108 protein-coding genes and 1 pseudogene are annotated in these 108,416 nt (G+C 66.7%); 52 read left to right on the top strand and 57 right to left on the bottom strand.

All coding sequences use genetic code 11. The features are described from left to right. Nucleotides 1-540 (top strand): HNH endonuclease signature motif containing protein (locus ACTHQS_RS18470; protein ID WP_440171795.1); only part of this gene is annotated, 540 nt, incomplete at its 5' end. Nucleotides 541-608: 68 nt separating this feature from the next. Here ACTHQS_RS18470 and ACTHQS_RS18465 read toward each other — a convergent pair. After that, on the bottom strand, nucleotides 609-1,229 hold the full coding sequence (locus ACTHQS_RS18465) for a TetR/AcrR family transcriptional regulator (protein WP_440171793.1): 621 nt from the start codon (nucleotides 1,227-1,229) through the stop codon (nucleotides 609-611). 127 nt (nucleotides 1,230-1,356) lie between these two features. Here ACTHQS_RS18465 and ACTHQS_RS18460 point away from each other — a divergent pair, with 127 nt between their 5' ends. Next, nucleotides 1,357-1,623, top strand: coding sequence for a hypothetical protein (locus ACTHQS_RS18460; protein ID WP_440171792.1), 267 nt, complete (start codon nucleotides 1,357-1,359; stop codon nucleotides 1,621-1,623). 41 nt (nucleotides 1,624-1,664) lie between these two features. Here ACTHQS_RS18460 and ACTHQS_RS18455 read toward each other — a convergent pair whose 3' ends face one another. The 15 genes from ACTHQS_RS18455 to dacB all read right to left on the bottom strand — a co-directional run bounded on the left by ACTHQS_RS18455 (nucleotide 1,665) and on the right by dacB (nucleotide 16,958). Beyond that, entirely contained in the window at nucleotides 1,665-2,588 is a 924-nt protein-coding gene (locus tag ACTHQS_RS18455) for a 4-phosphopantoate--beta-alanine ligase (protein WP_440171790.1), read from the bottom strand. Then, nucleotides 2,589-3,482: a Rossmann-like and DUF2520 domain-containing protein gene (locus ACTHQS_RS18450; protein WP_440171788.1), complete on the bottom strand. Its 894-nt coding sequence runs from the start codon at nucleotides 3,480-3,482 to the stop codon at nucleotides 2,589-2,591. Beyond that, nucleotides 3,475-5,145: a PH domain-containing protein gene (locus ACTHQS_RS18445; protein ID WP_440171786.1), complete on the bottom strand. Its 1,671-nt coding sequence runs from the start codon at nucleotides 5,143-5,145 to the stop codon at nucleotides 3,475-3,477. The genes ACTHQS_RS18450 and ACTHQS_RS18445 overlap by 8 nt, the downstream gene beginning before the upstream one ends. Further along, nucleotides 5,142-5,654 carry a PH domain-containing protein gene (locus ACTHQS_RS18440; protein ID WP_440171784.1) on the bottom strand — a complete coding sequence of 171 codons (513 nt, stop codon included), beginning with the start codon at nucleotides 5,652-5,654 and terminating at the stop codon, nucleotides 5,142-5,144. The genes ACTHQS_RS18445 and ACTHQS_RS18440 overlap by 4 nt, the downstream gene beginning before the upstream one ends. Then, complete coding sequence (locus ACTHQS_RS18435; RefSeq protein WP_440171782.1) at nucleotides 5,635-6,183, bottom strand: DUF3180 domain-containing protein; 549 nt, start codon at nucleotides 6,181-6,183, stop codon at nucleotides 5,635-5,637. The genes ACTHQS_RS18440 and ACTHQS_RS18435 overlap by 20 nt, the downstream gene beginning before the upstream one ends. Then, nucleotides 6,180-6,725 (bottom strand): 2-amino-4-hydroxy-6-hydroxymethyldihydropteridine diphosphokinase, encoded by a 546-nt coding sequence (gene folK, locus ACTHQS_RS18430; RefSeq protein ID WP_440171780.1) that lies wholly within the window; start codon nucleotides 6,723-6,725, stop codon nucleotides 6,180-6,182. Before folK ends, ACTHQS_RS18435 begins: the two co-directional genes overlap by 4 nt. Continuing rightward, nucleotides 6,722-7,114, bottom strand: coding sequence for a dihydroneopterin aldolase (folB, locus tag ACTHQS_RS18425; protein ID WP_440171778.1), 393 nt, complete (start codon nucleotides 7,112-7,114; stop codon nucleotides 6,722-6,724). Before folB ends, folK begins: the two co-directional genes overlap by 4 nt. A gap of 13 nt (nucleotides 7,115-7,127) precedes the next feature. Continuing rightward, nucleotides 7,128-8,066, bottom strand: coding sequence for a dihydropteroate synthase (folP, locus tag ACTHQS_RS18420; RefSeq protein ID WP_440171776.1), 939 nt, complete (start codon nucleotides 8,064-8,066; stop codon nucleotides 7,128-7,130). Between the two features lie 9 nt (nucleotides 8,067-8,075). Further along, on the bottom strand, nucleotides 8,076-8,720 hold the full coding sequence (gene folE / locus ACTHQS_RS18415) for a GTP cyclohydrolase I FolE (RefSeq protein WP_440171774.1): 645 nt from the start codon (nucleotides 8,718-8,720) through the stop codon (nucleotides 8,076-8,078). 9 nt (nucleotides 8,721-8,729) lie between these two features. Beyond that, the gene (gene ftsH, locus ACTHQS_RS18410) at nucleotides 8,730-10,793 is read right to left on the bottom strand and encodes an ATP-dependent zinc metalloprotease FtsH (protein ID WP_440171772.1); all 2,064 of its coding nucleotides are present in this window, start codon (nucleotides 10,791-10,793) and stop codon (nucleotides 8,730-8,732) included. A gap of 172 nt (nucleotides 10,794-10,965) precedes the next feature. After that, nucleotides 10,966-12,084 carry a LacI family DNA-binding transcriptional regulator gene (locus ACTHQS_RS18405; RefSeq protein ID WP_440171770.1) on the bottom strand — a complete coding sequence of 373 codons (1,119 nt, stop codon included), beginning with the start codon at nucleotides 12,082-12,084 and terminating at the stop codon, nucleotides 10,966-10,968. Nucleotides 12,085-12,179: 95 nt separating this feature from the next. Beyond that, nucleotides 12,180-12,731 carry a hypoxanthine phosphoribosyltransferase gene (hpt, locus tag ACTHQS_RS18400; RefSeq protein WP_041651844.1) on the bottom strand — a complete coding sequence of 184 codons (552 nt, stop codon included), beginning with the start codon at nucleotides 12,729-12,731 and terminating at the stop codon, nucleotides 12,180-12,182. A gap of 30 nt (nucleotides 12,732-12,761) precedes the next feature. Beyond that, complete coding sequence (gene tilS, locus ACTHQS_RS18395; RefSeq protein WP_440171768.1) at nucleotides 12,762-13,832, bottom strand: tRNA lysidine(34) synthetase TilS; 1,071 nt, start codon at nucleotides 13,830-13,832, stop codon at nucleotides 12,762-12,764. A 111-nt stretch (nucleotides 13,833-13,943) separates the two neighbouring features. Next, the gene (locus ACTHQS_RS18390; protein ID WP_440171766.1) at nucleotides 13,944-15,119 is read right to left on the bottom strand and encodes a zinc-dependent metalloprotease; all 1,176 of its coding nucleotides are present in this window, start codon (nucleotides 15,117-15,119) and stop codon (nucleotides 13,944-13,946) included. 342 nt (nucleotides 15,120-15,461) lie between these two features. Further along, the gene (gene dacB, locus ACTHQS_RS18385) at nucleotides 15,462-16,958 is read right to left on the bottom strand and encodes a D-alanyl-D-alanine carboxypeptidase/D-alanyl-D-alanine endopeptidase (protein WP_440171764.1); all 1,497 of its coding nucleotides are present in this window, start codon (nucleotides 16,956-16,958) and stop codon (nucleotides 15,462-15,464) included. A gap of 155 nt (nucleotides 16,959-17,113) precedes the next feature. Here dacB and ACTHQS_RS18380 point away from each other — a divergent pair, with 155 nt between their 5' ends. From ACTHQS_RS18380 to ACTHQS_RS18370, 3 genes are all read left to right on the top strand, one after another. After that, the gene (locus ACTHQS_RS18380; protein WP_440171762.1) at nucleotides 17,114-17,602 is read left to right on the top strand and encodes an inorganic diphosphatase; all 489 of its coding nucleotides are present in this window, start codon (nucleotides 17,114-17,116) and stop codon (nucleotides 17,600-17,602) included. Nucleotides 17,603-17,744: 142 nt separating this feature from the next. Next, nucleotides 17,745-19,070 carry a carboxylesterase family protein gene (locus ACTHQS_RS18375; RefSeq protein WP_440171760.1) on the top strand — a complete coding sequence of 442 codons (1,326 nt, stop codon included), beginning with the start codon at nucleotides 17,745-17,747 and terminating at the stop codon, nucleotides 19,068-19,070. Nucleotides 19,071-19,076: 6 nt separating this feature from the next. Then, on the top strand, nucleotides 19,077-19,862 hold the full coding sequence (locus ACTHQS_RS18370) for a DUF429 domain-containing protein (RefSeq protein ID WP_440171758.1): 786 nt from the start codon (nucleotides 19,077-19,079) through the stop codon (nucleotides 19,860-19,862). A 1-nt stretch (nucleotide 19,863) separates the two neighbouring features. Here the strand turns inward: ACTHQS_RS18370 and ACTHQS_RS18365 are convergent, their stop codons facing one another. Continuing rightward, the gene (locus ACTHQS_RS18365) at nucleotides 19,864-22,302 is read right to left on the bottom strand and encodes a phosphoketolase family protein (RefSeq protein ID WP_440171756.1); all 2,439 of its coding nucleotides are present in this window, start codon (nucleotides 22,300-22,302) and stop codon (nucleotides 19,864-19,866) included. Nucleotides 22,303-22,487: 185 nt separating this feature from the next. Between ACTHQS_RS18365 and ACTHQS_RS18360 the strand changes: the two genes are divergently transcribed. Both ACTHQS_RS18360 and ACTHQS_RS18355 read left to right on the top strand, forming a co-directional pair. Continuing rightward, complete coding sequence (locus ACTHQS_RS18360) at nucleotides 22,488-24,719, top strand: catalase (RefSeq protein WP_440171754.1); 2,232 nt, start codon at nucleotides 22,488-22,490, stop codon at nucleotides 24,717-24,719. Between the two features lie 151 nt (nucleotides 24,720-24,870). Continuing rightward, nucleotides 24,871-25,470, top strand: coding sequence for a hypothetical protein (locus tag ACTHQS_RS18355; RefSeq protein WP_440171752.1), 600 nt, complete (start codon nucleotides 24,871-24,873; stop codon nucleotides 25,468-25,470). A 66-nt stretch (nucleotides 25,471-25,536) separates the two neighbouring features. On the opposite strand, the gene ACTHQS_RS18350 is transcribed toward ACTHQS_RS18355, so the two are convergent. Beyond that, nucleotides 25,537-26,121, bottom strand: coding sequence for a histidine phosphatase family protein (locus tag ACTHQS_RS18350; RefSeq protein WP_440171750.1), 585 nt, complete (start codon nucleotides 26,119-26,121; stop codon nucleotides 25,537-25,539). Between the two features lie 67 nt (nucleotides 26,122-26,188). Beyond that, entirely contained in the window at nucleotides 26,189-27,076 is an 888-nt protein-coding gene (locus ACTHQS_RS18345; RefSeq protein ID WP_440171748.1) for an HAD family hydrolase, read from the bottom strand. 234 nt (nucleotides 27,077-27,310) lie between these two features. On the opposite strand from ACTHQS_RS18345, the gene ACTHQS_RS18340 reads away from it, so the two are divergent. Then, nucleotides 27,311-28,435 (top strand): hypothetical protein, encoded by a 1,125-nt coding sequence (locus ACTHQS_RS18340; protein ID WP_440171746.1) that lies wholly within the window; start codon nucleotides 27,311-27,313, stop codon nucleotides 28,433-28,435. Here the strand turns inward: ACTHQS_RS18340 and serS are convergent. After that, on the bottom strand, nucleotides 28,374-29,654 hold the full coding sequence (gene serS, locus ACTHQS_RS18335) for a serine--tRNA ligase (RefSeq protein ID WP_440171744.1): 1,281 nt from the start codon (nucleotides 29,652-29,654) through the stop codon (nucleotides 28,374-28,376). The genes ACTHQS_RS18340 and serS overlap by 62 nt on opposite strands. An 88-nt stretch (nucleotides 29,655-29,742) precedes the next feature. Here serS and ACTHQS_RS18330 point away from each other — a divergent pair, with 88 nt between their 5' ends. Continuing rightward, entirely contained in the window at nucleotides 29,743-30,840 is a 1,098-nt protein-coding gene (locus ACTHQS_RS18330) for a diacylglycerol/lipid kinase family protein (RefSeq protein ID WP_440171742.1), read from the top strand. A 12-nt stretch (nucleotides 30,841-30,852) separates the two neighbouring features. Here the strand turns inward: ACTHQS_RS18330 and ACTHQS_RS18325 are convergent, their stop codons facing one another. The 3 genes from ACTHQS_RS18325 to ACTHQS_RS18315 form a co-directional block, all read right to left on the bottom strand. Then, nucleotides 30,853-31,077: a hypothetical protein gene (locus ACTHQS_RS18325; protein ID WP_440171740.1), complete on the bottom strand. Its 225-nt coding sequence runs from the start codon at nucleotides 31,075-31,077 to the stop codon at nucleotides 30,853-30,855. A gap of 94 nt (nucleotides 31,078-31,171) precedes the next feature. Beyond that, nucleotides 31,172-32,152: a prephenate dehydratase gene (pheA, locus tag ACTHQS_RS18320; protein ID WP_440171738.1), complete on the bottom strand. Its 981-nt coding sequence runs from the start codon at nucleotides 32,150-32,152 to the stop codon at nucleotides 31,172-31,174. Further along, nucleotides 32,152-32,478, bottom strand: coding sequence for a rhodanese-like domain-containing protein (locus tag ACTHQS_RS18315; RefSeq protein WP_440171736.1), 327 nt, complete (start codon nucleotides 32,476-32,478; stop codon nucleotides 32,152-32,154). Before ACTHQS_RS18315 ends, pheA begins: the two co-directional genes overlap by 1 nt. 209 nt (nucleotides 32,479-32,687) lie before the next feature. Between ACTHQS_RS18315 and ACTHQS_RS18310 the strand changes: the two genes are divergently transcribed. From ACTHQS_RS18310 to ACTHQS_RS18295, 4 genes are all read left to right on the top strand, one after another. Then, on the top strand, nucleotides 32,688-34,094 hold the full coding sequence (locus ACTHQS_RS18310) for an amidase (RefSeq protein ID WP_440171735.1): 1,407 nt from the start codon (nucleotides 32,688-32,690) through the stop codon (nucleotides 34,092-34,094). 168 nt (nucleotides 34,095-34,262) lie between these two features. Next, complete coding sequence (locus ACTHQS_RS18305) at nucleotides 34,263-34,490, top strand: hypothetical protein (protein WP_440171733.1); 228 nt, start codon at nucleotides 34,263-34,265, stop codon at nucleotides 34,488-34,490. A gap of 151 nt (nucleotides 34,491-34,641) precedes the next feature. Continuing rightward, the gene (locus tag ACTHQS_RS18300) at nucleotides 34,642-34,845 is read left to right on the top strand and encodes a hypothetical protein (RefSeq protein WP_440171731.1); all 204 of its coding nucleotides are present in this window, start codon (nucleotides 34,642-34,644) and stop codon (nucleotides 34,843-34,845) included. A gap of 197 nt (nucleotides 34,846-35,042) precedes the next feature. Continuing rightward, the gene (locus tag ACTHQS_RS18295; RefSeq protein ID WP_440171729.1) at nucleotides 35,043-35,498 is read left to right on the top strand and encodes a lipopolysaccharide assembly protein LapA domain-containing protein; all 456 of its coding nucleotides are present in this window, start codon (nucleotides 35,043-35,045) and stop codon (nucleotides 35,496-35,498) included. 67 nt (nucleotides 35,499-35,565) lie between these two features. On the opposite strand, the gene ACTHQS_RS18290 is transcribed toward ACTHQS_RS18295, so the two are convergent. From ACTHQS_RS18290 to ACTHQS_RS18280, 3 genes are read right to left on the bottom strand one after another with little or no spacing between them, the layout of a single operon-like run. Then, the gene (locus ACTHQS_RS18290) at nucleotides 35,566-37,098 is read right to left on the bottom strand and encodes a carboxyl transferase domain-containing protein (protein WP_440171727.1); all 1,533 of its coding nucleotides are present in this window, start codon (nucleotides 37,096-37,098) and stop codon (nucleotides 35,566-35,568) included. A 1-nt stretch (nucleotide 37,099) separates the two neighbouring features. Continuing rightward, complete coding sequence (locus ACTHQS_RS18285; protein ID WP_440171725.1) at nucleotides 37,100-38,323, bottom strand: CaiB/BaiF CoA transferase family protein; 1,224 nt, start codon at nucleotides 38,321-38,323, stop codon at nucleotides 37,100-37,102. A gap of 45 nt (nucleotides 38,324-38,368) precedes the next feature. Next, on the bottom strand, nucleotides 38,369-39,739 hold the full coding sequence (locus ACTHQS_RS18280; protein ID WP_440171723.1) for an SLC13 family permease: 1,371 nt from the start codon (nucleotides 39,737-39,739) through the stop codon (nucleotides 38,369-38,371). A gap of 144 nt (nucleotides 39,740-39,883) precedes the next feature. Between ACTHQS_RS18280 and ACTHQS_RS18275 the strand changes: the two genes are divergently transcribed. The 3 genes from ACTHQS_RS18275 to ACTHQS_RS18265 all read left to right on the top strand — a co-directional run bounded on the left by ACTHQS_RS18275 (nucleotide 39,884) and on the right by ACTHQS_RS18265 (nucleotide 43,318). Beyond that, a complete protein-coding gene (locus ACTHQS_RS18275) occupies nucleotides 39,884-40,582 on the top strand; it encodes a FadR/GntR family transcriptional regulator (RefSeq protein WP_440171721.1) in 699 nt (232 codons plus the stop codon). Nucleotides 40,583-40,692: 110 nt separating this feature from the next. Then, entirely contained in the window at nucleotides 40,693-41,661 is a 969-nt protein-coding gene (locus tag ACTHQS_RS18270) for an IS481 family transposase (protein ID WP_440171719.1), read from the top strand. Nucleotides 41,662-41,872: 211 nt separating this feature from the next. Then, the gene (locus ACTHQS_RS18265; protein WP_440171717.1) at nucleotides 41,873-43,318 is read left to right on the top strand and encodes a purine-cytosine permease family protein; all 1,446 of its coding nucleotides are present in this window, start codon (nucleotides 41,873-41,875) and stop codon (nucleotides 43,316-43,318) included. Between the two features lie 90 nt (nucleotides 43,319-43,408). Here the strand turns inward: ACTHQS_RS18265 and ACTHQS_RS18260 are convergent, their stop codons facing one another. Next, nucleotides 43,409-43,903 (bottom strand): DUF4190 domain-containing protein, encoded by a 495-nt coding sequence (locus tag ACTHQS_RS18260; RefSeq protein WP_440171715.1) that lies wholly within the window; start codon nucleotides 43,901-43,903, stop codon nucleotides 43,409-43,411. A 34-nt stretch (nucleotides 43,904-43,937) separates the two neighbouring features. Beyond that, the gene (locus ACTHQS_RS18255; protein WP_440171713.1) at nucleotides 43,938-44,534 is read right to left on the bottom strand and encodes a LysE/ArgO family amino acid transporter; all 597 of its coding nucleotides are present in this window, start codon (nucleotides 44,532-44,534) and stop codon (nucleotides 43,938-43,940) included. A 71-nt stretch (nucleotides 44,535-44,605) separates the two neighbouring features. On the opposite strand from ACTHQS_RS18255, the gene ACTHQS_RS18250 reads away from it, so the two are divergent. After that, nucleotides 44,606-45,532: a LysR family transcriptional regulator ArgP gene (locus ACTHQS_RS18250; RefSeq protein WP_440171711.1), complete on the top strand. Its 927-nt coding sequence runs from the start codon at nucleotides 44,606-44,608 to the stop codon at nucleotides 45,530-45,532. Here the strand turns inward: ACTHQS_RS18250 and ACTHQS_RS18245 are convergent. Further along, the gene (locus ACTHQS_RS18245; protein WP_440171709.1) at nucleotides 45,492-46,448 is read right to left on the bottom strand and encodes a nuclease-related domain-containing protein; all 957 of its coding nucleotides are present in this window, start codon (nucleotides 46,446-46,448) and stop codon (nucleotides 45,492-45,494) included. The genes ACTHQS_RS18250 and ACTHQS_RS18245 overlap by 41 nt on opposite strands. Nucleotides 46,449-46,688: 240 nt before the next feature. Between ACTHQS_RS18245 and pgm the strand changes: the two genes are divergently transcribed. After that, a complete protein-coding gene (gene pgm, locus ACTHQS_RS18240) occupies nucleotides 46,689-48,341 on the top strand; it encodes a phosphoglucomutase (alpha-D-glucose-1,6-bisphosphate-dependent) (protein WP_440171707.1) in 1,653 nt (550 codons plus the stop codon). On the opposite strand, the gene ACTHQS_RS18235 is transcribed toward pgm, so the two are convergent. Both ACTHQS_RS18235 and ACTHQS_RS18230 read right to left on the bottom strand, forming a co-directional pair. Beyond that, entirely contained in the window at nucleotides 48,338-48,865 is a 528-nt protein-coding gene (locus ACTHQS_RS18235) for a hypothetical protein (RefSeq protein ID WP_440171803.1), read from the bottom strand. The two genes, pgm and ACTHQS_RS18235, sit on opposite strands and share 4 nt — an antisense overlap. A 193-nt stretch (nucleotides 48,866-49,058) precedes the next feature. Then, entirely contained in the window at nucleotides 49,059-49,664 is a 606-nt protein-coding gene (locus ACTHQS_RS18230; RefSeq protein WP_440171705.1) for a malonic semialdehyde reductase, read from the bottom strand. 200 nt (nucleotides 49,665-49,864) lie between these two features. Here ACTHQS_RS18230 and ACTHQS_RS18225 point away from each other — a divergent pair, with 200 nt between their 5' ends. After that, nucleotides 49,865-51,217, top strand: a complete 1,353-nt coding sequence (locus ACTHQS_RS18225) for a uracil-xanthine permease family protein (protein WP_440171703.1) — start codon at nucleotides 49,865-49,867, stop codon at nucleotides 51,215-51,217. 5 nt (nucleotides 51,218-51,222) lie between these two features. Here ACTHQS_RS18225 and ACTHQS_RS18220 read toward each other — a convergent pair whose 3' ends face one another. Beyond that, the gene (locus tag ACTHQS_RS18220; RefSeq protein WP_440171701.1) at nucleotides 51,223-52,155 is read right to left on the bottom strand and encodes an SGNH/GDSL hydrolase family protein; all 933 of its coding nucleotides are present in this window, start codon (nucleotides 52,153-52,155) and stop codon (nucleotides 51,223-51,225) included. After that, nucleotides 52,152-53,036 (bottom strand): GAF domain-containing protein, encoded by an 885-nt coding sequence (locus ACTHQS_RS18215; protein ID WP_440171699.1) that lies wholly within the window; start codon nucleotides 53,034-53,036, stop codon nucleotides 52,152-52,154. The genes ACTHQS_RS18220 and ACTHQS_RS18215 overlap by 4 nt, the downstream gene beginning before the upstream one ends. Nucleotides 53,037-53,312: 276 nt before the next feature. Between ACTHQS_RS18215 and treS the strand changes: the two genes are divergently transcribed. Further along, nucleotides 53,313-55,592, top strand: a complete 2,280-nt coding sequence (treS, locus tag ACTHQS_RS18210) for a maltose alpha-D-glucosyltransferase (RefSeq protein WP_440171697.1) — start codon at nucleotides 53,313-53,315, stop codon at nucleotides 55,590-55,592. Nucleotides 55,593-55,628: 36 nt separating this feature from the next. Here the strand turns inward: treS and ACTHQS_RS18205 are convergent, their stop codons facing one another. Continuing rightward, on the bottom strand, nucleotides 55,629-56,846 hold the full coding sequence (locus ACTHQS_RS18205) for an ROK family transcriptional regulator (protein ID WP_440171695.1): 1,218 nt from the start codon (nucleotides 56,844-56,846) through the stop codon (nucleotides 55,629-55,631). A 196-nt stretch (nucleotides 56,847-57,042) separates the two neighbouring features. On the opposite strand from ACTHQS_RS18205, the gene ACTHQS_RS18200 reads away from it, so the two are divergent. The 12 genes from ACTHQS_RS18200 (at nucleotide 57,043) to ACTHQS_RS18145 (ending at nucleotide 68,064) form a co-directional block, all read left to right on the top strand. Continuing rightward, nucleotides 57,043-58,134, top strand: coding sequence for a Gfo/Idh/MocA family protein (locus ACTHQS_RS18200; protein WP_440171693.1), 1,092 nt, complete (start codon nucleotides 57,043-57,045; stop codon nucleotides 58,132-58,134). Beyond that, a complete protein-coding gene (locus tag ACTHQS_RS18195; RefSeq protein WP_440171691.1) occupies nucleotides 58,131-58,952 on the top strand; it encodes a hypothetical protein in 822 nt (273 codons plus the stop codon). The genes ACTHQS_RS18200 and ACTHQS_RS18195 overlap by 4 nt, the downstream gene beginning before the upstream one ends. A 127-nt stretch (nucleotides 58,953-59,079) precedes the next feature. Next, nucleotides 59,080-60,408, top strand: a complete 1,329-nt coding sequence (locus tag ACTHQS_RS18190) for an ABC transporter substrate-binding protein (RefSeq protein WP_440171689.1) — start codon at nucleotides 59,080-59,082, stop codon at nucleotides 60,406-60,408. Nucleotides 60,409-60,421: 13 nt separating this feature from the next. Then, nucleotides 60,422-61,384 carry a carbohydrate ABC transporter permease gene (locus ACTHQS_RS18185; protein WP_440171687.1) on the top strand — a complete coding sequence of 321 codons (963 nt, stop codon included), beginning with the start codon at nucleotides 60,422-60,424 and terminating at the stop codon, nucleotides 61,382-61,384. Continuing rightward, nucleotides 61,384-62,274, top strand: coding sequence for a carbohydrate ABC transporter permease (locus ACTHQS_RS18180; RefSeq protein ID WP_440171685.1), 891 nt, complete (start codon nucleotides 61,384-61,386; stop codon nucleotides 62,272-62,274). The genes ACTHQS_RS18185 and ACTHQS_RS18180 overlap by 1 nt, the downstream gene beginning before the upstream one ends. Before the next feature lie 42 nt (nucleotides 62,275-62,316). After that, entirely contained in the window at nucleotides 62,317-63,069 is a 753-nt protein-coding gene (locus ACTHQS_RS18175; protein WP_440171683.1) for a sugar phosphate isomerase/epimerase family protein, read from the top strand. Continuing rightward, nucleotides 63,066-64,193 (top strand): Gfo/Idh/MocA family protein, encoded by a 1,128-nt coding sequence (locus tag ACTHQS_RS18170; protein WP_440171682.1) that lies wholly within the window; start codon nucleotides 63,066-63,068, stop codon nucleotides 64,191-64,193. The genes ACTHQS_RS18175 and ACTHQS_RS18170 overlap by 4 nt, the downstream gene beginning before the upstream one ends. A 46-nt stretch (nucleotides 64,194-64,239) precedes the next feature. Continuing rightward, nucleotides 64,240-65,430 (top strand): Gfo/Idh/MocA family protein, encoded by a 1,191-nt coding sequence (locus ACTHQS_RS18165; protein WP_440171680.1) that lies wholly within the window; start codon nucleotides 64,240-64,242, stop codon nucleotides 65,428-65,430. Nucleotides 65,431-65,482: 52 nt separating this feature from the next. Further along, nucleotides 65,483-66,484: a sugar phosphate isomerase/epimerase family protein gene (locus ACTHQS_RS18160; protein WP_440171678.1), complete on the top strand. Its 1,002-nt coding sequence runs from the start codon at nucleotides 65,483-65,485 to the stop codon at nucleotides 66,482-66,484. 90 nt (nucleotides 66,485-66,574) lie between these two features. Next, nucleotides 66,575-67,105 carry a TolB family protein gene (locus ACTHQS_RS18155; RefSeq protein ID WP_440171676.1) on the top strand — a complete coding sequence of 177 codons (531 nt, stop codon included), beginning with the start codon at nucleotides 66,575-66,577 and terminating at the stop codon, nucleotides 67,103-67,105. An 11-nt stretch (nucleotides 67,106-67,116) separates the two neighbouring features. Beyond that, entirely contained in the window at nucleotides 67,117-67,380 is a 264-nt protein-coding gene (locus ACTHQS_RS18150) for a hypothetical protein (protein ID WP_440171674.1), read from the top strand. A 30-nt stretch (nucleotides 67,381-67,410) separates the two neighbouring features. Continuing rightward, complete coding sequence (locus tag ACTHQS_RS18145) at nucleotides 67,411-68,064, top strand: LysE family translocator (RefSeq protein ID WP_440171672.1); 654 nt, start codon at nucleotides 67,411-67,413, stop codon at nucleotides 68,062-68,064. A 7-nt stretch (nucleotides 68,065-68,071) separates the two neighbouring features. On the opposite strand, the gene ACTHQS_RS18140 is transcribed toward ACTHQS_RS18145, so the two are convergent. The 3 genes from ACTHQS_RS18140 to ACTHQS_RS18130 all read right to left on the bottom strand — a co-directional run bounded on the left by ACTHQS_RS18140 (nucleotide 68,072) and on the right by ACTHQS_RS18130 (nucleotide 70,500). Continuing rightward, the gene (locus tag ACTHQS_RS18140; protein ID WP_440171670.1) at nucleotides 68,072-68,935 is read right to left on the bottom strand and encodes a glycosyltransferase; all 864 of its coding nucleotides are present in this window, start codon (nucleotides 68,933-68,935) and stop codon (nucleotides 68,072-68,074) included. 211 nt (nucleotides 68,936-69,146) lie between these two features. Next, the gene (locus tag ACTHQS_RS18135) at nucleotides 69,147-69,527 is read right to left on the bottom strand and encodes a hypothetical protein (protein WP_440171669.1); all 381 of its coding nucleotides are present in this window, start codon (nucleotides 69,525-69,527) and stop codon (nucleotides 69,147-69,149) included. 73 nt (nucleotides 69,528-69,600) lie between these two features. Further along, nucleotides 69,601-70,500 carry an SDR family oxidoreductase gene (locus tag ACTHQS_RS18130; protein WP_440171668.1) on the bottom strand — a complete coding sequence of 300 codons (900 nt, stop codon included), beginning with the start codon at nucleotides 70,498-70,500 and terminating at the stop codon, nucleotides 69,601-69,603. A 220-nt stretch (nucleotides 70,501-70,720) separates the two neighbouring features. Between ACTHQS_RS18130 and ACTHQS_RS18125 the strand changes: the two genes are divergently transcribed. From ACTHQS_RS18125 to ACTHQS_RS18115, 3 genes are read left to right on the top strand one after another with little or no spacing between them, the layout of a single operon-like run. Next, entirely contained in the window at nucleotides 70,721-71,242 is a 522-nt protein-coding gene (locus ACTHQS_RS18125; protein ID WP_440171666.1) for a DUF6328 family protein, read from the top strand. A 3-nt stretch (nucleotides 71,243-71,245) separates the two neighbouring features. Further along, on the top strand, nucleotides 71,246-71,908 hold the full coding sequence (locus tag ACTHQS_RS18120; RefSeq protein ID WP_440171665.1) for a DUF6766 family protein: 663 nt from the start codon (nucleotides 71,246-71,248) through the stop codon (nucleotides 71,906-71,908). 46 nt (nucleotides 71,909-71,954) lie between these two features. Next, a complete protein-coding gene (locus ACTHQS_RS18115; protein WP_440171663.1) occupies nucleotides 71,955-72,305 on the top strand; it encodes a LuxR family transcriptional regulator in 351 nt (116 codons plus the stop codon). On the opposite strand, the gene ACTHQS_RS18110 is transcribed toward ACTHQS_RS18115, so the two are convergent. The 5 genes from ACTHQS_RS18110 to ACTHQS_RS18090 all read right to left on the bottom strand — a co-directional run bounded on the left by ACTHQS_RS18110 (nucleotide 72,302) and on the right by ACTHQS_RS18090 (nucleotide 76,237). Then, a complete protein-coding gene (locus tag ACTHQS_RS18110) occupies nucleotides 72,302-73,426 on the bottom strand; it encodes a glycerate kinase (protein WP_440171661.1) in 1,125 nt (374 codons plus the stop codon). The two genes, ACTHQS_RS18115 and ACTHQS_RS18110, sit on opposite strands and share 4 nt — an antisense overlap. A gap of 77 nt (nucleotides 73,427-73,503) precedes the next feature. Beyond that, nucleotides 73,504-74,313 carry an SDR family oxidoreductase gene (locus ACTHQS_RS18105; RefSeq protein WP_440171659.1) on the bottom strand — a complete coding sequence of 270 codons (810 nt, stop codon included), beginning with the start codon at nucleotides 74,311-74,313 and terminating at the stop codon, nucleotides 73,504-73,506. 18 nt (nucleotides 74,314-74,331) lie between these two features. Then, on the bottom strand, nucleotides 74,332-74,778 hold the full coding sequence (locus ACTHQS_RS18100; RefSeq protein ID WP_440171657.1) for a hypothetical protein: 447 nt from the start codon (nucleotides 74,776-74,778) through the stop codon (nucleotides 74,332-74,334). A gap of 89 nt (nucleotides 74,779-74,867) precedes the next feature. After that, nucleotides 74,868-75,317: a hypothetical protein gene (locus ACTHQS_RS18095; protein ID WP_440171655.1), complete on the bottom strand. Its 450-nt coding sequence runs from the start codon at nucleotides 75,315-75,317 to the stop codon at nucleotides 74,868-74,870. 143 nt (nucleotides 75,318-75,460) lie between these two features. Then, the gene (locus ACTHQS_RS18090; RefSeq protein ID WP_440171801.1) at nucleotides 75,461-76,237 is read right to left on the bottom strand and encodes a class I SAM-dependent methyltransferase; all 777 of its coding nucleotides are present in this window, start codon (nucleotides 76,235-76,237) and stop codon (nucleotides 75,461-75,463) included. 215 nt (nucleotides 76,238-76,452) lie between these two features. On the opposite strand from ACTHQS_RS18090, the gene ACTHQS_RS18085 reads away from it, so the two are divergent. The 3 genes from ACTHQS_RS18085 to ACTHQS_RS18075 all read left to right on the top strand — a co-directional run bounded on the left by ACTHQS_RS18085 (nucleotide 76,453) and on the right by ACTHQS_RS18075 (nucleotide 80,901). Further along, nucleotides 76,453-78,096 carry an ATP-binding protein gene (locus ACTHQS_RS18085; RefSeq protein ID WP_440171653.1) on the top strand — a complete coding sequence of 548 codons (1,644 nt, stop codon included), beginning with the start codon at nucleotides 76,453-76,455 and terminating at the stop codon, nucleotides 78,094-78,096. Nucleotides 78,097-78,115: 19 nt separating this feature from the next. Next, nucleotides 78,116-79,666, top strand: coding sequence for a putative bifunctional diguanylate cyclase/phosphodiesterase (locus ACTHQS_RS18080; RefSeq protein ID WP_440171651.1), 1,551 nt, complete (start codon nucleotides 78,116-78,118; stop codon nucleotides 79,664-79,666). Between the two features lie 170 nt (nucleotides 79,667-79,836). Further along, nucleotides 79,837-80,901, top strand: a complete 1,065-nt coding sequence (locus tag ACTHQS_RS18075; protein WP_440171649.1) for an EAL domain-containing protein — start codon at nucleotides 79,837-79,839, stop codon at nucleotides 80,899-80,901. A 63-nt stretch (nucleotides 80,902-80,964) separates the two neighbouring features. Here ACTHQS_RS18075 and ACTHQS_RS18070 read toward each other — a convergent pair whose 3' ends face one another. Beyond that, a complete protein-coding gene (locus ACTHQS_RS18070; protein WP_440171647.1) occupies nucleotides 80,965-81,201 on the bottom strand; it encodes a DUF6480 family protein in 237 nt (78 codons plus the stop codon). 132 nt (nucleotides 81,202-81,333) lie between these two features. Between ACTHQS_RS18070 and ACTHQS_RS18065 the strand changes: the two genes are divergently transcribed. Beyond that, nucleotides 81,334-81,687 (top strand): hypothetical protein, encoded by a 354-nt coding sequence (locus ACTHQS_RS18065; protein ID WP_440171645.1) that lies wholly within the window; start codon nucleotides 81,334-81,336, stop codon nucleotides 81,685-81,687. On the opposite strand, the gene ACTHQS_RS18060 is transcribed toward ACTHQS_RS18065, so the two are convergent. The 3 genes from ACTHQS_RS18060 to ACTHQS_RS18050 form a co-directional block, all read right to left on the bottom strand. Next, a complete protein-coding gene (locus tag ACTHQS_RS18060) occupies nucleotides 81,684-82,523 on the bottom strand; it encodes a glycerophosphodiester phosphodiesterase (RefSeq protein WP_440171643.1) in 840 nt (279 codons plus the stop codon). The two genes, ACTHQS_RS18065 and ACTHQS_RS18060, sit on opposite strands and share 4 nt — an antisense overlap. 40 nt (nucleotides 82,524-82,563) lie before the next feature. Next, entirely contained in the window at nucleotides 82,564-82,827 is a 264-nt protein-coding gene (locus ACTHQS_RS18055; protein WP_440171641.1) for a hypothetical protein, read from the bottom strand. Between the two features lie 137 nt (nucleotides 82,828-82,964). Then, the gene (locus tag ACTHQS_RS18050; RefSeq protein ID WP_440171639.1) at nucleotides 82,965-83,783 is read right to left on the bottom strand and encodes an HAD family hydrolase; all 819 of its coding nucleotides are present in this window, start codon (nucleotides 83,781-83,783) and stop codon (nucleotides 82,965-82,967) included. Between the two features lie 744 nt (nucleotides 83,784-84,527). Here ACTHQS_RS18050 and ACTHQS_RS18045 point away from each other — a divergent pair. Beyond that, nucleotides 84,528-85,136: an RNA polymerase sigma factor gene (locus tag ACTHQS_RS18045; RefSeq protein ID WP_440171637.1), complete on the top strand. Its 609-nt coding sequence runs from the start codon at nucleotides 84,528-84,530 to the stop codon at nucleotides 85,134-85,136. Nucleotides 85,137-85,138: 2 nt separating this feature from the next. After that, nucleotides 85,139-86,002 carry a hypothetical protein gene (locus tag ACTHQS_RS18040; protein ID WP_440171635.1) on the top strand — a complete coding sequence of 288 codons (864 nt, stop codon included), beginning with the start codon at nucleotides 85,139-85,141 and terminating at the stop codon, nucleotides 86,000-86,002. A 104-nt stretch (nucleotides 86,003-86,106) separates the two neighbouring features. Here the strand turns inward: ACTHQS_RS18040 and ACTHQS_RS18035 are convergent, their stop codons facing one another. The 3 genes from ACTHQS_RS18035 to ACTHQS_RS18025 are packed head-to-tail and all read right to left on the bottom strand — an operon-like array spanning nucleotide 86,107 to nucleotide 89,537. Next, nucleotides 86,107-86,481: a DUF6262 family protein gene (locus ACTHQS_RS18035; RefSeq protein WP_440171634.1), complete on the bottom strand. Its 375-nt coding sequence runs from the start codon at nucleotides 86,479-86,481 to the stop codon at nucleotides 86,107-86,109. Further along, on the bottom strand, nucleotides 86,471-88,351 hold the full coding sequence (locus ACTHQS_RS18030; RefSeq protein ID WP_440171632.1) for a tyrosine-type recombinase/integrase: 1,881 nt from the start codon (nucleotides 88,349-88,351) through the stop codon (nucleotides 86,471-86,473). The genes ACTHQS_RS18035 and ACTHQS_RS18030 overlap by 11 nt, the downstream gene beginning before the upstream one ends. Nucleotides 88,352-88,394: 43 nt before the next feature. Continuing rightward, complete coding sequence (locus ACTHQS_RS18025; RefSeq protein WP_440171630.1) at nucleotides 88,395-89,537, bottom strand: tyrosine-type recombinase/integrase; 1,143 nt, start codon at nucleotides 89,535-89,537, stop codon at nucleotides 88,395-88,397. A gap of 195 nt (nucleotides 89,538-89,732) precedes the next feature. Between ACTHQS_RS18025 and ACTHQS_RS18020 the strand changes: the two genes are divergently transcribed. Together ACTHQS_RS18020 and ACTHQS_RS18015 are read left to right on the top strand one after the other, a co-directional pair. Next, on the top strand, nucleotides 89,733-90,164 hold the full coding sequence (locus ACTHQS_RS18020) for a LexA family protein (RefSeq protein WP_440171628.1): 432 nt from the start codon (nucleotides 89,733-89,735) through the stop codon (nucleotides 90,162-90,164). Between the two features lie 42 nt (nucleotides 90,165-90,206). Then, entirely contained in the window at nucleotides 90,207-91,487 is a 1,281-nt protein-coding gene (locus tag ACTHQS_RS18015) for a Y-family DNA polymerase (RefSeq protein ID WP_440171799.1), read from the top strand. 55 nt (nucleotides 91,488-91,542) lie between these two features. On the opposite strand, the gene ACTHQS_RS18010 is transcribed toward ACTHQS_RS18015, so the two are convergent. Next, a complete protein-coding gene (locus ACTHQS_RS18010; RefSeq protein WP_440171627.1) occupies nucleotides 91,543-91,689 on the bottom strand; it encodes a lmo0937 family membrane protein in 147 nt (48 codons plus the stop codon). Nucleotides 91,690-91,961: 272 nt separating this feature from the next. Between ACTHQS_RS18010 and ACTHQS_RS18005 the strand changes: the two genes are divergently transcribed. Together ACTHQS_RS18005 and ACTHQS_RS18000 are read left to right on the top strand one after the other, a co-directional pair. Further along, the gene (locus ACTHQS_RS18005) at nucleotides 91,962-93,140 is read left to right on the top strand and encodes an ABC transporter substrate-binding protein (protein WP_440171626.1); all 1,179 of its coding nucleotides are present in this window, start codon (nucleotides 91,962-91,964) and stop codon (nucleotides 93,138-93,140) included. 425 nt (nucleotides 93,141-93,565) lie between these two features. Next, entirely contained in the window at nucleotides 93,566-94,333 is a 768-nt protein-coding gene (locus ACTHQS_RS18000; RefSeq protein ID WP_440171624.1) for a matrixin family metalloprotease, read from the top strand. Between the two features lie 7 nt (nucleotides 94,334-94,340). Here the strand turns inward: ACTHQS_RS18000 and ACTHQS_RS17995 are convergent, their stop codons facing one another. Together ACTHQS_RS17995 and ACTHQS_RS17990 are read right to left on the bottom strand one after the other, a co-directional pair. Further along, entirely contained in the window at nucleotides 94,341-95,291 is a 951-nt protein-coding gene (locus ACTHQS_RS17995) for a carbohydrate kinase family protein (protein WP_440171622.1), read from the bottom strand. Between the two features lie 36 nt (nucleotides 95,292-95,327). After that, nucleotides 95,328-96,122, bottom strand: coding sequence for an alpha/beta hydrolase (locus tag ACTHQS_RS17990; protein WP_440171620.1), 795 nt, complete (start codon nucleotides 96,120-96,122; stop codon nucleotides 95,328-95,330). Between the two features lie 174 nt (nucleotides 96,123-96,296). Here ACTHQS_RS17990 and ACTHQS_RS17985 point away from each other — a divergent pair, with 174 nt between their 5' ends. From ACTHQS_RS17985 to ACTHQS_RS17970, 4 genes are all read left to right on the top strand, one after another. Next, complete coding sequence (locus tag ACTHQS_RS17985) at nucleotides 96,297-96,953, top strand: cyclodeaminase/cyclohydrolase family protein (RefSeq protein WP_440171618.1); 657 nt, start codon at nucleotides 96,297-96,299, stop codon at nucleotides 96,951-96,953. A 120-nt stretch (nucleotides 96,954-97,073) separates the two neighbouring features. Continuing rightward, nucleotides 97,074-97,958, top strand: coding sequence for a hypothetical protein (locus tag ACTHQS_RS17980; protein ID WP_440171616.1), 885 nt, complete (start codon nucleotides 97,074-97,076; stop codon nucleotides 97,956-97,958). An 83-nt stretch (nucleotides 97,959-98,041) separates the two neighbouring features. Beyond that, nucleotides 98,042-98,362: a hypothetical protein gene (locus ACTHQS_RS17975; RefSeq protein ID WP_440171614.1), complete on the top strand. Its 321-nt coding sequence runs from the start codon at nucleotides 98,042-98,044 to the stop codon at nucleotides 98,360-98,362. A gap of 83 nt (nucleotides 98,363-98,445) precedes the next feature. After that, nucleotides 98,446-99,186: an SDR family NAD(P)-dependent oxidoreductase gene (locus ACTHQS_RS17970; protein WP_440171612.1), complete on the top strand. Its 741-nt coding sequence runs from the start codon at nucleotides 98,446-98,448 to the stop codon at nucleotides 99,184-99,186. 91 nt (nucleotides 99,187-99,277) lie between these two features. Here the strand turns inward: ACTHQS_RS17970 and ACTHQS_RS17965 are convergent, their stop codons facing one another. From ACTHQS_RS17965 to uriH, 3 genes are read right to left on the bottom strand one after another with little or no spacing between them, the layout of a single operon-like run. Continuing rightward, nucleotides 99,278-100,237, bottom strand: a complete 960-nt coding sequence (locus tag ACTHQS_RS17965) for a ribokinase (RefSeq protein WP_440171610.1) — start codon at nucleotides 100,235-100,237, stop codon at nucleotides 99,278-99,280. Further along, nucleotides 100,234-101,664: a uridine transporter UriT gene (gene uriT, locus ACTHQS_RS17960; protein WP_440171608.1), complete on the bottom strand. Its 1,431-nt coding sequence runs from the start codon at nucleotides 101,662-101,664 to the stop codon at nucleotides 100,234-100,236. The genes ACTHQS_RS17965 and uriT overlap by 4 nt, the downstream gene beginning before the upstream one ends. Further along, complete coding sequence (uriH, locus tag ACTHQS_RS17955; protein ID WP_440171606.1) at nucleotides 101,665-102,807, bottom strand: uridine-preferring nucleoside hydrolase UriH; 1,143 nt, start codon at nucleotides 102,805-102,807, stop codon at nucleotides 101,665-101,667. A gap of 269 nt (nucleotides 102,808-103,076) precedes the next feature. Between uriH and ACTHQS_RS17950 the strand changes: the two genes are divergently transcribed. Beyond that, nucleotides 103,077-104,090 (top strand): LacI family DNA-binding transcriptional regulator, encoded by a 1,014-nt coding sequence (locus ACTHQS_RS17950; RefSeq protein WP_440171797.1) that lies wholly within the window; start codon nucleotides 103,077-103,079, stop codon nucleotides 104,088-104,090. On the opposite strand, the gene ACTHQS_RS17945 is transcribed toward ACTHQS_RS17950, so the two are convergent. Further along, the gene (locus tag ACTHQS_RS17945) at nucleotides 104,047-105,531 is read right to left on the bottom strand and encodes a M1 family metallopeptidase (RefSeq protein WP_440171604.1); all 1,485 of its coding nucleotides are present in this window, start codon (nucleotides 105,529-105,531) and stop codon (nucleotides 104,047-104,049) included. The two genes, ACTHQS_RS17950 and ACTHQS_RS17945, sit on opposite strands and share 44 nt — an antisense overlap. Before the next feature lie 324 nt (nucleotides 105,532-105,855). Here ACTHQS_RS17945 and ACTHQS_RS17940 point away from each other — a divergent pair, with 324 nt between their 5' ends. Both ACTHQS_RS17940 and ACTHQS_RS17935 read left to right on the top strand, forming a co-directional pair. Further along, nucleotides 105,856-106,962: a GTP pyrophosphokinase gene (locus ACTHQS_RS17940; RefSeq protein WP_440171602.1), complete on the top strand. Its 1,107-nt coding sequence runs from the start codon at nucleotides 105,856-105,858 to the stop codon at nucleotides 106,960-106,962. A 4-nt stretch (nucleotides 106,963-106,966) separates the two neighbouring features. Further along, nucleotides 106,967-107,947: a hypothetical protein gene (locus ACTHQS_RS17935; RefSeq protein WP_440171600.1), complete on the top strand. Its 981-nt coding sequence runs from the start codon at nucleotides 106,967-106,969 to the stop codon at nucleotides 107,945-107,947. A gap of 229 nt (nucleotides 107,948-108,176) precedes the next feature. On the opposite strand, the pseudogene ACTHQS_RS17930 reads toward ACTHQS_RS17935, so the two are convergent. Next, nucleotides 108,177-108,416: pseudogene (locus tag ACTHQS_RS17930) on the bottom strand (S8 family serine peptidase); the annotation flags it as partial.

The following is a 108,416-nucleotide window of genomic DNA, read 5'->3' as shown; positions in this document are numbered from 1 at the left end:
CGCGACGGGGCACCACTGGAAATCGGCCGCAAAAACTACCGGCTCACCGAGGCCATCAAACGCTGGATCAGGATGCGGGATACCAAATGCACGTTCCCCGGCTGCAACAACAAGACCAGCGACAACGAAACCGACCACCTCACCGCCTGGGAACACGGCGGCACCACCAACGCCAGCAACCTGGCCCAGCTCTGCCCCAAACACCATCGACTCAAACACCACAGCAGGTGGACACCCGACCCGGCCAACAGGAATGGACCACCCGGCTGGACCTCACCCACCGGACGCCACTACAAACCCGAACAACCCGGCCCCGAACCAACCCACTGGCCCGCGGAAGGCTGCCCGCAATGGCCGCAGTGGGTCTCGCCCCCTGAATGCCAGTGCCTGGAGGCCAGCCTCGAAGACCTTCCCCTGTGGGAACCCGACGACGACAGATACGTGGACCTCGACGACCTGCCAGCCGACGATCCACTCTGGGCCGAACTCCTCGCCACGCCATTCGCCCTTTTCCCGGACGCCGTAGGGAGCCGGCCGTAGGCTGCCACAGTCAGTCCCGAAGGTCAGTCCCGAAGGTCGGCCCGAAGCCCGCCCTGCAGCGCCAGCCGCTAAGCCGTGTGGTGCTCGATCAGCCAGGCGGCCATCTGCCGGGCGCGCTTCCCTGCATCAAGGTCACCGCCGGTAGCCGAAATAATGGATCCCTTCATCAGGATCTGCCAGGAACGAGCGAACCCATCGGGGTCCACCAGCCCGGCTTCTTCAGCCAATGCCTGCACGTGGCTTCGGAGTTTCGCCAGGTAGTTGATGCTGGCCTGGCCCAGGGGGTGGGACGGGCCCATCTCCAGCAGGACCTGCGTGAAGGTGCTCCCTTCGAAGTCATCGCGCCGGAACCATTCACCCAGGACGTCGAAGATCGCCAGCAGCCGCTCCACCGGCGTCTCTCCCCGACCCCGGGCCTGGGACACTATCGCTTCAACGGTCCACAGCTTGTCCCGCTGTTCCAGGAACGCCAGGACCAGCGAGTCCTTTGACGGGAAGTGCCGGTAGAAGGTGGCCTTTGCCACCCCTGACCGCTCGATGAGCTCATTGACGCCCACGTCCCGGATTCCCCTGCGGGAGAACAACTCATAGGCAACCGAAAGGATCCGCTCCACCGAATTGGTGTGACCCTCCAGTGCGGGGGCCTGGGACGCCGCATCAGTTCTCGGGACCTTCGCCTCTGTGCTCATAGGACTTGAAGTCTACTGCAGGGGGAGACAGACCGGTCTTTCCCGCTGTAGTGTTTCTCCTACGCAGTTCTTTAGAACACCGCAAGGCGCACCCAAGGGTCCGCCGGTTTGGAGCAAGGAGGCCCCAATGTCAGCAGAGCGGATGTTCCAAAGTGTCCCGTCGGATCCGGATCCGTGGATGTCCAGTGACACGCCCCAAGAGGTCAGGCAGTTCGCCATAGAGTCGTTGCGGTGGCAGGCGCAGGAAATCATCGATGAGCTGCTTGGTGGCCAGGACCCCAGTGAAGAGCTCGCCCGGGCCCGGCTTCGCCGCTGCGTCGCCAGGAACCCGGGCCAGCCTGAACGCGCCCTGCTCGAACAGCTCATGATCAACCGGGACCATTCAGGCCTGTAGCCGGTCCCGTCCAGGGCAATGCGCGGCGACTAACGCGGCAGTTATGAGCTCAACGGCACGTTGTCGATCAGGCGCACCGGGCCCACCTTGGCCGCGATGAGTGCCAGGGCCTCGCCGCGGAAGGGTGTTTCCCGGCAATTCTCGGCCAGCGGTTCAAGGGTGCCCGGGTCCACCACGTCAAAGTAGTCAAGCGACACCAAGGGCTGGGATTCCACCATCGCCATCGCGGAATCAAGGTCCAGCGGCTCATGGGCGTTCGCCCGCTCCTCCAGCAGCCGCAGGGCCCTGGACAGGACCAGCGCGGCGTCCCGCTCGGCGTCGGACAGGAAGCGGTTCCGGCTGGACAGCGCCAGGCCGTCCGTTGCCCGCACCGTTGGCACGCCCACAATCTCCACGGGGAAGTTCAGGTCTGAAACCATCCGCCGGACCAGGGCCAGTTGCTGGGCGTCTTTTTGGCCAAAGTAGGCCCGGTATGCCGGCAGGCTGCTGCCGGCAGATCCTGCAGGGCCGGCTGGAAGGCCCGCCGCCGGCATTCCATAGTGCAGCAGTTTGGCCACAACGGTCAGGGCGCCGTCGAAGTGTCCGGGCCGCGAAGCACCCTCCCATTTCTCCCCAAGGCGCCCGGAGGTAACCCGCACCAGCGGCTGCCCATTCGGGTAGACCTCTTCCACTGAAGGCGCGAAAGCCAGGTCAATGCCCTGCTCCTCAAGAAGGGCCAGGTCCGCATCGAGCGTCCGCGGATAGCGGTCCAGGTCAACGGCATCGCCGAACTGCAGGGGATTGACGAAGATGCTGGCCACCACCACATCGTTCTGCTCGACGGCGGTGCGCGCCAGCGTTGCATGGCCTTCGTGGAGTGCGCCCATGGTGGGAACAAGCCCCTGCGAAGCACCCTGTTTCGCGGCGAGCAGACGGGCGCTTTCGGCTTTCAGGCCGGCAACGGTGGTGACGAGTTGAATGGGCATTCAGTCTTCCTTTGGATCGAGGGCCTCGTGCAGCCCCTTCAGCTGGTCGGGTTTCAGCAGGCCGCGCGCTTCAGCGCGCAGGGCAGTGGCGCGGGCCATCGCAAGGTAGGCCGCCAGCACATCGCCCTGCCCGCCGCCGTCGAACTCCCGCAACGCCTCCGCGTGCGCCCGCACGGTGCCCACGTCGCCGCGGGCCACCGGCCCGGTCAGCGCCGACTCCCCCGAGGCCAGCGCGTTCTCCAGCGTGGCCCGCAGCAGCGGTCCCAGCATGCGTTCAGGCGATTCCACTCCCACCTCGCGCAGGAGCTGGGAGGCCTGTGCCACCAAGGTGACCAGGTGGTTCGACCCATGGGCCAGGGCTGCGTGGTAGAGCGTCCGGTCCGCCTCGGCGATGGCCACGGGCTCGGCCCCCATCTCCACCACCAGCGCCTGGGCGATGGGGAGCATGGCGGCATCGGCCGTCACGCCGAAGGTGCAGTCGAGCAGCCGGGTGAGGTCCAGGCTCATGCCCGTGAACGTCATTGCCGGGTGCAACGCCAGCGGCACGGCGCCGGCAGCGCGGACCGGATGCAGCACGCCCACGCCGAACCGGCCCGAGGTGTGGGCCACGAGCTGTCCCGGCTGCCAGGCTCCGAGCTTCGCCAGCCCCTCCACCAAGTCCGGCAGCGCGTCGTCGGGCACCGCCAACAGCACCAGCTCCGCACGCTCCACGATGTCCTGGACTTCAAGGATGGGGACGCCGGGGAGCAGCGCCTCAGCCCGTTCCCGGCTTGCGTCAGAGACAGCTGACACTCCCACGACGGCGTGCTCGGCAGCGCGCAGTGCCGCGCCGAGCACGGCCCCCACTTTGCCGGCGCCGATGATTCCGACGCCGAGGCGTCCGGGCTTAACCATGCTGCTGGCCTTCCTGTTGGTGATGGGTGCGGGGTTCACTGGCTGCTGTCCCGGGGAGCCGCACCCCGGGAACATGCGCCCCGGACAGTGGCCTGGCTGGCACCTGCAAGGGCTCCACAGCCGGAACAACCTGCCGCAACCATTGTTCGGTGGTCTGCCGCTTCCTGGCCAGCCTGGCCCGCGCCGACTGCTCATCAAAGAGTTGCCTGGCCTCGTCCAACCCGGCCTGGGTCAACCGCGGGACAACGGGGCCGGCGGTGGTGTGCAGGACCAGGTCCGCAACCCGGAACCGACGCGCCAGGGGCCCCTGGTGGAGCGCCAGTGACTGCGTCCGTTGGTGCGGCACCAGAACAAGTTCACGCCACCAGCGCCCGGAACGGATCAGCAGTGCCGTGTCAGTGGCTGCAAAACCGTTCCGCCGCCAAGCCAGCGGCGCCAGCAGCCGGGCCCGCCGCGGGGTGGTGGTGAATCCGCCGTCAGAATCCCTGCCGCCAAGCCCGGCAGCAAACACCGTGTCCGGCCGGTCCGTCCCGGGGTCCGGCAGGACCAGCGAGAGCATGGCCATGACGTCGGTGAACTTGCCCACCGGCAGGAGGATGGTCCTGGTATTGCCTTCGACGGCGTTGCCCGATGTCCCGTAGCCGGCCACGTTCACCTGCATCCGGTACCAGCCGAACGGACGCCACAGCGGAGGCTGGGCAATCTTCACGGCCTGGATCCGGCCCGGCGGAAGCGTCTGCGCCTGCGTATCCAGCAGCCCATACCGCAGGCGGATGCCATCCGGCGAGACGGCGGCGGTGAAGTTGTAGCCCTTGTTGAAGAAGTTCCAGTAGCTGGCGGCAAGGCCGAGCGCTGCGGGCACCAGGTAGAAGTAGAAAGCGCGGTTGTCCGTCAGCGCGGACAGGACCACGGACGCGAAGCCGCCCACCACGATGAAGAAACTCTGCTCGCTCAGCAGCAGCGAGCCGATAAGGCGCGACGGCGGCACGCTGAGTACCTGGATTTCGGGAGCCTCGGGTGCGGGCGCGCCAAAGGGCGCCGCCAATGGGCTGCCGGGACCTGGACGCGCCGCGGCGTCGATGCCGGCCACCGGGCCCCCACCGAAACTTGCCTCAGCCCCGGAGGCCCGGGCGAGGATGGTGGCGCGCAGTTGGCGGGCGTCATCGATCCTGAGGTAGGCCAGGCGCACTGCGGATTCTCCGGCGTCGGCAACTTCAAACTTGAGTTCGGCCAGGCCAAAGATGCGGGCCAGCAGGGGCTGCACAATGTCGATCGCCTGCACCCGGTCCAGCCGAGCCTGCCGGTGCTGGCGGAAGAGGAGTCCACTGTTGACGCGGACGTAGCCTCCGGACACCTGGTACTTGGTGAAGTACCAGGTCAGGATGAACCCCAGGACTGCCACGGCGAGTACCGCGGCCCCGCCGCCCAGGAGCCAGGGTGCACGCCTGGCGAAGCCGTCCTCGAATACGGGCTGGCCCTGGAGCGTCCGTTCAAAGAGGTCCCTGCCGAAGAAGAACGCGATGGCGGCCAGGGCAACCCAGCCGCGGACGAAAGGTGAGGCGGGATGCACACGCAGCCATTCGCCGTCGGGCGTTGCCGTGGTGTCCGGGACTGCGGGAGGCGGCAGCGACGGCGGCCCGGGCAGCTGGCCGTCAGTGGTCACAGTCCTGCCAGCCTGGCTTCGCCCCGCGCGGCCAGCTGTTCCCGGAGCCGGGCGCCTTCCGCTGCCGGAAGGCCGGGTATGCGCGCATTGGTGCCGGGGGATGCTGTGTGGAGCTTGACGGTGCACAGGCCCAGGCCACGCTCCACCGGACCAACGGCGATGTCCACGTACTGCATGCGGCCGTACGGGACGGCCATGGTGCGCTGGAAGAAGATACCGCTCCTGACCAGCAGGTCGTCGTCGCGCTCGGCGTAGCCGATGGCCCGGACCTGGCGCGGAATGAGGACCAGCCGCCATAGAGCAAGCAGCAGGGTAACGGCCGGAACGGTGACGGCCAGCCACAGCGGCGGCCACCGCCACCAGCCCAGGAGGACGAACACCAGCGGCGCGGACAGGACCAGCACGGTGGCGAGGTTGGCCAGGGCCCACTCCACCAGGCGGACCGTAACGTATTTCGATGACACCCGCTGCCAGGCGATACCCGGCGGGTCAATCGCCTCGGTAGGCATATTCGCCTTCCCCCGCGGTTTCCCCGCGGGCAGTCCGGCCCTTCTTCCCGTCGACGCCGTTGGTATCGCCATCTTCAGGCGGGATCCTGCAGAACCGCTCCACAATAAGCCCCACCACGATCATCACCAGGCCGCCGCCGGCCATGGCCAGGGCCAGCCAGGTGATGCCCTGGTCATTGCGCAGGCTCCAGATCCGCAGCTGGTCCAGGAAGATGCCCACGTGCCATCCCAGCAGCACCGTTCCGGCGTAAGCGCACGCCTGCGCCAGGACCAGGGTGCGGGCTGCCAGGAGGGGATCGAGCTGCTTCTTCTTGGCCTTGCTGTTGGGCTCGCGGCTGTTCCGCCACCTCAGGATCCGGATACCCAGGACCAGGGTAATGATGACGATGACGCCCATGGTGGCAAGCGCGGTGGCCGGCAGGACGGGTGTGGCCATGCTGTAACGGCTGGTGACAACCGTGGCCGACCAGCCGGCAACCGCGAGGATGACGCAGATCAGCAGCAGGCGCAGGGGGTTGATGGGCTTCACCGCTCCTCCACCGCTCCCGCCGTCGGCATGCCGTCAAAGTCCCCGAATCCGTCGAACGGGGCAAGGTCAGGAAAATCTTCCGCCCGGGCAGCCAGCGTGCTGATCCGTTCGCCGTTCAGCGTGGCAGCCGGTTCGATGAGGGACCAGGGGTAGAGGACGAAAGCACGCGACGCCGCACGCGGGTGCGGGATGGTCAGCGCGGGGTCATCGCTGTGGAGGTCGCCGTAGGTGATGATGTCGACGTCGAGCGTCCGCGGCCCCCAGTGGACCTCACGGACCCGGAGGTGCTTGTTCTCCACGGCCTGGCAGTGTTCCAGCAGTTCCTCAGGGGTGAGGATGGTTTCCACGGTGATGACCATGTTCAGGAAGTCCGGCTGGCCGGCGGGTCCGCCCACCGCCTTGGTCTGGACGATGGGCGAGACGGCGAGCAGCCGGACCTCCGGCGGGTCCACCAGGTCCGCCACAGCCTCGGTCAGGGTCTCGTTCCGTTCCCCGAGGTTGCTTCCCAGGGCGAGCACGGCCTTGGTGTAGATCCCGTTCATGCCTGCGCCCCGGCCAGCGCGCGGGCAGCGGAGGCCCGTTTCCGATGGACCGTCACTGCCACGTCACCGAAAGGGACCTCGATGGGGGCCTGGGGTTTATGGACAGTGATGTCCACGGCCTGGAGCGTGAATTCGGCCAGGAGGCTGTCGGCGATCCGCACCGCGAGTGCCTCGATGAGGTTCAGGGGCTCCCCGGTGATCCACTCGGTAATACGCTGCGCCACCTCACCGTAATGGGCGGTGTCCCGGACGTCGTCGGACTGCGCCGCTTCCGTGAAGTCCAGGTAGAGCACGGCGTCCACAACAAAGGGCTGGCCCTCCCGGCGTTCGAAATCGAAGACACCGTGGTGGCCGACGGCGGTCACTCCGGTCAGCGTAATCCTGTCCATGGGTCCCCCGGCCCTATTGCGTCTTGGGTACAGCTTGTGTTGCGGGTGCTGCCGCCATGCGCGCAGCCACCTTGACCGCGTCAAGGCTCGATCCGACGTCGTGCACGCGGACGGCCCAGGCCCCCCGGTAGGCACTGATGGCTGTGATCGCGGCCGTGGCAGCGTCCCGCTCGTCGGGAGCGGCAGACTTACCGGCCACCGTGAGCAGGGTGCCGAGGAAACGCTTGCGGGAGGCGGCCACCAGGACCTTGTGGCCCAGGCTGTCCAGCTGGTCCAGGTTCTGCAGCAGTTCCCAGTTCTGGGCGTCGTTCTTGGCGAACCCCAGGCCCGGATCGATGATGATCTGTTCCTGGCTGACACCGGCTGCGTAGAGCTTGTCCCGCACTCCTGCCAGCTCAGCCACCACTTCCCCTGCCACGTCCGTGTACTCGGCGAGCGAGTTCATGGTCCTGGCGTCACCCCGCCGGTGCGTGAGGACATAGGGCGCCTTGGAGGCTGCCACCAGCTCCACCATCTCCGGTTCGATAGTCAGCCCGGAGACGTCATTGATGATGGCCGCTCCGGCCTTCAGGGCAGCGGCTGCCGTGGAGGCATGCGTGGTGTCGATGCTGACCAGGGCGCCGGCCTTTACCAGCGCTTCGATCACCGGCAGGACGCGGCGCTGCTCTTCGTCCGGGGTCACCTCGTCGGCGCCGGGCCGGGTGGACTCGCCCCCGACGTCGATGATGTCCGCGCCCGCGTAGAACATCCGCAGGCCGGCCGCGATGGCGGTGTCCGCCGTCGCATGCTTGCCGCCGTCACTGAACGAATCCGGGGTGACGTTCAGGATTCCCATGACCAGGGTGCGGCCGGTGGGGAGGTCTTCGAAGCGCGCGGCCGGCCTGGGCTTGCGCAGGATGGGCAGCGGAGACGTTGCGGGTCCCGTTCCAGGGGCTGCAGCGAGTGAATCCATGGTCTGTTGTTACCTTCCGAGGATGAGGCTCATGGCTTCGGCACGGGTGGCCGGGTCATGAAGCTGCCCGCGGACCGCACTGGTGACGGTCTTCGCTCCGGGCTTGCGGATGCCGCGCATCGACATGCACATGTGCTCGCATTCAACAACGACGATGGCACCGCGGGGTTTGAGGTGCTTCACCATCGCTTCGACAATTTCTGTAGTCAGCCGCTCCTGCACCTGGGGGCGGCGGGCGTAGATGTCCACCAGCCGGGCCAGCTTGCTCAGCCCGGTCACTTTGCCGTCGTGCGAGGGGATGTAACCAACATGGGCCACCCCATGGAACGGCACCAGGTGGTGCTCGCACGTGGAGTAGAAGGGGATGTCCTTGACCAGGACCAGTTCCTCGTGGTCCAGATCGAAGGTGGTGGACAGGACGTCCGCAGGATCGTGGTGCAGTCCGGCGAAAACCTCGGCGTACGCCTTCGCAACCCTTTTGGGGGTATCCAGGAGGCCGCCGCGGTCCGGGTCCTCGCCGATGGCAAGGAGGATCTCGCGGACGGCCGCCTCGATCCGTGGGCGGTCCACCTTTTCGCTCTTGGAGTGGTGGGAACCGACCTCCGCCGGGTATGCGGCAGAGGCGGAAACGTCGTCGTCGTCGAAGGAAGTCACAGGGAAAGCTTAGCCGCGAAGGGTGTCAGGCCCCGAGTCGGGGACCCCTCCGTGAAACGGAGCATCCTCCGAGACGCCCTGCGGGTGCGGGGGCTGGGCGTCCAGCGGCTCGTCCAGACGGGCCTTCTTCGCTTCCTCCTGCGCCTCGCGTTCAGCCCGCTCCTGGCGGCTCTCAACGGGTCCGGTCAACTGGACGGGACGGGTCTCCTTGGACAGCCACACCTCACGGAAGTCCCGCTTGCGGACGTCACGGAAGATGTCGGCAATCTCGGCCTGGTTGAGGGTCTCCCGCTCCAGCAGCTCAAGGGCGAGGTAGTCCAGGATGTCCCGGTTCTCGGTGAGGATTTCGTAGGCCTCGTCATGTGCCTGCTCGATCAGTCGGCGCACTTCCTCGTCCACGACATAGGCAATCTGGTCGGAGTAGTTGCGCTCGTGCCCGGCGTCGCGGCCCAGAAAGGGCTCGCCGCCGCCCTGGCCCAGGCGCACAGCACCGACGCGTTCGCTCATGCCGTATTCGGTGACCATCTTGCGCGCGGTGCCCGTGGCCTTCTCGATGTCATTGGAGGCACCGGTGGACGGATCGTGGAACACGATCTCCTCTGCCACGCGGCCGCCCATGGCGTAAGCCATCTGGTCCAGGAGTTCGTTCCGGGTCACGGAGTACTTGTCGTTTTCCGGAACCACCATGGTGTAACCCAGGGCCCGGCCCCGGGGAAGGATGGTGATCTTGGTGACCGGCGCCGAGTTCCGCAGGGCAGCCGCCACCAGGGCGTGGCCGCCTTCGTGGTAGGCGGTGATCTTGCGCTCGTGTTCCTTCATGACGCGGCTGCGCTTCTGCGGCCCGGCCATGACGCGGTCAATCGCCTCGTCCAGGGCACGGTCGTCGATCAGGTTGGCGTTGGAGCGCGCGGTGAGCAGCGCGGCCTCGTTCAGGACGTTGGCCAAGTCGGCGCCCGTGTAGCCGGGCGTCTTCTTCGCCACACCCTTCAGGTCCACGCCGGGCGCCATCGGCTTGCCCTTGGCGTGCACCTGCAGGATCTGGTCGCGGCCAATCAGGTCCGGGGCCTCCACGGACACCTGGCGGTCGAAACGGCCGGGACGCAGCAGTGCCGGGTCCAGGACGTCGGGCCGGTTGGTGGCGGCAATAAGGATGACGTTGGTCTTGACGTCGAAGCCGTCCATCTCCACCAGCAACTGATTGAGGGTCTGCTCGCGTTCGTCGTTGCCGCCGCCGATGCCGGCGCCGCGGTGCCGGCCGACGGCGTCGATCTCATCCACGAAGATGATCGCGGGCGAGTTGGCTTTGGCCTGTTCGAAGAGGTCGCGGACGCGGGATGCGCCCACGCCGACGAACATTTCCACGAAGTCAGAGCCGGAGATGGAGAAGAAGGGTACGCCGGCCTCACCTGCAACCGCACGGGCCAGCAGCGTCTTACCGGTACCCGGCGGACCGTAGAGCAGCACGCCCTTGGGGATCTTGGCGCCGACCGCCTGGAACTTGGCCGGTTCCTGCAGGAATTCCTTGATTTCCTGCAGTTCCTCCACAGCTTCGTCGGCACCGGCGACGTCCGCGAAGGTCACCTGCGGCATGTCCTTGCTGACCATCTTGGCCTTGGACTTGCCGAACTGCATGATCTTGGAGCCGCCGCCCTGCATGCGGGTCATCAGGAACCAGAAAAGTGCGCCCAGCAGGATCACGGGGATCAGGAGGGAAAGCAGGCCGGAGAACCAGTTGCTTTCAATCGGCTGGTCGGTGAAGCCCTGGGCCGGCTTGGCGTCGGTGACGGCCTTCACCACGTCCTGTGCGCGGGCATCCACGTAGAAGAACTGGACGCTCTTGCCTTTGTCCTGCCCATCCACCTGCAGGTTGTCCTTCAGCGTGAGGTCAACGCGGTTCTCGCCGTCGAAGATCTTGGCCTGCTCCACCTTGTTGCCGGAGAGCAGTTCCAGGCCCTTGTCCGTATCGATCCGGGCTGCACCGCCGGGGGCGAGCGTTGCAAAAGCCACAAGGAGCAGACCGACCACAACGACGATCCAGATGCCCGGGCCTTTGAAGAAGTTCTTAGCTTTCATCTGTTCGGGGGCTGACCCCGTCCCTTCCGGTAGTGCTTCACGGCGAGTACTCTGCGCGCGTGATGGTGCTGCGTCAGCTTCTAGCTATACACCGTCCGGAGTAAATCACGCATAGCGAAAAGCAAAAGTTCCCTGTGGGCGTAGATAGTACGGCAGCCTGCCGAATGCCGCTTCAGCGCTGTGGCATCCCGGTGCCGGGTGCACCCACGGATCCACGCGCGACCAGCCGGCACGCGAGCAGCGCCGGGGCCGGTACGCCGGTGAGTTGGTTGGCGCCGGCATCCGCCGCAGCACTTTCAATCCCATTGATCAGGCAGTTGGCTGCCCACGCGCCCATTTCGTGTTCCGGCAGGGCTACGGAGGTCAGGCCCGGGTGGAGGTTGTCCGCAATGAGTTCCTCGTCGCCGAATCCGACGACGGACAGGTCTCCGGGGATGGACAGGCCCAGTTCCGCGGCGGCGCGGTACGCTCCCATGGCCATGCGGTCGTTGCAGCAAAGGAGGGCCGACGGCGGGTTGCGGGCAGCCAGGACCGTGCGGGCGGCCGCGTACCCACCTGATGCATCGGGCGACGCCGTCTCGACAGCGCCGGAGGCTCCCCGTACTCCTGTGCGCTTGAGTGCTTCCTGGAACCCCTGGAAGCGCCGGTGGGGGGAGGGGTTCCCGTCTGCGCTGTTGAGGAATCCGATCCGGGTGTGGCCGGCGGCCAGCAGTGCATCCACCGCGGCGCCGGCACCGTTGTATTCGTCGGCGACAACGGCCGGGAAGCTTCCGTCCGCGGCGACGGCATCCACCAAGACCGCGGGGACCCTGCCCAGGTTGACGGAGGCCTGCACAACCCGCTGGCAGCTGGCCGAGTAGAGGATCCCGTCCACCTGCCGCCCCAGGAGTGACTCAACGCCGGTTTGGAGGGACTCAAAGCCGGTTTCCCATCGGGCGCGCCCGGTTTCCGGGCCGGCGCCGGCTCCTGCCGGCCCAGGGATGGGGACGATCATCAGGGTGTAGCCGCGGGCGCGTGCCGCCTGCTCCGCGCCCAGGATGATGCGGCCGGCGTGCGGGGTGGTGGCCACATCCTCAACCACCAGACCCAGCACACCGGACCTGCGGCTGCGGAGGGCACGGGCCACACGGTTGGGGCCGTAACCCAGCCGGGCCGCCGTCGTCCTGACTTTCTCGCGCGTTTCCGCGCTGATCCGGGCGGAAGGGACCTCGTTGAGGACGTGCGAAACCGTGGTGACCGATACACCGGCTTCCCGCGCCACGTCCCGGATGCCCACGCTGCAGCTACTCACGCTTCCCGGGCTTCACCACAGGGCCTCCGAGATGGCATTTGACGGCAGTCCCGGCCGGCGACATTGCCGTGAACTGCCATCTCGCGGGGAAGGGGTTACTCGTAGACGTGCGGGGCCAGGGTGCCCACGAAGTCCAGGTTCCGGTACTTTTCGGCGTAGTCCAGGCCGTAGCCCACCACGAATTCGTTGGGGATGTCGTAGCCCACGTACTTGACGTCGATCTCCACTTTGGCTGCGGTGGGCTTGCGGAACGCGGTGCAGATTTCCACGGACGCGGTGCCGCGGGATTCCAGGTTGGTCTTGAGCCAGGAAAGGGTCAGGCCGGAGTCGATGATGTCCTCGACGATCAGCACGTCCTTGCCCATCAGGTCGGTGTCCAGGTCTTTGAGGATCCGCACCACACCGGAAGACTGGGTACCGGAGCCGTAGGAGGACACGGCCATCCAGTCCATGGAGATGTGGCTGTGCAGTGCCCTTGCCAGGTCAGCCATAACCATCACGGCACCCTTGAGGACGCCAACAATGAGGATTTCGCGTCCTTCGTAGTCTTTGTCGATCTGCGCGGCGAGTTCGGTGATCCGCTGCTGGATCTGTTCCTTGGTGTAGAGAACGTGCTTGAGATCTGCCTGGACGTCGTTTGAATCCACCAATGGCTCCTGTTTAGATGCGGGGTGCGACTATTTTGCGGGCGGTTTTTGAGGCCGGAATACTAGCTTCCCACAGCCCGCGGGTTCGCGGGGAACGGAACCGGCGCCGGCCGGAGCCCCGGAAGCGGCGGCCCCCTTCGATTCCTCCAGCTGCGCCAGGGACAACCGGTAGACACTCACGCCGCCGGGAAGCTCCACGGGGCCGGCCGAGCCCTGCCGCCGGAGCAGTGCTTCTGCCGCCAAAAGGCGCCGGTAGCTGGGCTGCTGCCCCCCGGCGTCGGCCGCTGCCTTGGCGATGACGCGGAACCTGATGGCCGGTGCCAACGCGCGCAGCGCTTCCTCCGGCAGGCTCAGTCCGCTGCCGTCCCGTTCAACAAGGGATGCATAGGTGCTTTCCGCCACATCCTCCAGGTAGTCGGCGTCAAGCTGGAGGATGGCGGCGGTGCGGGCCAGGGATTCGGCGACGCCGGGACCAAGTTTTTCCTCAAGGTGCGGCAGGACCTCCACCCGGGTCCGCGACCGGGCGAACGCGGGGTCGGAGTTGGTGGGATCGTGCCAGGGGTCCAGCTCCTCCACGGCACAAATCTCCTCGGTGTCCGCGCGCCGGAGGCCAAGGAAGGGCCGCAACAGGACGGTTTCTCCGGCGCCTGCCCGGGCCGGCCGCATCCCAGCGAGGGAGCGCGTGCCGGAGCCGCGGGCCAGGCCCAGCAGTACCTGTTCGGCCTGGTCGTCCAGGGTGTGGCCCAGCAGGACTGCCTCCGCACCCTGCTCCGCGGCTGCGGCCTCAAGCGCGGAGTGCCGGGCTTCACGGGCGGCGGCCTCGGGGCCCATGCCGGCAGCGGCCACCGTGACGGTACGGATTTCCACCGGCTGCAGGCCCAGGTCCTGCAGAGCTTCCACGGTGCGGGCGGCAACATCACCGGACCCCTCCTGCAGCTGGTGATCCACCACCACTGCGCCCACGGTCAGGGGGTGGCCATCCACGTGGCCGCGGCGGGCGAAGTAAGCGGCGACGGCGGCAAGCGCCAGGGAATCCGGCCCGCCGCTGCAGGCTACGAGGACGTGGCGGGGATAGCCCGCATCGGCCAGGGCGTTTTGCATCAGTTTGCGCGCCGTGCCGACGACGGGCGCGAGCCTGCCGGGCCGCCGTCGGCCACTGCGCGGGGCCGGGACTCCAGGCCCCGCCGAGTGCGCAGGTACATCTTCAGGCAACTACAGGCCCATCCGGTCGAGCCACAGCTTGGCGTCATGGATCTCGGGCTCGGTGGGAAGGTGGTCCACCGAGGCCCACACCTTGTTGAAGCCTTCCATTCCGGCCACGTCCACTACGGCGCGGACAAAGCGGGCACCGTCGGAGTACTGCCGCATCTTGGCGTCCAGGCCCAGGAGGCTGCGGATGAACTTTTCGATCACACCCCGGTCCTTGCCGCGGTCGTTGAACCGCTGCCGGATGGTCTTGACGGACGGGACGATGCTCGCGTCCACGGCATCCATCACCACGTTCGCGTGCCCTTCGAGCAGGCTCATCACCGCGGTGAGGTGCGAGATGGCAGCCTTTTCCTCGGGGTCCTGCAGCAGGTCCAGGATGGCGCCGCGGCCGGGCGTATTGCCGCTGGCCGAACGGTCCTTCAGCGAGCGTGCGGCAGCTGACGCACGCTCCATCAGCGAATCGACATTGCCCAGGAGGTGGCCGCTGAGTTCGTCGATTTGCTCCAGCATGTGGTGGCGCAGCCACGGCGCTGCCGCGAACTGCACCCTGTGGGTCTGCTCGTGCAGGCACACCCAGAGCCGGAAATCCTCCGGCGCGACGTTGAGTTCGCGCTCCACCGAAACGATGTTCGGAGCCACCAGCAGGAGCCGGCCGGCAGCAGGGGCCGTGGAGTTCTCCGCCAGCGCCGCAAAGGGATCGTACTGGCCCAGGACCTTGCTGGAAAGGAACGCCAGGACGGCGCCCAGCTGGCTGCCGGTAATGGCGCCGCTGACCTGGGCGGCGGCGGGGCTGAGGCTTCCGCGCCGGGTGTCCAGCATCTTCTGCATGGCGGGCTTGAGCATCACTGCGAAGCTTTGGGTGTTGGCCTTGGCCCAGGACGCCCGGTCCACCACCAGCACGGAGGAGTCGCGCAGGTCCCGCGCCGCTTCCAGCCCGGTGATTTCATGGACGTGCGGCACGGATGCGTCGGCGAGCCGGCGCAGGCTGTCCACCGCCTCGCCGATGGCTTTTCCGTCGAGCACGGGTCCGGCCGGTGCCAGCCGCGCCGCGGTAGAGGCAGCGAGGTCCCAGTTGATCAGGGCCTGGGCGGCATTTGATTGTGCCGCGTTGGATTGGGTCCCGTTGGACTGGCCTGAAGGGGACATCGTCGATGCGGACTCGCGCGCAGTGGACTCCATGAGTCCCATCAGAACACAGCAGGCTGGGGATCGTCCTTAAGTTCGCTCACCGGCGAAACTGCACAGCCACCGCACAGGAGGGCGAAAGCGCCGTCCCAGTCCAGACCGGCACAGTGGAAACCACGAAGCATTTTGCCGCACAGGAGCGGCCACTACCTGCACAACCGTTACGGCCCCGCACACCGCGTACGCGGTTCACGGCCGCTCGTGACCATGGAAGAAGGACAGCATGATCCCCTACCGTCCCATCGCTCCCCTGACCGTCGGCCCACGCAAGGGGTGGAAGTCGGTGCTGGCCGCCGTCGTGATGGCCGCGCTGCTTGGGACAACCGCAAGCCCGCGCTAGCGGCAGCCGCAGCCCGCCAGCGCGGTGGCGGCCCGGTCCAGTGCCACCTTATTGCCGGCTGCTCCGGGCGTGAGGCCGTTGCCGATGAAGGAGAACACCAGGAGCCTGCCGTCGGCGTCCACCACATAGCCGCTGAGCGCCAGCACCGTGTTCAGGGTCCCGGTCTTGGCGCGAACCAGCCCGGCACCGCCCGAGGTGGTGGCATCCCCGTAGCGGGTGTCCAAGGTTCCCGACAGCCCGCCGACCGGGAAGCCGTCCAGGGCGGCGCGAAGCCTGGCATCGGCGCCCGTGGTGATGGCCCGCACCACGTCCGTGAATTGGCGGGCCGTAACCTGGTTGCCCATGGCCAGGCCGCACACATCCACCAGCTTCACGGCATCCGGAGTGACCCCCGCGGCCGCAAGTTCCGCCGTGGCTGCGGCCGTGGCGCCGTCATTGCTTCCGGGCCGTCCGGTGGCCAACGCCGCCATCCGGCCCATGGTTTCCGCCAGGTAGTTGTCTGAAACCTGCAGCATCAGGTCCACCTGCTCCGCCACGGTTGCTGACTCCGCGGCGGCGAGGACTGCACCGGTGGTTTGTGCCCCACCGGGTGAACGCTCGACGCCGGCTGCCACCGTCAGTCCCGCCCCGGCACCTGCCGCACGCAGCCGCCCTGCGAACTCCTCGGCCGCAGCCTTTGCCGAATCCTCGGGCCGGGGACCTGTGGTGACGGCGGGATCGAAGCGCGCTGAGTTAAGGGCCAGCGGGTACACCGGAGCGATTTCTCCCGCCTCCACATCTCCGGGCTGCCAGTTGGGATTCAAGGCAGGGCCGGTGAAGAGGGAGTCGTCCACCAGCACCTTGATCTCGCCGGTGGTCCCGGCGGCCTGGAGGGCCTGCACGGTAAGGGCTGCCAGCGTGGCCAGGCCGGCATGGCCCATGGTTTGCCCAGGCCGCGACTCCCCGGCGCCCAGGAGGACGTCGCCGCCGCTCACCAGCACTACCTGCCCGACGGCAGGACCCTGCACCACCTTCGTGGTGAAGCGGTGATCCGGCCCCAGGGTGCGCAGGGCGGCCACGGCAGTCAGCAGCTTGAGGTTCGACGCCGGCACCCGGCCTTCCGCGCCGCCCCGGTCAAAGAGGACCTGGCCCGTGAGCGCGTCCTGCACCATGCCCGTGAAAGTACCGCCGCCGTCGGCCTTCAACACCGGCTCCACCTGGGCCGCCACCACCGCCGGCACGGGCGTCGGGGCGGAGGGCTGCAATGTCGCCAGCACCTGCGGGGCGGAAAGTGTGGCGGGGGCCTGTTGCCAGGAAGGCGGCGTGGGGGCGGGGGCCGGGGCATCAGGACCGCGGAATCCAGGGGCCACCAGCAGGGCTCCCGGGATGGCCAGGACGAGCAGGACCAGCGCTGCCAGTGCCAGTGGCCAAGACGTGCCTGACCCCTTAACCGCACTCCCCCGGCGCCGTGGCGGGCGGGCGCGCAACTGTTCCCCGCCGGTTGAATTGGTCATGCTGGTGCTGGTCCTCAAGTCCTGAAATTTCCCCACAAGTTCCTGATTCCAGGGCCTCTCGCTATATCCTCAATTGTAGTCGGCGGCACCGACACGCTTTTTGTGGGCCCGTCAAGTGTGCCGCGCACCCCCTGCAATTGCCGAGGAGCATTCCCATGAAGCACGACGTGACCATCGAGATCCCCAAGGGATCACGCGTCAAATACGAAGTTGACCACGAGACCGGCCGCGTCCGCCTGGACCGCGTCCTCTTCACCTCCATGCAGTACCCCACGCACTACGGGTACTTCGAGAACACCCTCGGCGAGGACGGCGACCCGCTGGACGCACTGGTACTGCTGCAGGACTTTGACCTGCACCCGGGCGTCATTGTTGAGTCCCGCCCCATCGGCGTCTTCAACATGACCGACGACGGCGGCGGCGACGCCAAGGTGCTGTGCGTTCCGGTTGACGCCCGCTTCGACCACATCCAGGAAGTCAGCGACGTCAGCGAATTCCTGATCAAGGAAATCGAGCACTTCTTCACCCGCTACAAGGACCTGGAGCCGGGCAAGTGGGTCAAGGCCGAAGGCTGGGGCGACCGCGCCGCCGCCGAAGCCGAACTGGAAGCCTCGATCAAGCGCTACGTGCCCACCGGACACTGACACATCCGGCAGGCCGCCTCAGTGCGGCTTCGCCAAGAATCCCCGCCTGCTGGACCAAACCCCGCGTTATGCGCCGGGGAATGGTCCGGGAGGCGGGGATTCCTGTTGTTCGGCCACCGTGAATCTGTGGAATCGTTGGCCTGTGACTTCCGAGCCTTCGTTCAATCCTCCCTGCGGTCCAGTCACCGGTTGGCGGGACGGCGACGTTATCCGCGCCACCGGCATCCCCTATGCCACTGCTGCCCGGTTCCAGCCTCCCTCACCGGCCCCGGACTGGACCGCCGAACTATCCGCCACGTCCCTCTCCCCCGCGTGCCCGCAGGCGCCGGTCCCGTTCCTCGACGACGTCCTGGGCACCCGATATGGCGAGCTTCCCGGCAGCGAGGACTGCCAGAACCTTTCCATCACCATGCCGGGCGACCTCATGCCGGACGAAAAGCTGCCCGTCATGGTCTGGATCCACGGCGGCTCCTACACCACCGGATCCGGGGACCTGGCCATCTTCGACCCCGCACGGCTGGTGGCCGAGAACCGGGTGGTCGTGGTCTCCGTGACGTACCGGCTTGGACTGTTCGGCTTCCTGGCGACGCCGGCAGGACGCCCCGGCAACCTGGGACTCCTGGACCAGCTCGAGGCTTTCCGGTGGGTACAACGGAACATCGCCGCTTTCGGGGGCGATCGCGGCCGGGTCACCGCATTCGGCCAGTCCGCCGGTGGTGACGCCATCGCCCATCTGATGGCCACACCGGAGGCTCCCGCCCTTTTCCAGCGCGCCATCATCCAGAGCGCCCCGCTGGGCATTACCCGTGGCCGGGCGAAGATGAACCACGCCATGGGCATTGCCGCCGACGGCGTCACGGAACAGACGCCCGCCATGGACGTGGTGGCGCTCGAGGCACGGGTCACCCAGGTGGCCAGGAAGTTCGGCATGCTGGCAGCGATGCCGTTTGGCACCCAGTACGGGCACGATCCACTTCCTGAGGAGTCCGGCATTGAAGCTGCGTGGAACCGGACCGCGCCCGCCATTGAGGTCCTGATCGGCCACACTTCGGAGGAGGCCCGCTTGTTCCTCCCCCGCAGTCCCCGCCTGATGGGCCTGGCCAAGATTCCGTTTGTGGGCAAGGCCGCCGTGCGCGCCATCGACTGGGTGGTCACCGTAACCGTCTACGGGCGCGCCACCAGGCGGTTCGCGCGGCGGCATGCCAAGGCAGGAGGCCGCGCATACCGCTACGTCCTGACCTGGCATGCGCCCGGCAACATCTTCGGCGCCGCCCACACCGTGGACCTTCCCCTGCTCCTGGGTACACGGAAGACCTGGGACGGCGTGGGGCTGATCGCCGGTGCCCGCTGGGAGGATGTGGACATGACCGGCAGGGCGCTGCGGTCATTGTGGGCCGGTTTTGCCCGCGGCGACGATCTCGGCGAAGCGGGGGCTGTTGACGACGCCCTCCACTATCGGCGGGTCTGAGCGCACGTGAGAACCCTCGGCGTGGATCTTGCCGCGGCCACGAAGAAGACCGCAGTCGCGGTGATCGAGTGGGAGAGCAGTTCCGGTGGCGGGGAAGCCGGCGCACAACCCTCCGCCCGGCTCGCCCACCTTGCCCTGGACGTTGGCGACCAGGAGATCGTGGACCTGTTCGGGACCTGTGACATGACCGGCGTCGACTGCCCCGTGGGCTGGCCGGACGCTCTGATCCCGTTCCTCACCGGCCACCTGAACAACGATCCGGCCCCCGTCCTTGAACACGACGGCATCGCGGGCCGGCGGCTGCTTGCCTACCGGGACACGGACCGGTTCTGCACTGCCCAAACCGGGCTGATCCCGCTCAGCGTCTCCGCCGACCGGCTGGCCCATCCGGCGATGCGCTGCGCCGTGATCCAGGCGAAAATCGCGGCACAGCACGCCCCCCAGCCCCGGGACGGCTCAGGACGCCTCGCCGAGGTGTACCCGGCGGCATCACTGAAGATCTGGGGCCTCAACGGGCGCGGCTACAAAGGCCGCGGCATCCCCGAAACCGAACGCCTGGGCCTCCTGCTGGCGGCCCTCGAAGAGCAGGCGCCCTGGCTGGACCTGGCCGGGCACCGGGACAGCCTAACCGCTTCGGACGACCTGTTCGACGCCGTCATCGCCTCGCTGACCGCCCGGGCCGTGGCCCGCCGTCGTACGCTCCTGCCCGGTACCGCCCACGCCCAAGCCGCCCGCAGCGAAGGCTGGATCCACCTGCCGTCCTGCACGCTGGACGAGCTGCCGCTGCAGTAAATCAGCCGCCCAGCTTCCAGTTCCGGATCTCCTCCGGGTCCTCGCCGTGGGTCCGGGTGTGCTCGCGCGCCCGATTCCGCCGGTCCTGCAGGTCCTGGCGCAGCAGCGAGTGTTTCTCGGCCAGGCCGGGCACCCGATCAATGGCGTCGATGGCCAGGGTGAACCGGTCGATGCCGTTGAGCATGGCCATGTCGAACGGCGTGGTGGTGGTCCCCTCCTCCTTGTACCCGTGCACATGGAGGCCCTGCTGGTTGGTGCGCCGGTAGGCGAGACGGTGGATCAGCGCGGGGTAGCCGTGGTAGGCGAAGATGACGGGCTTGTCAGCGGTGAAGATGCCGTCGAAGTCGTGGGCGGGGAGGCCGTGCGGGTGCTCACTTTCGTCCTGCAGCCGCATCAGGTCCACGACGTTCACCACGCGCACCTTGAGCCCGGGCGCACCATTGCGGAGCAGTTCCGCAGCCGCCACCGTCTCCACGGTGGGGACGTCACCCGCGCAGGCCAGCACGACGTCGGGCTCCTCGCCGGGCACCTCCGAACCGGCGAACGTCCAGATGCCCAGGCCGCGGTGGCAGTGGTTGGCGGCATCGGCGGGGCCCAGCCAGGTGGGTGAGGGCTGCTTGCCGCTGACCACGATGTTCACGTAGTCCGTCGAGGCCAGGCAGTGCTCCATGACGGACAGCAGGGTGTTGGCGTCCGGCGGCAGGTACACCCGGATGACCTCGGCCTTTTTGTTGACCGCGTGGTCGATGAAGCCGGGGTCCTGGTGCGAGAACCCGTTGTGGTCCTGCTGCCACACGTGTGAGGACAGCAGGTAGTTCAGCGATGGGACGGGCTGGCGCCAGTGCAGTTTGCGGGATACCTTCAGCCACTTTGCGTGCTGGTTGAACATCGAATCAACGATATGGACGAAGGCCTCGTAGCAGTTGAACACCCCATGCCGGCCGGTGAGGAGATAGCCCTCCAGCCAGCCCTGGCACAGGTGCTCACTGAGGACCTCCATGACCCGGCCTGAGCGCGCCAGGTGCTCGTCGACGTCGTCGATCCGGTACTGCCACACCTTGTCGGTGACCTCGTAGACGTTCTGCAGCCGGTTGGACGCCGTCTCGTCTGGACCGAACAGCCGGAAGTTGTCCATGTTCTGCGCGACGACGTCCCGCATCCAGGTGCCGAGCGTGACCATGGGGCTGACGCGGTCCGTGCCCGGGCTGGGAACCTCGACGGCGTGGTCCTGGTACGCGGGCAGTTTCAGTGCGCGCCGGAGCAGTCCGCCGTTGGCGTGTGGCGTGGCACTCATCCGGAAATCACCGGTGGGCGCACCCCGGGCGACGTCGGGCCGGAGCCGGCCGTCACCGTCGAACAGTTCGTTGGGCCGGTACGACTCCAGCCATTCCTCCAGCTGTTTCAGGTGCTCCCCGTTGGTGCGGACCTCGGACAGCGGCACCTGGTGCGCCCGCCACGTGCCCTCCACCTGCAGCCCGTCCACGGTGCGGGGCCCGGTCCAGCCCTTGGGTGAGCGCAGGACGATCATCGGCCAGCGGTGCCCGCCCTCCCCCGCTTCTTCACCGGCTGCGTCCTGCCGGTGCGCATCCTGGATGGCCCTGATATCGGCCAGGCATTGGTCCAGCACGGCCGCGAAATCACGGTGCGCCTGCTCCGTGTCGTCCGGATCCGCCACGGTCACGAAATACGGTTCGTGACCGTACCCGCGCAGCAGCTGCTCCAGCTGGTCCTGCGGCATCCGGGCCAGGACGGTGGGGTTGGCGATCTTGTAGCCGTTCAGGTGCAGGATGGGCAGGACCGCACCGTCAGCCGCCGGGTCCAGGAAGTTGTGCGAATGCCAGCTGGCGGCCAGCGGCCCCGTTTCGGCTTCGCCGTCACCGATCACGACCGCGGTCACCAGCTGGGGGTTGTCGAACACCGATCCGTAGGCGTGGGCGAGGGAATACCCGAGCTCGCCGCCCTCGCTGATGGAGCCGGGGGTTTCCGGGGCCGCGTGGCTGGGGATGCCGCCGGGGTAGGAGAACTGCCGGAACAGTTCGGCCAGGCCGGCCTCGTCATTGCCAACATGGGCATAGATTTCTGAGTACGTTCCCTCCAGCCAGGCGTTGGCGACGACGGCGGGACCGCCATGCCCGGGACCGGCCACAAAGAGCATCTCCAGTGAGTCGCGGCGGATTACGCGGTTCAGGTGGGCGTAGACGAAGTTGAGTCCGGGCGTGGTGCCCCAGTGACCCAGCAGGCGGGACTTGGTGTCCTCAGCCTGCAGCGGCTCGCGCAGCAACGGGTTGGAGCGAAGGTAGATCTGGCCTACCGAAAGGTAGTTGGCGGCCCTCCACCACCTGTCGACGAGCTCGAGTTCGTCCTGCCCGATGCCTTCCTGCCGCACGTCGTCCTGCATCCCATCCTGCGGCTTTACATCCTGTCCTGTGCTGCCGGCCATAACCATCCTCACGTCGGTGTGCCGCTGCAGGCGGCCGTTTCCCCATCGGAACAGATGAAGCGGCAGGCAGGCAAGCCCCGTCGTCGAACCTTGCCTTCCCGACCTTGGGCACCTGTAGGGTACTAAGCAAGCTTAGCTTTCGTTGCGGCGGAGGCCGGGAACATCAATTGTGGGGAGACCAAGACATGCCAGCCGAAGACGACGTTGTAATTCCCGGGGTTCCGTCCAGCGAGCCTCCTGCACTCGAAGAGCCCACCACCCCGCGGGAGCCGCTGCCGCCAAAACCGGACCAGCGCGGTCCTGAAGCGGTGTCCCCCACGGGCAGCCCTACCGGTGCGCCTGCCACCGCCCGGGCCCAGTCCGGCCAGTACCTGACCACGGCCCAGAGCCTTCGGCTACAGGACACGGACCACTCCCTGAAGGCCGGCGCTCGTGGTCCCATCCTGCTGCAGGACCATCACCTGCGCGAAAAGATCACGCACTTTGACCACGAGCGGATTCCGGAGCGTGTTGTCCACGCCCGGGGCGCCGGGGCGCATGGGGTGTTCCGGTCCTACGGGACGGCGTCGAAGGTAACGTGCGCCGGTTTCCTTGCCTCGGACGTCGAAACGCCCGTATTTGTCCGGTTCTCCACCGTCCTTGGCTCCCGCGGGTCCGCGGACGCTGTCCGGGACACCCGTGGGTTCTCCACGAAGTTCTATACGGATGAGGGCACATACGACCTGGTGGGGAACAACATTCCGGTGTTCTTCATCCAGGACGGCATTAAATTCCCGGACGTGGTGCACGCGGCCAAGCCCCATCCCGACCGCGAAATCCCCCAGGCCCAAAGCGCGCACGACACATTCTGGGACTTCGTATCGCTCCACACCGAGGCGCAGGCCCACACCCTGTGGAACATGTCCGACCGCGGCATCCCCCGGTCCTACCGGACCATGGAGGGCTTCGGCGTCCACACCTTCCGCCTGGTCAACGCTGCCGGGCACACCACCCTGGTGAAGTTCCACTGGAAGCCAAAGCAGGGCGTGCACTCGCTGGTCTGGGAGGAAGCCCAGATCATCAACGGCATGGATCCGGACTTCCACCGCCGCGACCTGGCAGACGCCATCGAGGCCGGCGCCTATCCGGAATGGGAGTTGGGAATCCAGACGTTCCCGGACACGGAAGACCAAATGTTCGAAGGCATCGACCTGCTGGACCCCACCAAGTTCATCCCCGAGGAACTGGCGCCGGTACAGCCCATCGGGCTCATGACGCTCAACGCGAACCCCACCAACTTCTTCGCGGAAACCGAGCAGGTGGCGTTCCACCCCGGGCATCTGGTGCCGGGTATCGACGTCACCAACGATCCCCTGCTGCAAGTGCGCCTGTTCTCCTACCTGGATACCCAGATCTCGCGCCTGGGCGGCCCGAACTTCGCGCAGATCCCCATCAACCGGCCACACGCACCCGTGAACGACATGCTCCGCGACGGCATGCACCAGACGGCGGACCATGCGGGCGTTGCGCCATACCGGCCCAATTCACTGGACGGCGGGTGCCCGTTCCTGGCCGGGCAGGACGTCGGGGCGTTCGTGGACGTGCCCGAGGCGGTTGCGGAATCGATGAAGGAACGGCGGAACCCGGCTTCCTTCGACGACCACTACAGCCAGGCCCGGCTGTTCTTCCGCAGCCTGAGCGCGGTGGAACAGGACCACGTAATCCAGGCCTACACGTTCGAGCTCGGCAAGTGCTACGAAACCGCCGTCCGCGAACGCCAGCTCCAGGCCCTAGCCAACATCGACGCCGCACTGTGCCCCGCGGTGGCCGCCGGGCTGGGCATGCCCGCGCCGGAGGCCACCGAGCAGGTCCCGGACCGCGACCCCAGCCCGGCGGTCTCCCAGGTAGGTGATACCTGGCCGGTTGCCGGGCGGGTGGTGGGCATCATTGCCGATTCCTCCAGCGACCTGACGGAGGTGGAGGCCGCCCGCAAAGCGCTCGACGGCGAGGGCATGGTTCCGCTGGTCATCGCACCAACCGGCGGCACGCTTTCCTCGGACGGGCTTTCGGTGACGGTGCAGCGTACGTTCCTCACAGCGCGGTCCACCGAGTTCGACGCACTGATCGTGGCCGGAGGCAAGCAGCCCGCATCTGATGCCTCCGCCGGGCGCGATGCCAAAGCCGGGGAGCCGGTTGGCGCCCCTGATCCACGGGTCGCCCTCATGCTCGCCGAGGCATACCGCCACGCCAAGGCCATCGGCGTGTGGGGTTCCGGCGCGGCAGTTCTTGAGGCGATCGGCATCCAGCAGGAAACGGTTGGCGTTGCTGCCGGCAGCGATGCAGCCTCGGTGACCGCCGAGGTTTCCGGGCTGCTCGCCGCGCACCGCGCCTGGGACCGGTTCCCGGCCACCAGGGCGGCCGTCTCCGTGGACCAGTAGCCGGCGCCACCGCTTCATCCGCCGCTTTTGCCGCCGGGGCCCGCATCGCACCTGATGCGGGCCCTCGGCGTTTCCTGATGTGAAGTGGCGGGTGACTGTTGGCGAAACCGGCAGTTTCGCGGTACCTACTTCCGGGTAGTGTGGACCCAGAATGTACACCCTCACCATCAACCAGACGGACAGCCGGCGCGACGGCGACCAGGTGCCGCAGCTGCTCAAGGCGCTGCGGCACATTCCCGCGCGCCTGGATTTCGACCGGTCGGTGGAGGACGAAGTCCAGGGGATTGTCGAGTGCCCGCACCAGGCGGTGGACGCCGCCCTCATCGCTCTTCGCAGCGGGCACTGGTACGTGGGCATTGGCGCCGGACCGGTGGACGAGCCGCTCCCCAACCAAATCAAGGACGCGTCCGGACACGGGCTGGTCTATGCGCGCCGTGCCGTGGACCGGCTCCGCAGCAGCAAGGAGCGGGTGCCGGTTGCGGTGGAGGGGCCGCTGGCTGATGTTGCCCACGACGCCGAAGCCATCCTGCGGCTGCTGGGCCACATCGTGCGGGACCGCTCAGGCGCGGAATGGCGCGTGCTGGACCTGCTGACCCCTGGAGTCCGCGGCCAGCAGAAGGCGGTGGCGCAGGAACTGGGCATCACCACGCAGGCCGTCAGCAAAGCGGTGGCACGGGCGCAGTGGAATGAAGAACATGCTGCCCGGCCTGCTGCCGCGAGGCTGCTGGCGCTGATCCTCGCGGTGCGCTGACTGCCTTGAGCCACGTCCCGCCGTCGTGCTTTACTGCCGTGGTTGTCCCGGCGCCTTCTTTGGGTCCTAGCTCCCGGTGGCGGCCAGGACCGGCTCGCCGTTGAAGTACTCCAGCTTCCACCCGTCGATCACGTGGTGGTGGGCCAGGTTGAGGGCGGCGTTGTCCACGCTGGCGAGGGTCTGTCCGATGGCGCGGCTGAGGCTGACGCGCAGCAGGGTGCCGTGGGTGACCACCAGGAGCCGCTGGCCCCGGAACTCCTCCGCCAGGGCTTCCAGCGCCGCGAGCCCACGGTCCGCGGCCTCGTCTTCACTTTCGGCGCCCTTGAACCCGCCGGGCACGCGCAGGGCCTCCAACTCGGGGCCGGCCTGCATCCCTTCGGCCGGGCCGAAGCTGCGCTCGGTGAGTTCCGGGACGCGCCGGGCGACCTTGAGGCCGAGCCCTTCGGCGATCAGGTCCGCGGTCTCGGCAGCGCGGCTCAGCGGCGAGGAGACGATGGCGTCCCACTCGTAAGGCTCCAGGATGCCGACGGCGTCCCGCGCCTGGCCGCGGCCGACGTCGTTCAGAGGGATGTCGGTTGCTCCCTGCAGCCGGCGCTCCGCGTTCCAGTCAGTCTGGCCATGGCGGACGAGGGCGAACGTCGTAAGGGTCATGTCCCTATTCTGCCTTGGCTAAGCGGCGTGGCCTGAATCGCGGCAGCGGAGGGTGCCGGTCAGCGCCTTAGAGGAGGCTGCGCAGCACGTGGGCGGCGCCGTCGTCGTGCACAGAGTGGGTGACCTCGTCCGCTGCGGCGACCACTTCTGCCGGGGCCTGCCCCATGGCGACGCCGCGGCCGGCCCAGGTGAGCATTTCGATGTCGTTCCGGCCGTCCCCCACCGCGACAGTCAGGTGTTCTTCGAAGCCAAGCCGGAGCCGGAGGTTTTCCAGGGCGCTGGCCTTGGTCACACCCGCTGCAGCGATGTCCAGCCACGCGGTCCAGCCCACTGAGTAGGTCACTCCCGCCAGGCCCACGTGGTTGATGGCCTCGTTGAACTCCTCGGGCGTGTTTTCGGTGCTGAACACCACCACGCGGACGGCGGTAGCCTCCAGCATGGTGTGGAAGTCGACGCCTACCGCCTCCACGCCGAAGCTGGCATCCTGGAACCGCTCGGTGGAGAGGAAGTTGCCGTCGGCGTCCTCAAGCGCATACTTGGCGGACGGGAGCCGTTCGCGGAGGGCACGCAGGGCAGGTGCGGGATCGAAGGTGGCCTTGTGGATCACTTCGTAGCCGTTGTCCAGTTCGGGGTGGAGCCGGAGGGTCACGCCCCCGTTGCAGCAGACGGCGTATCCACGCTCGATGCCAATTTTCTCGATAATGGGAAGCGTTGCGTTCAGGGAGCGGCCGGTGGCGATCATCACCTCGTGCCCGGCGGCCACGACGGCCTGCGCGGCTTCCCGTACGCCAGGGGACATGTGGCCGTCGTGGTTGACCAGGGTGCCGTCCACGTCCAGGGCGACCATGAACTTCCGATCGACAGCGGTGAAGGCGATGTTGTCCTGGTTGTAGTCTCGATTGTTGTCTCGCCGGTCATCGTTGCCGGCGACTGAGGTTTCAGTCAGCGTTGTCATCCACATAGTGAAGCAGACGTAACTGACACGCGCTAGGACGCGGGCCACAGGTTTATTGAACTGTTGGTTAACACGGCGGTTTTCCACATGGCGCGAAGGCAATCCCCCCGCCGAGGACAAGTCCCCACCGCGTTACGCGGGGATTTGTCCTCGGCAAGGGGAGATCTGGATGGGTTTTCCACATGCGGCATCCTGATTCGCCCTCATTCCGGTCAACCGCTCCAGCATGAATTTATGGAATCGAATGAAGCTGTCCTGGTGCTGGCAAGTAGGCGTCGCGCCCTGACTGGAAACAGCCGGGCGCTAAGCAGGGACTACAAGAACGGCATCGTGGTCAGGGTCCGGGCCGGAGTTTATTTCGGCAAGGCCGCCTGGCTTGGCCTCAAGCCCTGGCAGCGTTACGGGGTCACGATGGCAGCAGTGGCCGCTGCCGATCCGGACACCCTATTCTGCTACCTCACGGCGTTGCGCATCTGGAGTCTTCCCGGCCCGGGAGTCCCAAGCCACGTTCACGTCATCACACTGTCTCCCCATAAAGCGGGAAAGCGCCCGCCAACCACTACTGCCGCACGGGATGCCAAGACAGAGCTCACCGGCATCGAAGACATCCGGAGTTACGGCGTTGCCCGCCACTTTTGGCCGGCCGATGCAATTCGACGCCAGGGTTTTTCCGTTACTTCGCTGCAACAGACAGTGACCGACTGCATCACCAGGCTGGATCTTCCGGACGCCGTGGTGCTGGCAGACGCAGTACTGGACCCGCGCCGCCGCCCCGGCGAGGGACTGACGCGCCAGCAACTGGCTGCGGCAGCAGCCCTGCAGGCCTCTACCGCCAAACGCCGTCGGATGCAGGAGGTGCTGGCCCTCGCTAACGGGGCGTCTGAGTCCGTTGGGGAATCCCGCAGCAGGGCGCTCATTCACATGCTCGGGCTGCCTGCCCCCGTGCTGCAGCAGGTGTTCCAGGACCAGGAAGGCTTCATCGCGCGGACGGACTTCTTCTGGCCTGAGGCCAAGGTGATCGGCGAATTCGACGGCGACGCAAAATATCTGGACGAAGCCCTGCTCGCCGGCCGAAGCACCCAGGAAGCAATTCTGGCCGAGAAGAAGCGCGAAGACCGGCTAAGGGCTCTTGGCTACAAGGTGGTCAGGTGGGACTGGAAGACGCTGTCCACCCCGGACCTCTTGCGCCAACGGCTTACTGCTGCGGGCATCCGGCCACAAAAACCCCGTCCCGTGGACAGGACCCCCGTGCATTACGGGGGGAGTAGTCCACAGGGCGGGGAATTCCGGAAGGACCCTAGAGAACCGGGAGGACCTCGAGGCCACCCAGGTACTTCTGCAGCGCCTTGGGCACGTTGACAGAGCCGTCCGCGTTCTGGTGGTGCTCAAGCAGCGCCACGATCCAGCGGGTGGTGGCCAGGGTGCCGTTCAAGGTGGCCACGGCGCGGGTCCCCTTGGAAACACCCTCCGCGTTCACCACTCGCTCGCGGATGTTCAGGCGGCGGGCCTGGAACGTGGTGCAGTTGGAGGTGGACGTCAGCTCGCGGTAAGCGTTCTGCGTGGGGACCCAGGCTTCGCAGTCGTATTTGCGGGCTGCAGACATGCCAAGGTCGCCGGCCGCGGTGTCGATGACCCGGTACGGCAGCTCGCACTTGGCCAGCATTTCCTCTTCCCAGGCCAGCAGGCGCTGGTGCTCGGCAGCCGCCTCTTCAACAGTGGTGTAGATGAACATCTCCACCTTGTTGAACTGGTGCACGCGGATGATGCCGCGGGTGTCCTTGCCGTGCGACCCGGCCTCGCGGCGGTAGCAGGAGCTCTGGCCCGCGTAGCGGACGGGCCCGGCGGAGAAGTCCAGGATCTCGTCGGCATGGTATCCGGCCAGCGCCACCTCTGAGGTGCCCACCAGGTAAAGGTCGTCTTCGGCGAGACGGTAGATCTCGGCGTCGTGCTTTACATCGAAGCCGGTGCCCTGCATCGTCTCGGGGCGCACCAGGGTGGGGGTGATCATGGGGATGAAGCCGGCCTCGATGGCCTGGTCCATGGCCATCTGCAGCAGTGCCATCTCCAGCCGGGCACCCACCCCCCGCAGGAAGTAGAAGCGCGCTCCGGAGACCTTGGCGCCTCGTTCCATGTCGATGGCGCCGATCAGCTCACCGATCTCCAGGTGGTCCTTCGGCTCAAAGTCAGGGAATTCGCGCGGGGTGCCAACGGTCTTGACTACCACGTAGTCGTCCTCGCCGCCTTCAGGGACGCCGTCCTCCACCAGATTGGGGATGGTGCGCAGCAGTTCTTCCTGCTTGGTCTGGGCCGCATCGGCCTCGGCTGAGGCCGCCTTGACCGAATTGGCCAGTTCCTTGACCTCGGCCAGCAGGGCCTGCTTCTCCTCGCCCTTGGCCTTCGCCACCTTCTTGCCGAACACGTTCTGCTCCGCGCGGAGGTTCTCGAAGCGGAGCAGGGCGGCACGGCGAGCGGAATCCGCGGAGATGATCGCGTCCACCACTGATTCGTCCGCGCCGCGGGCGCGCTGGCTGGCACGGAACTTGTCCGGGTTTTCGCTGAGGTCTTTTACGTCGATCACCAGACAAGGGTATCCAATTCACTGCACGACGGCGGGCGTGCGGCTCCGTGCCGCGGCCCACCGTGCGCCGGGCTACTGTTGAAGCACCATGAGCGACTGGATTCTCTACCTGCTGATTGCGGTGGCGCTTGCCTTCGCCACCTCCAGCTGGTGGGGGGTGCGTCGCCTCAAGGCCCTGCATATGCGCAGCGCGGTAGCCGGCGAAGCCTACGACTCAGGGCTGGCGCAGCAGCGGGTGGCCGTCGTCCTGAATCCCATTAAGGCGCGGGCCGACGAAGCCAGGGGAATGATCCACAGGGCCTGCCTGGCCGCCGGCTGGGAGGAACCGGTCTTTTTCGAGACGACGGCGGAGGACCCCGGCTTTTCACAAATGCAGGCTGCGTTGGCGGGCAAGCCCGACGTCGTCCTGGTGGGCGGCGGCGACGGCACCGTCCGCGTGGTGGCTGAGGCCCTCGCGCACACCGACGTTGCCATGGGCCTGATCCCGTTGGGGACGGGAAACCTGCTGGCCCGGAACGTGGACCTGGATGTAAACGACCTCCACAGCAACGTGCAGACAGCACTTTTCGGCCGCCAGCGGTACATCGACACCGCCCGGATGGCCATCGAGAACTCACGCACAGGCCACTACTCGGAGCACGTCTTCCTGGTGATCGCCGGAATCGGCATGGACGCCGAAGTCCTGGCCGACACCAATGCGGGGCTGAAGAAAGCCGTGGGCTGGCTCGCCTACACGGAGGCAGGCGTGCGCCACCTGCCCGGCCGGCGGAAGAAGGTTTCCATCACCATGGATGGCAGCCCGGAGCAGGTCCGCAACATCCGCAGCGTGCTCTTCGCCAACTGCGGACTGGTCCCCGGCGGCATCGATTTCATCCCGCAGGCCATGATCGACGACGGCATGCTCGACGTCGTGGTCATGAGCCCCCGCAGCGCCCTGGGCTGGCTGCTGATGTACGTGAAGATCATGTTCAAGCACAGCGGAAAGCTGCCCATCATGACCGTTTACCGGTCAGTCAAGGTAGTCATCAAGTGCCCCGAACCCATGCCCACGCAGCTCGACGGCGACACGGCAGGGGAAGCCACACAGCTGACGGTTCAGGTGGAGCCCCGGTCACTCCTGGTCAGGGTAAAAAGAGAGGTACAGGACAGCGGTCCGGTGCAGGGCAGCCCACGCACCGTGCGGTAACGGGCACCGGCGTCAGGACCCGGCCTTCTTGCCTTCCTCAGCGCCGGGTTTCGCGTCCGCGTGGGCTTGTTTGGCAGCAGCATGGGCCTCGGACTGCTCGCGGATCATCGCCTGCTCCTCTTCGAAGCGCAGGCGGTCAGCACGGTCGGCGTCGTCCCCGTCCCAGTCCTGGTTATCGCCCGTGGGCTTGGGATTGACGATCATCCCCTGGCCGTCGTTCTCAGTGCTGCTGGTCATGACCCGCTCCCTTCATCAGGGGCCATACCCCGTGTGGATCAGGCAAGCATACGCATTGTCCACAGCCCGCGGAAGTACTTCCGAAGGCATTTACCTACGCTTTGGGCGAAGCCCCGGAACCGCTTTCACCTGCGGAGGATTCCGCTGCGAGTATGGATTCCACCCAGGTCCGGGCGGCCGTGAAAGCCTCATCGGACGTATGCGCCGGCACCAGCGTGGCCTGCTTGTCCGCCCTGGCATACGAGCCCAGGAAGCGGGTGCCGGGACTGATGCGGTGCAGCCCCGCCAGCGCGTCAGCGACCCTCGCTTCGCCGGCGTGGCCGTCTGCGTCGATGCTGAAGAAGTAGTGGCCCAGATATTGGCCCGTAGGGCGAGATTCAATTCTGCTGAGGTTGACACCGCGGCTGGCGAACTGGTCCAGGATCTCCATCAGGGCGCCGGGCCGGTCCTCCGGAAGCGGGACCACGACCGTGGTCTTGTCTGCACCGGTGCGCGGCGGCAGCCTTCCCGGCCGGCTGACCAGGATAAAGCGCGTCACCGCGCCGGGATTGTCCCCGATGTTCTCCGCCAGGACCGACAGCCCCGAATGTTCCCTGGCCACCAGCGGGGCGCAGATCGCCGCGTCGTAATGGCAGTCCCCGTCCAGGAGACCCAGGGCCGAGGCGGCAGTTGAGGAACCGGGAACGTATTCCGCCTCCGGTATATTATGGTCCATCCACAGGCGGCACTGTGCCCAAGCGTGACCGTGCGTCGATACCCGCCGCACGTCCTCCAACCGGACGCCGGGCCGGGCTACCAGGACAAAGCTGATGGGTACCAGGACCTCACGGACAATCCGCAGTTCCTGGCCTGTAGCGATGGCATCCAGGGTGGCCGTGACGCCGCCCTCCACCGAGTTCTCGATGGGGACCATCGCGGCGTCAGCGGATCCACCGCGCACCTTGTCAAGCGCGGCATTGACGTTCGAGGCCGGAAGCCGGACTGCTTGAAGGGCGTCGGGCACCTCCAGCAGGGCGGCCTCGGTGAACGTTCCTTCCGGACCGAGGAAGGCGTAGGTGCGGGACGCGCCGGGCACTAAAGCACCAGCGGCTTGAGCCCGTTGTCCGAGACAAGGGGCTTGCCGGATTCCAGCCACTGGTCCATTCCCCCGGACACGTTGATGGCGGTATATCCCTGGCCAGTAAGCCATTGGGCAACGCGGAAGGAGCGGCCGCCCGTCCGGCAGATCACATAGACGTCCTCGTCCGGATCGAGTTCGTCCAGCCGGGCCGGGATCTGTTCCATGGGGATGTGGACAGCACCTTCAGCATGGCCGGCAACCCACTCGTAATCCTCCCGGACGTCCAGGATTACGGCGTCGGCGGGGACGTCATGGACGGGGACGGTGTCGAAATCGCTCATCGGAGTCCTGTCTTGGCGGTCTGGCAGATCAAAGTCAGGTTTAAGCCTAGCCCTTCCCCTCCGCTCCGCCCGGAACACATCCAGAAATAGGGGCGGGTTAGGCTGGGGAAGTCCCGAGGAGGTTTCGATGTCCCAGCAGCTGACCGCCCTTTCCCCACCACCAGCACGCGCCAGCTGGAACGCCGGGCTGCAGCCAAAAGGCTGCCACCGTGCCTGAGCTCCACGAACTCCCCGCAACTGCCCTGCGGGACCTCCTGCACAGTGGAGCGGTGTCTTCCACCGACGTCACTTCCCACTTCCTGGACCGGATCGGGCGGCAAAACCCCCTTCTGGGAGCCTTTATTACGGTGACGGCGGACCAGGCCATGGATCAGGCCCGGGCGGCGGATGGCCTGCGCTCCCGCTGCGACGCCGATGACCTGCCCCCGCTGCATGGCATGCCGATCGCCTTCAAGGACCTCACCGACGTCGCGGGTGTAGTGACCACTCACGGCAGTGCCGCACTGGACCACAAACCAGCCCCCGCCGATACTCCCCTCGTGGCCCTGTTCAAGGATGCCGGCGCGATTTCGCTGGGCAAGACCCAGGTGCCCGAATTCGGACTGACGGCCTACAGCGAGAACCGCATCGCACCGCCGTCGCGCAATCCCCACGCACCCAGCAGGAGTTCCGGAGGGTCCTCAGGCGGCAGCGCGGCCGCCGCGGCGGCAGGGTTGCTGCCCTTCGCCCCCGGAACCGACGGCGGCGGGTCAGTCCGCATACCCGCCGCGGCGTGTGGACTGGTGGGACTGAAGCCGGGACGTGGACTGGTGGCAGCCGGGGAAAGTGCCGGGGACCCCGCGCGGCTGGTGGTGCCGGGCCCCCTTGCGCGCAGCGCGGAAGACGCCGCACTGATGATGGATGCGCTGGCGCCGGGGAACCGGTACCTGGCCGCCATCGAGCAGGAGCCGCCGCGGCTGCGGATCGGCGTCACGCTGGACAGCCCTTGGTCAACCACGTTTCCGTTCACGCCGGACCCGGAAGCCCTGGACGCGCTCCGGGCCGGTGAAACGCTGCTGGAGCAGGCCGGCCATACCCTTGGTGACGCTGCCGTCCGTTATGACAACCGGTACCCGGACGCCTTCACCACCGCCTGGACTGCGGGGGTGGGCGCCGCCAGGATCAGTCCCACTCGGGAAGCGCTGCTGGCGCCCCTCACCCGGACCTTCCGCCGGCGCGCCCAGCAGCGCAGCCCGGCGAAACTTGCGGAGGCGCTGGCATTCCTGCGGCAGTTCCAGCACGACACCGTGGCGCAGTACGGGCAGTGGGACCTGATGCTGATGCCCGCGCTGGCGCAGACCCCCCGGCCGGTGGGCTGGTTCACCGGGACCGCGCACGGCAGCGACCGGTGGCCGTCGGCCCAGTGGCCGGGAGATGCCGACGGCGACTACCGGAAACAGTGCGAATACGCCCCGTGGTCCTCAATGGTGAATGTGTGCGGACTTCCGGCCATCACCATTCCTGTTCATTGGACCGGCGGTGCCGCCGGGAATGGACTTCCGATGGGAATCCAGCTGGTGGGTCCCATGGGATCGGAAGCACTCCTGCTGCAGGTGGCGCACCAGCTGGGGTACTAGGCCAGTTTGGGTACAGGCCGGTCAAGGTATGTGCAGGCACCGGCCCGGTTGCTGTTGTTGACCTGAACCTAACATCGGATTAACCCGCCCGTAACCCCCGCGGCGCAGACTGGAAAAGCACCCTTCAGCACCCCCTTCGCCGTCCGCCCGATGAGGAGTTGCCACACCATGAACGCCGAAAACCCGGCCACAAGCCCCGGAACCACCGACATCTCAGAGGATGACCGGCCGGACCTCAGCAACTCCAACGTCCGGGAGGACCTGGCCCTGGCCGGCCGCTGCGCACTGGTCCACCTGCCCACGGGCCGGACCTGCCTTCTCCCCCTCCGCCATCAGGGACCCTGCGAGTTCCACCGCCCGCAGGAGGCGCAGGACGTAGTGGCCAACGGCAACTGACAGGCTGCACCGTCCCGCCCGCCGTCCCTGCCACCTCATACCTCCCTGCCCGGCGCCCTCCCGACTCACGCCGGCCCGCCGTTGTCGCGGTCTCGACTCCAGCGCCGGGCAGGAGGACGATTAAAGGGCAGTCACCTTGAGGAGGTCTGTGATGTGCTACGCATCAAGCAAGGACTTCGGGTGGGGCGCAAAGAAAGAGACCAAGCGCCGGCCTGAAGCGGAACCGGAAACCCCTGCGGAGACGCCCGGGGAGCCGGTCAAGGCACAGGAATTTACCTTCTGGGCCTTCCCCAACTGGCGCAGGACTCCTGCGCCGCGCACCCCCTCCGCCGAAAAGAGCAGGGAGAGGGTCTGACACCGGGCCAAACACCCCGGCAAGAGTCAAAGGAGGGGTCCCCGCACGGGGATCCCTCCGCCATGTCAGCCCCTCCCGCCACCTGTTCCCGGTGCAGCGACGGCCCGTGAAGGGCGCCCTTGTCGTTGTGCTCCGGCAAGACTGGCGTCTATGGTTGAACAATAAGCATGCTTAGCATTCTGGGAAAGGGGACGAGCATGAGTGCAGGACAGTACACACCGGGACCGGACCGCCGGCCCGAAACGGAAGCCGGCCCGACGCCGTCGAACGCGGCGCAGCCCTCAATGGACCGGGCAGCGACCTATGGCAATGCCCCGTCCTATTCGCCGGGGGCGCCGGGGACACCTGCCACCGGAGCGGCCCCCTCACCCACGGCCGGCCGTGCCCCGGAGCGCAAGGTCACACGCGCCGGAGTCATCTGGGCAGCAGTGGTGGCCGCCCTGGTGCTCCTGATCCTGCTGATCATCTTCATCCTGCAGAACCAGGAGCTGGTCCTGGTGAAGTTCCTGGGCTTCGAGGGCTCCGTCCCGCTGGGCATGGCACTGTTCATCGCTGCCGTGACCGGCGGCGTCCTGGTGGCCGCGGCGGGCGGCGCGCGCATCCTGCAGCTCCGCAGGAACACCCACCGGTCCGGGACGCAGCAGCGGAGGTAGAACCAGGGAGAAGGGGGCCGCAGCCATGCGCCGCGGCCCCCTGGTTGCGCTGAGGCAGGAAGTACTCCTAGCGGGCGCCCAGGGTTGCGAATTTCCGGGCGCGGGCAGTCACCAGTTCAGGTACGGGAATGCCGGCCACCGAAGCCAGTTCGTACTCGATGGCCCGCGCCATCCGGGTGCAGAACTCGCGCGGCTCCAGTGAAGCATCGCCGCGTTCATCCACGATGTGGTCCACCAGTCCGCTGGCATACAGCGCGGCGACGTCCACGCCCTGCGCCTCGGCCATGGCCGGCGCGAACGCGGTGGTGCGGTGCACGATGGCGCTGGCGCCCTCCGGAGGCAGCGGGGAGAGCCAGCTGTGCTGGGCGGCGATGGTCCTGTCCGCGGGCAGCAGCGCCAACGCCCCTCCCCCGGCTCCCTGGCCAAGCAGCACGGAAACCGACGGCGATTCGAGCCCGATCAGTTCGTGCAGCGAGCGCGCAATTTCCCCGGCAAGCCCGCCCTCCTCCGCTTCCTGGGAGAGCGCAGCACCGGCAGTGTCAATGACGGTGAGCAGCGGCAGCCGCAGTTCCTCCGCCAGCTTCATGCCCCGGCGCGCCTCGCGCAGCGATCCGGGACCCATGCCGGCCGCGTCCTTCCGCAGCGGGCGCGCATGTCCCAGTACGATGCAGGGCTGGGTGCCGAAGCGGGCGAGCGCCAGCAGCAGGCCCGGGTCCTTTTCCCCCTGCCCGGTTCCGTTGAGGGGCAGCGCGTCCGTGGCGCCGATCTTCAGGAGCTGGCGCAGGTCCGGCCGCCGCTGCCGCCGGGAAATCTCGATCGAGGTCCAGGCATCAGCGGTTGAGGGCCTGATGTCCAGCGTCTCGGGTGGGGCGGGCAGGCACCCCGGCAGCGTTCCGCCTCCAGCACTGCCGTTCGCGGCCAGGATGTCCAGCGCCCGGCCCACCAGGTCGGCCAGGTCTTCGGGTTCCACCACGCCGTCGATCAGTCCCTTGCTGAACAGGTTCTCCGCCACCTGCACGTTCTCCGGGAACGCTTCACCGTACAGTGCCTCGTACACCCGCGGGCCCAGGAAGCCCAGCAGGGCACCCGGCTCGGCCACGTTGATGTGGCCTAAAGACCCCCAGGACGCCATGACGCCGCCCGTGGTGGGGTGCCGCAGGTAGACAAGGTAGGGAAGGCCCGCCTGCCGGTGCGCCCGGACTGCGCCGGTGATTTTCACCATGGAGAGGAACGCGAGCGTCCCTTCCTGCATGCGGGTGCCGCCGGACGCAGGACCAGCCAGCAGTGGCAGCCCTTCGGCAGTGGCGCGTTCGACGGCGGCAACAATCCTCTGCGCCGCCGCGTGACCTATCGAGCCGGCGAGGAAAGAGAATTCGCTGACGATCAGCGCCACGCGGCGGCCGCGGATGAGCCCCGCGCCGGTGATGACGGATTCATCGGCACCGCTGCGTTCGCGCGCCCGGACCAGGTCGCGGGCGTACTCTTCAGACAGCATCGGCTGTTCAGGCTCCTTGTCCCAGGAGATGAACGACCCCGGGTCCACCACGGCCTCGAGGAGCTCGGTAGCGTTCATGTGCCGCACCTTTTCCGCCGTCGCCACGCTACTGTGCCCCCGGAGCGGCAGTGGCGCCGGCAGCAGTGAGGCCCAACCACTCCCGGATCGCCGGCCCGTCTTCATTGAGCAGCGGTGGCGCGTCGTGTTCGGTCAGGGTGGTTTCCGCGGCATCACCGGGAGCGAAGAACCGCAGCGGCGGCCCGGGCAGGCTTACTTTTCCGAGCAGCGGATGCTGTACATCCACCACGAGCCCCTGGGACGCCACCTGCTCCCAGCCGTACACCTCATCCAGTGAGCGGACCTTGCCTGCCGGGATCCCGGCGTCGTTCAGTTTTTGCAGCAGCTCCACCGCACCGTACTCCGAAAAGGCGCGTTCGACGGCGGCAATCACCTCGCCGCGGTTCCGCACCCTTTCGGCGTTGCTGGCGAAGCCCGGAGCAGCCGCATCCAAGCCAAAGGCCGCGGCGAATGATTGCCAGAGCTTCTCGCTGCCCACGCTGATCTGCACGCTCCCGTCCTTGCAGTTGAACAGGCCGTAAGGGGCGATGGACGGGTGGTGGTTGCCCTGGGCCTGCGGAACTTCACCGGCAACGGTGGCCCTGGTGCCCTGGAAGGCGTGGACCCCGATCAGTGATGCCAGCAGCGAGGTGCGGACCACCTTGCCCTGGCCGGTCCGGTTCCGCTCAACGAGGGCCGCGAGGACGCCGAACGCCCCGTTCATGCCGGAGAGCAGGTCGGCAATGGGAACGCCCACGCGCTGGGGGTCGTCCGGGCCGGAGCCGGTAAGGGACATCAGGCCGGCTTCGCCCTGCAGGATCTGGTCGTAGCCGCTGCGCTGGGATTCGGGGCCGTCGTGGCCGAAGCCCGTGATGGACAGAATCACCAGGCGGGGGTTGATTTCATGCATCGCCGCGGTGGAGAAACCCAGCCGGTCCATGACGCCGGGCCGGAAGTTCTCGATCACCACATCCGCCCGTTCCAGCAGCCCGCGCAGCACCGCCTGGCCGTCTTCGCTCTTCAGGTCCAGGGTGATGGATTCCTTGTTGCGGTTGCAGGACATGAAATAGGTGGACTGCAGGTCATCTTCGGGACCGACAAAGGGCGGCCCCCAACCCCGGGTGTCATCGCCCGTACCGGGGTTCTCCACCTTGATGACGCGGGCCCCGAGGTCCGCCAGCATCATGCCGGCGTGCGGTCCGGCCAGGGCGCGGCTGAGGTCGACGACAAGGTGTCCGGCCAGGAGGCCTTGGGAAGTTTCGGCGGTGCTCATGTGCTGGGTTTCCTTTCGTAAGTACGGCGGCGGATGCGGTGGCGGCTAGAGCCAGCCGGGGACCACCAGCGCCAGCCACGCCAGGACCGGTCCTGCCACGATGACGATGCCGCTGTAGCCGAGGATCCGCTTGTAAAACTTGTCCTTGTCCACACCCTCCGGGGCGTTGGCCAGCACCAGGGCGCCGTTGGTGGAGAAGGGCGAGACGTCAACGATCGTGGCGGAGACGGCAAGGGCGCAGATGACGCCGACGGCGCCGATCTCGCCGGTGGACAGGAACGGGACGGCCAGCGGGATGAGGGCCGCAAGGATGGCCGTGGAGGAGGCAAAGGCGGACACCACGGCGCCGATGAAGCAGATGATGAGGGCTGCCAGCAGCGGCATTCCCATTCCGGCCACGCCGCTGGACACGAACTCGATGGTGCCGGCTTCCTCCAGCACGCCGACGAAGGTCAGCATGCCGCAGATGAGCAGCACAGTGGACCAGCTGATCTTGTTGATGGCACCCTTCTGGGCGGCGGGCGATACGAGGGCCAGCACGATCGCGATGGTGATGGACACGAAGCCGACGTCCATCTTGAAACCGAGGGCCACGACAGCCAGCACGACCAGGCCGGCGATGGTGACCAGCTGCGGGATCCGGTCCTTGCGCTCCTTGGTGGCGGCAATACCGTCGCCGGCGGGGTCGCGGGGGCCGTACATGCCGGAGCCGAATCCCTTGAACGGGACGTCGCCGCCGGCGGCCTTGGCACCGACGCTAACGGACATGCGGGCTTCTGCTGCCTGCTCCACGAAATGCCCCACTTTGGAGGAAAGGAGGTTCTTACCGCCCAGGACAACGAACAGCACCAGCGCAATAACAAAGTTGAAGATGAGGCTTGAAAGGAAGAGCGCGGTCGGGCTGAAGGCAAGGTCGGTCTTGGCCAGGATGCCGTTGACCGTGACGCCGTAGACCGCGATGGGCGAGAAGCCGCCAGCCTGCGCACCGTGGATCACCATCATGCCCATCAGCAGCGGGCTGATCTTGTACTTACCCGCAAAGCTCAGGGCGATGGGGGCAATGATGGCGACGGCGGCGGGAGACAGTGCGCCGACGGCCGTGATGACGGCGGTGATGGCGAACATGACCCAGGGGATGAGGGCAACACGGCTGCCCACCAGGCGCACAGCGCCCCGGACCAGCAGGTCGATGGTGCCGTTGTTCTGCGCGATGGCGAACAGGTAGGTGACGCCGACGATCGTGAGGAAGAGGCCACCGGGGAAGTTGGCCAGGATCTCGTTGGTGGACATGCCCAGCACCACGGCGCCGAGCAGGAAGGCGCCCACAAAAGCGAGCGCGCCCATGTTCAGGGGCAGGACGGTGGCGAGCAGGAACATCGCCGCCAGGATGATGATGGACAGGACTGGAGCGGACATCGTTGGTCCTCCGTTAGGGGAAGCTAGGGGGAGCGAAAGTGTGACATGAGTTACTGGCTCACTGGACTAGCCTCTTAGACAGTGAGTCTATCTGTCAATACCGGAAGCAGGTATTCTGGTCCGGTACGTCCAAGGGAGGGCTTTGTGGAGAAGACAGCACGGCAGGGCCTGGAGCGGGTATCGCGTCCGCGCCTTTATGAGCAGCTGGTGGAGCAGATCCTCGCCTACATCGAGTCCGCGCAGCTCAAGCCCGGCGACCTCCTCCCGGCGGAGCGGGACCTCGCCGAGCGGCTTGGCGTTTCCCGCGCCACCCTGGCCCAGGCCCTGGTGGCCCTTGAAGTGCTTGGCGTGATCGACGTGCAGCACGGTACAGGCGCCGTCCTGGCGCGTCGGCCCAGCGTGGCCTCAGTGGTCAAGGGCCTTCGCGAGCACCAGAGCCGCCTGCCGGAGATCGTGGAGGCCCGCAGCACCCTGGAAGTGAAGCTTGCCGCCCTTGCCGCGGAACGCCGTACGGACCAGGACCTCGCCGCCATCGACAACGCCCTGGACGTCATGGCACGGGAAATCGGCGATGGAGACCGCGGCACCCAGGGCGACGAACTGTTCCACCAGGCCATCACCGCCGCAGCCCATTCCTCCGTGCTGGCGCAGCTTATGGCCTTCATCGCCGAAATGATCCTGGAAACCAGGATGGAGTCCCTGGGCCAGCCCGGGCGGCCTGAGCAGTCCCTTGCCTCGCACCGCAAGATCGCCGATGCCGTCCGGGCACAGGATTCGGCGGGCGCGGCGAACGCGATGCTGGCCCACATCGAGCTTGTCTCCGACGTGGAACTGCTCCGCTAGCTGTATTGACCACAGACGTTGATGACGTTCGGCGTGGTTTGGTGACATGAAGAGGACCTCCGGGTGGAGTGGGGCTTGTCTAGAGTCCAATTCCACGCACGGAGGTCTTCATGTCCCACCCTAACGCTCTTCTGACCCCTCGTGGCCGGCTGCAGCTTGCGCAATGTGTCGTTGATCAGTGCTGGAGTCTGCGCCGGGCCGCGGAACGCTTCCAGGTCTCAGTCCCGACTGCTGCCCGTTGGGCGCGGCGCTACCGCGAGCACGGTCCGGCCGGGATGGAAGACCGCTCCAGCCGCCCGCATTCTTCTCCCCGGCGGACAGCAATGCGGACGGAGCGGCGGATCATCGCCATCCGCGTAAACCGCCGGTGGGGGCCGGCAAGAATTGGATATCTGCTGGGCATCCACCCCTCTACCGTGCACCGGGTGCTGTCCCGTTACCGGCTGGCGAAACTGGCCTGGCTTGACCGTGGCACCGGACGAGTGATTCGCCGCTACGAACACGAGAAGCCCGGGGACTTGGTCCATGTGGACATCAAGAAACTCGGCCGGATTCCGGACGGTGGCGGGCACAGGGCCTTCGGCAGGGCCGCCGGCTGGCGCAACAGAACCGGCTCCGCAGCGAACCGCCGACCGGGGTACCACTACCTCCACAACGCCGTCGATGACCGCTCCAGACTCGCGTACACCGAGATCCTGTCCGATGAGAAGAAAGAAACGGCGGCCGGTTTCTGGGAACGCGCCAACACCTTCTTTGAATCCCGCGGCGTCAGCGTTAAACGGGTTCTGACGGACAACGGCCCCTGCTACCGCTCCCACGCCTTCAAAGACGCTCTTGGCCCGGACATCAAGCACAAATACACCCGCCCGTACCGTCCTCAGACCAACGGCAAGGTCGAGCGCTACAACCGCACCCTGCTCGACGAATGGGCCTACGCCCGCCCCTACCAATCAGAGGCAGAGCGTGTTGCCGCTTTCCCCGCCTGGCTGCACCACTACAATCACCACCGAGGCCACACCTCACTTCAAGGTCAGCCACCAGCAAGCCGCGTCACCAACCTCTCAGGTCAATACAGCTAGCAGCCGCCGACCGGCTTCGCGGCGACGACTCCCCGCCGCACGGACAACTCCCCCTGCCACGCGCAGGGGAACAGTCCATCCCGAGGGGACTTTTGAGCGCGACACGGCGGCCTGTCTGGTTTCCCGGACACCCGCGCCGCAATCGCGGTGTTGCCTGGGCCCTAAACCCGATGTGATGGACCTTACGTTTTCATCACTGAGGAGTTTGGCCATGGCCGGAGGCAGTACCGCCGTAGAGGCACGATCGATCGACATGATTCCGCGGGGCGAGCGCCACGGCCACCCCCGGAGCCAGTTCACCCTGTGGTTCGGTGCCAATGCGCAAATCACCGCCATCGTGGACGGCGCCCTGGCGGTGGTGTTCGGGGCTGACGCCTTCTGGGCCATCGTTGGCCTGCTGGTGGGAAACGTGCTGGGCGGCGCCGTCATGGCCCTCCACTCCGCCCAGGGGCCTAAGCTGGGGCTGCCCCAGATGATCTCCAGCCGCGCCCAGTTCGGCGTCTACGGGGCCGTGATCCCGCTGGCGCTGGTCATCCTGATGTACGTAGGGTTCGCCTCCACGGGCACCGTGCTCTCGGGGCAGGCCATCAACCTCATGCTGGGAGTGGACACGCCCGCCGTCGGAATCCTCATTTTCGGTGCCGCCACTGCCCTGCTGGCCATCCTGGGCTACAAGTACATCCACGCGCTGGGCCGCATCGCCACAGTGCTGGGCCTGGCCGGCTTCCTCTACCTGACAGTCGCCGTCGTCACCAAGTTCGATGTCACCCAGGTGATGATGGTCAGAGGCTTCGAGGGGCCCACCTTCCTCACCGCCGTTGCCCTGGGCGCCGGCTGGCAGCTGACGTTCGGCCCATACGTTGCCGACTACTCCCGCTACCTTCCCGCGGACACCTCGGAGCGGAAAACCTTTTGGTACACCTTCGCCGGCTCCGTGGGCGGCGCCCAGTGGGCCATGACCTTGGGCGCCCTGGCCGGCGGCCTGTCTGCCGCCAAGCTCGGCGGGGACTTCCTGAAGAACCAGGTGGGCTACATGGGCGACCTCGCCGGCGGCGGCCTGATCGCCGTCTGCATCTACCTGATGATCGTCACGGGCAAGCTGACGGTGAACTGCCTCAACGCCTACGGTGCCTTCATGTGCGGCGTGACCATCAGTACCGCCGTCAACCGCCGCGACACTGTCTCCAAAGCCGTTCGGATCGCGTTCATCGTGGCGGTAATCGCCGCCAGCGTCCTCGTCGCGCTGTTCGCCAGCAAGGACTTCCTGAACCTCTTCAAGAACTTCGTGCTCCTGCTGCTCATGGTCTTCACGCCCTGGTCCGTGATCAACCTCGTTGACTACTACAAGATTTCACGCGACCGGTTGGACATCCCGGCCCTCTACAACCCGGACGGCCGTTACGGCCGCTGGAACGCTGCCGCCCTGGTCTCCTATGGAATCGGCGTCGTCATCCAGATCCCGTTCCTGGCGCAGGCGCTCTACACCGGCCCCGTCACCAAACTGCTGGGCGGCGCGGACATTTCCTGGCTCGTGGGGATCGTTGCGACCCTGGCCATCTACTACCCCTGGGCCAAGGCAACCAACCGTGCCCCGGCGGAGTCCATCTACCCGGAGAGCCCCATTGCCGTACCGGCCGCCGCGGCGGCGCAGGGGTAAAGCGGGCCGTTTCGGCGAGTACGACGGCGGTCCGGGCACAGGTGCCCGGACCGCCTTTGTCGCTTGTCCGGTTCCGCGGGGTTGGCGGGATCAGAAGGTGCCGGTATTCGAACCGGCGGTGCCGGCGACGGCCACGCCAATGATGAACAGCAGCCAGAGCGCCCCGTAACCCAGCAGGCAGAGGTAGCCCAGCACCAGGCCGGTAATGGACATCCCCTTGCCCGAGGGCTCGCGCCGGAGGGCCAGATGCCCGGTGATGATGGCGGCGAACTGGGGCAGCAACAGCCAGCCCATGATCACCGAGGCGATGCCGCAGACCATGCTGGCGATGCTCAGGGTCTTCGGCTCCATGGTCCTCCCGTAGTAGGACGGCGGCCCGAAGTACTGGGGCTGGTTGTATGGGGCCTGGTTATAAGGGGACTGGCCGTACTGCGGCTGGTTGTACTGGTCCTTGTTGTACTGGGGCTGGCCGTAGCCTGCCCCTTGCCCGTACTGGGCCGGCGGCTGGTACCCCGGCCACGGCGAGCCGCCGTGCTGGTTTTCGGGACGCTGGTAGTCCGGTCCCTGGGATGGCTGGTTGCTCATGGTTTCTCCCCTGTAAATCTGGCTACAGCCTACTTCAGTGCAGAACCAGCCGGACGGCCAGGATCACCATCAGGACGCCGATTGACGCGTCGATCCACCGCCACGTCCGGGGACTGCTCAGCACTCCTGCGAGCGCCCTTGCCCCATAGCCCAGGATTGAAAACCACAGGATGCTTCCGGCCACGGCGCCGGCGGCAAAAGTCCAGCGAAGGTCGGGTCCCTGCTGGTTGGCAAGGCTGCCCAGCAGCACCACCGTGTCCAGGTAGACATGGGGGTTGAGGAATGTCAGGGCCGCCGTGGTGGCGATCACGGAGTTCTTCGACCGGGGCGCCTGCTCCGCCAGCGCGGAAGGCCTTGCCGCAGCCAGGAAGGACCGTACCGCGAACCACAGCAGGTAGGCGGCTCCCGCCCAACGAAGGACTTCCAGCACTTCGGGGAACCGGGTGATCAGCGCCCCGATACCCGCCGTCCCCGTCAGGATCAGCAGGGCATCGCCGGCCATGCAGACAGCCACCACGGCACCGATGTGCTCCTGGCGGATCCCCTGGCGCAGCACGAAGGCATTCTGCGCCCCGATCGCCACGATCAGCGCCAGCCCGGTGAGCATGCCCGTAATTCCTGCGGTCAACATGGCAACGACCGTAGGACGCCGGCCTACATGTAGGCAAATAACAGATTCGTCGCGTTCCTTAGAATATCTTCATGAACCTGGAGCACCTGAAAGCCCTCGTCGCGGTGATAGACGAAGGAACGTTTGAGGCGGCCGCTGACCTGCTGCGGATAACGCCGTCGGCGGTGAGCCAGCGCATCAAGGCGCTGGAAACGTCAGTGGGCCGGGTGCTGGTGCGCCGGCGGCTGCCCTGTACTGCTACGGACGCCGGCGCACTGCTGCTGCGGATGGCCCGCCAGGTCCAGGTCCTGGAGGCGGAGACGTCGGCAGCACTGGGAGTCGGGTCATCCTCGCGGGCCCATCTGCCGGTGGCGGTGAACGCGGATTCGCTGGCCACCTGGTTTATTCCGGTGCTGCACCGGGCCGCCGGCTGGGAGGACTCTGCCCTGGACCTCCACGTGGAGGACCAGGGCTACAGCAGCCAGCTGCTCCGCGACGGAGCGGTGATGGGCGCAGTGACCTCCGACCCCGTCCCGGTCAGCGGGTGCCGCGTGGAGTTGCTCGGGTCCATGCGTTACATCCCGGTGGCCACACCTGGGCTGCGCCGCCGCTTCTCCACGTCCGGCAGCGTGGACTGGGCAGCAATGCCGGTCCTGAAATTCAATCTAAAGGACACCCTGCAGCAGCAGCTGCTCGCCGCGAAGAGCGTGCCGCAGCTTCCGCCCACCCATACCGTCCCTTCTTCCCAGGGGTTCCTCGCAGCCGTCAAGGCCGGGCTGGGCTGGGGCATGGTTCCGCAGCTTCAACTGACCGGCGAGCTGGCCGACGGCGCACTGGTCCCGCTGGAGGAGGATGCCCACCAGGACGTCGCTCTCTACTGGCAGGCCTGGGCCCTCGATTCGGACCGGCTCACCCGGATCGGCGCCGCAGTCCGCCGAGCCGCCGGGGACCAGCTGCGGGCCGGGGACGGCAGGGAGGCTACCGGGCCAAGTAGGGCAGGATATAGACGGCGAAAATAACGAAGGCCGCCAGCAGTGCCAGCTTTCCTCCGCTGGTACTGCCGTGCTGCTGTGCTTTGGTGTTCCGGCTGTGGCGCCCCGGCCCGGCCGGCCCCGCTGACCGCTTTTTTGCCGGCAGTCCAGCCGGTCCGCCCGCCCGCTGGCCGGCCTGTGTTTCCCGTGGCGGAAGGGCCCGTCCAGCGGGGTGCCGCGATACGCTGCGGGCCCTGGCAGCCTCGTCCCCGGAACCGGTCTTACCGCCCTGGGGCGCCGCGGGGCCGGCCGGGGGCAGTGCTCCCGCGGGACGCACCACCGTCCCCGGACGCACGTTGCGCAAGGCCGTAATGCCGGGTTCCTGCTCGTGCGTGAGCTGCCGGCCCAGATCCTCGTACAGCCCCACGACCGCCTGTTGGTCGAGCACTGCCGGGAGCGCCTCGATGGCCCCGACCAGCCGTTGGGAACCCGCGACGGCGACGTCCGAGTCGGTTATCCCGAAAAGGTCCGGCTGCGCCGCCATGCAGATGAGCGGACGGACCAGGCGGCGGTGCGGCGGAGGCAGCACCGAGGCAACGGCAGCGCACTGGGCCAGGGCACCTTCCACTGCCTGGGTCCGCGCGTAGCGGCCCTGCCACAGCACCCCGGAAGCCACCCGCACCTCGCCGGTCCAGTCCTTCGAATCCACTACCACCACGCCACCCGGGCCCACTAGGACGTGGTCCAGGTTCGCCTTGGGGCGCCCCGGCCAGTGGACATCGTGGAGCACGTACCAGCCGCGGGGAACCAGTTCGCTGAGCTTGTCGGCCACTATCCGCTCCCCTACAGCGCCGGCGTCCCACGCCCTGGTGGAGTGTTCGGCCTGGTCCAGCCGGCGCTTCAACCGTGCAACGCGCTCGGCAGCATGCCTGGACTGCTCCGCTGCCCCGTCTCCTGCCCCCATTGGACGTCCCCGTTTCCTTGCCGGACAGGACGGCGGCGGCAGGCCGCCGTCGTCCGTTCCACTCGGTTGTTTCGTGGAATTTTCTTGAAATTAGCAGGGTGCGGAAGGGCCGGTATATAGGTACTTTTGCCGCCGTGTACTCAGGTTGACTACTTGGTTTTGCCGCGTCATGCCAGGTCACAGCGTCCGGATTCTGGGCGGGTCGTGTTGACTCCCGCCAGCTTCTGGCATGCTGGAGCCATGGCTAGCCGCGCGGGTACAGTTGCCCAACCCCAGGACCTTGTTGACATCACTGCGCTCCTTGACGCGTATTACGACATCGCGCCGGACCTGGGTGATCCCGGCCAGCGCGTGGTGTTCGGCACGTCAGGGCACCGGGGGTCCAGCCTCAAGGCCTCGTTCAACGAGCCGCACATCGTGGCGATCACCCAGGCCATCGTGGAATACCGGGCGGCGCAGGGCGTCACCGGGCCGCTGTTCCTGGCCAAGGACACCCACGCGCTGAGCGAGCCGGCCCAGAACTCCGCCCTCGAGGTCCTTGCCGCCAACGGCGTCCAGGTGCTGGTCGACGCCCGCCACGGCTACACCCCCACCCCGGCCCTGAGCCACGCCATCCTCACGTACAACCGGAAGGCCGCGCCGGGAGCCCCGCAGGCCGACGGCATCGTGGTGACGCCCAGCCACAACCCGCCGGCCGACGGCGGCTTCAAGTACAACCCCCCGCACGGCGGGCCGGCTGACTCGGACGCCACAGGCTGGATCGCCAACCGCGCCAATGAGCTGCTGGAAAACGGGCTGCGCGGCGTGAAGCGGATTCCGCTGGCGGACGCCCAGGCAGCGGACACCACCGGCAAGTTCGACTTCCTCTCCAGCTATGTGGACGATCTTCCGTCCGTCCTGAACCTGGACGCCATCCGCGACGCCGGCGTCCGGATCGGCGCCGACCCCATGGGCGGCGCCTCCGTGGACTACTGGGGCGAGATTGCCGAGCGCCACCACTTGAACCTCACCGTGGTGAACCCCACGGTGGACCCGCAGTGGGCCTTCATGACGCTGGACTGGGACGAGAAGATCCGCATGGACTGCTCGTCGCCGTCGGCCATGGCATCGCTGATTCAGCGCATGTCTGCCGGCGGATCCTCCTTCGATATCGCCACCGGCAATGACGCCGACGCCGACCGCCACGGCATCGTCACGCCCGACGGCGGGCTGATGAACCCGAACCACTACCTCGCCGTGGCCATCGACTACCTGTACCGCAACCGCAGCGGCTGGAACCCCGCCTCCGTGGTGGGCAAGACCCTGGTGTCCTCCTCCATCATCGACCGGGTGGCCGAAAGCCTGGGCCGCAAGCTCGTGGAGGTCCCCGTGGGCTTCAAGTGGTTTGTGCCGGGCCTGCTTTCCGGGGAAGGTGCGTTCGGCGGCGAGGAATCCGCCGGCGCCTCCTTCAACAAGCTGGACGGCAGCGTGTGGACCACGGACAAGGACGGCATCCTGCTGGCCCTGCTGGCGTCCGAAATCACCGCCGTTACGGGCAAGTCCCCGTCCCAGCTGTACAAGGGCCTGACTGACCAGTTCGGCGCCCCGGTCTACGCTCGGATCGACGCCGCCGCAACGCGGGAGCAGAAGGCGAAGCTGGGCAAGCTATCCGCCTCCGACGTGACCGCCACGTCGCTGGCAGGCGAAGAGATCACCGCCAAGCTCACCGAGGCGCCGGGCAACGGCGCAGCCATCGGCGGGCTGAAGGTGGTTACCGAGAATGCCTGGTTCGCGGCCCGACCGTCCGGCACCGAGGACGTGTACAAGATCTACGCCGAGTCCTTCAAGGGCGAGGAGCACCTGAAGCAGGTGCAGGCCGAGGCCAAGGCGCTGGTGGACAGCGTCATCGCCTAGCTCTCCCCTTCGCGGCGCCACAGCCGGAGGACGCGCCTGATGGCGTGGTCGCCGTCGGGAGCCATATCCACCAGGGCGACGCGGTCAAGCACGACGGCGTCGCCCGGGTGGAGGCGCTTGCCACCGTGGTGCGAGACGTGGGGTCGGTACCCGGCGAGGGTGTGGGCGGGCGTAAGTATCCTGCCGCCCAGGCTGTCGACGGCGGCAACGAGCTGTTCGTGCAGGGCCTGCAGGTCCGGCTGGGGCAGGATGAGGTTGACCGGCACCGAGCCGTTGCGGCCGAAGGCGGCATCCTCCCCCACTGCCAGCGCGGCCCCCAGCGCCGCGGCCGCCGGCGCGTCAGCGAGCCCAGCGATGCGTTCGGCGACGTCCGCGCTGTCCTGGGTGTTTGTGGTGGCGACAGCGCCGGCGTCGAACTTCACGTCAAACCTCAGCAGCGTGATGTGCAGCGGCCAGTCCGTCCGCGGGAAAACCTGACCCTCGGCCACGGGCTCGACGAAGGCCACGAAGATCAGGTTGCGCATCGGCATGCCCCAGTCTCCCACTCCCCCTCAGACGCCACATCACATCCTGCCCTTAAACGCCCAACGCCCCATCACCTCCCGCCCCTAAAACCGCACGCGCCATCAGGAGGTGATGGCGCGTGTGGGGTAAAGGCGTTAAAGGTGATGGCGCGTTGGAAAAAGGGGGGGGCAGGACGTGATGGGGCGTCCTGGGTTAGATGGTGCGGACAGCCTCGCCGTAGGAGTACTTCGGCTTTGCATCTCCCCAGGCCTCCTCGCCGGGCTGGCCGATGTTGACCACCAGGAAGCTCTTCTGGTCGCCGGCGGGGAAGAAGGCAGCGTCGATCGCGGCGAAGTCGGCGCCGGTCATGGGGCCGGCGGCGAAACCGAGGGAGCGGACAGCCAGGATGAAGTAGCCGGCCTGCAGGTGGGCATTGTTGTTGCCCGTGGCGGCGGCAAGGGCCGGGTCGGCGTCGTACATGGCTTTGGGGGCGTTGTAACCGGGGAGGAAATTGTCCCACTTGCCGGCCCAGTCGGTGTCGTAGCTGAGGATGGCCACGAGCGGCGCGGAGGCCGTCTTGGCCTGGTTGCCGCGGGACAGGGCATCGACCAGGGTGGCGCGGGCCTCGGGAGAGCGGACGTACGTGACGCGCAGCGGCTGGGAGTTGAATGCGGTGGGGCCGAATTTGGTGAGCTCGTAGATGGCCTGGGCCTGCTCGTCCGTCACCTCGCCGGTGAAGGAGTTGGCGGTGCGGGCCTGGGCGAAGATGGCGTCCACGGCTGCCGAATCGATAACCGCTTCTTCGTGGGCAATGGTCATTGGCTTCCCTTTCGCTGCGCCGCCCTCGTGCCGGGGTGGCCTCTGTTGCTTTCCATAGTTGCAACTTCAAGTGCTTTCCCCCTCTTCCCGTGACGGCCCGTGACGTTGGCCACAGCAGGCCGGCGGGAATTACTTGGCGGTATTCTGGACCGAGTTGATCTTCGCCCGTTCGCGGCACCCCCTGAAAGGCATTCCTTCCCATGAGCATGCTCGGAATCAAATGGAAGCTGCACGGCACCGGCAAAACCATCAAGCCCGGCCAGGTGGTGGCCCCCGATGAGCGCCTGGCGTGGCCCCTGACCATTGGCGTGGGCATGCAGCACGTGGTGGCCATGTTCGGAGCCACCTTCCTGGTTCCCATCATCACCGGGATGCCGCCGGCCACCACCCTGTTCTTCTCGGGCATCGGGACGCTGCTGTTCCTGGTGATCACCAAGGGCCGGGTGCCCAGCTACCTGGGCTCAAGCTTTGCGTTCATCGCACCCATCACCGCCTCGCAGGCGCAATTCGGGATCCCCGGCGCCCTGGGCGGCGTAGTCCTCGCGGGTGCCACCCTTGCCCTTGTGGGTGCTGTGGTGCAGAAGTTCGGCGCCGGCTGGATCAACCGGCTCATGCCGCCCATCGTCACGGGTGCCATCGTGGCGCTGATCGGCCTCAACCTGGCCCCCGCCGCAAAGCAAAACTTCGACGCGGCGCCCATCACCGCCGTCATCACCCTGGCCACCATCATCCTGGTCAGCGTCCTGTTCCGCGGAATCCTGGGCCGGCTGAGCATCCTGGTGGGCGTGGTGGTGGGCTACCTGGTGGCCATGCTCCGCGGCGAGGTGAAGTACGACAAGATGGACGCCGCAGCCTGGATCGGCCTTCCGCACTTCCAAACCCCCGAATTCCACATCGGCGTCCTGGGCCTGTTCGTCCCCGTGGTCCTGGTGCTGGTGGCGGAGAACATCGGCCATGTGAAGTCCGTTGCCGCCATGACGGGCCAGAACCTCGACGGCGTCTCCGGACGTGCGCTGATGGCGGACGGTGCCGCTACCGTCCTGGCCGGCTTCGGCGGCGGCTCCGGCACCACCACTTACGCGGAAAACATCGGCGTCATGGCTGCCACCAAGGTGTATTCGACGGCGGCCTACTGGGTTGCCGGCATGTTCGCCATCCTGCTCAGCTTCTCGCCGAAGTTCGGCGAACTGATTGCCACCGTCCCGGCAGGCGTGCTGGGCGGCGCCGCCACCATGCTGTACGGCATGATCGGCATCCTCGGCGTGAAGATCTGGGTTCAGAGCAAGGTGAACTTCTCCAACCCCGTCAACCTGACCACTGCGGCCGTCGCCCTGATCATCGGCATCGCCGACTACACCTGGACCATCGGAGACCTGAAGTTCACCGGCATCGCCCTTGGTTCCGCTGCCGCGCTGGTGATCTACCACGGCATGAAGGCCATCGCGAAGGCCCGTGGAACGGTGGCCGAACCCGAAACGGAGCAGGGCGGCCTGCCTCCTGCGGTCAAGTCGGCACTGAACGCAGCGTCGAAGCGTTCCCCCAAAAAGCGCTAAACCCCTCAGGCCACCCTGTCCGCCGGTACCCCGGGGACCGCAGCCGGCTGCACACCGGAGGCACCGCCGGCAGCAGGCGCCTGGCGGGCGGGGTGGCCCGGCGGGAATGGTCCCGGGCGGCCGAAGCCAAACACGGGCGCCGGCTGGGGCCGCTTCGCCGCAAGGTCGTCGCCGGCGTGGTGGGGAAGCAGCCGCTTGAGCACCCACGGCACAAAGTACTGCCGCGCCCACACCAGGTCCTCAGCCCGGGCCTGCGTCCACCCATGGGCCGGAAGCGGCCGCGGCTGGAGCGGCTTGAGGGTGTGCGCTACCCCCAGGGCGTTGAGGGTTGCCACGGCCACGGAGTGATGGCCCAGCGGGGACAGGTGCAGCCGGTCCGGGTCCCACATCAGTGCGTGCTGAAGCTCAGGCAGGCACCACAGGTCCACCATGATGGCGTGGTGCCGCGCGCCGATCCTGTGCAGGTGCTCGTTATAGATCGCCACGCGTCCGCGGATCTTGCCAAAGACAGGAGTATCGCCCCAGTCCGGACCTGCGTAGAGCAGCACCGTGGCACCGGTGGCGGACAGGATACCGACGGCCTCGTCGATCTTTTCCGCCAGCTTGTCCGGGTCGCCGTGGCGGAACACGATGTCGTTACCGCCGCCGGACATGGCGATAAGGTCGGGTTTCAGTGCCAGGGCCGGCTCCAGCTGCACGTCGAGGATCTGCTTCAGAAGGAAACCCCGGATCGCCAGGTTGGCGTAGGCGAAGTCCGGCTGGCTGTCGGCGAGTTCCTCGGCCACCCGGTCAGCCCAGCCGCGGAGGCCGCCCAGGCTGTTCGGTTCGGGGTCGCCAATTCCTTCTGTGTAGGAGTCCCCCAAGGCAACGAACCGGTGCCAGGGGTGTCTGTCCGGTCCTTCGACGACGGAGCTCAGCTCCTGCTTCTCGATGGTCATGCCGTCCTTCCTTCCGCCGCCGGCGGGGGTTCCTTCCCCGCCGCAGCTTCCTTCCGGGGCGACTTTCCGGTTGGAAAGTCCCGCCCCGTCGCCGACGGGCGCGGAAGCTCCGCCACGCCGTCGAACGTTTCCTGCCGCCGCCCTGGAACCTGCCCGCCCCCGCGGTCCACGCCGCCGGGGGCCACAACATACAGTGCCGCGTCCCTCAGGTCCAGTTCGTGGTGCAGCGCCTGCGTCTGCAGGAACCGCAGTGCACCCTCGCGGGTGAGTCCGTATTCGTTCATGAGGCTGCGCACCGCCAGGTCCACCAGGACCAGCGAGCTTTGGACGACGGCGAGACCGGCTGTTGCTTCCGCGCGCTCCGCAGTGCGGACTACGACGCGCAGGGCCCGCGACACCTGGCGTACATAGCTTTGGCTCTGCACCAGGTCATCGCTGGTGAAGGCATGCGGGGACGCTGCGTAGAGGGTGATGGCAGCGCTCGTGGCGCCTTCGGTAAGGATGGGGACGGAAAGCAGGGACTGCACGCCATGGCCGGCCGCGGCGCTGGAATAGCCGGGCCAGCGCCGGTCCCGGCCCAGGTCGGACAGCAGGACGAATTCCCCGGTGCGAACGGCGTCCATGACCGGCCCGTCGGCAAACGAGCACTGTTCGCGGTCGGCCTCGCGCGCCTGCTCCGTACTGGCCGCGAGGGTGCGTGCCTTGCCCAGGCGAAAGAGGGTGGCCGCCCAGCCGATGCCGCGGCGCTCACCTGTGATACCCGTCATGAAGTCGCGGGTGACCTCCCAGAGGTAGTCTTCGACGTCCTTGCTGTCGAATACCGGCTCCGGGGTAACTGGAAGCGGTCCCCAGCCAACCTGCCCCGTGGGATCAGCGGCCATGCTCCAGCCCTGCTATCAGCGCTTCGGCCCACTGCAAAACCTTTGCTCTAAGAATACGACCCGTGGACGCGTTGGTGGGGGAAACGGGCAAAACAGGGGGGATTCGCGGGCTTAGGGAGGAGCGGCGCGCCGGCGTCCCTTCCGCAGGCTCCGCTGCGCAGTAGCATCGGGAGGGGGAACACCGAATACTCCCTGCTCGCTTGGGTACCTGACCTTGGGCAAGGGGTCTTGGAGCATCCATGCCAGCACGGAAACGAGCAACGGAAAGAGGAGCTTATGCGGGAGCCGGGCACCAGCGAGCGTACTTCAGAAGCGGATGCAGCCGCCGCGGGCAATGCGGAAGTGGAAGAGGGCGCTGCGGAGCCGACACCGGACCTGGAGGTTACTTTCGACGAGCAGTTCTTCGCTGCCCGGCCCAAGGCACTTCGGCCCATCGCGCGCCGGCGGCAGTTCGTGGGCAGCAGGCCGTCCTTCGAATTCGATGGGCGGAACGCCGCGTATGTGGAGTGGCTGCGCAACCAGGCCATGCTCGGGGATGCGAATACGCTGGCACGGCAGCTGTCCGGCCAGGCCAGCATGTGGCAGAACTCGTATGCCCATCCCAACCCGCGGGCCGCCGTCGAACGCGCCTCCGTATGGTTTACCGCCTACCCGTTGTCCTTCATCACCCGGACCGGCCAGTCCTTCCTCTCCGCCTTGGGCGACCCCGAGATGTGGAAGGCTTTCCGCGAAATCGGTATCCGAGGGATCCACACCGGACCCGTGAAGCTCGCCGGCGGCATCAGCGGCTGGTCCCACACGCCCAGCGTTGATGGCCACTTTGACCGCATCAGTATGGCGATTGATCCGGTCTTCGGCACCGAAGAAGAGTTCCGCAGCATGTGCGAGGTCGCGGCTGAGCACGAGGGCACGGTGATCGATGACATCGTGCCCGGCCACACCGGCAAGGGTGCAGACTTCCGCCTGGCCGAGATGAACTTCCGGGACTACCCCGGGATCTACCACATGGTGGACATCCCGGAAGAGGACTGGAACCTGCTCCCGGACGTCCCGGAGGGTGCGGACTCGGTCAACCTCAGCCCCGACTCCGAACAGGCCCTGCAGAAGGCCGGCTACATCATCGGCCGCCTGCAGCGGGTCATCTTCTACGAGCCCGGGGTCAAGGAGACGAACTGGAGCGCCACGCGGCCCATCGTGGACACCACGGGCAAGACCCGCCGCTGGGTCTACCTGCACTACTTCAAGGCCGGCCAGCCCTCCATCAACTGGCTTGACCCCACGTTCGCCGGCATGCGCCTGGTGGTGGGCGATGCCCTGCACTCCCTGGTGGACCTGGGCACAGGAGCGCTCCGGCTGGACGCCAACGGCTTCCTGGGCGTCGAGAAGAGCGCCGAGGAGCAGCCCGGATGGTCCGAGGGGCACCCGCTGTCCGAGGCCGCCAACCAGCTCATCGGCTCCATGATCCGCAAAGTGGGCGGGTTCTCCTTCCAGGAGCTGAACCTGACCATCGATGACATCAAGGCAACTTCGGAGGCCGGGCCGGACCTTTCCTACGACTTCATCACCCGGCCGGCCTACCACTACTCCCTCGTGACGGCCGATACCGAGTTCCTGCGGCTGACCCTCCGCCTGTCCATGGAAATCGGGGTGGACCAGGCCTCGCTGGTGCACGCGTTGCAGAACCATGACGAACTCACCTACGAGCTGCTGCACTTCGCTGCCGGACACCGGGACGAGATGTTCGAGCTCAACGGTGAGGAACTCACCGGCGCCCAACTGGCCGAGAATGTGCAGCAGACCCTGCGGGACCAGCTCACCGGGGAGAATGCGCCGTACAACGCCGTGTTCACCACCAACGGCATTGCCTGCACTACTGTCAGCTTCATCATGGCGGCCCTGGGAATCAAGGACCCGGCCACAGTAACCCCGGAGCAGGAGGCGCAGATCCGGGACGTCCACCTGCTCCTGGCCATGTACAACGCGCTCCAGCCCGGCGTCTTTGCCCTTTCCGGCTGGGACCTGACCGGCATCATGGCCCTGGACCGCAGCAGCGTCCGCGAACTCACGTCCCAGGGCGATACGCGCTGGATCAACCGGGGCGCGCACGACCTCATGGGGACCAGCCCGGACGCCACCAGCTCCTCGGCCGGGATGCCGCGGGCCCGCAGCCTGTACGGATCACTGCCGGACCAGTTGCAGGACCAGGACTCCTTCGCCCGCCGCCTCCAGCGGATCCTCGCCGTCCGGGAAGAAAACGGGATCGCCACGGGCACCCTGCTGGACGTGCCCGAGGTCTCCAACCGCGCCGCGCTGGTGCTGGTCAACCGACTGAAAGACGGGGCCCTGCAGGTCACCGCGCTGAACTTCTCCGGGCAGGACATCGCCGGCAGCATCCAGTCCAATGAACTGCCGTCCGGCGCCAATGTCCAGGACCTGTTCAGCGGCGAAACCGTGGGGCAGGTGGATGACCTGCACAGCTTCTTCCTGGAGCTGCCCGCCTATGGCGGAACCGCGCTGCTCTTGACTGAGGCCCCGGAGCCCGAAGCGGAGGCGTAAGGCTGATCGCCAGGTGGCGCCGGGGATCCTCCGGCGTCACCCGGCGATGGCGCTGGCCAGGGTGGCTTCGATGACGGCGGGCGAGAGCACGTACTGGGTGACCAGCTGGCTTGCCCCCAGCACGGCAGCCTGGCTTCCGGCGCGGGAGACGCTGATGCGCAGGTGTGAGGTGGCCAGCGGGGGGGAGCGCCGGTACACCACTTCGCGGATGCCGGCCACCACGTGCTCCCCCGTCTCACCAAAGCTGCCGCCCACCACAATCACGGACGGATTGAGCAGGTTGACCACGGTGGCCAGGACCTCACCGATGTCCCGGCCGGCCTGGCGCAGCGCCTGGATCGCCTGCAGGTTGCCGTCGGCGGCGAGCCGGAGCACGTCAGCGCCCTTGGCCACGTCCAGTCCCTGGTCCTGGAGGGAACGCACGACGGCGGGACCGGACGCCAGCGCTTCCAGGCACCCGTAGTTTCCACAGGCACACAGGACCTCCGTGCCCCGGGCCACCTGGACATGCCCGAGGTCGCCTGCCGTGCCGTTGGCGCCGCGTTGAAGTTCCCCGTTGCTGATGATGCCGGAGCCGATGCCGGTGGCCACCTTCACGAAGAAGAAGTTGTTGTGCTCGGGCCAATGGGCGGACTGCTCCCCCAGGGCCATGATGTTGACGTCGTTGTCCACCAGCACGTGGACGGGCAGGGACCGCTGGACGTAGCTGACCACGTCGAACCCATCCCAGCCGGGCATGATGGGAGGCTTTACGGGCTTGCCCGTGTCATGTTCCACGGGCCCGGGCAGGCCAATGCCGATCCCGGCAAGTTCTGTGACGCTCCGGCCGGCCGAGGCCAGCAGCTCCCTGCCCTGCGCAACCACCTGGTCCAGCACGGCCTCCGGTCCGGCTGCCACCTGCTGCGCCAGCCGGTGCTCGGCGAGGATCTTCCCGCCGAGGTCCGTGACCGCGACGATGACGTGGGTGGCCCCCACGTCCACGGCCAGCACCAGCCGGGCGGACGGGTTGAAGGCAAAGCGCGACGGCGGCCTGCCGCCGCTGGAGAGCGCCTCCCCGGCCGGGCCCACCAGGCCCGAGAGCATGAGGGCGTCGATCCGCGAGGCGACCGTGGAGCGGGCCAGCCCCGTGCTCAGGGCGAGCTCGGCCCGCGTGCGGGCCTTACCGTCACGCAGCAACTGGAAAAGGTCCCCTGCCCGCGACAGGCTGCCGACGTCGGAGTCTTTTCCGGCCTGCCTGCCGGTCGTTGAAGTCATGCACTAAGTCATAACACTGTTACTTAGTGCTGTCACCACAGCAGAAGAATGGCGCGCAACAGACAGCTTTTGCTTGACGCGCGTCAAAAGTCGCTCTAGGTTGTGATTCAAGGCACATCTGCAGTTCCGATGGCAGCCATCCGTCGCGGTGATGGCTCCGATCTTCCAGAGTCCGCTTACAAAGAGGTAATTGAACTTGTCCCACTTCACAGCGCCAGCCGACCGGCCCATCGGCGTCGGCATCCTCGGCGCCGGACCCGTCACCCAGGCCATCCACCTCCCTGCACTGGCCCGCCTCCAGGACATTCTGGAAGTACGCCACATCATGGACGTGGATCCCGCTGTGGCCTCCTCAGTGGCGGCGCGTGTTGGTGCCGCATCCAGCACCAGCATGGAGGCCCTCCTTGGCGATCCTGGGGTGGACATCGTCGCGATCTGCAGCCCACACCAGTTCCACGCCGACCAGGTCATTGCCGCCTGCCGGGCCGGTAAGAAAGCAGTCCTCTGCGAGAAGCCCTTCGCCATGAACGGCGACGAGGCGGCCAGGATCGCGGACGTCAGCGCCGCGACCGGCGTGCCGATCGTAGTAGGCGCGATGCACACCTTCGACCCAGGCTGGCTCGCTGCGGAACAGAACTGGGGCAAACTTCCCGAGCAGGTGCACACCATCCGCTCCTCCATCGTGCTCCCGCCGAACGCCCGCTTCGAGGACTTCGCCACCGAGATCATCACCCGCCCGGCCGCCGGGACGCACGATTACTCGGATATCGATGTCGTCAAGGCCATGATGCAGGGCGGAATCATGGGCCTGGCCATCCACGACCTGCCGCTGGTGCGCCGCTTCACCCCGGACTTCGGCGAGATCGAGGTCCTCCAGGCGCGGCACGTCCGGCCGTTCGGGTACTCCGTCTCGCTACGAACCCCCACCCGCGTCATCGAACTGCGTGCCGTAATGAACAGCACCTGGAAGCCCGAGTGGACCTTCGAGGCCATCGGCGATGATTCCGCGCTCCGAATCGACTTCACGCCGTCCTACGTCCAGGCCGGCTCCGCCGTCGCCACCTTCTCCCGGGACAGCGAGACCAGCACCTTCGGCCCGTACGGCCACAACGGCTACGAAGGTGAGTGGCGCGAACTGGCTGAACTGGCCCGCGGAACGCGCCAGGCGCCATCCGCCCAGGCCCTGATCGACGACCTCACTTTCGCCCTGGCCATCTCCGAGGCCACCGTGCAGAACGTTGCCGCAGGACACGCTGCTTCTGCGGAAAGGGCAGGAGCCACAGCATGAGCGCGTACACAGTGACAGCAACGCCCCAGGCCGAAGAGGCAGGCGCAGTAGCCCTGGCGGTAGCCTCCCTGCCGGCAACGTTCGGCCCTGCGTCGGAGGACCTGGCAGCCGACGTTGCCGTTATTGCAGGCGAAGCAGGCTGGACCACGGAAGCCGCCCGGGCCGTCGAAGCAGGTTCCCGCGGCATCCTGGTAGTGGATCCCGTCCCCGAGGAGGCCACGCAGCTGGCGGCGGCCACACAGGCCGCCGGGGCCGCCGTCGTCCTCGATCTCCACTGGGCATCCAACCCCGCACTCGTCAGCGAAAGCGGCGATCCCGACGCCCGCGATGCCGTACGCAGCGCCCTGGGCACGGCGTCGTTGATGGACAGCGTTGCCACGGCAGCGCCGGGCACGGACCTGCAACGGCTCCTGGCCCGGCACCTCGCCGCAGTGCTGGCCGTCAGCGGACCGCTCCACGGTGTCGGCATCCTCCGCAGCGGCACCACCGGATACACCGTCACCGGCAGGCTGGCCAACGGCTCCCCGTTCACCGCCCAGGGCGTGCTCACGGCAGCCCGCCGGTCCGGCGTCGACATCCATCTCTACACGGCCGACGGCGGGGTGGACGTCCGCGTTCCGGATCCCGACGCGGCGTGGCCCGCCGACGTCAGGGTCACCGGGGCCCACGGCGAACTTTTGCTTCCCACCCTGTACGAATCCGCCCACCGGGCGGCGTGGCGGCGGCTGAAGAACCATCTCAGCGCCGGCACCCTCCCGGACGATCTGGCCGGGTTTGCCCGGCTGACCGACCTTTACGCAACCCTCGCTGCCACGTAACCAGCCCACCGATACGCAACCGAACAAGCAGTCCCAAAGCACAGTCCAGTCCCACCTCCACTCTCAACGATGAGCAGGACCGCACCAACGGCGCACAGCGCAAGACGGTCCCGAAAGGACACACATCATGAACGCAACTCCCGAACAGAGCCGCTCCTTCTCACGGCGCGGTTTCCTGGGCCTGACGGCTGCCGCAGCCTCCGTACCCCTGCTCGCTGCCTGCGGCGGCGGCTCGGCGTCACAGGGAGGCGGCGGGGGCGGGGCCGGCGGGACCGTGAAGTTCTGGGATATGCCGTGGGCAACGCCCGCCTACAACGACGCCGCCAAGGGCATCGCCGAAGGCTTCTCCGGTGCGAACGGCAGCAAGGCGTCCTACCAGATCATCCAGTGGGCCAACTTCTACCAGACCTTCTCCTCTGCCATTGCCTCAAAGACGGGCCCGGCTGTGTCCACGGGCGGTGGCTTCCAGGCATTCCAGTTCGAGCAGCAGGGCCAGATCGCCTACGCGGACAAGGTGATCGAGAAGCTGAAGGCCAACGGCCAGTTCGACGACTTCCTGCCCGGCGTGCTGGATCCGTTCAAGTCCAGCAAGGGCTACGTGGCCGTCCCGTGGCAGTTGGATATGCGCGTCTTCTGGTACCGCAAGTCCCTGTTCGAGAAGGCAAACGTTGCCCTGCCCACTGACTGGCCGTCCCTGCTTGAGGCGGGCAAGGCCCTGAAGAAGGTGGGTGCATTCGGCTTCACCACCGGCGCAGGCACGGGCAACAACTACGCCAACCACTCCATGATCATGATGATGGTCAACAACGGCGGCGGCGTCTGGAACAAGGACGGCGAGCTGGACCTGCTCAACGACCGCAACGTCGAGGCCATGGAATTCGTCCTGGAGCTGGTGTCCAACGGCATCGTCGATCCGGCCGCCGTCAGCTACACCACGGACAACATGTCGGCCCAGTGGAAGGACGGCAAGGCAGGCTACGGCCTCTTCCAGGTGAACGTCCCGCAGCGCGTGGGCGATACCTCCGGCGACCTGCTGGTGGCGGATCCCATCACCGGCCCGCACGGGGACAAGGCCACCATCGTGTTCCCGAACAACATCATGATGTACACCAACACCCCGTCGCAGGAAGCCTCGGAGGAGTTCCTGGTGTACTACCTGGGCCAGCTCAAGCAGCTGTGGCAGAAGAAGCTGATGTCCGCCCTCCCGGTCTTCAAGTCCATCACCGAGATCCCGGAGTTCGCCAACGATCCCAACAACGTCAAGATCGTCAAGGACTGGCAGCCCATCGCCAAGACGTTCGCTGCCCAGGGCAACACTTTGAACGCCAACCTGGCCGCCCTTGACGGTGGACAGGCCCTGAACCAGTTCAGCCAGACCATCATCACCGGGAAGTCGGATGCCAAGACCGCACTGCAGGCCTTCCAGTCCGGCCTCGAATCGGTCCTGAAGAAGTAGAACGGCACCGGCCATGTCCAGCACCACCGCACAGTCCGGCCTGTCCAGGGCCCGCCGGGGACTTGCCCCCGGCGGGTCCGGGGCCGCCCCCGGCAAACGCAAGAGCAAGCTATCGGCACAGGCAACCAGGACCTTCTTCTGGCTCCTGCTTCCCTCCGTGGTCCTGCTTGTCCTGATCCACGGCTACCCGCTGATCTATGCCGCCGTCCAGGCAACGCATGACGGCAACCTGCTCCAGACCGGCAATTTCGTGGGCGCGCAGAACTTTGCCACGGTCCTTGGCTCGCCCGCGTTCTGGAAAGCTGCCCAGTTCACGCTGTGGTTCACCATCGTGGGCGTCTTCGGGTCCTGGCTCGTGGGCCTGGGCCTCGCCCTGCTCCTGCGCACCAAGATCCCGGCCGGCAACACCTTCAAGGTCCTGCTCCTCCTGCCCTGGGTGGTGCCCATCGTGGTGTCCTCCACCGCCTGGAACTGGCTGGTGGCAACCCCGGACAGCCTGATCCCGTCCCTGTTCCGGGGCCTGGGCATGGGTACGCCGCTTTTCCTGGCGGATCCCACCCTGGCCTCCGTAACGGTGATGGTATTCAAGGTCTGGGTCAGCTTCCCCTTCATGATGATGATGATCTCCGCCGCCCTGGCCTCCGTGGACAGCACCGTCTACGAAGCAGCCAGCATGGACGGCGCCAGCCGCTGGCAGCAGTTCAGCCAGATCACCCTTCCGCTGATTGCACGGTCCACGTACATCAGCTGGATCCTGATGACCATCTTCTGCGTGAACGACTTCCCCACCATCTACCTGCTCACCGGCGGCGGGCCCGTCAGTGCCACCACCTCCCTGGTGGTCCTGGCCTACCGGACCGTATTCCAGGACTTCGCCACCGGCCCCGGCGTGGCCATCGCCTTCCTCATGACCATGACCCTGGTGGTCATCTCAGTCATCCTGTACCGCCAGATCCGAAAGTCGAGCGTCGAATAATGAGCGCAGTCCTTCACGCCCACGCAGAATCCGGCCCCGCGCTCGGCGTCGACACCGGCAAGCGACGCAGGGTCCTCTCCGAAGCGGGCCAGCGCGGCCGCTGGTGGCGGTTCACCGCGATCCTCATCATCACCGCGATCGTGCTGATTCCCATCATGGTCACCGTGGTGCTCGCCTTCACCCCGGGCCCCAACAGCACCGCCACCGGCCTGACGTTCGAGAACCTCAGCGGCGTCTTCTCCAAGACCCTGGCCGCCACCTGGCTGAAGAACAGCCTGGTCACCACCCTCTCCACCGTGGTGGTCTCCGTGGCCGTGGCAGCCCCGGCCGGCTACGTGCTCTCCCGCGGCCGCAGCAAGGCAGTCTCCGGGTACTCCCTGCTGCTGTTCGTCATGCAGTCCCTGCCCATCATCACCTCCGTGGTGCCGCTGTTCATCCTGTTCGCCGGCATGGGCCTGGTGGACAACCTCCTGGGCCTGACCATCATCTACGTGGGCTCCACCATGACCGTGGCCACCTGGATGATGGCCGCGTACTTCGACTCCATCCCCATCAGCCTTGAGGAAGCATCCTGGATCGACGGGTGCTCGGTCTTCGGCTCCTTCACCAAGGTGGTCCTCCGGAACTCCCTTCCCGGCGTGCTCTCCACCGCGATCTTCGCCTTCCTCCTGGCCTGGAACGACTACCTCGTGGCCATCGTGTTCCTGCGTTCGAACGAAATCTTCACCCTTCCCATGGGCGTGCAGTCCTTCTTCCAGCAGAACGCCACGGACTGGACATCCGTCATGGCCCTGGCCGTGGTCATGATGCTCCCGCCCGTCATCGTCTTCGCCACGCTGAACAAATACTTCAGCGTCGGCGGCATCGGCGGCTCCCTCGCCGGCCGCTGACACAAGCCCACAACGACCCACCACAGAACGTTAAGGAAAACCATGTCCTACTCACTCCAGCTCTACACCCTGCGCAACGCAATCGCCGAGGACCTTCCAGGCACCATCCGGAAGGTTGCAGAGATCGGTTACACCCAGGTTGAGCCCTACAACTTCGTGGCCACCGCCAAGGAACTCGGCGCCGCCCTGAAGGAAAACGGCCTCACCGCACCGTCGGGCCACGCGCCGCTGCTGAGCCAGGACCAGGACGAGATCTTCGCCGCGGCCAAGGAACTGGGCATCACCACGGTCATCGATCCGTTCCTGCCTGCCGAGCACTGGCAGAAGGCCGAGGACATCCAGTCCACCGCGGAGAAACTCAATGCCGCCGCAAAGAAGGGCGCGGAGTACGGCATCCGGGTTGGCTACCACAACCACGCCTGGGAACTGGAGTCCACCATCGAGGGACGCACCGCGCTGGAGTACTTCGAGTCCCTGCTGGATCCGGAACTGGTCCTGGAAGTGGACACCTACTGGGTGGCCGTCGGCGGCCAGGACCCCATCGATATCCTCGCCAAGCTCGGTGACCGCGTGAAGTTCATCCACATCAAGGACGGCCCCCTGACCAGGGACAACAAGGCACAGCAGCCGGCCGGACAGGGCAAGGTCCCGGTCCTTGACGTCATCGCAGCCGCGAAGTCCCTCGAGGTGGGCGTGGTGGAGTTTGACGACTACGACGGCGACATCTTCGAGGGCATCGCCCAGAGCCTTGCCTTCCTGGAGACCAACACCGCAGCCGAAGGAGCCAACGCATGAGCACCCCCGCAGGCAAGCCGGCCCGCAGCGGCCCGGTAGGCGTAGGCGTCATTGGCGCCGGCGTGATCAGCAAGCAGTACCTGGACAACCTCACGGCGTTCCCGGACCTCAAGGTCCACGTCATCGCCGACCTGTTCGAGGACGCCGCCGAAGCCCGCGCCAAGGAATACGGCATCCCCGAATGGGGCGGGGTGGACAAGGCCCTGGACCACCCGGACGTCGAAATCATCGTCAACCTCACCATCCCCGCCGCGCACGTGGAGGTGGCCACAGCAGCCGTCAACGCCGGCAAGCACGTCTGGACCGAAAAGCCCTTCTCCCTGGACCGCGAATCCGGGCTCGGCCTGCTCAAGACCGCCGACGCCGCCGGCATCCGCCTGGGCTGCGCACCGGACACCTTCCTCGGCGCCGGGATCCAGACCGCCCTGCGCCTGATCCAGCGCGGCGACATCGGCACTCCCCTGACGGCCATGACCACGTTCCAGACCCCTGGCCCGGAATCCTGGCACCCGAACCCGGCCTTCCTCTTCCAGCACGGCGCCGGCCCGCTGTTCGACATGGGCCCGTACTACCTGACCACCCTGGTCCAGGCCTTCGGCTCCATCCGCAAGGTAGCCGCCGTCGGCTCCAAATCCAAGGACGTGCGCGTCATTGGGTCCGGGCCCAAGGCAGGCGAGGAGTTCACCGTCGAGGTGCCCACCCACGTCTCCGCGATGGCGCAGTTCGAATCCGGCGCCTCCTCGCACAGCGTCTTCTCCTTCGAATCCCCCCGCACCAGGATGGGCTTCGTAGAGATCACCGGAACCGAAGCCACCATCTCACTGCCGGACCCCAACTACTTCACCGGCGACATCAAGCTTTGGCGCGCCGGCGACGAGGACTGGACCACAGTTCCCGCCACCGGACCCGCCAACGGCCGCGGCATGGGTGTCCTGGACATGGCCCGCTCCATCCGCGCCGGCGTCGCGCACCGCGCCACGGGCGAGCTGGCCTACCACGTCCTGGACACCATGGTCTCCATCTCGGAATCAGTCGATTCGGGCACGTTCGTCAACGTCGAGAGTTCGGCCCCGGCATCCCCCGCCCTCCCCGAGGACTGGGCGCCGGAAACCGCAACCATCTAACCCGGCAACACCCGTCCAGCCAGCAGGAAGCACGCAGGAACGCATCATGACCGCACCCGCACACCCGTCAGAATCCCCGGCCTCCCGGGCGGCCTCCCGCCCGGCCTCCCGCCCGCTGGGTGTGGCCGCCATCGGTTACGCCTTCATGGGCAAGGCCCACTCCAACGCGTGGCGGAATGTGGCCAGCTTCTTCGACGTCCCGGCCTTCGAGCAGAAGGTCCTCGTGGGCCGGGACGCCACCGCCGTGGCTGAGGCCGCTGCGAAGTACGGCTGGGCCGAATCAGCCACTGACTGGCGCACCGTGATCGAACGGGATGACATCGACATCGTGGACATCTGCGCGCCGGGCTGGATGCACGCCGAGATCGCCATCGCCGCCCTGGAGGCAGGCAAGCACGTGCTGGTGGAAAAACCCCTCGCCAATACCCTGGCCGAAGCCGAACTCATGACCGCCGCAGCGGCGAAGGCCCGCGCCCGGGGTGTGCAGTCCATGATCGGTTTCAACTACCGCCGCGTGCCCGCCCTGGCCCTCGCGAAAGAACTGATCGCCGAAGACCGGCTGGGCACCGTCCGGCACGTCCGGGCCGCCTACCTGCAGGACTGGCTCGCCGACGCCCAGGCACCCATGACCTGGCGGCTGCGGAAGGAAACCGCCGGGTCCGGTGCCCTCGGCGACATCGCCTCCCACGCCATCGACCAGGTCCTGTTCCTCCTCGGCGGCCAGGTCACCGAAGTCTCCGGCCGGCTCAACACCTTCGTCAGCCAGCGCCCCGGGTCAGAGGGAACCGAGGACGTGACGGTCGACGACGCCGCCTGGGCTACACTGTCCCTCACCTCAGGGGCCATCGCCTCCGTCGAGGTCTCCCGGGTGGCCACCGGCAGGAAGAACAGCCTGCAGATCGAGGTCTACGGCGACAAGGGCAGTCTCCTGTTCGACCTGGAAAACCTCAACGAGCTCGGCTTCCTCGACGCGACACTCCCAGTGCGCGAACAAGGCTTCCGCCGCATCCTGGTCAACGAGCCCGAGCACCCCTACCTCGAAGCGTGGTGGCCGCAGGGCCACATCATCGGCTGGGAACACACCTTCACCCACCAGGTCCGCGACTTCCTCACCGCCATCAAGGACGGGACCCAGCCTTCGCCGTCGTTCGAAGAAGGACTGAACGTCCAATATGTCCTGGACGCCGTGGAGGAATCCGCAGCCAACAAGAGCACCCTCACCGTCGTCCGCCACTAGCGCCGCACACCAGCCGCGCCCGCCAGCCCAGCCTTCAGTCAAGGAGCCCCGCATGCCCCGCCCGTTCACCCTGTTCACCGGCCAGTGGGCCGACCTGCCCTTCGAAGAAGTCGCCAAACTTGCCTCCGGCTGGGGCTACGACGGCCTCGAAATCGCCGTCTCCGGAGACCACCTGGACGCCTGGCGCTGGGACGAACCCGGCTACGTCGACTCCAAACTCGAAATCCTGGACAAATACAACCTCAAGGTCTGGGCCATCTCCAACCACCTCAAGGGCCAGGCCGTCTGCGATGACCCCATCGACTTCCGCCACCAGGCCATCGTCGGGTCCAAGGTCTGGGGTGACGGCGACCCCGAAGGCGTCCGCACCCGCGCCGCCGAGGAAATGAAACACACCGCCCGGCTCGCCAAGGCCCTCGGCGTGGACACCGTCGTCGGCTTCACCGGCTCCGCCATCTGGCAGTACGTCGCCATGTTCCCGCCCGTCCCGGAAAAAGTCATCGACGCCGGCTACCAGGACTTCGCCGACCGCTGGAACCCCATCCTGGACGTCTTCGACGAAAACGGCGTCCGCTTCGCCCATGAAGTCCACCCCTCCGAAATCGCCTACGACTACTGGACCACCGTCCGCACCCTCGAAGCCATCGGCCACCGCGAAGCGTTCGGCCTGAACTGGGACCCCTCGCACATGATGTGGCAGGGCATCGACCCCGTCTCCTTCATCTGGGACTTCAAGGACCGGATCTACCACGTGGACTGCAAGGACACCAAGATCCGCCAAACCGGCCGCAACACCGTCCTGGGTTCCCACCTGCCCTGGGGCGACCCCCGCCGCGGCTGGGATTTCGTCTCCGCAGGCCGCGGCGATGTCCCCTGGGAAGCCTCGTTCCGCGCCCTCGCCGCCGTCGGCTACGACGGCCCCATCAGCGTCGAATGGGAAGACGCCGGCATGGACCGCCTCCACGGCGCCCCCGAAGCCCTCGCAGCACTCAAGAAATACGACTTCCCCGCCTCCCAAACCAGCTTCGACGCCGCCTTCAGCAGCAAGGACTGACCCGTGCGGAGGCTTCGGCCGGGCCAGCGCTGCGAGGTATGGATTGCAGCGGTTCCGGGGAAACCCGAGTTGGCATACTCCACGGAGAATATGCTTCTCGAGGCACCTAACTGGACGTTCGACGGCCAGGCACTCATCCTCAACGGGGATGGCAGGCTCTGGACGTTGAGCCTGGCTGACCGGTCCCTTTCCGAGGTCCCGCTCACCGGCGTCCCGGCCCTTAACAACGACCATGTGCTGGCACCAGACGGTGAGACCATCTTCCTTTCGGCTGACGACGGGCACATCTACCGTGCGCCGCTGGCTGGCGGCCGGGGCACCAGGATCACCGACGACGACGGCTGCTTCCATTTCCTGCATGGCGTCAGTCCCGACGGCGAGCACCTCGCTTATGTCGGGATTGAGGGTGGGGATTTCACGCGGCCGGGCCGCCTGATGACCACGGCGTCCGACGGCGGTGCTGCCGCAACGGTCGACGTCGGACCCGGCCACTGCGACGGGCCGGAGTACAGCCCGGATGGAACCTGGCTGTACCTGAATACCGAATCCTTCACCATGGTTCCCGGACACGCCCAGCTTGGCCGCGTCCGCCCGGCGGCAGTCAGTTCGAGCAGCTCCTGAAGAGCGGCACTGTGGACTGGTTTCCGCATCTCTCCCCCGACGGCCGCCTTGCGAGCTACGTCCGTTTCCCCGCAGGAACCCAAGGCCACCCCGCGGACCTGCCGGTCGACGTCGTCCTTGTCTCCACCAGTGACTGGGCCACGCCGCTGAACACCTGGCCGGTGTTCGGCGGCCAGGGCACCCTTAATGTCAACAGCTGGTCGCCGGATTCGGACCGTTTCGCGTATGTGGCGTACCCGCTGGACGCCTCGGGCGTGCCTGGCAGCGGGAACTGAGGCAGCCGCCGGCCCCTTTATTCTGGAAGGGTGACTCTTACCCAGGCCGTACTTTCATTCGCCGTAGTGGCAGGACTCCTGACACTGGTTCCCGGCATCGACACCGCACTCGTGCTGCGTTCGTCCATCACCAGGTCGCGGGGCTACGCCTTTGCCACCGCCCTGGGCATCAGCACCGGTGCCATGATCTGGGGAGTGGCGGCCGCCGTCGGCGTATCGGCCCTGCTGGCAGCCTCCGAAATTGCCTACCGCGCCCTGACCCTGGCCGGCGCTGCGTACATGGTCTGGCTGGGCGCGTCCCTGCTGTGGAAGAGCCGGGCAAAGGCAGGGGCAGAGGCAACGCCATCCGAAGCGGCCGCGGTCCAGGTGGCCGGGAACGGGCAGTTGGTGCGGGGCTGGGCGACCGGTGCCGGCACCAACCTGCTCAACCCCAAAGTAGGGGTGTTCTATATCGCCACCATCCCGCAGTTCATCCCTGCCGGGACCTCACCGTTGCTGTCGGGTGTGGTGCTGGCCGGTGTGCACTGCCTGCTGACCATGGCCTGGTTCACCCTGCTGATCTTCGGATCGCAGCTCGCCTCGAAGTGGCTTAAGGGTCCCCGCAGCATCAAGGTAGTGGACCGCATCACCGGTACCGTCCTGGTGGGATTCGGACTGAAACTCGCCGCCACACCCGGCCACTAGGGGCTGGTCAGACCGAGTCCTTCTTCAGGACGACGTCGTGGGCCTCCACCCGACGGTCCGTCACGGTCGTGGGCGACTCCAGGTGGACCGCGCCGGAGGGCAGGATGCCCGCACCGCCATGCCGTTCCATTACCTGCCACTGCGCCACCACGTCCTCCCCGGCGTGGTCAGCCGGGAGGCTGCTCCAGAAACGGAACCCGCCGGCGTCGTGCAATGCCTCCCTGCGGTAGAGCACGCAGCCGCCCAGCCATGCGACGTGGTACGGCACCCACTGGCCTGGCTGCAGCGACAGTTCCGTGCTGAGGTGGCTGAGGTTGGCGGCGCTGTGCAGCGGCCACTGTTCGAATTCCGGGGTGCCCGGACGGACGCGTTCCGGGGTCACGGGGCCGTCCCAGGCCATAAAGTTTGCCGCCTGTTCCGGCCTGTGGTCGTCAAGGAAGGACAGGCCCTGGGGCGCCATTCCCACAAAGCCGCACTGGAGTTCGTCGAGCGCCTGGCTCAGCCGTGCCAGGGCACCGGGTTCCAGCCAGACGTCGTCGTCCAGGAAGAGGCACTGGTCCGCGGTGGACTGGTCCAGCAGGAACTGCCGGTGTTCGGCAAGTCCACGGCGCGGGAGGTGGCGCAGCAGCGTGACGGGGCGGCCCTGTGCCTCAAGCACCCGGACCATAGCTGCGGCGGCAGGGTGTTCCCAGGCCGGTTGCCCCGCGGACTGGTCGCTGACCACAACGGCGAACTCAGGTTCCTGCTGTGCGGCCAGTCCCGCGAGGGTGACGGCGAGTTCGGCCGGCCGGTTGCAGGTGGGCACCAGGACGTCCACCGCCACCTTGCCCGGCCCGTCTGGTTGCCGGGCCCACTGCTCCGAAAACCTCATGCCCACGGTTCACCTTCCTGGCTTTGAAGTTGGCGCCGGCGGGCAGCACAAGGTGCTTGCGGCTGCCGCTGGCCGGCGAATTGGTTTCCCGTGTTCCGTACCCAGCGGGGCTGGATGTATGCCCGTAGGCCTGCCCTGCCGGAACGGCGAAAGGGCCCCGCTTCGGCCACCGTCAAAGGCGACAAAAACAGGGGCCCTGGCTCAGGCTGGCTTACCCGGCGTCGAAGCTTTCGTCGTCGTCATTGGGCGATTCCTCCTGCGGAAGGTCGTTTCCGCTGCCGTCCGGAATGCCCGTGGCCTCTTGGCCGGACTCGGATGAGACCGGCGCCGATCCTTGGGAATCGTCGTTCGACTCGTCGATCTCCGCGGCGCTGGAGGGAAGGTCCATGTCATGCGGGACCTGGCTCTGGCCCGTTCCCGCTTGCGGTTCATTGGTGTCCGCGCCGCCTGAAGAAGTGCCGCCGCTGGACTGCTGCGCTCCCCCGCCGGACTGCTGGCCGCCCTGGGTGCCTGCCGCTTCCTGTTCCGCGGTGGGGGTGCCGTAGCCGCCCGGGGCGGACTCGGGTTCAGCCTGCTGGTTCTCCTGCGTCATGCTTCCTCCTGTTGTTCGTTGCCGATGTTGCTGGTCTTCTTGGCACTGCCGCCGTGATGCTGCCCCGTCCTGCTCAGAGTCCCTTGCCGCCGGTGACCGGCAGGACTGCGCCGGAGATGTAGGAGCCGTCCTCGGATGCGAGCAGCACATAGGCCGCGGCGAGTTCCGCCGGCTGTCCCGCCCGTTCCAGCGGCGTGTCCTGCCCGAAGGACGGGAGCTTGTCCGGCCACTCGGTGGCAGGAATCAAGGGTGTCCAGATCGGGCCCGGGGCCACAGCATTGACGCGGATTCCCCTGGGGCCGAGCTCCTGGGCCAGGGCTTTGGTGAACGCCACCTGCGCCGCCTTGGTCATGGCATAGTCGATCAGCCCGGGTGACGGGTTGAAGGCCTGGATGGAGGCCGTGGTGATGATCGAAGCACCGGCCTTCAGGTGCGGTACCGCCGCCCGCGCGGACCACAGCAGCGAGTAAAGGTTGGTGCGGAAAACCCGGTCGAACTCCTCGGTGGGAAGTGACTCCAGGCTTTCGCGGTTCTTCTGGTACGCGGCGTTCAACACCAGGACGTCGAGGCGTCCGAATTCGGCCACCGTCTCCTCTACGATGCGGGTGCTGAATTGCTCTTCGCGCCCGTCCCCGGGAAAGAGAAGCACCCGCCGCCCGGCTTTTCTGATCCACTCTGCCGTGTCCTGGGCATCGTCTTCCTCCTCTGGCAGGTAGGAAATGGCGACGTCGGCACCCTCGCGGGCGAAGGCGATGGCTGCAGCTTTTCCAATGCCGGAGTCCCCGCCGGTGATGAGTGCCGCTTTTCCCTCGAGCTTGCCGTTTCCCTTGTAGCTGTGCTCCCCGTGGTCCGGTTTGGGATCCATTGGCGCCGTGAGCCCGGGCTGCTTCTGTTCCTGCTCCGGGAACGGGCCGGAGTGGTAGCCGCCGCGCGGATCTTTTGGCTGGTCTGTCTGCTTGTCCGTGTCGCTCATAGTCCGCCTGCCTGCTGTCGGTTGACCGGTGTCGATGTAGAAGAGCCCGCCGTGCTCCGGCCCTTTGAAGCTATCCCGGGCAGAAGACCAAGTCCACCACCGCGGGTAATAATCAGTAAACTTATCAAATGTTGGAGAAGGCGCAACGGCCTGCCTTGTTTCTGGGTACGGGAGGAGTAGAAAGAAGGCCTGGACCAGGCGGGAAGAGCGAGGAGGGCAGATGTCCGAAGTTGAGGACTACACCGGCCGAACGGGACGGAACGAGACCCGCGAGGAGCAGCTGGACCGTAACTGGGCGGAACTCCTGCAGGAGTTGCGGGTGCTCCAGACCGGCGTGCAGATCCTGGCCGGTTTCCTGCTGACCCTGCCGTTCCAGCAGCGGTTTGAAAAGCTGGACGACTGGGAAGTGGGCCTTTACCTCACCAATGTGGTGATCGCGGCCCTGACCACCGCGTTCATCCTTCTCCCGGTGAGTGTGCACCGCCGGCTTTTCCGCAAACGGCTGAAGGAAACACTGGTCTCGAGCGCGGACACCATCACCAAAATCGCGCTCGGAGGCATTGCCCTGTTGAGCGCGGGGACGGCAGCCCTTGTCTTCGACGTGGCAGTTGGACGTTCGGCCGGAATCACAGCCGGTGGCGCACTGCTGGGCGTCATGGTGGTCATGTTGGTGTTCGTGCCGCTGCGCCTGAATAAGCGGGCCTCGGGGAAAATGCTCCCGGCCGCCGAAGCTAAGGAGTGAGAAATGCGTAAATGGGCCAAAGAGCATGGGCTGTTGCTGGCCAACGCGGGCCTCTTCCTCGCGTTTTTCGTGGGGATGATCCTGTCCGGCGCAGCGTCCTACAGCGATGAGCAGCAGGCTCACGGGGAACCTGCGGTATCGGTCCTGCAGTTCCTGGGAACGGGCGCCTTCGTGGAGGCGACCTTTGAGAACTGGGAATCGGAGTTCCTGCAGATGGCCATGTACGTGGTCCTGACAGTGTTCCTGTTCCAGAAGGGCTCATCCGAGTCCAAACCGATGGGCCAGCAGGCACCGCAGGATGAGGATCCACGCCACGCTTCCATCAGCAGGGCCACCCCGTGGCCGGTCCGGCGCGGCGGCGCCGCCCTCAAACTGTATGAGCACTCCCTGTCGATCATGTTCTTCGTGCTGTTCCTGGCTTCGTTCCTCCTGCACGCGGCAGGAGGCGTCGACGAGTACAACCAGGATCAGCAAAGCCATGGCCAGCCCGCCATATCGTTCCTGCAGTATCTGGGCACCAGCCGCTTCTGGTTCGAGTCCTTCCAGAACTGGCAAAGCGAGTTCCTGGCCGTCGCCGTCCTGGTGGGCGCGTCGGTTTACCTCCGGGAAAAGGGGTCCCCGGAATCAAAGCCAACTGCAGAACCCCACTACGAAACCGGTGCTTGAGGCCCCGGTTCAACCCAACCAGCCACGCTCAAAGAGGAGAGACTGTATGCGAACTTTCGTGCGAACCACCCTGCTGGCCCTGCTGCTCCTGGCCGCCCCGGCCCTTGCTGCCGGCACGGCCACCGCTGCGGCGCCCGTGTCCGCCACCGGCCAGGCACTCCCGGAACGGGTGGCCTCGGGATCCTCAGGAGGGGCGTGGGCCGCTGCCACCTCTCCCACGCCTTCTCCCGGGGATACCGCGTCCACAGGTCCGGCCAATCCGGGGACCGGCGAGTCGGCGCAGAATGAGTCCACCCGCCTGAATTACACCCCGTGGGTGGTCGCCGGCGTGGCCGTCCTGGTGGTGATTGCCATCCTCATCTTCCGGCGGCGACGCAACACCACGATCGTGGGTTAGGCGCCCTCAAGTACCTGGCTGGTTGCCCAGGCCAGGTACTTGCCGGCGTTCGCCACAGCATCATCCGGGCTGGATGCCACATCCAGCAACTGGGCTGCGGCCACCACTCCGTGCCCGGCGAGGTCATCGAAGGTCACCAGGATCCTGCCGGCCACGACAATGACGGGGATTCCGCGTTCACGGGCCGCGTCGGCCAGCGCGATCGGCGCCTTGCCGGTCAGCGACTGGGAGTCCATGGACCCCTCCCCGGTGATCACCAGGTCCGCCTGGTCCAGCTGGCCGGCCAGTCCGGTGAGGCCGGCCACCAGTGCAAAGCCGCCTTCAAGCGTGGCGCCGGTGAAGGCAAGGAACGACGCCGGGAAGCCGCCGGCGGCGCCGGCGCCGGGGACGTTCACGTCCCGGCCTGTATTTTCCCGCAGCACTGACGCCCAGTTGCGCAGCCCGGCGTCGAGCATTTCCACGGTCTCCTGGTCCGCACCTTTCTGCGGGGCGAAGACGTGGGCGGCGCCGGATGGCCCGTACAGCGGGTTCTGGACGTCGACGGCGATGCGGAAAGTGGTTGCGGAGAGCCGGGGGTCCAGCCCGCTCATGTCCAGGGCGACGACGTCGGCCAGCGACCCGCCGCCCAGGGGCACCACGTTGCCCGCGGAGTCCAGGGGTTTCAGGCCCAGGGCGCGCAGGGCGCCGCTGCCGGCGTCGGTCATGGCCGAACCGCCCAGCCCCAGGACGATCTCGGTGGCACCGGCATCCAGGGCCGCGGCAATGAGCTGGCCGCAGCCGTAGCTGTGGGCGCGGAGGGAGTTTTCCGGGGTCGGCTCCATGTCCGCCAGGCCGGACGCCTGCGCCGTCTCGATCACTGCCGTCACCTTGCCGTCGCCTCCCTTGTGGATGGCCCAGGCGGCGCCGAGCGGGGCGAGGATGGGGCCCACCACGGCGTTCAGCCGCTCCTCATAGCCTGCGGCGACGGCCGCTTCCAGGGTTCCTTCCCCGCCGTCGGCGATGGGGAACTGGGTGGCGACGGCATCGGGGTAAACCCGCAGCGCCCCTTCGGCAATGGCGGCGGCGGCCTCGGCTGCGGTCAGGGACCCCTTGAACTTGTCCGGAGCGATAAGAATGCGCATGCGCTCCATCATGCCAGCACGGACTCGGAAAGCGCTTGCCAGATCCGCAATGCGGACTGCCTGGCGGCTGGAACCGCCTAGCCTTCCCGCCACTCGTTGCCCGTAAGGTGCGAACCCGCCTGGGGGCCCATCTGCAGCATGCCGCCATCGACCACCCAGGCGGCCCCAGTCACGTAGCTTGAGGCGGGCGAGGCGAGGAAGGCGATGACGTCTGCGATCTCCCGCGCATGGCCCGGCCGGCCCAGCGGCACCCCCGGGCGCTCCGTCGTCGTCGGATCCTGGTCCTCCTGCCCTGTCATGGGCGTGGCGATCTCGCCGGGCGCCACCGTGTTGGCCGTGATCCCGTACTGTCCCAGCTCCAGGGCCAGCGTTTTCATGAGGCCGCCCAGTCCGTGCTTGGACGCGTCGTAAGCGGAGGACCCGACGCGGGGCTGGAACTCGTGCACGCTGGAGACCGCCACCAGGCGCCCGCCCTTGCCGGCCGCGACCATCCGGCGTGCCGCGGCCTGCAGGCAGACGAATGCCCCGTTGAGGTTCGTGTCCAGGATCCGCATCCAGTCGTCGATGCCCATGTCCAGGAACCTGGTGTTGGCCCCCGTGCCGGCGTTGTTCACGAAAACGTCCAGCCCGCCCAGTTCTGCGGCAAGGTCGTCGATGACGGCCGCCGCGCCGCGGAGTTCGGTGGTGTCCAGTTGCCGGACCACGGCCCTGCGTCCCAGGTTGCGGATCTCTTCGGCCGTTCCCTCCGCACCCGCCTTGTCCGTATGCCAGGTAACGCCCACGTCCATTCCGGCGCGGGCCAGCGCAACAGCTGTTGCCTTGCCGATCCCCGAGTCGGAGGCGGTGACAATGGCGGTGGAGGGCGTGAAGTTGCTGGTGTCGGGCATGGCGGACCTTTCGGTAGGTCAGGCGGGGCGTCGGAGGTCGGGTTGGTAGGACTCGTCGTCGGCGGCGGTGGAGGTTTCGCGGCCTTCCGCCGCCAGGTTTCGCCGGTCTTCCTGCACGGCCATGAGGGGCACCGCGAAGGTCACGACGGGCCGGCCGTCGGCGTCGTCGGCTGACCTGATGGTCAGGCTCCTGGTGCCGGGGGGCACCGATGGGGTGAAGACCTGCAGGTTGCGGCTGCCGACGGTGGCGGATTCCTGCAGCGTGTATTCGGTCCCGAAGTGGTCCTGCAGCATAAGCCGGGGCTCGGGGGCGTCGTCAGAGGGAAGGTGGATGTTTACCACTAACCCGGAGGCCCATACCTCCACGGAAAGGATGGTGAATTCGGTGGCGGAGGTGACGTGCCGTCCGTAGGTGGGGGGCAGCAGCATCCGGCGGAGTTCGCCGGACGGAATGAGGCTGGTCATGATCGTTCCTGTGGGTCTTGCGCCGGCGGCCGGTGCAGCGGCCCCGGAAGGTAATCCGGTGCCCGGGGACGCTGGGGCGCGGGTGCGGCTTAGGCGTCTTCCCGGTTGGGGTTTTCCAGCCGGAAGAAGTTGGATTGGGTGCCGTCGCTGCGCTGTTCCTGGTAGATGAAGTTCAGTTTCCGGGAGTCGAAGGTGTCAAACCATTCCTCCCAGCTGACGTGGCGGAGCTTGTCGTCCTTGCCACCGAAGTCGATCCGGAGCACTCCGAGATGGTCGCCGTGCTCCGTGCCCTCCACCGTGGCCGGAACGCCATCGCGTTCCTCCGCCCACTGCCTGATGGCTTCGTGGTGGGTGGTGGCCAGGCTGCGGCCTTCGCGTTCCGGCTCGTCATCCGGCGAGGTGATTTCCTGCGAGTATTTCAGGGATTTCGAGGACTCGGGTCCACGCCGGATCTTCCCGCCTTCGGGACCGGCGCCCAGATCCTCTTCGTCCCCTTCCCCGCCCGGATTGCGGGCCCTATTGCCTTTATCCTCTGCCACAGCGGCCTTCCTTTCGCCTCGGCTAACTAGTAAGTCTACTTACCATGGAGCCTCTGGATCTGCTTCCCTGTCAAGGGGAAGGAAGGTGATCTGCGGACTGCCTGCGGAAGTCTGCGGGGATATTAATAACCCTGCGGGCAGGGTTACCTGCAGGGGCGGACGATGGCGTAGTAACCGGGCACCCGGTCCTGGCCGGGCACACCTGTCACGGGGTTGGTTTCAATGGCCGTGTGGCCATCTTCAAGGAGTTCCCAGTCCGACGCCGGGAACGCAAGTCCGCGCTCTTCGGGGCCGAAGTGCCCCGGCATGGGAAGTCCGCGGATGGCCAGCTCCAACGGCGCCGGAATGCCCCGGGTGGTTGCCCCGAGATGGGACACGTATTCCACCGGGTTCCCCTGGAAGTTGGTTTCCGCCATGAAGACGGTGCCGCGGCGGCCAGCCAGGAACCGGAGGTTCTCGACGAGCGCCATCTGGTGTGCCGGGGCCAGGACGTGCAGGACGCCGCGGATGAAGACGTTGGCCCCGTCAGTGTCAGCGTTGATGGACTCTGCCAGGGCTGCCCCGGCGCCTTCCGCCGTCATGTCCCGTGCCTCAAAGGCCATGTTGCCGGTTCCGGCGGACTCCACGCGGGCCCTGGCAACAGCGTGCGGCGACACGTCCACGCCGACCACCCGCGGAAAGACGCCGGCGAGGGCCCGGGTGAAGCTGCCGTGTCCGCAGCCGGCGTCCACCACGGGAAGCGCAGGGTCCAGGTAGCGCAGGAGGCTGTCCCTGTAGCCCAGGAACTCATGGTCGCTGCCCGAATCCCACAAGACCTCGCCGCCCGGACCCGTGGCCGTGATGCCCGCCCAGTACGCATCCCATGCCTTGTGCCGGTCCTTTGGCGCGCCCCGGGACAACCTGACCAGCTTGGGGATCATCAGGTACTTCTGCAGGACGGACCGCGGCGACTTCGTTGGGGAGGACACCGCTCAAATATATGGTCCACCCAGGCCAACCCACGCCGCTTCAGTCGCCTTACGGCGCGTCTCCCCGCGGTGGCGATGACGGAGCGTCGAACCGCGGGTGCGCCCGGTCTGGACCGGCTCGGCCTGCGTCCCCCTAGAATGTACTCAACTGGGAGGAAAGGAACACTGTGACGGCTGTGCCGAGTGGCGTGCGCCTGGCCCGCACCGCCGTCGTCGCCGATCCCGACGCCGGCCGGCTGGCCCGCAATGCCCAGGCACTGCGGGACGCCGGGTACGGCGTCCTGGAGGCAACGGACGCGGACGGCCTCGCCGCGCTGCTGGACGCGGGCCAACCCTCCGTCGTCGTCGCCGACGCGCTTCTGTCCCCCGCCCAGTCCGCGGTCCCCGTCCTGGTCATGGTGGACCTGGACAATCCGCAGGAGACAGCCGCAGCCAACCCCCCTGGCGTCCACGACTGCATCACCAAACCGCCGGAGCCCAAAGAGCTGGTGCACCGCGCATCCGTCCTCATCGAGCAGGTGGCCCGGCGCCGTGCCGCCCGGCAGGAGGCCGAGGGGCTCCGCGAGCAGCTGCGTGAGGTCTCCGCCGCGGTCCGCGCCACTAACGATCCGCAAGAAATCGCCAACCACGTGGTCTCCGGCTTCGGCCGGACCTTTAAGGCCGACCACGTTGTCCTGGCCACCTTCGAGGACCACCGCGTCCCGGTGATCACCGCCAGCTGGCACCGGCAGGGCTTGGCGGAACTGCCCCGGGAGGCCCTTCCCGGCGAGGACGAGGCGCGGGCCACGGCCGATGCGCTTTGGGCCGGAACAGAGACACTGTCCGCGGACGGCAACGAAACCGAGCCCAGGGCCGACGAAAAGCCGGCACGGGCCGTCGCGGGAGCGGCCTCCACCCTGGCGGTGCCCATCGGCGAAGGCAAGTCCTCCCTGGGCATCATCTGGATCGCGACAATGGACCGCCCCCGGACGTGGTCCAGCGCCGAACTGGGACTGATCCAGCACGTGGCCGGAAACGCGGCCTACGGGCTCATCCAAAGCCACCTGATCAGCAGCCAGCAGCAGGTGGTGAAGCAGCTGCGCGAACTCGACAAGGCAAAGACAGATTTCCTGGCCACCGTGAACCACGAGCTGCGCACGCCGCTGACCTCGATCATGGCGTACCTGGACATGATCCAGGAAAGCACCGAGCACCCGGTGTCCAAGGAAGTCCACCAGATGCTGGACATCGTGGTCCGCAACACCGAACGGCTCCGGACGCTCATCGAGGACATGCTCAGCGTCTCCCGCGGCGGCCTGGACACCGCCGAAATGCAGCTGTCGCCGGTGCGCCTGGGACGCACGCTGGACCTGGTGGCCGCGGCGCTCCGCCCGCTGGCGACCCTCCAGAACGTCACCATCGAGGTGGACCCGGTTCCGGAGGACCCGGAAATACTCGCCGATGAGGTGCAGCTGCAGCAGGTGTTCACCAACCTCGTCTCCAACGCCATCAAGTTCACGCCCAGCGGCGGCCGGATCGAGGTGGGCAGCGAATCCCATGCCACGGCCGATGGCTCCAAGTGGGCCACCGTGCGGGTCGCCGATACCGGCATCGGCATCTCGGAGGACGAAATCAACCACGTGTTCACCAGGTTCTACCGGGCCTCCAACGCGATGAACGGCGCCATCCCTGGAACAGGGCTGGGCCTTGCCATCTCAAAAGACATCGTGGACCGCCATGGCGGCCGGATCGACGTCGCCTCCACCCTGGGCACCGGGACCACCGTCACGGTCAGCCTTCCCCTCGGCACCGACCGCGTCCAGGCCAACTAGGCGCCGAAGGAGGACTGGCATGTTTGCCGATGACGATCCCCGGCTCTCCCAGCTCCTGGAAGGCATTGTCCGGCTTGCCTCCGGCGACCTTACGTCCCGGATAGAGGTGTCCCCGGCCCGGGACGAGCTCGATGCGATCATCATGGGCACCAATCTGCTGGCTGAAGACCTGCAGGTCATCTACGAGGAACTCGAGCAGCGGGTCCAGGTCCGGACCCAGCTTCTTCACGAGGCGCACCTTGAGATGCAGAAGATGGCCATGCAGGACCCGCTGACGGGACTGGCCAACCGGTCGGCGCTGCTCGAGGCCCTCCGCGCCCCGCTGGAAGCCCGGGCCGCGGCGGACGGCGAGCGGGCGGAGGAAGGGCCGGCCATCCTGTTGATGGACCTGGATGCCTTCAAATCCATCAACGACAGCCTGGGGCACACGGCCGGTGACCAGGTCCTGGTGACCGTGGGTGACAGGCTTCGGGCCGCGGTGCGCTCGTCCGACGTCGTTGCCCGCCTGGGTGGCGATGAATTCGCCATCGTCATGCCCTCCGCCTCGGCAGACCAGGCGGCCATCGTGGCGCACCGCATCCTGGCGTCCCTCAAGGAACCCGTTGAGCTCCCAGGCCGCAGCGTGCGCTGCGGTGCCAGCATCGGGCTCAGCGTGGGCAGCGCGGGCCAGAGCCCGGAGGACATGCTGATGGAAGCGGACGTCGCCATGTATGCCTCCAAGGCCGAAGGGCAGAACAAGCTGCACCGGTTCGAGCCCGCACTGCTGCTGATGCGCCGGCTCCGCAGCCAGCTGGTGGATGACCTGCGGGCCGCCATCAAGAACGACGCGCTGACGCTGTACTACCAGCCGGTGGTGGAGCTGGGCACCGGACGGATCGAGGGCGTGGAAGCGCTGGTCCGGTGGAACCACCCCACCCGCGGATTCATCATGCCCGATGAGTTCATCCCTCTTGCCGAAGAGGCCGGACTGATCTCGGAACTGGGCCTCTGGGTCCTCAGGACCGCGGTGAAGCAGCTGCGGGCCTGGATTGATGCCACCCTGGTGGACAGCAGGTTCTCCGTGCGCATCAACATCTCCGCCACCGACCTGCAAAGCCTGCAGTTCATCGAGGACGTGCGCAACACACTCCAGGAGACCGGGGTCAGGCCTGAACAGGTTGTCCTGGAGCTGACGGAAGTGGCCATCGTCAAAGGCAATGAGCTGGACCGGTATTCGCTGGGCGGCCTCCGCGGCCTGGGCGTGGGCATCGAGATCGATGACTTCGGCACCGGCTACTCGTCCATCAGCTACCTCCGCCGGCTGCCGGTGGACCGGGTCAAGGTTGACCGGTCGCTGATCACCGGGCTGGAGAGCGACCCCAACCAGCCCGCCCTGGTGGCAGCGGTCCTGCAGCTGGTGCGGGCATGCGGGCTGGAAGCGGTGTGGGAGGGCGTTGAAACGGCCGAGCAGGCGGAAATCCTGCGCGGCCTGGGCTGCCGGAGTGCCCAGGGCTACTACTTCAGCCGGCCCGTTCCCCCGGACCGGATTCCGGAACTGCTGGCTGACCAGCAGGAAAGCGCTAACCAGTAACGCAAAAACTGCTGCACTTTTGCGGCCGCCGTTATACGATCAGCGTGCGGTGTCTGGTTTTTCGCCGCCTTGGAAATCAGGTTGGCAGCACCGTTCTTTTATAAGGCGTTTGGACATTTGAACACTATTGGGCCATCGGGTCATTACTTCGTCAACTGGGGGCGTTGCTAATGTCGGTTCGGGTACAGGCATGGGGAATTATCGCCGCCGTGCTGGCGGATACGGATCCTGCGGGAGCCGCCGTCCGGCAGCGGCTGAGCAACACCCTCGATGAGAATCCCGGCGTGCCGGAGCGGGCCCTGCTGGAGTATCTCCTGGAGACCCGGCGCAGTGACGCCAACATGGTGGAAACGCTGGAGAGCGCCCGGGACATGCGCCTCACACCACCGGCGCTCCCGCCGCAGTTCGCGGAGCAGTTGGACGCCATCCGGAGCACCTCCCGGATCAGCGCGCTGCTCGAAAACCATATGCTGATGACCGCATTCCAGCCCATCTACGGACTGGAAGGACGAACCGTGGTGGGCGCCGAAGGGCTCTCCCGCTTCGTCAGCGACGACGGCGCGGCGGCCGAGCTGTGGTTTGCCGAGGCTGCCGCCGTGGGTTTGGGCGCCAACCTTGAGTTCTCGGCGCTGGGATCCGCGGCAGCGGCGGCCAGGGACCTGCCTGAGAACCTCTATGTGTCCCTCAATATTTCGCCCACGTCCTGCATGGACCCCCGGCTTCCGGAGCTGTTCGACCACATTGAACTGCCCATCCACCGGGTGGTGCTCGAATTAACCGAGGACATTCCGGAAGAGGAATACCTGCAGTTCCTCTCCGCAATCAATCCGCTGCGGGAGAAAGGGCTGCGCATCGCCGTCGACGACACCCACACCGGTGCCGGTGCGCTGAGCCGCATGGTCCACCTGCGGCCCGACTTCCTCAAGGTGGGACGCAACGTGATCGGCGACGTCGACAACGACGGTCTCCAGCGTGCACTGGCTGCCTGCCTGGTGGACTTCGCCGACCAGGTCGGCATCACCCTGGTGGCCGAGGGCATCGAAACCGTGGGTGAGCTCAAGGTCCTCACCGAACTGGGGATCAGCGCCGGCCAGGGGTACCTGCTGGGCCGGCCGTCGGTGCGCCCCAGGGACTGGGCCAACTGGAACACGCGCCTTGATATGGACGGACTGGAGCGCCATCTGGCAGGGCCGGGGGAATCACGGGCCATCCCGCCGGGAAAACAGCCGTCCTGAGAAGGTGACGCAGGCGCCGGGGCGGCGGGCCTTGAGCGCGCCGCCCCGCTCCACGCCCAGGAGTCATTCGGAGTGGCCCTGGTCCCTGCTCATCTGGTCCTCCGCCGGCGGCGTCTCTCCCGGCGGCACTCCCCCGCCCGGTTCCAGGCCGGTGACGTTCCCTTCTGCCGGGTCCGGGTTTGGCGAACCGGCCGACTCCCTGCTGCGTTGCTGCGCAAGGTGGGGCTGGGCGGCACCCACGTCTTCCTTCCCCGGACGGTCGGGGTTCGCGGGGTCATTTTCCGGATGGTAAGTGCTCATTGCCTTCCTTCCTTTCCGGCTGCGGTTCATTCCCCAGCACTGGACTAATTGTAAGCATGCTGATAATTCTGGAGGAGTAGGGCCGGTTCGCCGCTGGGGCGGCCGGCATGCAATGTCGAAAGGAGCAGTCACATGGGAATCGGCGACAGCATCGGCAAGGCAGCAGAAAACGCCATGGAAGACCTGGCCGGGACATCCAAGCCGACGGAGAAGACGGACGTGCCGGACCCCGCAGACCCCAATGATGACGTGGAAGTCCACTCATCCCTAAGCGAAGGCTCAAACGCGATGGAGGCGGAGAAGCAGAAGGCGCCCGGCCTCAAGACCGGGGCCGCCCCGGCTCCGGTATCCAACAGTCCGCTCGGCGGGGACGTCGATGAGACAGACAACGACAAGGCGCACAACGACCGGGAGCAGGGCGGCGGGACGGACGACGGCGGCCTGGCCGGCGACGCCACGGCGCCCACGGAAACAGACCGGGCCTAGGCAGCCGGCCCAGGCGGCGGGCTGGCACGCCCGGGCCTGTCCGGCCACTGGCCGCGGACCTGCAGCACGTCGCGGAGCAGGTCTGCCCGGTCCGTGACGATGCCGTCCACGCCCAGTTGGAGGAGCCGGTGCATTTCGCCTGGATCGTTGATGGTCCACACGTGCACCACCAGGTCAAGGTCATGGGCGCGCCGGATGAAGCCGGCGGTGACAACGGGGACACGTCCATAGTGGACGGGCACTTGCAGCGCGTGCACGTCCCGGAGCACCCGGCGCATCAACCGCCGGAACACCCTGCGGGGAAGCACAGGGCCCAGCAGGGTGAAGAGGGCGTTTGAGGCCACTCCGGCGGATGAGGCAACCGGCCTGCTGAGCAGTTTCAGGACCGCCCGGCGCCGGCGGTCCGAGAAACTGGTGACCAGCACCCGGTGGTGCACCTGGTGCCGCTCGATGGCGGCAGCAGTGCTGTGGACCGAGCCCCAGTCTTTGACGTCGAGGTTCAGCCGCGCTTCGGGAAGCTCGGTGACCAGTTCGTCGAACGTGGGGATGGGCTCGCGTCCGTTGATCCGGGCCTTGGCGACGTCCACGGCCCGCAGTTCCGCGACCCGGCCGTTGCCGTCAGTTACCCGGTCCAGGCTTTCATCGTGGAAGAGCAGCAGGACGCCGTCCGCTGTGGTGTGCACGTCCGTTTCAAGGTAGCGGAAGCCGAGTTCGACGCCGGCACGGAACGCTGCCATGGAGTTTTCCAGGCCCTCAGCCGAGAACCCTCGATGGGCCATGGCAATGGGGAGCTGCCGCCCGGCGTCGTCAGGGTGCTCAAAGAAAGGCAGGCTCACACCCCGAGCCTACCGCTGCTCAGGCGATTGAAACCTGCCGTCAGTCCAGGCAGGCGGTCTCCCCGCAGGGGAGGATGTCCACGCCGTCGCCGCAGTGCAGCAGCGTCCGCCCGCGGCCGCCGTCCAGGTGGATCCATACAGCTGTGTGGTCCGCGGTGATGGTGTCCACCACGCCGCCTGCCTGGAAACCGGGCGCGAACAGGACCCGGACCCGGTCACCCTGGCGCAGCTGCTTCCAGTGCGGAGCGGGCGTTGCTTTGCGCAGCGGCGCATCGCCCGCCTGCTGCCTGACGTTTCGTGCCATTATTGCCCCCTTTGAGCCGGCGGGAGGGTGCCTGCTCTCCAGGCTTCACGCTACGGAGGCAAGGTAAACGGCAGGTGAGCGCAAGCTGTGAAAATGGGGGCGCGGCATCCAGCAAAGGCAGGGGCAGGAAAGCAGGGTCAGGAAAGCTGGACGCCCAGGGCGGCGAGCCGGGCCTCCAGAACCTGGGCCACGCCGTCGTCGTCGAAATGCGGAGCCTGCTGTCCTGCCGCGCGGATGGCTTCCGGGTGGCCGCTGGCCATCGCGTACCCGTGACCGGCCCAGCGGAGCATCTCAATGTCGTTGGGCATGTCACCGAAGGCCACCACGTCAGCGGCTTCGATGCCCAGGGCGCGCGCGTATTCAGCGAGGGTGACCGCCTTGTTCACGCCGGGAAGCGACAGTTCCAGCATGGCTATGCCCGGCGAGGAGTGGGTGGTGGCGGCCAGGTGTTCGACGGCGGGCGCCACCTCGGCCAGGAAGTCGTCGGGGGTGCCGTCCCGGACGATGGCGAGGAACTTGACCACGGAATCATCGCTCGTGAGGGTGTCCCGCAGCGGGGCGGGGGTGAATTCGGCGAGGAGTTCGCTGGAGTCGTTTTCAATGAAGCCCGGTTCCAAATGGAAGCCGGTGAGCGTTTCCGCTGCGAACAGCGCGGCCGGGCGGAGCGCCTTGATGATCCGGCGGGCTTCCAGGACGGTGTCGATGGCAAGCGTGCGGGCGGAGACCAGGCGGTCGGCCTCGAGGTCCCAGACAACGGCGCCATTGGAGCAGATCACGCGGCCGGTGTGGCCCAGCTGTTCTTCAAGCGGGTGCAGCCAGCGGGGCGGGCGGCCGGTCACAAACACCAGTTCGACGCCGGCATCCCGGCAGGCGTGGAAGGCACGGATGGTGCGGTCGCTGATTTTTCCGTCGTGTCCGAGGATCGTTCCGTCAATATCGCTTGCTACCAACCGCATCCTGCAAGTCTACGTGGGCGATTGGCTCGCGTTCGCCGATTCCACGGAGAGGAGCCGTGCGTAGTTCAGGCACATGCTCAGGCTTTCATCGGCCGGCGCGCGAGTGCCCTTGAGGACTACCGGGGCGCCGGTGGTAAGACGCTGGCCGGCGGGCAGGAGGAGCGTACCCGCACCCCGCCAGTCCCAGCGTCATCGTCGCCGCAATCCACCTACGCCGTACTAATCGCATCGCTTCCCCCCAAAGCAGACGTGGCCTGAGCCTAGTCCCCCACGAGCGGGACTGCACGTTGTCGGCGCCCGGGGCTACACTGAAACTATCGAACATATATTCCCATTAGCTCTCGGCGCGCCTTTCCTTATAGGACATGGGTTCGAGAGCGAAGACACCTGTCCTTGACGGGCCTCCGGTGGAGGCTGTTGGAGTAGTCCCAGCGCTCGGTCAATGCCGGTGTTCTGAAGATGCTCCGGTGTGTAGTCTCTGCGGCCCCATAGCCGGGCAGTTTTGGGGGCGGTCTTACGGGAACCCAAGAGACTTTGGGCCGGCGGGAATTTCGATGAACGCTTCCCAGGACGGAATGCCTGTCGGTGGTGGACCGGCTTCCGGGCGGTGCCAAGTGGATGAGCAGGCGCACAGAAGCCCTCACGGGACTTACCAAACAACTGCCAAATCCTCGCAAGTAGCGCGATTAGAAATGCCTCGCCGTTTTGATGGAACCGCGGTCGGGGTGCCGGACACTTATAGACATGGGGGACAGCAAAGATTCATCTACAGACAAGGAGCTTTGGCAGCGCGCCATGGACGGCGACGGCCCTGCTTTTGCTTCCCTTTTTAAGCGCCACCGGGACCGGGTCTTTGTTCACAGCCTCCGGCTGGTACGGACCACATTTGAAGCTGAAGACGTGACAGCAATGGTGTTCCTTGAAGCGTGGCGATGCAGATCCAAAGTGCGACTGGTGGACGAGTCGATGCTCGGCTGGCTGTTGGTAACTGCCACAAATGTTGCCAGGAACAAGAAAAGATCCACGCTTCGCTATGAACGCCTGTTGCGGAAACTTCCACAGAGCCCGGCAGTGCCGGATCACAGTGACTCCGTCGCAGAAGCAGTTGACGAGGACCGCCGTTCCCAGCTTCTGCACCGCGCTTACCGCTCACTGGGTCGGCAGGACCAGGAGATCATCGCGCTGTGTGTCTATGAGGACATGAGTACGTCGCAGGTGAGCGCCCTGCTGGGAATTCCTCCAGGCACCGTGAAATCCAGGCTCTCCCGCGCAAAGAGCAAACTCTCAAGGCTGGTGAACCCACCTGCTGGGCTCCTGCCGCCGCGGACTGCATTGACGTCTGAAGAGGACTAGCCATGACCAACAAACCAGACTCACCGCAATTCACACCGGCCCGGAGCGCAGCCATCGAAGCGCTGGTAACAGCTGTTGCGCAGCGCGGAACCCCGGAAAACCGTCACCTTCAAAACACCAGGGGCAAACGGATCCTGCTGTCTGGTGTCGTAATTGCTCTGGCCGTCAGCGGAGCAGCCGTAGCACTGCAAATGCCCAGCACAGAGAATCCACCCAGCGCTGCCGATCACGGGATGAACCAGCAGGTGGAACAGGCTGCACCCGGAAATCCTCACGATGCGTACGCCGCCATCCCAATTGACCAAATTCAGGACTCCGAAAGCGACGCTGACTTCATGTGGGACGCGAGCGACCCGTACTACGGATATGACACCTACCCCATCGTGGCCCGCGTGCATATCGACTCAATAGACGGCGGGCGCACCTACAGCCCCATCTTCGATCAATACACCTTCCCCCAAACCATCGGGAAGATGACCGTCCAGGCCGTATACAAGGGAGACGTGAAGCCCGGCGCACAGCTGATTTACAACAAAGGCGGTGGAATCGTCTCCTTCGATGACTACTGGAAGAGCCTCAATCCCCAGCAACAGGACAAGTTCGCACACCTGAACGGCGGTCAGAAGCCAACAGGAGTCCAATACATCAAAAAAACCTATTCGGAGGACGCCGAAATTACTGTCGGGAAGGACTACATCGCACTCCTGTTGCCCCAGCAGCACAAAGATGGTACGGCCGAGGAATATTCCATCCAGGGGTTCCAATACGGCTTCCGAGAAGTAAAAGGATCCGGTGCCGCGACCACCATCCTCAACAACGAGACCAAAACCTGGGAAAGCCTTGGCAGTTTTGTGAGACTGCCGTAGCCCCGGTCCCCTCATAACAGCAGCATGTTCTGCCGAGCGCCACAAGCCCGGTTAAGGATCGCCTACCGGACACTGACTCTCTAGCCGCTGCAAGGCGAAAGGCGTCAATGTCGGGCTTCGCGCAAGGCGCCGTGTGCTCGTGCCAGCCGCTCCTCCAGGCGTTTGTTTTCGTCGGTCAGTTGTCGGATTCGTTTGTGGGCGAGCTCGAGGCGCCGCTGGATTGATGCCTCGGATGCGCGAACATCTGGTCCCGTTGGGGCCATTTTGGCGGGTACTTTCCTTTGTTGGAACTGCTCCAGCAGGTCCGGTTGTGTGTATAACCACGAGCGTGAAACGCCTGATCTTCTCGCCAGTTCACTGATGGTCACGGGTTGTGTGGTTTGCCCGAGTTGTTTGAGTGCTTCCTCCACTTGTTGACGCGCCCTGTCGGATCGACGCCGCGTGGCTGCCAGGAGGTGCTGGCTGTTGTCAGTTCGCATCGATGTTGCTTCGCTCCCCGGTGCTTTGGATGGTGTCGATGATGTTTTGCAGGTTGGTCGCGACTTGGCTGTTCATCTCCACGACGCGGGTTTGTCCTGCCGATTCAGCTTGGGCGATGAGTCTTTTCGTGGAGCGTAAATGGTCGAGGTGATCGGAAAGGAAGTCGGGGGTGGTGACGAAGACCGGGCATGTTAGACAGGCATTGGCGTGGGGACAGGCCTGTTGCAGTGGCAGACCGCAGTAGCCGTTTGGTAGGGCCATGGTGACCCGGCCCAGGTTTTCCTTCATCCAGGCTGCATCGTTGATTGCGGCATCCTCCGATGGGTTCATGATCTCGCCGTGAATCGTGATTTTCCTGGCTTGTTCCCAGTGACGGCGGACTGTTTCGTCCTTTAGCCGGGCATATCGGGCGGTCATTTCGTGCGATTCGTGGTCGAGGAGTCGGCGGACCACTTCCTGCGGGACGTCGGCGTTGATGAGTCGAGTCGCATATGTGTGTCGGAGCTGATGAGCGGTGAAGCGGAACGGACGGCCTTGCTCATCGTGGAGTCCGATTGTCCTCTGCCAGGTCTGGATGTGGCCGGCGGCGGTTCCGGGGTTCCACGGCCGATCGCCGGTTTTGGAGTTGGGGGCGGGGGCCAGGTAGCGCGCGTCCGGCAGGACTGCTCGCACGGCCTTGGTCTGCTCGGTGATCGCGGCGGCGAGTTCGTCGTCGATTGGCAGGGTCGCTTCGCGGGACATTTTGTGGTTGAAGTAGCGCAGGTAGGGGGCGTTCTGGTGGTCGCTGAGGAGGCAGTCGATTTCCAGACGGTAGGTGTCGGAAAGGCGTAGGCCGGTGCGGGTAAGTATCTGCATCATTAGCCGGTGCGGTTGCTCCAGTTGCGCGAGAGCCTTGGTGTCTTCAATCTGGGCCATGATGAATTCCGGGAGCGCCCGGGGAAGAGCTGCAGTGCGGCGGGGGTGGTCGCTGGAACGGATTGCGGCAGATGGCGGCAGGTCTGGTTGCCAGTTGTTTTCGCGGATAGCGCGGAGGAACAGGGCTGTTGAGCTGAGCGAGTAGCTGCGGCTAGCCGGGCTCAGGCGGAGCCGAAGCAGGAGGTTGAGGTAGACCTCGATGCTTTCTCTGGTGAAATTCTGCACCGTTCCCTTGGCGCCGGCATGTTCGGTGAAAGCGTCAGCCAGGCGGTGAAGGGCTGTCATGTCCCGGTTGAGTTGGGAGTAGCTCGTGCTTGTTGAGATCCGCCACCGCATGAAACGCTTGGCAAGCATCTTTAGCCACGGCTGCGGGATGGTGCCGAACCGCAATATGCCCTGCTGGCCGGTCCGGCCTCGGAAGCCCATGATCTCGAGCCGCCAGGCATCGCGTTCGAACTCGGAGGACGCATTAGGCGGTTCCAGGAAGTGTTCCAGTGCCGCGTGCAGGGCAGCGTGCGCCCGTCGCATTTCCTTGGAACCCTTCTGGATTTCGGCGCTTTCTAAGGGCAGCTCCGTGAGCAATGACCCGGCCTCCAGTTGCCTCAGAACTTTGATCAGGTCGCGTAGGTCTTGTAACCGGAAGCGTCGGCCGTTCCGTGGGCTGGATGCCAACAGTTGAAGTGATAAGGCCAGCTCGACCCGGAGCCTTTCTGGCAGGCCGGTGAGGTCGATTTTTTCAGGATTGGTCTTGGGGCCCGACATGGTCCTGAATTCATCGAGTGTGGGTTGGCCGAGCTTGTTCCACCGGCCGAGGTGCGTCTGGCAGAGCTGTCTGGTGCTAAGGAACCGGGCGCACCCGTCGATGCTGCAGATCGGGTACAAATTTGCCGTCAGTTCCGGGTCATCAAGGACTATCACTGCGGCGTCGAAGCGTGGTGATAGGGCGACGCGCATGCGTGGCAGGGCGTCACCGGGGCCGGCAGAGACGCCCCTTGTTCTAGGCGGGTTCATCTTGTGCCCTGTTCCAGGAAGGGGATTCATTGCTGGTCTCCGGGCGTTGAGGAACCCACCCTGCCGCAGCCAGCGCCTTCCGCAGGTGCTGGACGTCAATATGTGAGTACGTGTCGATCGTAGTAGCGACGGATGAGTGGCCCAGAAGCTTCTGGACGACCTCCGATGGGACGTTGCTGCGAAGCAAGTCTGTGGCATAGGTGTGGCGGAACTGGTGCGGCGTGAAGTGGAAACCTGTGCGGGCACGCAGGCGGGCGACCAGATCAAGGACACCCTGGTAGGTCATGGGACGGCCCACGGGCTCGGCCCAAAGATTCACGAAAACGTAGTCGCAATCCAGTGTCCCGTACTCCTCGAACAAGTAGTCCGCGAACAGCCGCACCAGGCCGGGCTGGATGGGAATGTCGCGGTCACCAGTTTTTGCCCTGGCGTTATTGGCGTTCTGCCGGAAACGGACCTTCACGAGGCACTCCGCAGAATCCAGGTCACTGTGACGAAGGCCAAGCGCTTCACCGATCCGCATTCCCGTCCCGGCCAAGAGGGCGAACAGCAACCTGTCCCGCAGGTGGTCGCAGGCCTCCAGAACCGCCGATACCTGTTCTGGGGTGAGCATTCGTGGCGTTCTAGCCGGCACCCGCCGCTTCAATTCCTTCCCCGGCCGCCCCGGGCCGCCCAGATGCGCAAGCAACGGTTTCCATGATCTTCCGCCGCCATGACGGTTCGTCAGCGCCGGGAACTCCAAGACCTCCCCATGCTGATGATGGAACCGGTAGAACGACCCGACGGCGGAAAGCTTGCGATTGATCGTCGCGGCCGAACAATGCTGCGCCCCAACGGCCAGCCGCCGCATTTGTCCCCCTCTCTCACTGGGAGCCAACTGCAGCCAGTTAGCGAAGCGGCCAAGGTCCTCCAGCTGCACGTCACGCCACTGGACCTGGCACCGTTCAAGGAAGGTGAAAAAGTCTCGCAGGTCGAAGGCATAAGACCTAACAGTCCCAGGTGACCGATCAACCGCGTCCAAATGGGTCAGGAAACGGTCGACCGGAGCCACAACATCGTATGAGGGATCGGTGACGGTCCACGACTCCCCGCCATCGCGCTGAAGCACTCGCTGAACGGACCAGGGCATCGCGGCTCCTTGGAAGCAGGTTCGTGTGATGGCATCCGGTCTAACAGGCCCAATTGACTGAACCGTGAACTCGTGGACAACACTCCAGATAACACTCCGCGAAGCCGGGCGTGACTGTCGTAGGCCACCCGTAGGCTACGTCAAAGACATCCAGCCGAAGGCTGAAGGAAACATATTTTCGAATAAAGGTGTGTTGTGGGCGTTATTGTCGGTCCCCGCGTGATAGACGCGGGCGCCTCTTTGTTCTCGGTGCTGATCTCGCCGGTGGCGGTGGCGGCGGGTTTTCCGTCTCCGGCACAGGACTACTTCGACGGCAGGATCGATCTCAACGCGCACCTGATCAAGGACATCACTAGCACCTTCGTGGTCCGCGTCACGGGGATTTCCATGGAGGGTGCAGGCATCAGCGACGGAGACGAACTGATCGTCAACCGCGCCCTTGAGCCCAAGGACGGCTCCGTGGTGATCGCCGTGCTGGACGGGGAACTGACCGTGAAGCGCCTCCGCATCACCCCCACGGGCGTGGTGCTGCAGGCCGAGAACCCCAAGTACCCGGACATCCATGTTCCCGCGCTGTCCGAGCTGACCATCTGGGGTGTCGCCACCAGATGCCTGCACCACGTTTGAGGGCCACAATGGGTGGGAAGTGCTGTGGCTAAGCCTGTCCCCATGCGGCGGATGCCGCAGATCGCGCACGTGGACGTCAACTGCTTCTATGCCTCCGCCGAGCGCGCATTCGACCCCTCACTGGAGGGGCGCCCGCTGGTAGTGCTGTCCAACAATGACGGCTGTGCGGTGACCCGTTCCCCGGAAGCGAAGGCACTTGGCATCACCACCGGCGAACCGTGGTTCAAGCTCGCGCCCCGGGCCAAGGAGTGGGGCCTGGTGGCAAAATCCAGCAACTATGAGCTGTACGGGGACATCAGCGCCCGGGTGATGGAGCTGCTGGGCAGGTACTCCGCCTGGCTGGAGATATACAGCATTGACGAGGCATTCCTGGGCGTGAAGGGCGGCCCGGGAGAGCTGTTGGCCCTGGGCTGCAGGATGAAAGAGGCAGTACGGCGGCATGTGGGCGTTCCCGTGTGCGTGGGCATCGCACCCACCAAGACCTTGGCAAAACTGTGCAACAAGTGGGCCAAGAACAATCCCGCCTTCGGCGGAGTCTGCCTGTGGGAATCCGTTCCGGCGGAGGTGCGGGAGGGTTTGATGGCCCGGCTGCCGGTGGACGAGATCTGGGGCATTGCCGGGCGGCTGACAAAGCGGCTCAACGTGCTGGGAATCTTCACTGCCAAGGACCTTGTTGGGGCGGATCCGGTGATGATCAGGGACAAGTTTTCGGTGGTGGTGATGCGCACCGTCCTGGAACTGCGCGGCACGCCCTGCATTCCCATGGAGGAAGAGCGGATTGGCCGCGACCAGCTGATCTTCTCCCGCTCTTTTGCCACTCCTGTGACCACCGTCGCCGGGCTTCGGGAGGTGCTCAGCGTCTACGGGCAGCAGGCGAGCGCCAGGCTCTCAAAGCATAGGCTGCAGGCAAAGGTCCTGACGGCGTTCGCTGCCACGTCCCCCTTCCGGGATAACGAACAGTCCTACCCCTCGGTGTGCGTCTCACTGCCCATGCCCACGGCGGATCCGTTGCTGCTCACCAAAGCCGCGCACACACTGTTGCCCCACATCCGGGAAGGACTCCGGTATGCCAAGGCAGGCCTCATGCTCACCGACCTGCGGCCCACCGGAAACCAGCCGCCGCTGGAGCCGTTCGAAAACCCGCATGAGGAACGCGGCATCGGGCCGCTGCTGGAGGACGTGAGCCGTCGCTTCGGCCGTGGCTCGATCGGACTGGGGCACGCAGGGATCAGGTCCGGCCTGGACTGGACCATGAAACGGGACATGCGCTCGCCCCGGTACACCACGCACTGGGACGAACTCCCGTTGGTAAAGGCGGCCTGAAAGAGGCCCCGCCGCCGGCTGAAGGCGCGGCCTCTTTCCTGGAGGCGGGACCTGTCTAGGCTCGGGACCTGTTTTGGATGAAGTGGAAGATCAGGACGACCACTGCGACGACCAAAAGGATGTGGATGAGCCCGCCGCCGATGTTTGCGAGCAGGCCGAGAAGCCAGAGAACAGCGATGATAATGGCGATCCAAAGCAACATGAGAGTCTCCTTGACTAGTTTTACAAAGTCCCCATGCGGTGCACGTACCCACCAACGCGGCAGGCAAATCAGGGTGGCGGGTACTGAACACCCCGGCGGTTACCCGGGCACATTTCGGCCCTGAATCAAGACGTCCTGCGACGGGTGGTGACGTCCCGCTACGCCGTGTTGAGCGTTCGCGACGCCCTGTGAACGCCTGCTACAGCATCGATTGTGGGGTTTCCGGGTGCTCCGTAATCTCGTCTCAACATCGGCCCAGCAAAGGATTCCCCATGGCAAACCCGCAGGACAGCAATCCCCAGAACGCGCACGGCTCCACCCGCATCGTCGCCGGCCAGTCAGCCAGGCCCACGCGCCCCGTCGGCCTCAAGATCGGCATCGCGGCCGCCGTCCTGGCCCTCCTTGGCGGGGGCGCCGCCGTCGCCTCCTCCGTCAACAGCGGCACCCCGGCCCCCGCGCAGGACACTGCTCCTTCCGGCAGCCCCGCCGCCGAGCTGAAGCTCGGCTATTTTGGAAACGTCACGCACGCCCCCGCACTGGTAGGCGTCAACAAGGGTTTCATCGCCGACGAGCTTGGGAGCACCAGGCTCAGCACCCAGGTTTTCAATGCCGGCCCCGCAGCCATCGAAGCCCTGAACGCAGGTGCCATCGACGCCACCTACATTGGTCCCAACCCGGCCATCAACTCCTTCGTCAAGAGCCAGGGCCAGTCGATCAACATCATCGCCGGCGCCGCAGCCGGTGGGGCGCAACTGGTGGTCAAGCCGGAAATCAGCTCCGCCGCCGACCTCAAGGGCAAGACGCTCGCTTCCCCGCAGTTGGGCGGCACCCAGGACGTGGCCCTGCGCGCATGGCTCTCATCCCAGGGCTACAAGACCAGCGTGGACGGCAGCGGCGACGTCGCCATCAACCCCACGGAGAACGCCCAGACGCTCAAATTGTTCCAGGACGGAAAGCTCGACGGCGCGTGGCTGCCTGAGCCGTGGGCGTCACGCCTGGTGCTGAATGCCGGCGCGAAGGTGCTGGTGGACGAAAAGGACCTCTGGGACGGCTCGCTGTCCGGCAAGCCGGGCGAGTTCCCCACCACCATCCTGATCGTCAACCAAAAGTTCGCGGCAGACCACCCGGACACCGTCAAGGCACTCCTGAAGGGCCACGCGAAGTCCGTCGAATGGCTCAACAGCGCTTCAGTTGGCGACAAGGCCACCGTCATCAATGCAGCCCTCAAGGAAGCAGCCGGCGCCGAACTGAAGGCGGATGTCATCGACCGCTCCCTGAAGAACATCGTCTTCACCGTTGACCCGCTGGCCGGAACCTACCAGAAGCTCCTGGCCGACGGCGTGGCCGCCGGCACCACCAAGCAGGCCGACATCAACGGGATCTTCGACCTGCGGGCCCTCAACAGTGTCTCGAACGGAATCACCTCGGCCGCCGGGCTCGGCAAGGAGTAAAGCCTCATCGATTGCTCCGTAGATGTCGTTTTGACCCCTCATAACGACAATTACGGAGCAATCGATTTGCCGCGGGCCGCCTTTCTTGCCTAAATCCTGCGCCTTTCCCGCGCCAAGGGTGGGCAGCGCGCCAATAGGCTGAGGGGGTTGCCCTTCGGCGGGCTGCGAAAGACTGGGGGATGCCGGTGCACGGTTTTGGGACAGACAGGGATCAGTTGTCGGATACACCGGGCTTTCTGCCGGCAAATGTCCGCCGTTCCCCAACCGGACGGATCCCTCAGTGGGCCATTGATGAAGCATTGGGTAACACTGAGGCGCCCGCGCCGTGGCGCAATACGGAACCTCCTCAGCCCGGCCGCAAGAGGTTCCGCCGCCGGCCAAGGAAACTACGGCGCCAGCCCAAGCGGTCGGTACGGTTCAGCGCGGTGTTGGGGATCGCCCTGGTGGCCTGCCTGTACTTCACACCGGCGCTCTTCGACCGCATGGTTCTTCCTGTCTTGGCTCCATACCTGCCCGGGGCGAAGATGCCGCCGCCGGGATACGAAGCAGCTGCCGCGCCGTTGGGCACACCACCCGCAAGCACGGGCTCTACCGCCTTTGTGCTGCAGGAGTCGCCGAAAGAAGGCCAGCGGCTGGTCGCGTACGATCCGTGCCGCCCGGTCCATTACGCTGTCCGGCCGGACAACGCGTTGCCGGGTGGTGATGTCCTGGTCCGGGAAGCAGTGGCGGCAGTCTCCCAAGCATCCGGCCTGCAGTTTGTCGATGATGGACCAACCACGGAAGCGCCGTCTGATGACCGGTCAGCCTTCCAGCCTGACCGCTACGGAAAGCGGTGGGTGCCGGTGCTCATCGCCTGGTCAACACCCGTTGAGACGCCCGGCCTTGCAGGAAATGTTGCCGGCCTTGGCGGCAGCGGCTACGTGGAGGCCGCCGGGCAGCCCCTGATCCTCGAAGCCGGCCAGGTGCGCCTTGATGCTCCTGATCTTGCCGGCATCATGGCGAGCAGGCCGGACGGCGCGGCGGAGGTGCGCGCCATCATCATGCACGAGCTCGGACACGTGCTGGGCCTGGACCACGTCGATGATCCAACCCAACTGATGCACTCCGAAAACATGGGTGTTCTGGACCTCGCCGACGGCGACCGGGCCGGTCTGGCCCTGCTGGGCAGCGGACCCTGCGTCCCGCAGCTTTGACGAGCGCCTAACCCTCCTTTAACGCGGCCCCGTGCAGCTCCTCCCGGGTGGGCGGGTTGGCGCCCGGGCGGGACACCGTGACAGCGGCGGCGCAGGCGGCGTGTGCCAAAAGTTCAGTCAGGCCCTCGACAGGAAGATCGCGCAGGTCCTGCCGGTTCTGGGCGCCGTCCAGCTCCCGGTCCACCAGGCCTGACAGCAGCGCCGCCATGAAGGAATCCCCCGCCCCCACGGTGTCCGCCACCTCCACCTTTGGGGCGGCCACGGATGCTTCCCCGGCACGGCACACACCCCACGGCCCGTCCGCACCGCGGGTGACCACCACCATCGCCGGACCTTCTTCCCCGCCCAGCGCCAGCCACTTACGGGCCGAATCCAGCACGTCCTGTCCCGGGTAAAGCCAGGCCAGGTCCTCATCCGAGGCCTTGACCACGTCGGACAACGTGACAAACTTTTCAGCCTGCTCCCGGGCGAAGTCCACGTCCCTGATGATGCTGGGCCGGCAGTTGGGGTCAAAGCTGATGGTGGCGGACGGGTGCGCGTATTCGACGGCGGCCAGCACCTCGGTGGCACCGGGCACCAGCATCGTGGCAATGGAACCGGTATGCACCAGGGTGGTTCCCTGCAGCATGAAGCCAAGCCGGTCTGCCAGGTGCGGCAGCGCCCAGGCGAGGTCGAACGTGTAGGTGGCGGCGCCGTCGTCGTCAATCAGTGCGGTGGCCACGCTGGTGGGCAACTCGTCCGGGGGCAGCGGCAGCATGACCGAACTCGCGCGCAGGTGCGCGGCCACCGAGTCGCCGTACGCGTCCCGGCCGTAACGGCCGATGAACTGCACCGGGTGGTCGAGCCGGGCCAGGCCAACTGCGACATTCAGGGGACCTCCGCCCACGTGGGCCTCAATTCCCGAGGCGCGCTGGACAACGTCAACAAGGCCTTCGCCGATCACTGTGAGCATGGTCATACTCTGCCAGAAAGACGGCGGCGTCAGCAGTTCGTGTCAGTGCAGCAGCTGCCGCACCAGTTCCCGGCACGACACATACGCTTCCGCGGCGGGATCGATCAGTGCGAAATGGTCCCCCGGTACCGTGACCAGCTGCGCCGGGACGGGCCCGGAACGGCTTGCGTCCACGTAGGTCGTGGACATGACCAGGGGAACATCCTCATCTTCGGTTGTGTGGACGGCGTAGACGGGAACGTCCAGGGGCAGCGCCACCATGGGGTCGGCCATGCGGTGGCGCCCCGGGAAGTCCGACGGCGGCCCGCCCAGCAGATTGCCCACCGCACCGTTGCTGAGGCGCAGCCTTTCGGCCTCGGCCAGGTTGAGCACGCCGGACTGGCTCACCACCCCGGTGAGGCGCACGCCGTCGGCCCCGTTCTCCACCTCGCGGGCTTCCGCCGCCCCAAGCCGGTCCAACCGGTTCCGGCCCGCGGCCCACACCGCCAAGTGGCCGCCGGCCGAGTGCCCCAGCGCCACCACCCTACCCAGGTCCAGCGAGTGCGGCCCTGCGAGCGCGGCAAGCTTGTCGATGCCTGCCAGGATGTCCTGGAACGTGCCCGGCCAGCCGCCGCCGTTGCCGGCACGGCGGTACTCCAGGTTCCAGGCGGCCATGCCGTGTTCCGCGAGGTCTCTGGCCAGCGGCTCCCCAAGCTCGGCCCCGTACGTGGAGCGCCAGTAGCCGCCGTGGATCACCACCACCACGCCCCGGTGTTTACCGCCGGCCGGAAGATCCGGTAGGAAAAGCTCGCCCCACTGGCTGGGGTCCTGGCCGTAGTCATAGCGGTGGCGTTGCACCCTGCCGACACTACAGGCGGGCGCCGTGGCCACGGTGTCAGACTGGCCCACTTTTGGACGGCAGCCGGCGGCGGGACCTTGGATTTCCCAAGGTCCCGCCGGCATAACTGGGCCAGTGTGGGCATTGCCGCCGTTTCCGTTTAGCCGGTGGCCGTTGTGGGCACGGTTCCTGGCATGGAAGAGGCTGAAGTAACCACCCAGGAATCCACTGTTGAGGAGTGGACACGCGCGCTGGCGGAGTCCACGGGGTCGCCAGGTGGTGGCGCGGGGACCGGCCTGATGCTGGCGGTGGCGGCGTCGCTGACGTCGATGGTCGCCGGTTACAGCGGCGACGGGGAGGACGACGGCGGGGAGCCGGCCGGGATTCGGACGCGGGCCCAGGCGCTGCGCCGGGAAGCCCTGCGCCTGGCAGATGACGATGCATCCGCCTCCAAGGCTTTCGGTGCCGCCTTCCGCCTGGACCCGGGCGAGGAACGGGACGAGGCGATCCGCCGGGCATCCGTGGAGGCCGCGGCGTCCTCTGCTGTCCTTGGCGAGCGCGCCATCGGAGCCGTCGATGACCTCGCCTGGCTGGCCATCAACGGCAACCGTGCGCTGGTCGCGGACGTCGTGGTCGCGTTCGGTGCCCTCCGCGCTGCCGTGGCCGGTGCCCGCACGAATGTCAGTTTCGATCTCGGGTCCCTTCGGTCCACCGGGGCCACGTTGGAGCAGGTCCGTCAGCAGCATCCGGACTTGTGGGCCGCCGTCGAGCAACTCAATGAAGCCATGGACCGCATCGACAGCCTGACCGCCGGCATCGACCACCGCGCCGCCCCGACAGACGCGGCCTGAGCAGCGCAAACATCCGACCGCTTCCTGCTGATTGCGTTCTTGAAGTGGTTGGACTCTGCCGTACGGCTGTGCTTATGGTGGGCAGCATTGTTGCAGGTGAGCCTGGGGGAGGCGTTCTGGATGAAGTCAAAACTCACTGTTTGGGCTTTTCTCCGCCTCCTTTTGCTCGCCGTGGCGGCAGCCGCATCGTGGATTGCCTTGTCCGCCGCGGGAGCGTCCGCTGATTCCTCCCCTCCCGGTGGCCCGCTTCCGGTGCCCGGCCAGGCCGCGGTGGCATCGGTCACCACCGTCACCCATCGGGCCACTGACGTCCTGGCGCCAGCGGAATCCGGACCGGTAAGCGCTCCGGCCACTCCGCCACCTGCCGCATTGCCGCCCCTCCGCCCGGTGGTGGAGGATGTCAGCGCCTCGGCCGACGACGCGCTGCAGGCTGTTCCGGTGGTCAGTACGGTAGTGCCGGCAGGAGCCGTGGCGACGGTGGTGGATCCGGCCGTTGGCACTGTGGATGGCGTTATGGGCGAAACCGTGGGGACCGTCGTTCCCGTTACCCCCGGGCTTACGACGGCGGCGCCGCCGCTCCCGGCCGGTGCTGACGTTCCGTCGGCCAGTGATGGCGTGCCTGCACAGCCAGCTGAACTCGCGGCCGGGACCACCGGCGCTGCACCGGCTGCCGTGCAGTCCCTCCACGAGATTCCCGCGCCCCGCCAATCGTTCTACAGCCACGGCCCGGCGTGCGACCCCCGGATAAGGCCCGCTGCCGGGACTCCGCTGGCGTCGGGAGCGGATCCGCAAAGCCGGCCGTTCCACGGGCCGGCTGATCCGACGCCTATCGTTCCGGGTGCCACCGGCGCCAGCAGCGCGTCCGGCGGTGGTGTTACCGCCGTTCCCGCATGGCTCAGCGTCCATGACCTGCAGGTCCCGGCGGCCCGCACAGCCGCCATCAAGGGCGGTTCGAGCACTGCCCCGGCACCGGTGTCCTTCGACCCCGGATCATCTCCTGACTAGTTGAGGCCCCTTCCCGCCCAGCGCGAATGAGCCAATCCCCGGGCTAAGCAGTAGGCCCGAACCAACTTTCAGGAGAACTCCAAATGATGCACCGCACTATCCGTGGATGCCTGCTCAGCGCCGTCATCGCAGGCGGCCTTCTGGCTGCCAACGGCGCAGCCGCCCATGCCGCTGACCACACCGCGCCCTTCCCGGGCGGTGCCGCCTCTTACGTTGTCCAGCCGTTTGCCGGCAGTACCCGCGTCCCGGCAGCGGCCGGGACCGCCGCACCGGCAGTGGCCAGCGCCTCTGAGTCCAAGACCCTGGCCGACACCGGCGTCAACAGCGGACTGCTGGTGGTCGGGCTGCTGTTCCTGGCCTTCGGAGGACTGCTGGCACTGATCCTGGGCAGGAAGCGCGGCTGATCCAGTCCCGGCGAGGCAGGGACTGGACCGCGGGAGCGCCACGGGTAGCGTAAGGAGAACCCAGCTACCAGGAAGGGCCGCGAATGGCACGCGTCTTCATCACCGGATCCACCGACGGGCTTGGCCTCGCAACTGCAGACACGCTGCTGCAGGACGGCCACGACGTCATCGTGCACGCGCGGTCCTCCCTGCGGGTCCCCGCAGTACAGCACCTGCTGGACCGCGGGGCAAAATGCGTTGTCGGAGATCTCGCCGTCCTGGCCGAGGTCCGGCAGATCGCGGAGGACGTCAACGGGATCGGCGGGATCGATGCCGTCATCCACAACGCCGGCGTCCTCAGCGGCACGGCGCTGCTACCGGTGAACGTCGTGGCCCCGTACCTCCTGACGGCACTCATCCCCGGCCCCGGCCGGCTCATCTACCTGAGCAGCGGCATGCACCGGGGCGGCGACACCGGTTTGGACGGCCTGGACTGGACAGGGCGCACGACGACGGCCTCCTACTCCACCACCAAGCTGCACGTCACTGCGCTGTCGGCTGCGGTGGCCCGGCTGGTGCCGGGCGTCGCCAGCAACGCGGTGGATCCCGGCTGGGTGCCCACCCGGATGGGCGGCCGGTCGGCTCCGGACAGCCTGGAACTGGGCCACCGCACGCAGGAGTGGCTGGCCACCAGTGATGACCCCGAAGCATTGTCCAGCGGCGGCTACTGGTACCACCAGCACCGGCAGGCCCCGCACCCGGCTGCCAACGACCCCCAGTTCCAGGACGCCCTGCTCACGCAGCTCGCGCAACACACCGGGGTGACCCTGGACGCGCTTACCTAAACCCATCCGTTGCTCCGTAATTGTCGTTTTCACGCGCGAAAACGACAATTACGGAGCAATCGATGGGTGGGTCGGCGGGCAGTTGATGCGGTTAGGGCGTACCGAGGCGGCGTTCGACGTCGGCCGCTTCCGGATACGCCGCCTGCGTCCCTTTGCGGGTGGTCGCCAGCGCCGCGGCAACGGAGGCGAACGCGGCAGCATCCGCCAGCGCATCACCCGCTGCCAGCCGGACGGCAACTGCTCCGGTGAAGGCGTCGCCCGCGCCGGTGGTGTCCACGGCCCCCACCGTGGTGGGCTGGACGCGGGTCACCCGGGCGCCGGGAGAAGCCAGCGAATCCAGCACCACGGACCCCCGCGAACCCAGCGTCACCAGCACCTGCCGGATCCCCCGGCCGGCAAACCGCTCCCGCACCGCGTCCCACTCCCCGGCCGGAGCCTCCGCCCCGGGAATGGCAGAAGCCAGGAACAGCGCGGCCTCATGCGCGTTGACCAGCAGGACGTCCGCCAACCCGGCCAGGGCTGACGGAACCTCCGCGTAAGGCGACAGGTTCAGCAGAACCGTGGCGCCGGCGTCGTGCCCTGCCTGGGCAGCAGCCAGCACCGTGTCCATGCTGACCTCCAGGCAGAGGCTCACCACGGCGGCCCCCTCAAGGACCTCCGCCGCGCCGGCCACGTCCGCCGGGGACAGGGTGCCGTTGGCGCCGGCCGAGATGATGATGTTGTTCTCGCCGCGGGCGTCCACGGCGATCACGGCGACACCAGTGGGCTCGCTGGACGTGCGCACGTGGCTGACGTCCACGCCTGCGCCGGCCACCGAGGCCTCGAGCATGTTGCCGTTGGCGTCCTCCCCCACCGCACCCACCAGGCTGACGTGGCCGCCCAGCCGCGCTGCGGCCACGGCCTGGTTGGCGCTCTTGCCGCCGGGATTCACGGCGAACCCGTTGCCCTGCACGGTTTCGCCGGGCTGCGGAAGCCGCTCGCAGTAGATGGTGAGGTCCGCGTTCAGGGAGCCGACGACGACGATCCGGCCAGAAGCGGCGGCAGCACTCACGGTGCCACCTCGGCCTCAACCGGCTTGGGGATCAGCAGCGACGCCGCAAACGCTGCCACGGTCAGGGCCAGGCCAACCACCACGACGGTGAGGTATGACGCCGTCGCGTCGCCGAACGCCGACGTCGCCACCAGCACGGCGGGCAGGATCAGGAAACTCAGCCCTGCGCCCAGGTTGAAGGCGCCCGCGTTCATGCCGGGAAGAAAGCCGGGGTTGCCGGTGGGCGAGAGGACAACGCCGAGTCCATTGAGCATGATGTTGACCGTACCGGCGTACATGATGCCCAGCAAGACTGTTCCGGCGATCATCATCGGCAGGCTGTGCAGGCCCAGGAACGCGATGACGGCGAGCGCGGCGATGCTGCCCAGCAGCCCGATCCGCAGCACCTTGGTGTACCCGAGGACGGGTGCCAGCCTGCCGCTGAGCGGGCCCACCAGCCAGCCCAGCAGGGCGTACGGAGTAAGGATGATCAGCGACATCTCGGTGGGTCCCACGCCGAACCCCGGCGAGGCGGCCTGGACGTAGGCGGGCACGATGCCGTTGATCACGGCGAAGATGCCGGTCATGGTCAGGGTGGTGGTGAGCAGCGGGGCCCAGGTTGCGCGCTGGCGCAGGTGCACGGTTTCCACCATGGGCTGGGCGGCGCGCTGTTCGGTGCGCCAGAACGCGAAGAACGCGACGGCGGACACCAGCACCAGGGCGAGGCTCAGCATGAGCGTGCCGGAGTCGAAGCCGGCCACAAGCTTGGCGGCCTCGTTCAGCGCGGTCAGCAGGGCCCCCACGGCCACCACGATGAAGAACACGCCCCGCCAGTCCATGCGGGTGCCGGCGCCGGGCTTGCTCTCGGTGGCGAGGAACATGATGAGGGCGGTGGCCGCGACGGCCAGGACCACCATCAGCCAGAAGATGCTGCGGAAGCCGAAGTGCTCGGCGAAGTAGCCGCCCACGAACGAGTCCACACCGGCCACGCCGCCGTTGACGGCAGTAATAAGGCCCATCAGGGTGCCGTACTTGCGCGGGTTGCTGACGGCGGAGCGCAGCATGATCAGGCAGAGCGGGACGGTGGGTCCGCTGACGCCCTGGATGATGCGGCCCACGAACAGCCACGTGATGTCCGGCGCGAGCGCGGCGATGACGGAGCCCACGGCCATGAGCAGCATCATGCCCACCAGGACCTTCTTGCGGCCGATGATGTCGCTCAGGCGCGGCAGGAACAGGGAGAACAGCGCGGCGGCGGTGAAGAACCAGGTCTGCGAGAGCCCGATCAGGGCCTGGTCCGCCTTGAGTTCCCGGCCCATGGTCACCAGGGCGGGGCTGAGCATGGAGGCGTTGAGCTGGAACGCCACGCAGGCGGCCAGCAGGGCGGTCATGAGGGCGGCGATGTTGCCGCGGCCGGTCTTGGTTTCAGTCATGGTTGCGGTGGCCATCTACTTGACCCCTCCGGTGGTGAGGGAGGCACTTTCCGGGCGTACGACGTCGGCCGTGTTGCCTTGGGTGGGCGCCGCGCCTCGGCGCGGGTCGCCGTCGTCCGCTTGGGTGTTGCTGTTTTTGTCGCCGGTGCCGGGCTCGCCGATGCGGACCAGTGCGTCGGTGACGAGGTCCCAGAACCGTGCGTGGTCCAGGTCCACGGCCACGCTGGTGTGGCAGTCGGCGGGGGCCGGGGCGCGGAAGTCCGCCACGGTCATGCCCAGGGTCAGCGTGCCCTGGAGTTCGATGTTGACGGGGACCTTGCGGGTGCTGACGATGCTGGGGTCGATGACGTACGCGACGGCGCAGGGATCGTGGACCGGCGGGTAGTCGAAGCCCTGGGCGTCCTTGTAGGTGTGGGCGAAGAAGTCCATCAGCTCGGTGACGAATTTCGCCGGGCCGGTGCCGATGGCGGCGATCTTCTCCACTACCTCCGGGGTGGCCAGCGCCTGGTGGGTGAGGTCCAGGCCCACCATCACCACGGGCCACTTTTCGTTGAAGACGATGTGCGCGGCTTCGGGGTCGATGATGATGTTGAATTCGGCCACGGCGCTCCAGTTGCCCACGTGGTAGCCGCCGCCCATGAGGACCAATTCCCTGACGCGTTCCACGATGCGCGGTTCCTTGCGGGCAGCCAGGGCGATGTTGGTCAGGCCGGCGGTGGGGACCAGGGTGACGGTGCCGGGCTCGTGCGCCATGACGGTGTCGATGATGAGGTCGACGGCGTGGCGCGGGTCCAGCTCGATGGTGGACTCAGGGAGGGCGGGGCCGTCCATGCCGGACTCGCCGTGGATGTCCGGTGCGGTTTCGATGCTGCGGACCAGCGGGCGGGGGCAGCCGGCGGCGAAGGGGACGCCGGTGATGCCGGCGATGGTGCCGACGGCCAGGGCGTTGCGGGTGACTTTTTCGAGGGTCTGGTTGCCCACCACCGTGGTGACGGCCAGCAGTTCGATGTTGGGGTTGCCGTGTGCCAGCAGCAGGGCCACGGCGTCATCGTGGCCGGGGTCGCAGTCCAGGATGATCTTCCGGGGTTCAGGCTGGTTCTTCCGGGGCTCGCTGGTGCTGGTCCGGGGATTTGGTTCCACGATGGTGCTCCACGTCATTGGGGCCCTGCCTCACGGCAGGGGTTCTAAGTCTTCCGCGAGTGATCATGGCAGGGTTTTGCGGTGCACGTCAAGCGCTTAACGTGACGTCCGCTGTTGCCGCACGTCAAACGCTTGATGCCATATGCGACAAGGAAGGGAACGCTGCTCGCCTTGCAAGCCTTTCGGGGCCGGGACCTGTGTGCGCCGGTGCCTACTACGATCAAAGTATGGATTCCGGGGAACAGGTGCAGCAGCAACGGCCACGGCCGCGGCGGGTGACGGCGGCGATGGTCGCCGCGCGGGCCGGCGTTTCGGTGGCCACGGTGTCGCTGGTGGCCAACGGCAAGACGGCCGGCCGCGTGGCCGAGGACAACATTTCCCGGGTGCGGGAGGCCATTGCGGAGCTGGGGTACGTGGTGGACGGGATCGGCAGTTCCCTGGCCAAGGGCGTCAGCTCGATCGTGATCCTGGTGGCGCCGGATATCTCCAACCCGTTCTTCGCCAAGGTGATCGCAGGTGTGCGGGAATCGCTGGGCCCGCAGTACCAGCTGCTGCTGTCCGTCACCGAGGCCGGCGAGTTTCCGGAGGCCGACGACGTCCGGCGGCTGATGTCCCTCCGCCCGGCGGGGCTGCTGGTGGACGCACCCAACGCACGGTTCCTCGAAGACCTCGCGTCGCCGTCGCCCCTTGTCCTGCTTGATGCGCCGGGGCTGGAGTCCTACGCGCCCTCCGTGAACCTTGATGTGGCCAGCGGGGCGCGCCAGCTGGCGGCGCACCTGGCTAATGCAGGGCACAGGGAAGCGGCCTACGTGGACAGCGTGACCGGCACCGAGACGTTCGCGGTCCGGCGCGCGGCGTTCCTGGAGGAGGCCGCCTCGCGCGGCATCTCCGTAAGCCCGGAGCGCATTATCAGCACCACCATCGACGTCGGTGCGGCTGCGGGTGCGTTCGCCGAAGCGTGGCCGGAGTGGCAGCGCGCGGGGGTGACCGCCGTCGCCTGCGCCACCGACACCCACGCATACGGGGTGCTGCAGGAAGCGCGCGTGGCAGGGATCCGGATCCCGGAGGAGCTGGCCGTGGCCGGGTTCGACGATCTGCCCTATTCGGCCACCAGCAATCCGGGCCTGACCAGTGTGCACCTGCCCGCCACGGCCCTGGGCCAGAAGGCCGGCGAGCAGCTGCGCGGCCTCATGGAGGGGAAGTCGCTGGGGCACGGCGGCGTCACCCTGGAGACGTCGCTGGTGGTGCGCGGGTCCACTACGGCATCGCCGGCCGGTTCCCTTCCCGCAGCCAGTCATTGAAGAACGCGTCAAGCTCCAGGCCGGAAGCCGCCTCCATCACCTGTTCAAAGTCGTCCGTTGTGGCCGAGGAGTTGCTGTAGCGGTCCAGCCAATCGCTGGCTCCCGCAAAGAACGCCTTGTCCCCCACCTTGGCTCGCAGGGCATGGAGGGCGGCGGCACCCCGGTTGTAAACCTCCGCCGCAAAGAGGTTGTCCCGGCCGGGATCGGCAATGTTCACCGCCCAGAGGTTCTTGCTGTCCAGTTCCGCCACGGTGTCCGCGAATTGCTGCGCCACGGTCGCGTGGCCCGCATGGTCGGCCCACAGCCACTCAATGTAGGTTGCCCAGCCCTCGTTGAGCCAGATGTCCTTCCAATCTGCCGGGCTGACGTCGTTGCCGAACCACTGATGTCCCAGTTCATGGACGACGGTGGCCTCATCGGCAGCCCCTGAATAGAGCGGCCGGGTTTGGGTCTCCAGGGCGTAATCCACGGAATCATCGTCCACAACCGCGCCGAAAGCCTCGAAGGGGTACCGTCCGAACAGGCCGGACAGGAACGTGATCATCTGGGGCTGCAGTGCGAGGGCTGCGGTGGTTTTCTCCAGCTCGGCTCCTGCCACGCCGTCATCCACCGCATTGATGATCGGCAGGCCGTGGGGTCCTTTGGCGTACGTGAGGGTGTAGTCACCGACGCTCGCCGTTGCAAGGTAGCTGGCCATCGGATCCGCCGCTTCCCAGGTCCACGTTGTCCACCCGGCATTGGTTTTGGGCTTGCCGTCGGGCAGGCCATTGGCCACCGCTGTTTTCCCTTCCGGGACCGTGATGTGGAAGGAGTAGGTGGCTTTGTCTTCGGGGTCATCATTTACGGGAAACCATGTGGGCGCGCCATCGGGCTCGTTGACCACCATGGCCCCGTCAGCGGTGGTGACCCAGCCGTAGAGAGCCCCCGTGGTATCTTCCGGCCGTCCCGTGGTCCCGCCGTAGTCGACAGTGATGGTGGTTTTCTGGCCTGCCTTCAGTTTTGTCCGGAGTCCCACGGTGAGCTCCCAGGTGCGGTTGGCGTCATCCTGCACCTGTGTCCAGCCGGAAGGGCCCGCACCGTGGCTGACGTCCTTGCCGTCCACCTCCACCGCCGTCACCGCAAGGCCGCGCAGGTCGAAGTTAAGGCTGTCCAGGTCCTGGGTGGCGCGGAGGGTAATGGTTGCCTCCCCTGCGAGCTTCCCGGCGAGTGCGGCCGGATCCGCCGGCAGAGTGTATTGCAGGGCCAGGTCATAGTGCAGGACGTCGTACCCGCCGTTGCCCGCGTAGGGAAAGTAGGGGTCGCCGCTTCCCGCGGCGCCGTGCCCATACCGGGCCGGGCTGTCCTGGGGTGCTGCCTGCGCCGCGTTGATCCCGGCCGCACCGGCCGCCATAAGTGCCACTGCTGCCGCGGCGATGCGGCGGGTCTTCGTCTGGTTGGTCATGGTTGCAGTCCTGGAAAGTGCGGGCGGCGGGGGTCCCTGCTCACCGCAGCGACGCTCACGCCGCCGGAGGGGAATTGTCGTGTGCCTTCGCGGCGACCAGACCGATGCCGGCGGCTCAACGGCCGCTGCCCCCAGTTGGGAAGGAATCTAGGCCCGCCCGCGCGGCGGGTCAACACTTTGGCCTCCCCCCGGGGCCCCCTTTCGCGTCCCAGGCCCCACCGGGTCGGGAGGCCTGGCGATAGGGGCATCGCGCGGGGCACCCCGGGAGACCAGCCGGCTCCGCGCCGCCGTCGTTCTGTCATACCCCCGCCGTAAGCTGGGACCATGGCGAGTAACTGGGAAAGTCTGGACGCACCGCTGCGTGAGTCGGTGCAGCACAACGTGGAGATCTATGAGCGCGTCCGGCCTGCCCTGAAGCTGGTTACCCGTGATGTCCTGCTGGTTTTGCGGGACATGCTGAAGGACAGCGAGGTCACGCCGCTGTTCGTCACGGGCCGCACCAAGACGGTGGAATCCTTCAAAGAGAAGATCTCGCGCACCGAGGAGCCGCTTGAGCCGGGCGGGCGGAGGCTCCTGAAGTTTCCGGACCCGTTCCGCACGCTTAATGACATGGTGGGCATCCGGGTGATCACCAAGCTGCCGGCGGAGAATGCCGCGGTGGCCAACATCATCAAGCGCCAGCGGCAGCTCTTCGACTGCCGCGGCGACCGTGAAAAGGACATCGGCTCCATCGAGTCCGGCACCTACGGGTATTCGAGCCGGCACCTGATCCTGCGCACCATCCAGAATGAAGCCGTCAAGGAGTACCAGCAGGTCTTCAACCCGGATCTGCAGCCCAACGGCAGCTACTTCTTCGAGTGCCAGATCCGCACCATTTTCGCCCACGCGTGGAGCGAGATTGAGCACGACATCCGGTTCAAGGCAGAGGACCCGCGCGCCTGGACGCCGCACTTCGACCGGCAGTTCACCGCCACCGCGGCCATGCTGGAAACCGTGGAGACGGCGTTCGCTGACCTGCACGAAAGCTACGAGGAAGTGCGCAGCTTCTGGGACATGGATGGCGAGGGCGCGGCCCCGCTCACCCCCAACCGGATCCGGGACGTCTGGCGGACCCTGCTCCCGCACGTGGACCGCAAGGTGGACGATGACTGGGGCTGGGCGGCCGAGCTCCTCGCCGCGCACGGGCTCAACCAGACCATGCAGCTGGCGGGACTGCTCAGCGCCAACCGGATCACGGAGGTCCGCAAGGCCCTGGACCACCGCTACTCCCCCGGCCCGGACCGGCTCCTGGACGACCTGCTGCTCTGGCAGTACGGCACCAAACACATCGATCTCACCGCGGAAGAGCCCGACGCCGTCCCGCACCCGCGGCGCGACAGCCTCCTGCGGCGGTTGCGGCAGATCGAGCGGTACAGGATGACGAAGAAGTAGGGGGGTGGTGGAACCCGTGCGGCTGGTTCTGTCCGGCTTCGGTGCCGTGGGCCGCGCCTTTGCCGATGCTGTCCAGGAGCAGGCTTCTCCGCTGCAGGTTGCTGCCATCCGGGGCCGGGCGGCCGAAGTCTTGCTTGCGCCCGGCGGTGGTGTGCCGGGGCGCTCCTCCTGGGCGCCGGTGCGGTCCATTGAAGAGACGCTGGCCCTTACCCGGGCTGGCGTCCTGGTCCAGGCACTGCCATCCTCGCCCGAAGCTCACTCGCGCGCGTTGCAGGAGGCGCTTGCTGCCCTGAGGGGTGGCGTGGATGTGGTGACAGCCACCAAGAGCCACATCCTGAGCCACTGGCGGGACCTCGAACGTGCGGCCGGGGAAGGTGGGAGCCGGATCCGTATTTCCGGAGCCACCGGAGCGGCGCTTCCCACTGCGGACATGGCCCGTGTTGCCGTGAGGGGCATGGGTTGCAACGCCGTCCGGGCCTGCCCCAACGGCACGTCCACCTTCATCCTGGACGAGCTTTCCCGCGGCGCGGGGCTGGAGTCCGCCGTGCTGGAGGCACAGCGCCGCGGTATTGCGGAGGCAGACCCTTCCGCAGACCTTTCCGGGAAGGACTCGGCCACCAAGGTACGGCTGATCGCCGGGCTTCTCTGGAACTGGGATGTTTCCCGGATTGCCGTGGAGGCGGAGCCGATCGGCTCCACCACGCCTGCCAGGGCGGTGGCCGCCGCTGGGGCAGGACTTCGTTTGCGCGCGGTGGCCGGCGCCTCCCTGGCGCGACCCATGATGGTTACTGTCCGCTTGGAAGAAGTTTCAGCAGCTGACCCGCTTTTCTCCATTGCCGGCCCGGAGAAGGCTGCGGTTTTTAGCTGCCCGGAGGCCGGGGATGTCACTGTGCAGGGCGGGCGGTCCAGCCCGAAGGGGGCGGCACTGGCCATGCAGAAGGACGTACTTAACCTGATCGGGTTGAACGCGCGCGGCTTCCGCTAGCTAGGGGCGTCTTGCGGGCGGTGGCCACCTCGCTGGGGAGGGCCCATCCAGTCTTCATCGGGGCTGCGCCGAGGGCTGGCTCCTGGTCTCGGGAGATCCAGGAGCCAGCCCTCCCTCGGCGGCGGTTTTGGCCGCCACCGGCGATAGCTTCTGCGCTGCTACAGAAATCCCCGACTGCTTCAGGCGCTCACTGACGTTGCCTCGCCTCAAATAACTGTGTGCACCTGTATCAGCTGATGGCGGTCATGACGTTCCAGCCATCGCCCACCTTGATGCGCCACCCGAACAGGCCGTTCCCCTGGCCCGGGTAGGTCCACAGGCTCCCGTTGGTGTCACGGGCAACGAGATCGGGCTCCCCGTCTCCGGTCAGGTCACCCGCCGCGCTGATGGCCGTCATGACGTTCCAGCCATCGCCCACCTTGATGCGCCACCCGAACAGGCCGTTCCCCTGGCCCGGGTAGGTCCACAG

Source organism: Arthrobacter sp. SAFR-044, assembly GCF_051965175.1.
GTDB lineage: Bacteria > Actinomycetota > Actinomycetes > Actinomycetales > Micrococcaceae > Arthrobacter.
The sequence above is the reverse complement of the archived record's forward strand: the minus strand, read 5'-3'. Positions and strand labels throughout refer to the sequence as shown.

What these genes read in the sequence shown, in the direction of transcription:
- ACTHQS_RS17970 (WP_440171612.1), top strand. Translation starts at nt 98,446, where the DNA reads ATGGCACGCGTCTTCATCACCGGATCCACCGACGGGCTTGGCCTCGCA.
- ACTHQS_RS18345 (WP_440171748.1), bottom strand. Translation starts at nt 27,076, where the DNA reads ATGACAACGCTGACTGAAACCTCAGTCGCCGGCAACGATGACCGGCGA.
- ACTHQS_RS18045 (WP_440171637.1), top strand. Translation starts at nt 84,528, where the DNA reads ATGGGGGACAGCAAAGATTCATCTACAGACAAGGAGCTTTGGCAGCGC.
- ACTHQS_RS18090 (WP_440171801.1), bottom strand. Translation starts at nt 76,237, where the DNA reads ATGATCCCCAAGCTGGTCAGGTTGTCCCGGGGCGCGCCAAAGGACCGG.
- treS (WP_440171697.1), top strand. Translation starts at nt 53,313, where the DNA reads ATGCGGGAGCCGGGCACCAGCGAGCGTACTTCAGAAGCGGATGCAGCC.
- ACTHQS_RS18360 (WP_440171754.1), top strand. Translation starts at nt 22,488, where the DNA reads ATGCCAGCCGAAGACGACGTTGTAATTCCCGGGGTTCCGTCCAGCGAG.
- ACTHQS_RS18065 (WP_440171645.1), top strand. Translation starts at nt 81,334, where the DNA reads ATGGGAATCGGCGACAGCATCGGCAAGGCAGCAGAAAACGCCATGGAA.
- ACTHQS_RS18155 (WP_440171676.1), top strand. Translation starts at nt 66,575, where the DNA reads ATGCTTCTCGAGGCACCTAACTGGACGTTCGACGGCCAGGCACTCATC.
- ACTHQS_RS18295 (WP_440171729.1), top strand. Translation starts at nt 35,043, where the DNA reads ATGAGTGCAGGACAGTACACACCGGGACCGGACCGCCGGCCCGAAACG.
- ACTHQS_RS18220 (WP_440171701.1), bottom strand. Translation starts at nt 52,155, where the DNA reads ATGACCATCGAGAAGCAGGAGCTGAGCTCCGTCGTCGAAGGACCGGAC.
- ACTHQS_RS18055 (WP_440171641.1), bottom strand. Translation starts at nt 82,827, where the DNA reads ATGGCACGAAACGTCAGGCAGCAGGCGGGCGATGCGCCGCTGCGCAAA.
- ACTHQS_RS18255 (WP_440171713.1), bottom strand. Translation starts at nt 44,534, where the DNA reads ATGTTGACCGCAGGAATTACGGGCATGCTCACCGGGCTGGCGCTGATC.
- uriT (WP_440171608.1), bottom strand. Translation starts at nt 101,664, where the DNA reads ATGGCCACCGCAACCATGACTGAAACCAAGACCGGCCGCGGCAACATC.
- ACTHQS_RS18315 (WP_440171736.1), bottom strand. Translation starts at nt 32,478, where the DNA reads ATGAGCGATTTCGACACCGTCCCCGTCCATGACGTCCCCGCCGACGCC.
- ACTHQS_RS18440 (WP_440171784.1), bottom strand. Translation starts at nt 5,654, where the DNA reads ATGCCTACCGAGGCGATTGACCCGCCGGGTATCGCCTGGCAGCGGGTG.
- ACTHQS_RS18195 (WP_440171691.1), top strand. Translation starts at nt 58,131, where the DNA reads ATGAGCGCGTACACAGTGACAGCAACGCCCCAGGCCGAAGAGGCAGGC.
- tilS (WP_440171768.1), bottom strand. Translation starts at nt 13,832, where the DNA reads ATGCAAAACGCCCTGGCCGATGCGGGCTATCCCCGCCACGTCCTCGTA.
- ACTHQS_RS18120 (WP_440171665.1), top strand. Translation starts at nt 71,246, where the DNA reads ATGCGTAAATGGGCCAAAGAGCATGGGCTGTTGCTGGCCAACGCGGGC.
- ACTHQS_RS18265 (WP_440171717.1), top strand. Translation starts at nt 41,873, where the DNA reads ATGGCCGGAGGCAGTACCGCCGTAGAGGCACGATCGATCGACATGATT.
- ACTHQS_RS18390 (WP_440171766.1), bottom strand. Translation starts at nt 15,119, where the DNA reads ATGGAGTCCACTGCGCGCGAGTCCGCATCGACGATGTCCCCTTCAGGC.
- ACTHQS_RS18140 (WP_440171670.1), bottom strand. Translation starts at nt 68,935, where the DNA reads ATGAGGTTTTCGGAGCAGTGGGCCCGGCAACCAGACGGGCCGGGCAAG.
- ACTHQS_RS18340 (WP_440171746.1), top strand. Translation starts at nt 27,311, where the DNA reads ATGGAATCGAATGAAGCTGTCCTGGTGCTGGCAAGTAGGCGTCGCGCC.
- ACTHQS_RS18170 (WP_440171682.1), top strand. Translation starts at nt 63,066, where the DNA reads ATGAGCACCCCCGCAGGCAAGCCGGCCCGCAGCGGCCCGGTAGGCGTA.
- ACTHQS_RS18180 (WP_440171685.1), top strand. Translation starts at nt 61,384, where the DNA reads ATGAGCGCAGTCCTTCACGCCCACGCAGAATCCGGCCCCGCGCTCGGC.
- ACTHQS_RS18005 (WP_440171626.1), top strand. Translation starts at nt 91,962, where the DNA reads ATGGCAAACCCGCAGGACAGCAATCCCCAGAACGCGCACGGCTCCACC.
- ACTHQS_RS18285 (WP_440171725.1), bottom strand. Translation starts at nt 38,323, where the DNA reads ATGAGCACCGCCGAAACTTCCCAAGGCCTCCTGGCCGGACACCTTGTC.
- pgm (WP_440171707.1), top strand. Translation starts at nt 46,689, where the DNA reads ATGGCTAGCCGCGCGGGTACAGTTGCCCAACCCCAGGACCTTGTTGAC.
- ACTHQS_RS18235 (WP_440171803.1), bottom strand. Translation starts at nt 48,865, where the DNA reads ATGCGCAACCTGATCTTCGTGGCCTTCGTCGAGCCCGTGGCCGAGGGT.
- ACTHQS_RS18205 (WP_440171695.1), bottom strand. Translation starts at nt 56,846, where the DNA reads ATGACTTCAACGACCGGCAGGCAGGCCGGAAAAGACTCCGACGTCGGC.
- ACTHQS_RS18465 (WP_440171793.1), bottom strand. Translation starts at nt 1,229, where the DNA reads ATGAGCACAGAGGCGAAGGTCCCGAGAACTGATGCGGCGTCCCAGGCC.
- uriH (WP_440171606.1), bottom strand. Translation starts at nt 102,807, where the DNA reads ATGACGTGGAGCACCATCGTGGAACCAAATCCCCGGACCAGCACCAGC.
- ACTHQS_RS18215 (WP_440171699.1), bottom strand. Translation starts at nt 53,036, where the DNA reads ATGGCCGCTGATCCCACGGGGCAGGTTGGCTGGGGACCGCTTCCAGTT.
- ACTHQS_RS18365 (WP_440171756.1), bottom strand. Translation starts at nt 22,302, where the DNA reads ATGGCCGGCAGCACAGGACAGGATGTAAAGCCGCAGGATGGGATGCAG.
- ACTHQS_RS17980 (WP_440171616.1), top strand. Translation starts at nt 97,074, where the DNA reads ATGAAGTCAAAACTCACTGTTTGGGCTTTTCTCCGCCTCCTTTTGCTC.
- ACTHQS_RS17950 (WP_440171797.1), top strand. Translation starts at nt 103,077, where the DNA reads ATGGTCGCCGCGCGGGCCGGCGTTTCGGTGGCCACGGTGTCGCTGGTG.
- ACTHQS_RS18165 (WP_440171680.1), top strand. Translation starts at nt 64,240, where the DNA reads ATGACCGCACCCGCACACCCGTCAGAATCCCCGGCCTCCCGGGCGGCC.
- ACTHQS_RS18050 (WP_440171639.1), bottom strand. Translation starts at nt 83,783, where the DNA reads ATGCGGTTGGTAGCAAGCGATATTGACGGAACGATCCTCGGACACGAC.
- folP (WP_440171776.1), bottom strand. Translation starts at nt 8,066, where the DNA reads ATGGATTCACTCGCTGCAGCCCCTGGAACGGGACCCGCAACGTCTCCG.
- ACTHQS_RS18080 (WP_440171651.1), top strand. Translation starts at nt 78,116, where the DNA reads ATGTTTGCCGATGACGATCCCCGGCTCTCCCAGCTCCTGGAAGGCATT.
- ACTHQS_RS18010 (WP_440171627.1), bottom strand. Translation starts at nt 91,689, where the DNA reads ATGTTGCTTTGGATCGCCATTATCATCGCTGTTCTCTGGCTTCTCGGC.
- ACTHQS_RS17975 (WP_440171614.1), top strand. Translation starts at nt 98,042, where the DNA reads ATGATGCACCGCACTATCCGTGGATGCCTGCTCAGCGCCGTCATCGCA.
- ACTHQS_RS18280 (WP_440171723.1), bottom strand. Translation starts at nt 39,739, where the DNA reads ATGTCCGCTCCAGTCCTGTCCATCATCATCCTGGCGGCGATGTTCCTG.
- ACTHQS_RS18355 (WP_440171752.1), top strand. Translation starts at nt 24,871, where the DNA reads ATGTACACCCTCACCATCAACCAGACGGACAGCCGGCGCGACGGCGAC.
- ACTHQS_RS18350 (WP_440171750.1), bottom strand. Translation starts at nt 26,121, where the DNA reads ATGACCCTTACGACGTTCGCCCTCGTCCGCCATGGCCAGACTGACTGG.
- ACTHQS_RS18110 (WP_440171661.1), bottom strand. Translation starts at nt 73,426, where the DNA reads ATGCGCATTCTTATCGCTCCGGACAAGTTCAAGGGGTCCCTGACCGCA.
- ACTHQS_RS18115 (WP_440171663.1), top strand. Translation starts at nt 71,955, where the DNA reads ATGCGAACTTTCGTGCGAACCACCCTGCTGGCCCTGCTGCTCCTGGCC.
- ACTHQS_RS18035 (WP_440171634.1), bottom strand. Translation starts at nt 86,481, where the DNA reads ATGCGAACTGACAACAGCCAGCACCTCCTGGCAGCCACGCGGCGTCGA.
- ACTHQS_RS18245 (WP_440171709.1), bottom strand. Translation starts at nt 46,448, where the DNA reads ATGGGGGCAGGAGACGGGGCAGCGGAGCAGTCCAGGCATGCTGCCGAG.
- ACTHQS_RS18075 (WP_440171649.1), top strand. Translation starts at nt 79,837, where the DNA reads ATGTCGGTTCGGGTACAGGCATGGGGAATTATCGCCGCCGTGCTGGCG.
- ACTHQS_RS18270 (WP_440171719.1), top strand. Translation starts at nt 40,693, where the DNA reads ATGTCCCACCCTAACGCTCTTCTGACCCCTCGTGGCCGGCTGCAGCTT.
- ACTHQS_RS18015 (WP_440171799.1), top strand. Translation starts at nt 90,207, where the DNA reads ATGCGGCGGATGCCGCAGATCGCGCACGTGGACGTCAACTGCTTCTAT.
- ACTHQS_RS18025 (WP_440171630.1), bottom strand. Translation starts at nt 89,537, where the DNA reads ATGCCCTGGTCCGTTCAGCGAGTGCTTCAGCGCGATGGCGGGGAGTCG.
- ACTHQS_RS17940 (WP_440171602.1), top strand. Translation starts at nt 105,856, where the DNA reads ATGGCGAGTAACTGGGAAAGTCTGGACGCACCGCTGCGTGAGTCGGTG.
- ftsH (WP_440171772.1), bottom strand. Translation starts at nt 10,793, where the DNA reads ATGAAAGCTAAGAACTTCTTCAAAGGCCCGGGCATCTGGATCGTCGTT.
- ACTHQS_RS17945 (WP_440171604.1), bottom strand. Translation starts at nt 105,531, where the DNA reads ATGACCAACCAGACGAAGACCCGCCGCATCGCCGCGGCAGCAGTGGCA.
- ACTHQS_RS18260 (WP_440171715.1), bottom strand. Translation starts at nt 43,903, where the DNA reads ATGAGCAACCAGCCATCCCAGGGACCGGACTACCAGCGTCCCGAAAAC.
- ACTHQS_RS18185 (WP_440171687.1), top strand. Translation starts at nt 60,422, where the DNA reads ATGTCCAGCACCACCGCACAGTCCGGCCTGTCCAGGGCCCGCCGGGGA.
- ACTHQS_RS18300 (WP_440171731.1), top strand. Translation starts at nt 34,642, where the DNA reads ATGTGCTACGCATCAAGCAAGGACTTCGGGTGGGGCGCAAAGAAAGAG.
- ACTHQS_RS17985 (WP_440171618.1), top strand. Translation starts at nt 96,297, where the DNA reads ATGGAAGAGGCTGAAGTAACCACCCAGGAATCCACTGTTGAGGAGTGG.
- ACTHQS_RS18460 (WP_440171792.1), top strand. Translation starts at nt 1,357, where the DNA reads ATGTCAGCAGAGCGGATGTTCCAAAGTGTCCCGTCGGATCCGGATCCG.
- ACTHQS_RS18225 (WP_440171703.1), top strand. Translation starts at nt 49,865, where the DNA reads ATGAGCATGCTCGGAATCAAATGGAAGCTGCACGGCACCGGCAAAACC.
- ACTHQS_RS18130 (WP_440171668.1), bottom strand. Translation starts at nt 70,500, where the DNA reads ATGAGCGACACGGACAAGCAGACAGACCAGCCAAAAGATCCGCGCGGC.
- ACTHQS_RS18125 (WP_440171666.1), top strand. Translation starts at nt 70,721, where the DNA reads ATGTCCGAAGTTGAGGACTACACCGGCCGAACGGGACGGAACGAGACC.
- ACTHQS_RS18070 (WP_440171647.1), bottom strand. Translation starts at nt 81,201, where the DNA reads ATGAGCACTTACCATCCGGAAAATGACCCCGCGAACCCCGACCGTCCG.
- ACTHQS_RS18100 (WP_440171657.1), bottom strand. Translation starts at nt 74,778, where the DNA reads ATGACCAGCCTCATTCCGTCCGGCGAACTCCGCCGGATGCTGCTGCCC.
- ACTHQS_RS18330 (WP_440171742.1), top strand. Translation starts at nt 29,743, where the DNA reads ATGAGCGACTGGATTCTCTACCTGCTGATTGCGGTGGCGCTTGCCTTC.
- ACTHQS_RS17995 (WP_440171622.1), bottom strand. Translation starts at nt 95,291, where the DNA reads ATGACCATGCTCACAGTGATCGGCGAAGGCCTTGTTGACGTTGTCCAG.
- folB (WP_440171778.1), bottom strand. Translation starts at nt 7,114, where the DNA reads ATGGACAGGATTACGCTGACCGGAGTGACCGCCGTCGGCCACCACGGT.
- dacB (WP_440171764.1), bottom strand. Translation starts at nt 16,958, where the DNA reads ATGACCAATTCAACCGGCGGGGAACAGTTGCGCGCCCGCCCGCCACGG.
- ACTHQS_RS18380 (WP_440171762.1), top strand. Translation starts at nt 17,114, where the DNA reads ATGAAGCACGACGTGACCATCGAGATCCCCAAGGGATCACGCGTCAAA.
- ACTHQS_RS18455 (WP_440171790.1), bottom strand. Translation starts at nt 2,588, where the DNA reads ATGCCCATTCAACTCGTCACCACCGTTGCCGGCCTGAAAGCCGAAAGC.
- ACTHQS_RS18305 (WP_440171733.1), top strand. Translation starts at nt 34,263, where the DNA reads ATGAACGCCGAAAACCCGGCCACAAGCCCCGGAACCACCGACATCTCA.
- ACTHQS_RS18230 (WP_440171705.1), bottom strand. Translation starts at nt 49,664, where the DNA reads ATGACCATTGCCCACGAAGAAGCGGTTATCGATTCGGCAGCCGTGGAC.
- ACTHQS_RS18105 (WP_440171659.1), bottom strand. Translation starts at nt 74,313, where the DNA reads ATGCCCGACACCAGCAACTTCACGCCCTCCACCGCCATTGTCACCGCC.
- folK (WP_440171780.1), bottom strand. Translation starts at nt 6,725, where the DNA reads ATGAACGGGATCTACACCAAGGCCGTGCTCGCCCTGGGAAGCAACCTC.
- ACTHQS_RS18030 (WP_440171632.1), bottom strand. Translation starts at nt 88,351, where the DNA reads ATGCGCGTCGCCCTATCACCACGCTTCGACGCCGCAGTGATAGTCCTT.
- ACTHQS_RS18325 (WP_440171740.1), bottom strand. Translation starts at nt 31,077, where the DNA reads ATGACCAGCAGCACTGAGAACGACGGCCAGGGGATGATCGTCAATCCC.
- ACTHQS_RS18450 (WP_440171788.1), bottom strand. Translation starts at nt 3,482, where the DNA reads ATGGTTAAGCCCGGACGCCTCGGCGTCGGAATCATCGGCGCCGGCAAA.
- ACTHQS_RS18175 (WP_440171683.1), top strand. Translation starts at nt 62,317, where the DNA reads ATGTCCTACTCACTCCAGCTCTACACCCTGCGCAACGCAATCGCCGAG.
- ACTHQS_RS18250 (WP_440171711.1), top strand. Translation starts at nt 44,606, where the DNA reads ATGAACCTGGAGCACCTGAAAGCCCTCGTCGCGGTGATAGACGAAGGA.
- ACTHQS_RS18135 (WP_440171669.1), bottom strand. Translation starts at nt 69,527, where the DNA reads ATGACGCAGGAGAACCAGCAGGCTGAACCCGAGTCCGCCCCGGGCGGC.
- ACTHQS_RS18040 (WP_440171635.1), top strand. Translation starts at nt 85,139, where the DNA reads ATGACCAACAAACCAGACTCACCGCAATTCACACCGGCCCGGAGCGCA.
- ACTHQS_RS18160 (WP_440171678.1), top strand. Translation starts at nt 65,483, where the DNA reads ATGCCCCGCCCGTTCACCCTGTTCACCGGCCAGTGGGCCGACCTGCCC.
- ACTHQS_RS18190 (WP_440171689.1), top strand. Translation starts at nt 59,080, where the DNA reads ATGAACGCAACTCCCGAACAGAGCCGCTCCTTCTCACGGCGCGGTTTC.